The organism is Acidobacteriota bacterium, assembly GCA_016195325.1.
In the GTDB taxonomy this organism is placed as follows: domain Bacteria; phylum Acidobacteriota; class Polarisedimenticolia; order JACPZX01; family JACPZX01; genus JACPZX01.
Map to the genome: position 1 here is coordinate 1 of JACPZX010000003.1, position 94,410 is coordinate 94,410.

Here is a 94,410-nt window from a genome sequence, read left to right on the forward strand (position 1 = left end):
ATGGGGCGCAAGAAGATCAGCGCCCTCACGATGCCGTGGTGCACCTACACCGACCCCGAGATCGCGCACGTGGGCATGTACGAAGGGGACGCGCAGAAAGCGGGGATCGAGCTCGAGACCTTCACACGCCCCTTCGCGGAGGTGGATCGCGCCATCGCCGATGGAGAGGAAGAGGGGTTCGTGAAGGTCCACGTGAAGAAAGGAACCGGCCAGATCCTCGGCGCGACGATCGTCGCGCGCCACGCCGGGGAGATGATCAACGAGCTCACGCTGGCGATGGTCGGCAAGCTCGGCCTCGGCACGATCGCCGGCGTCATCCACTCGTACCCGACGCAGGCCGAGGCGATCAAACAGGTGGGCGATGCGTATAATCGGACGAGGCTGACGCCGTTCGTGAAGAAGGTTCTTTCGGGCTGGCTCTCCTGGACTCGGTGAAATCAATGGTGCTCAACTGCCGCGAGTTCGTCGAGTTCCTCGACGACTATCTCTTCGGGACGCTCGAGGAGGAGCGGCGCGCCGTCTTCGAGGCGCACCTCGCCGTCTGCCCGCCGTGCGTGAACTACATGAAGTCGTACCTCGCCACCATCCGCCTCGAGAAGGCGGTCTTCGACGACCCTTCCGCCCCGCTCCCGCGCGAGGTCCCCGAGGATCTCGTCCAGGCGATCCTGAGGGCGAAGGACGCGAAGCGGTAGACGACCACAGAGAGCGCCGGCGCAGCCGGCATCCCCTCACTTCTGTATTCCGGTGTTATCCTCTCGCTCGATGGAGATGCGGTTCGCCTGGGACACAGAGAAGGCAGAGTCGAACCGGCGCAAGCAAGGAGTGGCGTTTGAGGAAGCTCTCACGGTATTCGCCGACCCACTGGCCCGTATCCACCAGGAGCAGCACCACTCCCCGGGAGAGTCTCGGGAGATTATCGTGGGACACTCGATGCGAGGACGACTCCTGTTGGTTTGTTTCACCGAGCGACGAACGGGTGTGCGACTCATCAGCGCTCGGAGGGTGACGCGACGTGAGCGAAAAGACTTCGAAAAACACCAGAGCACGTAAGCGCGCAAGCACCCGAGTGGCCGAGTCGGTGGCGGAATACCGGTTCGACTACGCCGACTCAAGGCCAAATCGATTCGCGCGCCGCCTCCGCAAGGACGCTGTGGTCGTTGTTCTCGACTCGGACGTCGCTAAAGTCTTCCGCGATCCGCGCCGGGTCAACGCGCTCTTGCGAGCCGCCATCGCGGCGGTCGAAAAGCGCGGTTCGCGCCGCGCAGGGTAAGTTCTTCGACCGTACGACGTCTCCTACATCTCCTGCACGAACTCCACCTCGATGCCGTTCGGATCCAGGAAGTAGTGCCTGCGGTACTTCCCGTCGTCGGTGCTGTCGTCGACGGGAATCCCCTCCTCCGCGAGGCGATCCCTCAGGCCATCGACGTCCGGGTGCGAGAAGCCCACGTGCTGGATCCGGTGCGACGCGTACCCTTCGTCCGGCCGGACGGCCCCCCGGCTCTCGTGGAGCGACAGGTACCCGGGCCGGCCGTCTCCCGCGGGACCGAAGTGGATCCAGCGGCCGCCGTCGGCCGAGGGCCCCTCCCACCTCACGACCCAGTCGGGAAAGAGCTTCCGGTAGAAGTCGAGGCTCGCGCCCGCGTCGCGGACCGTGATGAAGACGTGCTCGAGGTGGATGCTTTGGTCGGCCATGGAGGTGTCTCCTTTCGGGCGGGAATCTACGCGGGGTCGGTCGGTATTCCAACGAACTTGCCGGTATACCGGCAGAAGGCTATCCTGCCGGCATGGCCCCCCCTCCCACTCCCGCCGCCGCGCTCGCCCAGAATCTGCGCTACGTCCGCCAGCGCCGCAACCTGACCCAGGCGGCCCTCGCGAAGCTGTCGGGTCTCCCCCGCTCGACCATCGCCCAGGCCGAATCAGGCTCGGGGAATCCCACCCTCGCGGTCCTCGCGCTGCTTTCGACGTCGCTCCATCTGACGATCGAGGAGCTGCTGTCGGCGCCGCACGCGCAGTGCCGCATCTTCCCGAAGGGATCGCTTCCCCTCGACGCGCGCGGGAAGGGGGGGCTCGCCCGCGTCCAGAAGATCCTCCCGGATCCGATCCCGGGGATGGAGTTCGATCGGATCGAGCTCGCCCCCGGCGCGCGGATGACCGGCATCCCGCATCGACCCGGGACGCGCGAGTACCTGGCCTGCGAGAAGGGGAAGCTCACGCTGTGGGCCGCGGCGCAGCGGTTCGACCTCTCGCCCGGCGACGTCGCCGCGTTCCAGGGGGATCAGCCGCACTCGTACCACAACGAGGGGGCGGCGCCGGCCGTCGGGTTCAGCGTGGTGACGCTGGCGCCCCTCACTACTCCCTGAGCGCCACCATCGGCTCGACGCGCGTCGCGCGCCGCGCTGGAAGGTACGCCGCCGCCACCGCCACCGCGAAGAGGATCGCCGGCACCACCGAGAAGGTGGGGGGATCGGTCGGGCTCACCTGGAAGAGGAGCGCCGCGATGAGGCGCGTGAGCATGAGCGCGACGGTCAGCCCGATCGCCACTCCCAGGATCGCCATCCCCGTCCCCTGCCCCAGCACCATCCTCAGGATCCGCCCCCGCTCGGCGCCGAGCGCCATGCGGATGCCGATCTCCTGCGTGCGCTGCGCCACGTTGTAGGAGATGACGCCGTAGATCCCGACGGCGGCGAGGAGGAGCGCGAGCCCGGCGAAGACGGTCAGGAGAAGAGCCGAGAGGCGCCTTGGCGCCCGCGAGTCGTCGATCACCGTGTCGAGCGTCCCCGTCGAGAAGATCGGCACGGCCGCGTCGACATCCTTCACCGCCTTCCGCACGGCGGCGATCGTATCGGCCTCGTCCCGATCCGACTGGAAGACGATCGTGAACGACGAGATCGGATCCTGCATGTAGGGAAGGTACGTCTCGACCCGCGACGGCTGATCGACTCCGTAGTTCTTCACGTGGCGCACGACGCCGACGATCTCGAGGAGGACCGCGTCCGGGTCGGTGGACCGCCCGTTGATCCGGACCTTCCGGCCGATCGGATCCTCGTTCGGCCAGTACGTCTTCGCGAAGGTCTCGTCGACGACGCACACCCGCGGCGCCTTCGGGCCGTCCTGATCGGTGAAGACCCTCCCCCGGATCAAATCGACCCCCATCGTCCGGAAGTACGCCGGGCTGACGCGCGAGATGTCGGTCGAGGGGGCCTGCCCCGGCGGCGCGTCCGGGCGCCCCTGGATCCCGAAGGACGTCTGCCACCCGCCGAGGAGCGGCAGGGTCGAGGCGACCGTGCGAATGCCGGGGACCGCCTCGATGTTCCTGAGGGCCGTCGTGATGAATCCGGCGATCTTCTCCGGCTCCTGGTACCCCGCGAGGGGAAGCGACACCTGCGTGAACCCGACCCCCTTCGGTCGAATCCCCACGTCCGCGTTCAGCACCTGGAAAAAGCTCCGGAGCATGAGCCCGGCCCCCACGAGAAGGACGAGCGCGAGGGAGATCTCGGCCACGACGAGCGCGCTCCTCAGGTGCTGGTGGCCGCGCCCCGTCCCCCCCTTCTGCGCCCCGGCCTTCAACACCGCGTTGGGCTCGGTCCCCGAGATCTTCCACGCCGGCGCCACGCCGAAGACGACGCCGGTCACGAGCGAGACCGCCACCGTGAAGAAGAGGACCATTCCGTCGACCCTCACCTCCTCCACGCGCGGGATGCTCGACGGGATCCACGCGCGGAGCGCCGACACTCCCCAGTACGCGAGGACGAGGCCGAGAGCGCCACCGATCGCGCCGAGAACGAGGCTCTCGGTCAGGAGCTGGCGGAAGACGCGGCCGCGGGTCGCGCCCATCGCCGCCCGGACCGCCATCTCGCGCTGGCGCGAGGCGGCGCGTCCGAGGACGAGGTTCGCGACGTTGCCGCACGCGATCAGCAGCACGAAGCCGACCGCGCCGAGGAGGACGAGGAGCGAGGGGCGCAGATCGCCCACGATCGCCTCCTGGAGCCCTTCGGCCGTCATGCTGTTCTTCGCGTTCGAGTCGGGGTACTTGTCCGCGAGCCCCTTCGCGATCGACACCACCTCGCCGCGCGCCTGCTCGAACGAGACGCCGGGCTTCAGCCGCGCGATGACATAGATGCCGGGATGGCTCCCGCGTCTCTCGGGGCCGCCGAGGCGATCTTCTTCCTGAAGGAGAGGGGTGAAGATCTCCGCCCTCCGCCACGACCCGTGGAACGATGCCGGGAGGACGCCGACGACCGTGTAGGGATTATTGTTCAGCGTGAGCTTCGCGCCGACGATGTCGGCCCGCCTTCCGAACCGCCGCTCCCAGAACCCTTCGCTCAGGAGGGCGACCTTCTCGGCGCCGACCTTGTCCTCGTCGGGAGTGAAGGCCCGTCCGGCGATCGGCTGGACCTCGAGCGTCCGGAAGAGCCCCGACGTGACCCGGCGGCCGGCGAGCCTCTCGGCGTCCCCCTGGCCGGTCATGACGAAGTCGGTGTTGTTCGAGGCGACGAGGCTCTCGAAGCTCCTGTTCTGATCCCGGAGGTCCTTGAAGTTTTCTACCGAGAAGCTCATCTCGGGGACTTGCTCGGACCACTGGGTCAGGAACATCAGGCGGTCGGGGTGCCCGTAGGGGAGCGGGTGGAGGAGGATGCCGTTGATGACGCTGAAGATCGCGGTGTTCGCCCCGATGCCGAGGGCGAGCGTCGCGACGCAGGCGAAGGTGAAGGCGCCGTCCTTGACGAGCAAACGCGCGCCGTAGCGAAGGTCCTGGAGGAATCGGGTCATGGCGGTGGGTCTCCCGGGGCGCACTTGGCCACATGCGCATCCTCTTGGATGCCTGGAGGAGGGATTTCGTTGCGTCCGGCCTCTTCAGATCCAGTCGACCACGCGCAGCCCCCTGAACCCGCGGAAGTCGGCCCTGTTTGCGGTCACAAGGGTGAGATCATTCACCCGAGCAACCGCCGCGATCTGCCCGTCGATGAAGGGGGGAGTCCTTCCCATGGCAATCAACCTTGCGCGCTCGATCGCGTGCCACTCCGCGGCGATACGGTCGTAGTCCAGGATCGGGAAGCTCGCCAGGACAACGTCCTCGAGGTAGCGCTCGATCGCCGTGCGCCTTCGTGACTTCGGAAGGCGCACGCAACCAAACTTCAGCTCATGCCACACGATGGACGGGATTGCGATCTCCCCTTCGTGCCTGCGGAGTTGACGCAGGAGGCGCGGCGCCGGTTCAGGACGCAACGGCTCGGAGACGACGTTCGTGTCGATCAGGTACTTGAGGTTCACAGCCTGATCTCGCGCCCACCCGTCTGATCCCGCGCTCCCGAGAACACTTCCTCAGGATTGATTTCGAGGGCGACGAGGTCGAAGTCTTGCACGAATGCCGCCAAGGCGTCGCTGAACCGGCGGCGCTTCGCAATCATCCGCGCGTACTGCCGCCGGCCTATGAGCACAGCCACCGGCTCGCCGCGTCTCGTCAGTTCCACTGCCTCACCCGACTCCGCTTCCCTCACCAGGCTGGGCAAGTGAGTTCGTGCTTCCGCGATGGAATGTCGCCTTCCCAGAAGCCACCTCCTCTCATGTACATTGACATGTACATGATACCGCCCGCTCCGTCTCCGCGCAACACCCGGGCGCCGATTCCCCTACCGAAAGTAGAGTGAATGATCGTATACTCCCCGCCTCGATCCCAGACGAAGCGAGGCGCCGCGCATGCCGCTGACCCCGTTCCATCCCGCCGTCCGCGAGTGGTTCCGCTCCCACCTCGGCGAGCCCAGCGCCCCGCAGCGCGAAGGCTGGCCCCTCATCCGCGAGGGGCGGCACACCCTCATCGCCGCGCCGACCGGATCCGGAAAAACGCTCGCGGCCTTTCTGTGGGCGATCGACGATCTGTTGCGCCGGGGAAGCGACCTCGCCGACGAAACGCGCGTCCTCTACATCTCGCCGCTGAAGGCGCTCGGCAACGACGTCCAGAAGAACCTCGACGCCCCGCTCGCCGAGATCCGCGCCCTCGACCTCTTCCTCCCCGAGATCCGCGTCCTGGTCCGCACCGGCGACACGGCGTCGTCGGTGCGCGCGGCGATGATGAAGCGGCCGCCTCACATCCTCGTCACCACCCCCGAGTCGCTCTACATCATGCTGACCAGCGCCGGCGGCCGGAAGATGCTCGAGCACGTGCGCACCGTCATCGTGGACGAGATCCATGCCGTCGCAGGCAGCAAGCGCGGCGCGCACCTCGCGCTCTCCCTCGAGCGCCTCGAGGCGCTCACGGGGCCGGGGCTCCAGAGGATCGGCCTCTCGGCGACGCAGAAGCCCCTCGAGCAGGTGGGTCGGCTTCTCGTCGGACGTGACCGGGAGGTCGCCCTCGTCGACACGGGGCACCGGCGGGATCTCGATCTCGCCGTCGAGATCCCCGACTCCCCTCTCGCGACGGTCTGCTCGCACGAGACGTGGGGTGAGGTCTACAGCCGGATGGCGGCTCTCATCCAGGAGCACCGGACGACGCTCGTCTTCGTGAACACCCGCAAGCTCGCGGAGCGAATCGCCGCCCGCCTCACCGATCTTCTCGGCAAGGACGCGGTCACGAGCCACCACGGAAGCCTCGCGCGCGAGCGCCGGCTCGACGCCGAGCAGCGGCTGAAATCGGGATCGCTGAGGGCCCTCGTCGCGACGGCCTCCCTCGAGCTGGGGATCGACATCGGCGACGCGGACCTCGTCATCCAGGCCGGCGTCACGCCGTCGATCGCCGTCCTCCTCCAGCGCGTCGGCCGCGCGGGCCACGCCCTCTCGCGGACGCCGAAAGGGCGCGTCTTCCCGCTCACCCAGGACGAGCTGGCGTGCGCGGCGGCGCTGATGCTCGCCGTGCGCGAGGGAGATCTCGATCGCACCCCCCAGCCCGGCGCTCCCCTCGACATCCTCGCGCAGCAGATCGTCGCCGCGTGCGTGGCCGAGAGCTGGGATGAGGACGCTCTCTTCGCGGCCTTCACGCGCGCCTGGCCATATCGCGATCTGTCGCGCGCCGACTTCGACGCGGCGGTGGCCCTCCACACCGGCGGGCGACTCTCACTTCTCCACCGCGACGGCGTGAACGGGCGCCTTCGCGCGACGAAGCGCGCGCGCCTCGTCGCGATCACGTCGGGCGGGGCGATCCCCGACACCGCCGACTACCGTGTGCTCCTCGAGCCCGAGGGGCTCCCCGTCGGATCGGTGCACGAGGACTTCGCCGTCGAGGCGAACGCCGGAGACATCTTCCAGCTCGGCAATGCCTCGTGGCAGATACTCAAGGTCGAGCCAGGAATCGTGCGCGTGGCCGACGCGAAGGGGGCGCCGCCGACCCTTCCCTTCTGGCTCGGCGAGGCGCCGGCGCGGACGCGCGAGCTGTCGGAACACCTCTCGCGCGTGCGCGAGAACGGCGCCGACGCGGCGTGGCTCGAGCGCGAGACGGGGATGTCTCCTGGCGCCTCGCGCCAGCTCGCGGAGTACCTCGGCCCGGCCGCCGTCGCGCTCGGCGGAGCGCCCACGACGCGGCGCGTCGTCGCCGAGCGCTTCTTCGACGAGGCGGGGGGGATGCAGCTCATCCTCCACGCGCCTTTCGGCGGGCGCATCAACCGCGCGTGGGGGCTCGCCCTCAGGAAGCGCATCTGCCGCGGCTTCGGCTTCGAGCTGCAGGCGGCGGCGAACGAGGAGGCGATCCTCATCTCGCTCGGGCCGCAGCACTCGTTCCCGCTCGAGGAGATCTTCGACTTCCTCCACCCTTCGACCGTGAGGGACGTCCTCGTGCAGGCCCTTCTCGCCGCGCCCCTCTTCATGACGCGGTGGCGGTGGAACGTGAGCCGCGCCCTCGTCCTCCCGCGCACGCAGGGTGGGGGGAAGCGCGTGCCGTCGCCGCTGATGCGGATGCGCGCCGACGATCTCCTGATGCAGGCCTTCCCGCAGGTCCTCGCGTGCGGCGAAACGCTTCCTCCGGGCGACATCCCGATCCCGTGGGAGCAGCCGATCGTGAGGCAGACGATCGAGGACGCGCTTCACGAGGCGATGGACATCGACGGCCTCGTCGACGTCCTCACCGGCCTCCGCGACGGAACGATCGAGCGCGCGGCGATCGACACGCCGGAGCCGTCGCCTTTCGCCCTCGGGATCCTCAACGCCATGCCCTACGCCTTCCTCGACGACGCTCCCCTCGAGGAGAGGCGCACGCAGGCGGTCCTCACGCGCCGCGGCCTCGACCCGAAGCTCGCCGACACCCTGGGGGCCCTCGACGAGGACGCCGTCGATCGCGTCCGCGAGGAGGCGTGGCCGCAGCCCGAGAGCGCCGAGGAGCTGCACGAGGCGCTCCTCTGGATGGGATACGTCACGCACCCCGAGGCGGCCGCGAGCGGCTGGACGGCGTGGATCGAGGAGCTGACCGGGGCGCGCCGCGTCGTCGCTGAGAGCGACCGCTTCTTCGCCGCCGAGACGCCGCGCGATCCGAAGTCGCTCCTTCGCGGGAGACTCGAGGCCCTCGGCCCGGTCTTCCTCGAGGCGGGCTCCGACGATTACGCGCACGCGATGGCGCTCGAGAGCGAGGGATCGGTCATGCGCTGCCGCCTCGGCGGCCGGACGCTCTGGTGCGAAAGACGCCTCCTGGCGCGCGTGCATCGGTACACCATCGACAGGCTCCGGAAGGAGATCGAGCCGGTCAGCGCGGCGGTCTTCTGGCGTTTCCTCGCCTCCTGGCAGCACGTCGACGACGAGCACAGGGTCGAGGGGCCGCGCGGCGTCGTCGAGGTGGTCCGGCAGCTCGCCGGGTTCGAGATCCCGGCGGCGGCGTGGGAGTCGGGAGTGCTGCCGGCGCGCGTGAAGGGGTTCCGCCAGGAGTGGCTCGACCAGGTCACCCTCTCGGGCGAGGTCGTCTGGGGGAGGATCTGGGGGGCGGGCAACGCCCCGGTGCGGATCGCGCCGATCTGTTTGCTGCCGCGCGACGAGATCGATCAGTGGATGGCGATGGCCGCGGCCCCCGCGGACACACCGTCGCTCCTCTCCGGGCAGGAGGTCGGCGCCCTCTCGGCGCATGCGCTCGCGCCGCTCGAGGCGCTGCGCGCGCGCGGGGCGCTCTTCACGCAGGAGTTGGAGAGGATCACCGGAGCTTTGCCGTCACACCTCGAGATGGGGCTCGCCGAGCTGATCGCCAACGGCGTCGTCACCTGCGACTCGTTCAGCGGCCTGAGGCGCCTCCTCAAGCCGCCGCACGAGCGGCACACGCCGGCGGGAGGATTGCCGCTGGTGCCGGCGGGTCGGTGGAGCCTGCTGCGGCCGGCGTCATCTCCCGTCGAGCCTCTCGCCCCCGATGGCGCGGCCGAGTTCGTGGCGCGGCGCCTTCTCGATCGCTACGGCGTCGTCTTCCGGCGCATTCTTGTCAGAGAGAAAATCCCGGTTCCGTGGCGCGACATCGTGCGCGTGTTGCGACGCCTTGAGCTGCGCGGCGACGCCCGAGGCGGTCGCTTCGTCGCGGGGTTCGCGGGGGAGCAGTACGCGTCGCCCGGCGCCGTCGAGCTGCTCCGCCGCGTCAGGACACGACCGGCCGGCGAGCCGGCGCAGGTCGCGGCGGGGGATCCGCTGAACCTCCAGGGGATCCTCACCCCCGACGAGCGGATCGCCTCGTCTGCGAGACGGCGGGTGAAGGTGGGGTGATCAGCTTCCCATCAGCACCGCCGCCACCGCGACGGGGCGATCGGCGCGGGGGAGCGCGGCGGCGAGGCGATCGATCGTCGCCGTCCAGCCGGGCTGCAAGGTCCACGTCTCGGGCTTCACGCGGCGCGTCTTCAGGGGACGCCGCGTGAGGAGCTCGGCCCACTCGGGGCGATCCTTCCCGTCGAGATCCACGACCACCGCCTCGAAGGCCGGGCCGGTCTTGTAGATCGCGAGGAGGGCGAAGCCGGTCTCCCCCGTCCCCTCCACGTGGAAGAGAGCGACGCGACCCCGCGGGCTCTCCTCGAGATCGGCGAGGATCCCCTCGACGAGCGCCTGCCCCGAGGCGAAGAAGTCGATCGACTCGTCGGCCACCGCCTCCTCGCGGTTGAAGGAGCCCAGCCAGGTCGAGCCCGCCGCGACCCCGGGGAGGCGATCGACGCGGGCGTGGTTCCCGAACTCGATGTACCAGGTGGCGCGGCCGCGCTTCTCGTCGGTGCGGAAGCCGAGGCGCTCGCACGCCGCGACGATCGTCTCGGCGGTCAGCTCCTCGAGGTGATCGGGGAGGCGCGCGAAGATCGCCTCGGCCATCTCCGGGCGGTACGGATCGCGGTGCAGCTCGTGGTACGCCGCCTCCTGCACGCGCGTCCGGGCCTCCTTCGCCTCCTGCACCACCCCGGCGAAGAGCGTTGGCGCGATCTCGCCGGCCTCCTCGAGCGCCGCGCGCTCGATGGCCGTCCCCACGTGCGAGAGCTCACGCTCGAGGCCCCCCATGGGCGCGCGGAAGAGGCCGATCTCCTCGTACAGGCGCGCGATCGCCGCGCCGAGGCCGGCCGGCGGACGGAAGTAGACGATCTCCACGGGGATCGTGCGCCCGATCCGGTCGAGGCGGCCGATGCGCTGCTCGACGAGCGAGGCGTTCCACGGAAGGTCGAAGAGGATGAGGCGGCGGCAGAACTCGAAGTTGCGCCCCTCGCCGCCGCACTCGGTCGAGATAAGGATCGAGGGCCCTCCTCTCAGGCGGAACTGCGCCACCTCGATGTCGCGCTGCACGGGGGAGAGGCTCTCGTGGAAGACGCCGACGCGCATGCCGGTGACCGTCGAGATGGCCGAGCGCAGCATCTCGAGCCCCTCGCGCTGCGCCACGAAGATGAGCGTCTTGTCACCCGCTCCCCACCACGCCGAGGCCTGGCGGGTGATCCACGCGACGCGCGGATCGGCCTGCTTCGCCTTCCGCGCGAGGGAGCGGCCTTCCGTCTCGTCGGGACCGAGGAGCCCCTCGATCGCCGCCCCCGACGAGAGGGCGCGCTCGATGCGCCCCGCCTTCTTCCGCCGCGCGACGGGATCGCCGGCCGGGATCGCGCGCATCGCACCCTCCAGGTCGGCGAGGATCCTCCACGCGCCCTTCTCGATGTCCACGGGGGCGCCCTGTCGCGGCGGGAGGCCGCCGATGTCGTCGCGCCGCGTCGACGAGGTGCACGGCGGAAGGGGGACACGGCCGCTGAGCCGCGTCTCGAACGGGCTCCCCTCGGGGAACTCCTCCGGGCGCAGGAGCTGGAGCAGCCGGAAGAATCCGTGCGCGTCATCCTCGAGCGGCGTCGCCGTCAACAGGAGCGTGTGCCTCCCGAGCGCGGCGATCGGCGCGACGGCGCGGTACGCGGGATTTCCCGGATGGCCGGGGGGGCGCTCGAGGCGGTGCGCCTCGTCCACGACCAGGAGATCGATGCCGGCGGCGACGGCGTGCTCGGCGAGCTTCGAATGCCTGACGAGCGTCTCGAGGCCGATGACGGCGTGCTCGTGCGTCTCGAAGGGGTTGAACCCGGGGCCGAAGTCGCGCGCGACGTCGCTGAGGCGCTGATCGTCGAGAAGGACGAAGACCTGGTGGTACTTCCGCCACAGCTCGCCGAGCCACTGCACGGTCAGCGTCTCCGGCGCCACCACCAGGGTGCGGCGCGCGCGCCCGGTGCGCACGAGGTGGTTGAGGATCAGGCACGCCTCGACCGTCTTGCCGAGGCCGACCTCGTCGGCGAGGAGCCAGCGGACCGGATCGCTCCGCGCCGCGCGCTCGGCGACGTAGAGCTGGTGAGGGAAGAGATGGATGCGGCCGCCGAGGAACGAGCCGAGGCCGTCGGCCTCGCGGAGCGCCGCGAGGTGCAGGGCGTCGAGACGGTTCGAGAAGTCCTCGATCGGATCGACCTCCCCCGCCGCGAGCCGATCGAAGAGGCCGCGGCTGGAGGCGACGGGCCAGAGATCCGCGGCCGGCAGGGCCCGGCCGTCGGCGAGGCGGAAGGTCCCGTCGTCGAGCGCCGCCTCGATGGTCACGAGGTCCCCGGACGGTCCCAGGCGCGCCGCGCCGCCCGGCTCGAGCCGGATCGGCGCGAGGGCGTCCGAGCTCAGCGCGAAGCGCATCGTGCTCCCCGCCGCGGGGAACTCGACCTCCATCATGCGGCCGTCCACCCGCGCGACGCGCCCGGTGCCGAGGTCGGGATTGAACCGGTGCGTGAGGCGATCCCCGGCCTTCCACTCCGTCACGGCGCGGACCGCCGCGCGCCGCTCCCCTCGGGGGCCTCCTCGACGTCGAGCCCCACGGCGCGCATCAGCGCGATGCCGTTGCTCTTCGTGACGACGCCGGCGCGCATGACGTAGTCGAAGGTGATCTTCCCTCCTTCGATGTGATCCTCGAAGTGGACGTTGCGGGCCGCGGCGGCAGGAAAGTCGGCGATGTGAGCGAGGGCGAGGTCGTGCGTCGTGATGAGGCCGATCGAGCGGCGCGCCGACAGACTCCGCACGATCGCCTCGGCGCCGATCCGCCGATCGTGCGAGTTCGTCCCGTGGAGCATCTCGTCGATCAGGAAGAGGGCCGGAAGGGGACCTGAGGTGAGATCGACGATGAGCCTCAGGCGCGTGATCTCGGCGTAGAAGCGGGACGTGCCGGCCTGGAGCGAGTCGTGGATCCGGATCGACGCGCCGATCGCGACCGGCGACACGCGCAGCGACGCCGCGCGCACCTTCCCGCCCGCCAGCGCGAGGATCGTGTTGATGCCGACGGATCTGAGCAGAGTGCTCTTCCCCGACATGTTCGAGCCGCTCACGACCAGGACGCGCGAGCTTCCGCCGAGGGTCACGTCGTTGCGCACGCACGATCCGTCGGCGAGGAGCGGGTGGCCCAGGGCCCGCGCCTCGAAGACCGCGCCGCCCTCGGCGATCTCCGGATGGACGCACTCCGGATTCTCGTACGCGTGCGCCGCCAGGGACGACAGGGCCTCGATCTCCCCCGCGGCGTCGAGCCACCGCTTCACGACGCCGCCGGATCTCTCCCGCCAGGCCTCGACGGCGAGCGCGAGGTGCGTCGTCCAGAGGATCGCCGCGGCGAAGGGGGCGAAGAGCTGGTTGCGCCGCGACTCGAGCATCTCGACGAGCCGCCCGAGGCGCGCGATGCGGCGCGACGGGGGCTCTCCGTCCACCTCGAGGGCGGCTTTCAGCGCGGCGAGGTGGGGCGCGTCGAAGCGCTCGCGCTCGAGCCGCTCGAGGACGAGGGAGAGGATCTGGAGCTCGCGCCCCGCGCGCTCCACACCCGCCACGACGTGATCGACGTCCTTCGAGATCCGCCGCACGAAGATCGCCTCGGCGATCGCGACGAGAAGGAGCGGGAGGACGCTGGTGAAGCCGAGCAGCCACCCCCCCGCCGAGAGGAATCCGAGGATGGAGAGGACGGCGGCGACGGCGCGCGTCGGCCTCGCGGGGATGCGCCGGGGCTCGGCGCTCCATGCCGCGAGCTCCTGGGGGTGCGCGTCGGCCTCCACGTCGTCGCCGAGGACGGCGAGGTCCTCGCGGAGATCGATCCGGCGCTCGAGATCCCGCACCGCCTCCTGTCGCGACCGGATGGCTCCGGGCGCCGCCGGGGCGAGAAGCCACGACGCGAGCGCCGCCCGCCCCGCCGAGGTGCGCGCGGCGCAGAGAAGCTCGAACAGCGATCCTCGCCCGAAGAGATCCAGATCGGCCGCGTAGAGATGCGCCTCGTCGAGGAAGCGCTCCCCCGTCTCGCCCGCGCCGATCCAGAGGTGATCGAGGCGCGCGATCCCCTTCTCGTAGAAGGCCGCCGCCCGCTCGACCCGCTGCTTCGCCTGGATCACGCGATCGTGGCGCGCGACGAGAAGCGCGAAGAGAGCGACGGGCGCGGCGAGCCACCAGGCGCTTAGGGTGTCTTCGTGGAACGCGAGCCACCCGACGACGACGGCGGCCACGGCGATCGCGAGGCGCCCGTTGGCGATGGCGAGCTCGACGCGCGCGAGCTTCGCCGCGGCGCCCCGCCTCTCGGCGAGCCGGCGCTCGTAGACGTCGCGGGGCGTTTCGGGTGCGGGGTTCACCCGGCGATGTTAGATCATCACCGGCTCGCACCGTCTTGCGACCGGCGGGGCGCGCGGCCTAGAATGACGTCTCGATCCAACCCGTCCAACACCCAACAGGAGGAATACCCAAGTGAGCGTTCTCGTCCAAAAGCCCGCTCCGGCCTTCACGGCCGACGCGGTCATGCCCGATGGAAGCTTCAAGTCGGTGTCGCTGTCCGACTACAAGGGGAAGTACGTCATCCTCTTCTTCTACCCGCTCGATTTCACGTTCGTCTGCCCGACGGAGATCATCGCCTTCTCCGAGAGGAACGCCGCGTTCCAGGAGCTCGGCGTGCAGATCCTCGGCTGCTCGGTGGACAGCAAGTTCAGCCACCTGGCGTGGCGCGAGAGGCCCCGGAAGGACGGCGGCATCGGCGATGTGAAGTACCCGATCCTCGCCGACCTCAACAAGAAGATCGCCTCGGACTACGACGTCCTGCTCGGCGGAGGCGTCGCGCTCCGTGGCCTCTTCCTGATCGACAAGGAGGGCGTCGTGCGGCACCAGGTGGTCAACGACCTGCCGCTCGGCCGCAGCATCGACGAGGCCCTGCGCATGGTGAAAGCGCTGCAGTTCGTGGACCAGCACGGCGGCGAGGTCTGTCCCGCCGACTGGAACGAGGGGAAGGCCGCGATGAAGGCCGACCCGAAGAAGAGCAAGGAGTTCTTCGGCAAGACCTACGCCTGAAACGAAGAAGGCCGCCTCCGCGCGTTCCTCGCGCCGAGGCGGCCTTCGTGTTTCCGGGGCTACTCGAGCACGAAGATGTTGCGCTTGCGGCACATCTCCTTCAGAACGTTCGGCCACACCGTGACGCTCACCTCCCCGAGGTGAGCCTTGCGCAGGATCAGCATCTGGGTGCGGGACTGGCCGATGCCGCCGCCGATGCTCAGCGGCAGCTCGTTCTTCGCGATCGCCCGGTGGTACGGGAGCTCGAGGAGCTTCGTCTGGCCCGTCAGCTCGAGCTGCTGCTTCAGGCTCGCCGCGTTGACGCGGATCCCCATCGACGTCAGCTCGTGCCGCCTCTTCGTGACCGGGTTCCAGACCAGGATGTCGCCGTTGAGGCCGTGCGCCGGCTTGCCGGCTGAGGTGACGGTCTCGGTGACCCAGTCGTCGTAGTCGGCGGCGCGCATCTCGTGAGGGTAGCCGTCGGCGAGGGTCCAGCCGATCCCCACGATGAAGATGGCGGGGTGCTTCCTGAGCATCTCGGTCTCCCGCTGCTTGCGCGGCAGATCGGGGAAGCGATCGAGGATCTCCTCGGCGTGGAAGAACTCGATCTCGTCGGGAAGAACCGGGTACCGCTCGTCGCGCAGATCGGGGAAGAGCCGGTGCGCGTGCTCCTCGGCCCCTTTGAGGACGCGCCAGATCTTCCGCACCGTCGACTTCAGGTAGCCGAGGTTCCGATCCTCGGACGTGATCGCCCTCTCCCAATCCCACTGATCGACGTAGGCGCTGTGGTCGTGGTCGAGGAAGTAGTCCTTGCGCACCGCCCGCATGTCGGTGCAGAGCCCCTCGCCGGGCCCGAGCTCGAGCTGCTCGAGGGCGACCCTCTTCCACTTCGTCGCCGCCTGCACCACCTGGGCGACGATCGGGTTCTTCCCCGCGTCGTTCGAGATGTGGAACTGGACCGGCGTGCGCGAGCCGTCGCGATCGAGCATGTCGTTGACGCCGCTCTCGACGTCGACGATGAGGGGGACCTTGCACCATGCTCAGGTTCAACGCCCGGCAGAGGCCTTCCTCGATGAATTCCTTGACGGCGAAGATCGCCGCCTGCGTCTCCCGCGGGGACAGGAGGGAGTGGTAGTTCGTCGGGAGGACGCGTTCGAGCTCTTCGTAGCTTCCAATTCCGGGACCGGCCAGATCGAGGGTCTTGTCGAGCATCGGCGGCTCCTACGGTCGAGGCGGGCGATTTGACTCCGGGCAGCGCGAGAGAGCGCAGCGCGCGCGCGGAAGCGCACCGGGCTTCTGGACATTGCCGGCATCCGGAAGGCGGCCTGCATGCGAGGTGCCAGCGCCGGGGCGGCGAGGGAGGCGCGCTACGGGGTCCCGGGCTCGAACTCCTGGTTGCCGAACCACGCCGCCTCTCCGGGTCGGCGCACCACGTTGAACCCGAAGTTCGTCGCCTGGTGGCAGGCGTTGCAGCCGCCCGTCAACGCATCGAAGGCGATCGTGAAGGTGCTGACGTCGTGCGCGGCGATGGCCTTTCGAAGATCGGCCATCGGCTTCGTCATGACCTTCGGCAGGACCTCGGTGAGCGGAAGGGGCGAGTCCTTGTGCGTGGGATGGAAGGCCACGACGTCGTCGAACCCTTCCTGCAGCTCGTCGAGCTCGTAGCCCGCGAGAGGCCAGTTGCCCGCCCGCCCCGCGAACCAGAGCTTGGCGTGCCGCATCTGCGTCAACGTCATCAGTTCGCCGAGTCCGGGCGGCGCCGTCCGCGCGCACCCCGCAATCCCGCACGCCACGGCGGCCCCGGCCACGATCGCGCGCGACCGCGCGGTCATCGGGGCCGCACGAGGAGCAGCTTCCCGCGCTCGTCCATTCGGCGCGTCGGGATCCTGTCGCGATCGATGTCGCCGCGGATCGTCGCGAGGAGATCCTGCGTGAAGACGGGATCGCCGATGTGCCACGAGTGCGTGAACGATCCGAAATGGACTGCCTCGCTCTCGTCGAGCGTGCGGAAGTAGTCGCCGCAGTCGACGTCGACGGCCTTGCCGGGAGCGTCGTCGGGGAGCCCGACGCGGCCGACGCGGGGCGCCGTCCCGAGCCGCTTCATGTTCGAGAGCTTGAGGACGGAGTCGTACGGGTTCCAGTAGTTGGTCAGGCGCACGCAGTGCCGGTACACCGACTCCGAGGCGGAATCGGACGGCGACATCGAGGCGCTCGAGACGTCGCCGGCGATGAAAGCGATCTGGCTCACCGTCCAGTTGACGGCGGCGATCGCCCGCCGGTCGTCCGCGTCATCGAAGGCCTCGCGGATCACGTACGCCCCCGTCGAGTGCGCGAGGAGGTGGACGTTCATCCGGCAGTCGAGATCCTGCCGCGCCGCGAGGAGGCGGATCCCCTTGTCGACCAGCTCGAGAGCCGTCGCCTTCGCGTCGCTCCGATCCTCGAGATAGTTGAGGGCGCTCGCCGCGCTCGGCCAGTCGAACGAGACAATCGCCCCGGCGAAGCCAAGCCCTTCGAGATCGGCCCGGAGCCTCCTGTGCCGCTGCATCACGATCGCCTGGTCGTTGTTGTACCCGTGGATGAAGACGAGGATGTCGCCGTTGGCCCCCGCGGCGGCGGGAGGCTTCGCCTGCCGCTGGACGCGCCCCGCCCAGTCATCCTTCCCGATCGCGTGGCGCGGGGAAGGGTTCTTACCCGGCGGCACCACGAGGAAGGTGGACGGCCCCGGCTCGGATCCGAACTTCCCTCCCTCGACGTCGCGGACGCACAGAACGAAATCGCCAGGGTTCATGAGAGCCTCCCGCGCCCGAGGGCGCCCGGCTTTCTCGACACGCGAAGGGTGACGGGCGATCGGATCTCTCGCCGCTCGGCCGCGTCGGGCCAGTGAGGGGCGAGCGCGGCCTCGAGCTCCGGCATCGGATCGTCGCCGGCCGCGCGGCAGTTCCTCACCGAGGACCAGGTCCCGATGTAGCCGAGGAGGCGCGTCCGATCGAGGCGGGACTCGATCCACCACTCCCCGCCCGGGATCTCGTCGAAAGGGAACGGCAGGTCGCGGTATCCGTTCTCGGTGTGCCTGCGCTCGGGGGGCCACCAGCGACCGACGCGCTCCGCGTAGAACCAGTCGAGGACACGGTCGACCTCCGGCGAGATCCGGAGCAACACGTAGCACCAGGCCGCGAAGACCCCCCCCGGCTCCAGGACGCGATCGACCTCGCCGTAGAGCTTCGGCCGATCGAGCCAGTGGAGCGCCTGGGCCACGGTGACGAGGCTCGCGCCCGCATCCTTCAGCCCCGAGTCGTCCTCGCGCGCGACGCGGTACTGGATCCCGGGGTGGGGCGCCGCGTTCGCGATCTGCTCCCGGCTCGCGTCGGTCGCGACCACGCGCTCGAAGTGATCGGCGAGGAGGATCGAGGCCTGCCCCGACCCGCACGCGCAATCCCACGCGACGCGGCGCCCGGGAGCCAGCCCCGCGAGGAAGGCGATCATCTCCGGCGCGTAGGTCGGGCGGAACGCGGCGTACGATCCCGCGACCGACGAGAAGTGATCCTTGAACTCGCTCACGATCTCCTCGCGCTCGGGGGTGCGGAGCCAGGCGCCGATCCTACCCGACAGGTTCGCGCGAAACCAGCTAGAATCTCAAGACCCCCGGCTTCCCTCGGCCGCGGGAGACCCGCGCCCCAACCACGGAGGCGCTTCGGCTCGACATCGGAAGCGATCTTGCGACGGAGTCTGACGGCTCTCGCCATCGTGACCGCGCTCGCCGCGGCACCACCCTCTCCCCGCCTCGGCGCCTCCTCGCCCACGCCCGGCCTCCCCGCGACGGAGCAGATCCGCGTCCTCAACGCGCCGTTCAACCGGTTCAGCCAGCTCACGATCGATCCGCGGAATCCCGCCGTCATGTACTGGGTGCTCGACAGCGTCGGCGTCCTGAAATCGATCGACGGCGGCGCCACGTGGCAGCCGAAGAACTACGGCCTGCCGAACGTCGCGGCCCGCTATCTGACGATCCAACCCGATGACCCCAACCACCTGCTGCTCGGGTTCCTCGGCCACTTCACGGCGCAGGGCGATCGCCCGTACCGCTCCCTGGACGGGGGCGAGCGCTGGGAGCCGACCGTCGTCTGCGAGCGCGAGGACGGTCTCGTCAATCTGCGCCAGCAGTGCGACACCACGAAGCTCCTCTTCGACCCGCTGGAGACGAACCGGCTCTACTACCTGGTCCTCTCGCAGTTCGAGCCGTGCGGCGCCTTCTACCGATCGTGCGACATGGGCTTCTCGTACGACCGCAATCCCCATTGCATCCCGCAGGCCGAGCCGCGGCCGATCTGCGCCGCCCAGGACCCCGAGCCCGTGAACAACTTCGAGTCGAACGACGCGTCGATCCTCGAAGTCGATCCCGTCACCGGCGCGCTCTACGGCACGACGTCGGTCCATCCCGAGGAGTCGGCGCTGATGACCTCACGGGACAAGGGAGGGCGTTGGACCTGGGAGGACGTCGTCGACACGACCGGAACTTTCGTCGCAGTCGCCGACCAGGGGCGCACGAGCCTTTTCCTCGGCGCCTTCGCCCTCGCCCCGTCGGACCCGAGCGTTCGCTACGGCGTTCTCGCGGGGCCGAGGTGCACCAACGGGAAGGCGTACCCCGTGAGCTTCGAGTGCCCGGCAGGGTTCTCGAGCGTCGAGCAGCCCGCCCTCGTGATGCGCTGGTTCGGCGATCTCTCGGGGGCGGGCGACTGCCAGGGGAGCAACGACTGCGACGGCGACGGCGCGCCCGATCGCGTGTGGCGCCCGATATTCGATCCCTGGTCGCGGCCGAGCCGCCTCAAGATCACCGCGCTTCTCGCGCACCCGTGGAATCCCGATCGCCTCTTCGCCGCGGGGGACGGCGCCACCGGCGAGCCCAACGAGCTGCTGATGCTCACCCCGGCGAACCCCGGCGATCCGCGGAGCGCCCCGTGGCAGGCGACCCTGCTCGACTCGGGGTTCCAGGGGATTGCGGGCCTCGTGCAGGACCCGACGGATCCGGATCGCATCTACCTCGTGGATCGCGCGTCAATCCGGCGCATCGCGTCGACGGACGGATGGGCGACGTGGACGGTCACCGTCGTCTCGAGCCTTCAGGATCTCTTCCACGTCTACGATCTGGTCGAGACGCGCGCGGCCACGGGGCACCAGATCGCCGCGGCGACGAGCACCGCGCTCTGGGTCACCGACGAGCTGGGCGCCGGCTGGTCCACCGGCGATCCGTTCGCGATGCACGCGGCGTCGCGGCTCGCCGTCGCCCCCGCAGACCCGAACGTCGCCTACGCGAAGCGGACCTGGGCGCTCACGGCGGGAGCGAGCGGCTTCGCCTCGATGCTCGACGTGGACGACGTCGAGTCGCGGCAGCACGTGATGTGCACGAACGTCTTCCACCAGGTCGTCGTCGATCCGGCGGACGCGTCGGTGGTCTACGCCGCGACGGGGGCGGGCATCTGGAAGCACCCGCAGGCGCGCGCGGCAACGAGCCCGTCCGACGCCAACGCCCTCAGCCTCGCGTGGACGCCCGTGGCCCGCCGGGCGAACGGCCTCGACGACGAGTACATCTGGTCGATGGCCTTCGACCCTGCGGACCCTTCCGGAGATCATCTCCTCGCGGGGAGCCGGAGCGGCGCGATCTTCGAGAGCGCCGACCGCGGCCTGTCGTGGGGCGCGGCCGCCATGACGCTTCCGCCCGGCACGGCCTCGACGCTCAAGGACGTCCGCGACATCCGGTTCGCCGGCGGGCGCGCCTACGCCGCCACGGGCGCGGGCGTCCTCGTGCGCGCGGGGACGGGGCAGAGCTTCACGCCGTCGCTCTCCGGGGACCGGGTCGCGCGCCTCGCCCCCGGCGCGACGGGGACCCGGCGCGTCTACGCGGCGGGAGAGGCGGGGCTTCACCGGAGCCGTGACGGCGGCGCCTCGTGGGAGACGCTGCCGCTGGTCCCGCGCGCGCCCTACAGCGCCGTCCTCGAGACGACGAGCCGCGACGGGCGGCACCATCTCTGGGTGCCGGACGGCGGCGCGGGGCTCTACGAGATCGCGACGACGATGACGGCCCGGGCCGGAACGGGCGCCCAGCAGATCGCGCTCGACTGGAACGAGGATCCGGCGCAGGTCCCGCTCGCGGGCTACGAGCTTCACTACGGGAGCGATCCCGACCTCCTGGGCGGGATCGGCGCCGCCGAGGGGAACTCCCCGATCCTCCTCGGCCCCGTCGCGACCGCGACGATCACGGGGATCGATCTCCAATCCGGCCCGCTCTACGTCGCGCTTCGGGCAATCGGCGCCGACGGCCAGCGGGGGCCGACGGGCCTCCCCCTCGAGATCGACGCCGGCTACGCCTCCTCGCCCCGAGCCACGATCACCGACGCGGCCACCTGCCCGACGGCGCTCCGCCTCGGCTGGAGCCCGATCGGCGGGGCCGTCGGGTACCGCGTCTACCGGGGGACGGCGGGGCCGGCCGGCGCCTTCACCCCCCTCGCCACGATCGGCCCGCAGGCGACGGCGTTCGACGACGCGACGGTGCAGAACGGGGCGTCCTATTGGTACTACGTCACGACGCTTCAGCCGGGAGGCGAGACGTCGGGCGGAAACATCGTGACCGACACCGCCGTGTCGGATTCTGACGGCGACGGCGTGGCGAACTGCGCGGACGATTGTCCGGCCGACCCGGACCCGGGCCAGATCGACACCGACGCCGACGGCGCGGGCGACGCGTGCGACGCGGACGACGACAACGACGGCGTCGACGACGGCGCCGACTGCGCGCCGCTCGATCCGTCGGCCTTCGCCGCGCCCCCCGAGATCGCGGGCCTCACGCTCGACCTCGAGGGCACGGTCGTCTCCTGGAACTCCGGCGAGCCCGCCGCGGGCCCGGGCATCCAGTACGACGTTCTCCGCGGCAACGTCGCGCAGCTGCCGCCCGGGAATGGGACACTCGAGTCCTGCCTCGCCTCCGGGACGGCCTCTCTCCAGGTATCGGACTCAGCCAGGCCCCTGCTCGGGAAGTGCCGTTACTACCTCGTCCGAAGCCGCAACGCGTGCGGCTCAGGGAGCTACGGGGCCGCCTCCTCCGGCGCCGAGCGGACGACCGCGATCTGCCCGTGACCGGCGGGCGGTGGTACTCTCCGCCCGGTGGTTTCCTCCGCTCCGGATACGAGGCAGGCGATCGATCGGGCGATCGCCTGGCACAGCACGGCGCCCATCCGGGTCGTCGACCCGCAATCCCCTTCGCGCGGCGCGTTTCGTCATGGATACGACGCGGGCCACCGGCGCCCGCTCGGCGTCTACACCGAGATCACCGGGTACGGCGTCAGCCTCTTCGTCTTCCTCAACCGGGCGCGTGAGGATCGACGCTTTCTGGACGTGGCCGAGGAGGCCGGGGACTTTCTCCTGCGCATCCAGGGAGGGGACGGCTCATTTCCCGACTCCGAGGACCCCGCGAACTTCGCCCTGCCCCGGAGGCACTTCTCCTTCGACACCGCGGCGTGCGTCGTCGGGCTGGCGCGCCTCGCGCGATCGACGGGCCACCGGCGTCACGCCGAGGCGGCCGCTCGGGCCGGCCCCTGGCTGCTGCGCATGCAGCGCCCCGACGGCTCGTTCTGCGCGATGACGGACAACGAGCGGCGGCTCGAGGACCCCGGGGGATTCTTCGGCGACGGGAGCTGCATCCACGCGAAGAACGCCATCGCGCTGCTCCAGCTCCACGCTCTGACCGGCGAGGATCGTTACCGCGAGGCGGCGTCGAGGTGCTGCGACCACACGATCTCGCTTCAGGACGGCGACGGGGCGTTCTTCTGCACGGCTCGGCGCGACGAGGTCTTCACGCACGCGCACGCCTACGCATGCGAAGGGCTCATCTACGCGGGGCGCGCGCTCGGGGAGAGCCTCTACGTCGCCGCGGCCGAGCGCGGGGCGCGGTGGCTTCAGGCCGCCCAGCGTCGAGCGGGCGGCTGGCCGGCCCAGGCGAAGCTGAAGGCCCCCTCCCGCGGACGCGTCCTCGACACGCTCGTCCGGCCGCTCCCCGCTGACGCGGCGGCGCAGGCCGTCCGCCTCTTCGCCCTGCTCGGGAGCGAGTTCGAGGAGGCGCGGCGCCGGGGGCTGCGGTTCCTGGCCGGATTCCAGGCGCGCGCCGGAGGCTTCGCTTATCGTCGCACTCGCCTTGGATATAGTTCGATGCTGTATACTTGGCCCACACAGTTTGCGATACAAGCATTCACGTGGGACGGCGTCGCGGCGACGATCAACGATCTGTTCTGAGGATCGGCGTCGGCCGGCAGGCGGCCTCGACGACGCCCCGCCGGACAACGGAGTCGTTTCTCGGCACCTGCCCTCGTCGATGAGACCAGAGTCCACGGCGATCCTCTGGATCGCGCGCATGCGCTTCTTCCCGGATCTGCGGATCCGTGAGGTCGAGCTGATGAGCCGCGTCGCGCGGCGGCGAAAGGTGTACGCGCTCGATCGCTCCGATCCCGAAGGTTGGGATCGATCGAACACTCTCTCCAAGCTCAAGCTCCGGTGGGATCTCGCGCGCCGGGGATGGAGCGTCGACCCGAACGGACCCGTGACGCGCTTCCGCATGCCGGTCTACGCCGCGACCGGCCCCATCCTCAGCCGCCTCGCCGCGCGCGCGAACGAGCGCGGCATCCTGAAGGCGCTCGATCGCTTCGGGTGCGACACCGTCTTCCACTCGCATCCGTTCTTCTTTCTCCCCCCGACGCCGGGGAGCCGCGCGTACCGGGCCCACTTCGATCTCGTCGACAACTTCATCGACGAGTTCGGCGACTCGCGGGTCGGTCGATCGCGAAGACGATTCCTTCTCGACGCGCTCCTCGCCGCCGATTCGCTCTCCGCGGTCAGCCCGCGGCTGTGCGACCGCGTCGAGGAGCTCACGGGGCGGCGCCCCGTGTACGTCCCCAACGGCGCGGAATTGGACGAGATCCGGGCGTGGCCGGCCTGGCGCGCCGGAAAAGTGCGCTAGCGGCTGGGGCTCGAGGGGAAGACCGTCATCACGTACATCGGCAACCACATGGCGTCGTGCGACGGGATGGAGATGATCTGCGACGCTTTCCGCCAGGCGAAGAAGGCGCGCCCCGATCTGGCTCTCGTGGTCGTCGGCCCGTCACCCGATCACGAGGGACCCCGCCCGACGCACGACGTCCCGGAGGGGACTCACGTCGTGGGCCCCGTGCCGACGGATGAGGTCTGGGATTACTTCCACGCGGCGGACGTCGGCATCCTCCCGTTCGTGCTCAGCCCGGGGACGCACGACTCGCTCCCGATCAAGGTGCTCGAGTTCGGCGCCGCCGGCAAGCCGATGCTCGTCACGCCCCTCGCGAACCTCCAGGCGCTCGCGCTGCCGCACTTGAAGTTCGTACCGCACGATACGGCGGCGTGGACCCGCGCGCTCCTGGACGACGCCACGTACGCGAAGCCCGACGCGGCGCGCCTCGATGACGCGCTGAAGCCCTACCGGTGGGAGAAGGCGACCGACGCGCTCATCGAGGCGATGGGGTCCTGAGGCCGGACCCTTCGATCAGCGGAACAGGTCCCCCGCGAGGTACTTCAGCCCCGAATCGACGATCACGGTGACGACGCGCCGCCCCGGCCCCAGCCTTCGCGCCACGCTGAGCGCCGCGTGCACGTTGGCGCCGCACGAGATGCCGCCGAAGATTCCCTCGACGCGGGACAGCCTCCGCGCCGTCTCGTAGGCCTCGGAGTCGGTGGCCTGCGCGATCTCGTCCGCGAGATCCATGCGGAAGATCGCCGGCGCGAAGCCCGCGCCCATCCCCTCGAGCCGGTGGCCGCCGAGCGGCCCGCGCTTCGAGAGCGCCGGGGACGCCGCCGGCTCGACGGCGACGCAGCGGATCGAGGGGCGCGCCTCCTTGAGGACCTCGGCGTTCCCCGAGAAGCTTCCGCCGGTGCCGACCCCCATCACGAAGGCGTCGAGCCGTCCGTCGAGCGCCTCGAGGATCTCCCGTCCCATCCCGTGATAGCCGGCCCGGTTGTCGGGGTTATTGAACTGGTCGGTCCAGAAGGTGTCGGGCTCTTTGGCCAGCTCGCGCGAGCGGGCGACGAGCTTCTGGATGAGAGCCGGGGTCACCTTCCCCCCCTCGCTCTCGTGCACCTCGACCTCGGCGCCGAAGGCGCGCATCGTCCGGATCTTCTCCTCGGCGAAGCAGTCCGCCGAGACGAACCGGGCGCGATACCCCCGGGCCGCGCAGACCATCGCGAGCGAGCTCCCGGTGCTCCCGCCGGTGTAGTCGACGACCCGGCCGCCGGGCCGGAGCGCGCCGCGCCGCTCGGCCCCCTCGATCATCGAGAGGGCCATCCGGTCCTTCATGCTTCCCGTGGGGTTGGCGCTCTCGAGCTTCACGAAGACGTCCGCCGCCCCCGGCTCGGCGAGGCGCTCGAGCCTGACGAGGGGGGTGCGGCCTATCGAAGCGAGGAGGCTCTTCATTTTTTCCCCTCGGGATACTGCGGAAGATCGTCGAGGATCTCGTCCCACGCCGCGCGCGAGGCGACGAACGTGTGGAACTGCGGGCGGATGCCGGGGTCGCCGTCGATCGATCCCAGGCGGATCGAGATTTCGTCGCCGTCGGGCCAGCTCCCGCCGAAGAGGCTCGACCCGCACCGCGAGCAGAAGGCCTTCGCGCTCGCGCCGGGGGAGGGGGTGAAGGCGCGGACGAGGTCGGCGCCGCGGATGAGCGTGAAGTCCTCGCGCCGCACGCGTCCCTGGGTGGAGACGGCGGCGCCCGAGTGGCGGCGGCATCGCGAGCAGTGGCAGTGGCTCGCGCGGAGGAAGGGGCCACGCACCTCGAACCGGACGCCCCCGCAGAGACACCCTCCGGGGATCACGGCACGGTCAGGAGCGGCCGTGTCTCTTCCCGCGCGCCGCGTCGCGGCGCGAGCCCGGCGTGTGGAGGGGATGGGTCGTGCCGGCCCCGTGCGGGGCGGCCGGCGTGTCGCTCGCCTTCTCGAACTCGGCGATCTTCTCGCGGAGCTCGCGGCTGTCGAGCTGGCCGCTCCTCCAGCGCTCGAAGGCGCCGGAGAGGGAGGCGAGGCCGCGCCGGAGCGTGCGCTCGCGGATGGCGGCCGCGTAGCGCCTCAGGAGGTACTTCAGCTTTCGCGTGGGCTCGGCCACAGGCGTGACCACCTTCCCGTTCGTGGTTCGATGCTGCGGGGTTCTGGTTGCCGGAGAGGCTACCACCCCCCCGCGCGGGCATCAAGACGCGGGGCGAATTCGAGCGATCAGCTCCCGAGCACGGCGTCGGTCAGGACCTTGCGACCCGCGAGCGAGACGCGGAGACCGTAGACGGCGAGGGCCGCACCGATGCCGAGCACGAGCAGCGTGCTCGAGGCGTACCACGCGCCGGAATCAGACGTCATCGGGGTCATCAGGAGCAGCCCCGCGTAGAACTCGAGCACGATCCCGGTGAGCAGCCCGAATCGGAGAAAGACCGTGAGCGCGAGGATTGCCGCCGCGAGCTGGAAGACGAACTCGTACGCCGGGGCCGGCGCCGTGAGGCTCGTGACCAGCGACATGAGAAGCACGAACGCCGCCATCGCGACCCACGGGACCCGCAGGACGAGCTGAAGGACCAGAAGCGAGACGATGAGCACCATCGGGAAGAAGAACGCCGCGGCGGAAAGCTCGGCGGCGTTGCCCGCCGCGAATCGGAAACCCGTGAGGCTGTGGAACTCGAGCCAGTACGGAGGGTTGAGGAACTCGGGGGCGGGCAGACCCGCCGCGCGCGAGAGGAGCGGCCAGGACTGCTTCAGGAGCGTGAGCGCGATCGCGGCGAGAAGCCCGACGACCACGTCGCGGCCGACGAGCGGATCGCGCCACCTCCCGTCGAGGAGCCGCATCCATGAGATGAGGACTCGCGGCCAGAGGCGTCTCAGGTACGGCTCGATCGCGACGTAGAAGATCCATGTCAGGCATGCGATGTACGCCGGATACGCGAGGTTGTTGAAGAGCAGGACGACTTCTTCGATCCCGGAGGCATGATGCAGCTTCAGTGCGATCACGAGGGTGAGCGCGGAGAAGCAGAAGATGGAAACGCGCGTCGCGCCGCGCCGGTCGCCGCGACCCAGGCGGAGATTCCGGCGGGCGAGAACAACGCTGCCTCCGATGACGCCGACGAACGTCAGGATGATGAGTCCCTCGACCACTCTCCCGCCGGGCGTCGGGGCGCTCGTCGGGGCGGCCGACTCGCCCGTCCATGGGGCGTCGATCCGGAGTCCGACCGGCCGCCCTTGATGCGCGGCCGCCTCGATTCGGATCGTCTCCTCCGGCGCGCCCGGGTAGGCTCCCTCCCACGTGGCGCGCGCCTCGCCGTACGGTGCGGGCCGATCATCCGGCTCAACCCTCCTGAGGGTGCCGATGTCGAAGCCGGCGAGCCTCAGGAACGTTGTCCAGTCCGGGTCGGCGGGGGGCCCACGATCGGCCTTCTCGTCCCCTGGGACGACGCTCAGCTCCCGAAGCCTCCCGTCGGGCTCGAGGATGACCCCGACCATCCCGGGAACGAGAGGGGGCGGATCCCGGAGGCTCACCATCTGCCCAGAGTAGGCGAACAACGGACGCGGGCTCTGCCGGTACCAGAAATAGATCGCGGAGGGAGCCGTGCGACCGAGCCGCTCCCACCGGAACGATGCGTCCGCTGTGAGGTGTTTCAGGTACGGCTCGTTCAGCGTGAAGCCGTGCGCGCTGTCCGCCGCGCTCTCCGGACCGCCGATCTGGCGGATGATCTCCTGTGCCCTCTCGACCAGGACCTCGGGAGGCTTGGGGAGGGGCACGATTCGAGTGAGCTGCGTGCGGGAGGACAGCGCGACCACCAGAGCCACACCGGCCATGAGTGCGACGCCGCACGCAACTGCGGCCGCGGGGGAAAGCCCTCCGACGTCCCCCGCTTCCGCGACGAGCCGGGGCGACGGTGTCTCGCCGGCGGCGAGCGCCGCCGCAAGGGGATCGCCGCCGGGAAGCGATGCCGCCACCGCCAACGCCGAAGCCGGACGCTCGCGAGGATCGATCGCGAGGCACCGTTGGATGACGCGCTCGACCGCCGGGTCGAGATCCCCGACGACGCTCGACGGCGTCATCGGTGTCGACTCGCGCTTGAGACGCAGGAGCTCCGGGAGCGTCGACGCCCTGAAGCCGGGCTGTCCGGTGAAGATCTCGTAGAGGACGAGGCCCAATGCGTACACGTCGCTCCGGACGGTGACGGCCGTGCCCGTCAGCTGCTCCGGCGCCATGTACGCCGGGGTGCCGGCCCCGACGTCCTTCCGCGTGACTTCATCGGCGAGGATCGCGAGGCCGAAGTCGGTGATGCGGGCCCGTCCCCGGCCGTCGATCATCACGTTCGCGGGCTTGAGATCCCGGTGGAGCACCCCCTGGTCGTGAGCGGCCGCGAGCCCGGCGCAGATCTGGCGAGCGAGCTGGACCGCCTTGTCGTGCGAGAGCCTGCCGATCCGCAGGATGAGGCTGGCGAGGTTCTCGCCGTCCACATACTCCATCGTGATGACGTGCCGCCCGTCGGCCTCCGCGGCGTCGTACACGCGGCAGACGTTGGGGTGCGAGATCTGCCGCGCGGTTCTCACCTCGTTGAGAAGGCGCGAGAGCCGCGCGGGATCCTTCTCCAGCGCTTGAGGCAGGAGTTTGAGCGCGACCTGCTGGCCGAGCTTCAGATCATCGGCCCGATAGACCTCGCCCATCCCTCCGGAGCCGAGGCGGGCGACGATCCGGAAGCGGCCGGCGAGCACGGCCCCGGGGAGGAAGCGGCCGTGGCCCAGCGAATCAGTCGACGGAGGTCGTCCGATGGACTCGGGGAAGTTTTTCGTCGGCTGAGCGGAGGTCCCGAACCCGCCGAGCGCCGCGCCGCAGGTCGGACACGCGGCGGTTTCCTCCGTCACTTCGGCCGAGCACGCCGGGCAGCGCGTCATCCGGCCAGAATGCCACAGCCCGGCGCTTACTTCTCGGTCGCCTCCTTCAGCGCCTTCTGCGCGGTGCGCGTGACCAGCGTCGTCACGACGACGGTGGCGAGGAGGCCCAGCCCCAGCACCGCGTAATAGCCGGCGCCCTTCTGGACGGCGGCCCCCGACGCGAGCGCGGCGACGTCGCCGGCGAGCTTTCCGTAGTACACGTAGAGGATCGTACCCGGAATCATCCCGACGCTGGCGGCGACGTAGTCGGTGAAGGAGACCTTCGTCAGGCCGAGGGCGTAGTTGAGGAGGTTGAAGGGGAAGATCGGCGAGAGGCGGAGGAGGAAGACGAGCTTTTTCCCCTGCGCGCCGACGGCTCGGTCGATCGAGGCGAAGCGCGCGTTTCCCGCGATCTTCTTCTCGATCGCGGCGCGGGCGAGATGTCGCGAGACGAGGAAGGCGGCCGACGATCCGATCGTGGCCGCGATGTAGACGTAGAGGGTCCCCCAGCCGAGGCCGAAGATCGCCCCGGCCGCGAGGGTGAGGATCGATCCGGGGACGAAGGCGACGGCCGCCAGCGCGTACCCCAGGATGAAGACGACCGGCCCCCACACGCCGAGGCCGTTCACCCAGGCCGCGAACTGCGGGAGGAAGGCGGCCGCGCGCCGCCCGAAGAGGACGAGCCCGGCGACGGCGACGAGCGCCAGGGCGATCTTCACGATGGGGAGCCCGGGCTTCTTCTCGGAGGCGGCGAGCACTCGGGGGTCGGCGGTGGCTTCGTTCATGGGAGGCTTCTCCTTGTCGGGCGTCACGATCTCACCCCATGGGATGCCGATCCCGCCGTCCGGGTTTCCCCGCCCCGGACCGCTATCGGAGCACCGCCATCGCCGCCGCGCCGAGGAGGGCCGCGAGAGGGAGGGTCGTCACCCACGCGAGGACCACGGCCCCCGCCATCCGCCACCGCATCTCGCCCGAGGCGGCGCCGATGCCGAAGATGCCGCCTGTCGCGACGTGGGTCGTCGACACCGGGAGACCGAGTCGCGACGCCCCGACCACCAGGATCGACGTCGAGAGATTTCCGGCGAGACCCTGACCCTCGTTCATGGGCGTGACCTTCTTCGCGAGCGTCTCGGCCACGCGGCGCGCGCCGAAAAGGCCGCCGGCCGCCATCGCCGCCGCGACAGCCACCGCGCCAGCCCCGGGGCCGAGCACCGAGGCGCCGACGACGAGCCCGAGGACCTTCGGCGTGTCGTTGAGGCCGCGCGCGAACCCCACCACCGCGGCGCTCGTGACGTGCCCCGCGGTGACCACGGACTGGGCGGAGACGCCGGCGAAGCTCCCGACGTAGCGCCTACGGCATTCCTCGGCGCTCGAATCGACGAGGACGGCCAGCCTTCCGCCGGCCGCGCGCGACATCGCGCCCGCCGTCGCCGCCACCGGCAACCACTCCTCGCCGACGCACACGCAGGTCGCCGCCTCGACGCCGAGCCGGCGGCGTGACCCGCGGCCCGCGACGTAGATCCCGGAGGCGAGCACGATGGCGAGGAGGGGGCTGGCCACCAGCGGGAGGATGAAGGTCGCCCCGAGAGCGCCGAGGTTCAGCGCGGACCCCGCAACGACGAAGCCCGCCCCCGCGAGGCCGCCGAGGAGGGCGTGCGTCGTCGAGACGGGGAACCCGAACCGCGTCGCGAGGAGGACCGTCGCCCCGGCCGCGAGACCCGCCGCCGCGAGGAAGGCCGGCGTCAGCGCGGCCTGCGGCACGAGCCCCCTCGTCGAGAAGGCGCTCACGAGCCCCGAGGCGAGGAAGATCGATGCGAGAGAACCGAGGAGTGTCGAGACCGTCGCGAGCGCGAGGGCCCTGCGGTAGCTGAGCACGCCCGCCCCGTACAGCGTCGCCACACCCTTCATGTTGTCGTTCGCGCCGTTCACGAAGGCGACGAGGACCGCCGCCGCGAGGACGAGGGCGCCCACGTCAGCAGCACTCCCCCGGGGCGCAGCACGCGGCGCCTCCCTCGGAGGTCGCGTCGTAGTCGAGCCCCTTGGTCTCCCTCGGGTCCCTCGGCGCCGTGCGCGCGCAGTCGAACCCCTTGCGCTCTCCTTCTGGAATCTCCGTGTGCGGCGGGACGGCGATGATCTCGGCGGCGTAGGGCTCGGCGGTCAGAATCCGGTATGTCTTGGCGCAGACCGCGGCGCGCTCGCCGCGGCGAAGCACGTGGTGGTCGTCGTCCTCGACCTGCTTCCACGGGCCGCGGTAGATGACCGCCTGGTTCGCGTCGAGGCAGGGGCCCTCCTTCCCCTTCCTCGCGGTGACGGTGATGGAGCGGAACTCGATCCCGCGCACGGTGCGGAAGGGAGCGCTCTCCCACCTGTCGAGGGCGACGCCGTAGAAGCCCGCCCGTTCGAGTCCGTGCAGAAGCTCCGTCTCCTGGAAGGCGCCGCTCACGCAGCCGCTCCAGAGGTCGGCGTCGGCCTTGAGGTCATCGGGAACGACCTCGTCGCTGACGATGTCCGAGATCGCGATGCGGCCGGAGGGCTTCAGCACGCGGAAGATCTCGCGGAGGAGCTTCGGCTTGTCCTCCTCGCGCACGAGGTTCAGGACGCAGTTCGAGACGACGACGTCGATCGACGCGTCGGGAATCATGGGCGATTCGCGCCTCAGCCGCTCCGCGGCCTCCTCGAGGGACGCGAGATCGTCCGCGCCCCGCACCGGGTTCTCCTTCAGCCACGCGTCCATGAGATCGAGATCGAGGGCGAGGTCCTGGATGCGCCCCCGCCGGAACGTCGTCACGTCGAACCCGATCGCCCCGGCGACGCGCGGGGCCGACCGCCGCGCGAGGGCGAGCATCTCGTCGTTCATGTCGACGCCCGTGACGCGCCCGCGCGGCCCGGCGATCTGCGCCGCGATGAAGGCGATCTTCCCTCCCCCGCTTCCCAGATCGAGGACGGCATCTCCCTCCCGGACGTACCGCGAGGGGTCTCCGCAGCCGTAGTCCCTCTCGAGGACCTCGGCCGGGATGGCCGCGAGGTACCGGGGGTCGTAGTCGATGGGGCAGCAGAGCGCCGCCTCCGCTTTCGCCGCCCCTTTCGAGTAGCGCTCGCGGACGGCGCGCTCCACGTCGAGGACGGAGTTCTCTGCGCGCGGGTTCATCGGACACTCTCCTTCGTCCCGGTCACCGGTCGGATGCCGTCCGGCCTCCCCGGGTTTCACCTTCTCCGGGCGTCGCTGTTCCTGGCGCCGAACTCGCGCCAGAGAGCGATTCCCCCTTCGATTCCGGCCTTGTTGTCGACGAGGACCACGTCGGGACCGGGCTTGAAGGAGACGTGCTTCGCGTTGCCGCCGCCGACGTACAGGCGATCGAAGTTGACGAGCCGCCTCAGCGTGTCGATCGCGATCCGCACCCGCCGGTTCCACTTCTTGTTGCCGATCTTCTCCCGCGCCGCCTCGCCGAGCTGCTGGTCGTAGTCCTCCCCCTTGCGGAAGGGGTGGTGCGCGATCTCGAGGTGCGGCGCGAGCCGGCCGTGCGAGTAGAGGCCGGTCCCGAAGCCGGTCCCGAGCGTGACGACCATCTCGATCCCCCGGCCGCGGATCACGCCGAGCCCCTGCATGTCGGCGTCGTTGATCACGCGGACCGGCTTGCCGAGGCGTCGGTGAAGCGCCCCCGCGAGATCGAAGCCACGCCAGCCGTCATTCCGGAGGTTGGGCGCGGTGAAGACCACGCCGTCGCGCACGACCCCCGGGAAGCCGACGGAGACGCGGTCGAACGCCGGAAGCGGCTTCACGAGGGCGGCGAGCGCGGCGACGATCTTCGCGGGGGGCGCGCCGACCGGCGTCTCGACGCGAACACGGTCGGTCATCATCTTCCCCTCTTCGTCGAGGACCGACGCCTTCAAGCCGGTGCCGCCGACGTCGATGGCCAGCGTGTGGCGGTGCGACGCGGCCGATCCTGCGGCGGGCTGCGCTTTCGTTCGTGGCGCCATCTCCGTCTCCTCCCTCATCGCTGGATCCGCCGGCGCGGACGCGCGGCGGGCTTCGCCGTCTTCTTCCGGAGCGCCGAGAAGTACGCGCAGCCCGGCGTGAGCGGGCACGCCTCGCAGCGCGGGCTTCTCGCCCCGCAGATCTTCCGGCCGTGCGTGATCAGGTTGACGTGGAAAGGGTACATCTCCGAGGGTGGGGTCATCTCCTGGAGCAGAGCGTGCGCCCGATCCGGGGTCGCCTTCGGCGGGAAGAGGCCGAGCCGCTTCCCCACCCGGAAGATGTGCGTGTCCACCGGGATCACCGGCTTGCCGCACGAGAAGAGGAGCACGCACCGAATCGTCTTGAGCCCGACCCCCTTGAAGCCGCGAAGGTACTCCTCCGCCTCCGCGACCGGCAGGTCTCTCAGGAAGTCGAGATCGTACGCGCCGCGCTCCGCGAAGATCTTCCGCAGCACGTCCTGGATCCGCGCCGACTTGGTCGGCGCGAGGCCACCGACGCGGATCGTCGCGGCGAGCTGGCGGCGGGGGGAGGCGGCGACGGCGCTCCAGTCGGGGAAGCGCGCGCGCATCGCCTCCCACGCGCGATCCCGGTTCCGGTCGTTGGTGTTCTGGGAGAGGATCGTGAGGATCAGCTCGTCGAGGGGCGCGAGCCGGGGGTGATCCGAGAGCGACGGGCGGCCGTACGCGGCCTCGAGGGTCCCGATCACCTCGCCGAGCCCCTTCATCCCCTGGTCGCCTTCGGCTTCCACTCGACCGAGGAGTTCGGATCGGCGGCGATCGACTCGATGAGCCATCCCGTCGGGGAGGGGACCGTCTCGGTCGCCTTGCTCAGGATCCACTCGACGTCGACCGACTGGAGCAGCCGGTGGCTCGACAGCTCGTCGAACCCCACCGAGATCATCTCGAGGCGCCCCACGGGGTACCCCATGAGGTAGATGCGCACGCCGTCCGGGATCGCGTCGAGATGGAGGGTCTCGAGGTTCGTGACGACGCGCGTCCGCACACGCGCCGTCGCGCCGTCGTCCCTGACCTGGACCTCGATGGGAAACGACGCCGCACCCTTACCGAGCCCCAGGGCGCGAAACATCGCGACGCCGAAGGGATCGGGGGCGAGCGAGCCCTCCTTCTTCGCCATGTCGAAGGCGCGCTGGCCCGCCTGGTACCTCCCCTCGAACGTGACGAGGTGGTTCCTGTATCCCTCGCTGTTCCCGTCCCCCGCGTCGCGCCGGAACGGCCCCCAGACGAGCGCCATCCCCCCGGAGTCCCGCTGGACGATGGCGGCGAGGTACCGCTCGACCGTCGCGGTGAGCCGCGAGTCGGTGCTCGTGCACGCGGAGGTCGCGGCGAGAGCGGCGACGAGGGCGAGACGCGCCGCGAGACGCGCGGGCATTCTCCCGCGAGCGCGCGCGCTCATGGAGCCGGCGGCGCGCCGCCCTCCGCGACGACGTCGTCGCCGGTGTTCAACGCGCCGTCCTGCCCCGCCGATCGGATCGAGTAGCTCGTCCGGCTCGTCCTGCAGTCGTACGGGTTTCCCCACGGGTCCTTCTCGGGGAGGCTCGGCCCGCGCGACGGGAGCTTCGAGATGAGCTCGGCGCACGAGCCGGCGTCGGGATACCCCGACTCGTCCGCCGCGTACTGCTCGAGGGCGCGGCGGGCGTTGCCGAGATCGGATTCCGCGCGGTCGCTCTTCCCACGATCGATGCCGCGCACGAGCCCCTTCGCGTAGGCGTCGGCGGCCTCGGCGGTCGCGTCCTGGGCGTCCTTCACGGGCGAGGTGGACGAGCACGAGGCGGTCACCGCGAGCGCGGCGAGGGCGAGGAGGGCTCGAGGGAATCGAATCGTCATGGTTCGATGATTCGCCACGATCTCCGGGGAGTCAAGGCGCGGCGGCCGCTTGCCCGGCCCCGAGGAGGGTGATAGCGTCCGCTTGGGGAGCTCGTCATGACGCGGCTCGACACGACCACCTCCGCCCGCTCGGAGATGGTCTCCACACAGATCGCCGGCCGCGGCATCACCTCCGGAGTCGTCCTCCGCGCGATGAGCGCGGTGCCGAGGCACCTCTTCGTCCCCGAGACCCAGCGTGCGCACGCGTACGACGACTCCCCCCTCCCGCTGGGAGGCGGCCAGACGATCTCGCAGCCGTACATCGTCGCCTTCATGACCGAGGCGGTGCTTCAGGGGCCCGGGATGAAGATTCTCGAGATCGGCACCGGCTCCGGGTACCAGTCGGCGATCCTCGCCGAGACGGGGGCGGATCTCTTCACGATCGAGATCGTCCCGGCGCTCGCCGAGGAGGCGCGCGGCCGCCTCGACGCCCTCGGGTACGGCCGCGTCCGGAGCCGCACGGGCGACGGGTACCGGGGGTGGCCCGAGGAGGCCCCCTTCGACGGGATCCTCGTGACGGCGGCTCCCGACCACGTCCCGCCGGCGCTCCTCGATCAGCTCGGCGAGGGAGGGCGCCTCGTCATCCCCCTCGGAGCGACGGACCAGAGCCTCTGGCTCTTCACGCGAAGGGGGGGGCGCCTCGTGAACGACGTCCTCCTCCCGGTGCGCTTCGTGCCGATGACGGGCGAAGCGAGGTGGTCCTGACCTCCCCATCCAGGTCGGCCCTCGCCGCCGCCCTCAGGCTCGTCCCCGGCTTCTCCGACATGGAGATGCACCTCTGGATGCTGGCGGACGACGTCCGCGCCGAGGCCTTCGAGCGCGCGATCGCGAGGACGGTGAAGCCGGGCGACGTGGTCGTGGATCTCGGCGCCGGCACCGGGCTCCTGTCGCTCATGGCGTGCCGCGCCGGCGCGGCGCGCGTGTACGCCATCGAGCGGTCGCCGATTCTCGACGTGGCCCGGTCGATCGCGAAGGCGAACGGCTTCGAGGACCGGGTCGTCTTCATGCGCGGCGACTCGACGGCGCTGTCACTTCCGGAGCGCGCCGACGTCGTCGTCTCCGAGACGATCGGCGCCTTCGTCTTCAGCGAGGAGATCCTCTGGAGCCTCGTGGACGCGCGGACACGATTGCTGAGAACCGGCGGCGGGCTGATCCCGCAGGGCGTCATGATCTTCCTCGCCCCGGTCGAATCGTTCGAGGAGGGGATCGGGCTCCTCGAGCGGCCGATCCGCGGCTTCGACTACAGGCCCGCGGTCCGTCATGTCCCGGTGGGGACGATGACCGCGGCTCGCAGGATCCGGCGCCGCGATTTCCTGGCCGCCGAGCGCGCGGTCTACGACGTGGACTTCCGGACGGCGAGCGCGGAGATGGACTTCGACCGCGCTCTCGAGTTCACGGCGGGCCGAGACGGCGTGCTGCACGGTTTCGCCGGCTTCTGGCGGGCGGCGATGTGCGAAGGGGTCGAGCTGCGATGCGATCCCGACGGCCCGCCGGTCCACTGGCCGACGCTTCTGTTCCGGCTCCCGGCGGGGCTTCCCGTCCGCGAGGGCGATCGCATCCGACTGCGCTTCGGAAAGGCGGACCGGCCGGGGTGGTCCTGGACGTGGACCGCCGGGGTGGAACCGCGTCTATAATGCGCGCTCCTGCGTGATCCCCCGTCCCACCACCCGGAGAGCCCATGGCGAACGCGATCACCCCCAGAGCCGAAGACTTCTCGCGCTGGTACACCGACGTCGTGCTCCAGGCGCCGCTGGCGGACTACTCGCCGGTGAAGGGGTGCATGGTGATCCGGCCGCTCGGGATGGCGCTGTGGGACAACATGCGCGGCGCCCTCGACGCGATGTTCAAGGCGACGGGGCACGAGAACGCCTACTTCCCGCTCTTCATCCCCGAATCGTTCATGAACAAGGAGAAAGAGCACGTCGAGGGGTTCGCCCCCGAGTGCGCCGTCGTCACGCACGGCGGGGGCAAGGAGCTCGAGGAGAGGCTCTACGTGAGGCCCACCTCCGAGACGATCATCCACCACATGTTCGGCAAGTGGATCCAGTCGTACCGCGACCTGCCGCTCCTCATCAACCAGTGGGCCAACATCGTCCGCTGGGAGATGCGCACGCGCCTCTTCCTGAGGACGACCGAGTTCCTCTGGCAGGAGGGGCACACGGCGCACGCGACCGAGGCCGAGGCGATGGAAGAGACCTTGAGGATGCTCGACGTGTACCACACGTTCGCGCAGGACTTCATGGCGCTGCCGTGCGTGAAGGGGGTGAAGTCCGACGCCGAGAAGTTCGCCGGCGCGGTCAAGACCTTCTGCATCGAGGCCCTCATGCAGGACAACAAGGCGCTCCAGGCCGGCACCTCGCACCATCTCGGGCAGAACTTCGCGAAGGCCTTCGAGGAGAAGTACCAGACGGAGTCGGGGGGATGGGAGTACGTCTGGAACACCTCGTGGGGGCTCTCGACCCGGATGATCGGCGCCCTGGTCATGGCGCACGGCGACGACAACGGCCTCGTGCTGCCGCCGAAGCTCGCGCCGACGCAGGTGATCATCGTCCCGATCTACAAGGGGGACGAGAGGGGGCGCGTGATGGAGGCGGCCGACGCCCTCCACCGCGCGCTCGCCGCCGCCGGCGCGCGCGTGAAGATCGACGCGCGCGAGGGGGTGCGCCCCGGATTCAAGTTCAACGAGTGGGAGCTGAAGGGCGTGCCGCTGCGCCTCGAGATGGGCCCGAAGGATCTCGACGCCGGCCAGGCCACCGCGGTCAAGCGCACCAACCGAGAGAAGAAGGCGATCCCGATCGGGGCGATCCCGGCGTCCGTCCCGCCGCTTCTCGACGAGATCCAGCGCGATCTCTTCGACGCCGCGCTGAAGAGGCGCGACGCGGCGACGCACGCCGTGGACGCGTACGCCGACTTCAAGACGATGATCGAATCGCCGGGAGGCTTCCTCCGCAGCCACTGGTGCGGCGACCCGAAGTGCGAGGGGCAGATCAAGGAGGAGACGAAGGCGACGATCCGCTGCCTCGCCCTCGACGCCCCGGAGGAGAAGGGGGCCTGCCTCATCTGCGGGTCGCCTTCCACACGCCGCGCCCACTTCGCCCGGGCGTACTGAGGGGGCGCACGTGACGCGCCGAGTCCTGCTCGCGATGGCCGCCGGGCTTTGCCTCTCCACACCCGCCTTCGGCGCCGCCACCGTCGCGCGGATCTCGTCGCCGAAGGTCGACTCCCCGGTCTTCGGCAAGGTGACTCTCGAGGCGACGGTCGAGCCGGCGGACGGGGTTCACCCCCTCAAGGTCGAGTTCTTCGTCGACGGCGCGCTGGTCGGCACCGCCCTCGACGCGCCGTACCGCGCGCCGTGGGACGCGGGGGACGGGGCCGAGCCGCACACGATCCGCGCGCGGGTCTACACCGACGACGGGAAGATCGCGATCGTGGAGACGAAGACCATCGCCCGCCTGGGGGTGGAGCGGGCGCGCGTGCTTCTCGTCGAGGTCTACGCCACGGTGAAGACCGAGGACGGCCGCTTTGTCAACGACCTGAAACAGGAGAGCTTCTCCATCCTGGAAGGGGGAGCGCCGCAGAAGATCTCCCTCTTCACCCAGGAGAGGAAGCCCGTGCAGATCGTCCTGCTCCTCGACGTGAGCGCGTCGATGCATCGCGACCAGAAGATCACCCGCGCGATCGACGCGGCGAGCGCGTTCGTGGAATCTCTCGAGCCCGGCGACCGCGTCGCCCTCGTGACGTTCAGCGACGAGGTGCGCGTCGTGCAGCCTTTCACCTCCGACCGGCCGGCGGTCCTCGAGGTCCTCGCGACCGTCGAGCCGCAGCGCGGGACCGCCCTGTACGACGCGATCTACGCCGGGGTCACGCTCCTCGGACACGAGGAGGGGCGGCGGGCCCTGGTCCTCCTCTCCGACGGGCAGGACCAGTCGTTCGACGGGATGGGGCCGGGAAGCAACCGGACCCTGGAGGAGGCGATCGACGAGTCGCTGAGGCAGCAGGTGACGGCGTTCACGATAGGCCTCGGCGAGCAGCTCGAGGGGGACTTCGATTTCACCCGGCGCCACTCGGCGCTCGAGGTCCTCACGAAGCTCGCCTCGGACACGGGCGGCCGGTTCCTGAAAGTCGAGCGCCCGGGCCGCCTCCGCTCCGCCTTCGAGAAGATCCTCGACGAGATGCGCTTCCAGTACACCCTGGGATACCACCCCACCAACGACCGCCGCGACGGCTCCTGGCGCGGGCTTTCCGTCGCGGTGTCGCGCCCCCGGGTCGTCGTCACCGCGCGGAAGGGGTATTTCGCCCCCGGAGATTGACGGCGTGACGGTGACAGCGCCCACCCGGTGAGGATAGAATCGCCCACCCGACATCATGCCCTCCATGAGGAGATACCCTTGAGATCGAGACGCGCGATCGCCGCTTCGTTCATTCTCCTGCTCCTGACCGTCGCCGGCACGCTGACCGTCGGCGCCTCGCGCGCGTCGGGAGCCCTCACGCCCCCCTCCCCCGCCGCCGATGGGCAGGTCCTCGTCCGGTTCCGGGAATCGGCGGGCGGGGCGGCCATCGCGGCGACGCACGCGCGGCTCGGCGCCTCGATCACGTACCGCTCCCCGCGGACGCGATGGCAGGCCGTCAGCCTCCCCGCGGGGACCGACCCGCAGGCGATCGTGAGGCGGTACAGGCTCGACCCGTCCGTCGAGGCGGCCGAGTTCGTCCGCGCGCGGCACATCGCGAAGAAGCCGAACGACCTCCGCCTCATCCAGTGGCACCTCAACAACGTGGGCCAGGCGGTCTCCGGCGTCGCCGGGACGCCCGGGGCCGACATCAACGCGCTGAAGGCCTGGGATCTCACCACCGGCAGCCTCGCCGTGACGGTCGCCGTCCTCGACACCGGAATCGATCGAACGCGCGGCGATCTGTCGTCGCGCCTCCTCCCCGGCGGCATGGACTTCATCAACAACAACATCCCCATCGACGACAACGGGCACGGCACCGGGGTCGCCAGCATCATCGGCGCGGTCGGCAACAACGGGAAGAGGTTGACCGGCGTGGCCTGGAAGGTCTCGCTCCTTCCCATCAAGGTCTGCAACTCGCTCGGCGAGTGCCCCGAGTCGGCGATTAACCAGGGGATCGACTGGGCGGTCACGCACGGCGCGCACATCATCAACATGAGCATCGCGTGCGACGAGAACCCGAACCCATCCTTGGGCTGCGTCGGCATCCAGTCCGGCGACTGCTTCTCGCAGGCCGAGCTCGACGCGGTCAAGTCCGCGCAGGACGCGGGGGTCACCGTCGTCATGGCCGCGGGAAACTGCGGCGGCAACAACGACGACGCCACGTCGTCCTATCCGTGCGCCTACGACCTCTCCGGCACCGTCTGCGCCGGCGCGACGAACAACCTCGACAACAGGCCGGGGTTCAGCGACTTCGGCCCCCAGACGGTCGACATCGGGGCGCCGGGAGCCGACGTGCCGATCTACTTCGTCTCCCCTCCGGGCGGAACGCTCATCGCCGACGGAACCTCGTTCGCGTCCCCGAACACCGCCGGCGTCGCGGCGCTGCTCCTCGCGCGCGGTCCGTTCGCCCCGGCGGCCGTGAGGGCCCGCATCGTCCTCGGCGGGAACCACACCAACAATCTCGCCACCCAGTTCGCCGGCGGGCGCCTCGACGCGTTCGAGACCGTGAAGGATCTCTTCCTGAAGGGGCTCGCCTACTCGACCGATCTCCCAGGCTCGGTCAACCTCCTCGCCGACATGAACAACGACGGCGAGGCGGACCTGATCCGCGGCGGTGGGGGCGGGTTCAGCGTCTCTCTCGCGGCCGCGAGGTCGCCGAAGTTCGACGCGGCCCAGCAGTGGACCGCCTCGCTTCCCGGCACGGCGAACCTCACGGGCGACGTCGACGGCGACGGCCGCGCCGACGTCATCCTCGGCGACGCGGCGAACGGCTTCCAGGCTCTCCGCTCGACCGGCACGACCTTCCTTCCGGTGGAGTCCTGGAGCGGCCAGGTCCCCGGCGCGCTCAGCGCCGCCGGCGATTTCGACGGCGACAACCGCGCCGACGTCGTCACCTTCACCAGCGATTTCGAGGTCCTGATCTCGGCCGGGACCGCCTTCGCGGCGCCTCAGTCGTGGAGCAGTGACACGGCGGGCTCGTTCATCGCCGCGGGGGACGTCGACGGGGACGGCAAGGACGATCTGATCAACTGGACGCCGTTCGGCACCGGCGCGCACGTGGATGTGTCGCTCTCGACCGGAACCGCCTTCGGCGCGTCGTCGCTCTTCGTGAACGCCGTGGCGCTCGATCCGAACAGCACGCTCACGCCGGTGGGGACTTCCGATTTCGACGGCGACGGGATGTCGGATCTCCTCGCGGTCGACTCCCTGACGCACTGCGTCATGGTGCTTCGGTCGACGGGGGCGGCGTTCGCGCAGGCTCGCCCCTGGGCGTGCCCGGGCGCGGCGGGGGTGGTACTCGCGGGCAGGGTCGATGCGTCGAAGGACAGCCGGGCCGACGTCCTGGTGAACGTCGGCGGGGCCTCCTGGCAGATGCTGCGTTCGGTGAAGTGAGCCCTTGAGGGGCCGGCGACCGCCGGCCTCAGACGCCTCACGTCCCTCCGAAGCCGATCGTCACCTTCCCCTTCTCGACGATCACCGGGACTTCGCGCCCTCCGCGGCTGTGCTTCAGCATCTCGGCGAGTTGAGCCGCGTCTTTCTTCACGTTGTGGTAGACGACTTCGTATCCTCGCGTGCCGTAATCCTCACGGGCGGCGTTGGTGTACGGTCACGTGTCCTTGCCGAAGATCAGCACCTGCTCGGGCATGGTGGGTCCTCCTTCGGGGGGAATGTAGTGCACGGAGATGCCGGAGGGCCACGATGCACATCGCCATCCTCACGTTCTAAGGGTTCAACGAGCGGTACTCTTCGCGCGTCATGCGGAACATCGCGCCGTATCGCCCGTAGACCTGTCGTGTGCGAACAGGTCACGCCCTGAACCCACGATCGATCTACTCCCCGGAGCCCGCGAAGGGATACCTCCCCGCGGGCGCTTTCGCTCCCATCCTGTGCATCCTGATCGTCGCCGTCCCCACGGTCGGCGCGTCGTTCCTCCTCGAGCACTATGGCCTGGTGGACGCGAACGGCGACCCGACCAGCCTGCCGGGGCTCTTCGCCTTCCTGGTCCTCGCGTTCTCGGCGCTGGGGCTCGTCGTGCTGGGGTGGGTCCGGTTCATCGAACGCCGCCCCTTCGCCACGATCGGCCTGGCGGGCGACGGGAGAGCGAAAAGCTTCCTGCGCGGCCTTGCCGTCGGCGCCGCGATGTCCTTCGCCGTCGTGGCGGCGATCTGGATGGCGGGGGGTCTCGAGGCGGGCGGCTATGCGAGAGCTTTCGGCTCGCCGATCGCCCTGATCCAGATCGGACTCCTTCTACCGTGCTTCGCCCTCCAGTCCAGCGCCGAGGAGATCGTCTTCCGCGGCTGGCTCCTCTCCGCGATCGCCCGCAAGCTCAACGTCCCCCTCGCCGTCGTGCTGACATCCGGGATCTTCACGTTCCTGCATTACAGCCCGCACCAGCACTGGCTCGTGATACTGAGCTCGTTCCTTTTCTCGGCGTTCACCTGCGCCTGGGCGCTGAAGACCGACAACATCTGGGCGGTCATGGGGTGGCACTCGGCGTGGAACTGGCTGATCGCGATCGGGTTCGAGCTGCCGCTCACCGGGATGGACGTGAAGATGCCGGCGCTTCTCGTCAAGCTGATCCCCATCGGGCCGGCGTACCTGACCGGCGGAGCCCAGGGACCCGAAGGGAGCTACCTCTGCAGCGTGATCCTCGCCGCCGGGAGCGCCTTCCTGATCTCGCGCGTCAGGATGCGCTCCCCTTCATCATCGCCGCCATCCGGCGGTGCATCTCTTCCTGCGACACCCGCTCGATGACCGCGCAGATCGTCCACTTGTTGCCTCCGACGTCCTTCACCGAGGCGGTGCGGTAGCCGTAGAACTGGTTCGCGGGCGGAGCGGACGAGGTGGCGCCGGCGGCGAGCGCGCGCTTGTACGTCGCGTCGACGGCCGCGGCGTCGGCGACGTAGTACGAAAGCGATGCCGGCATCGGATCGGCCCCCGGCATCGTCTCGCCGAGCATCACGACCGAGTCTCCCAGGAGCACCTCGCAGTGAGCCACTGTGCCGCCGGGGCCGTCGTATCGGTCAACGACCTTGCCGCCGAACGCCTTCTCCATGAACTCGACGACCTTCGCGGCATGGGGGACGCTGAATCCGGGCGTGATGGAATGGTGACCTTCAGGACGCGGCAGACTGGCCATGTTCACCTCCTGTGGACAACGTTACCGGATTTCCGGCGCGGTGGAAACCTCGATCCGCCACACTCCCCTGGCTCGGACCGCGACGACGCTCCGCCCGTTCGCCGACACCCGGAAGTCGCTGACCGGCGCCTTCATGATCTCGCGCGGCGTCGCCCCGGGTCCATCGAGTTGCATGAGGCGGTGCCGGCCGATCGGCCCATCGAGGAAGAGCACGGGGCCGTGATCGAGGGCCACGATGGCTCCCCCCTCGCCGACACCCGGCTCGCGAAGCCACTCGGTCAAAGCCCCCGGCTCCCAGACGAAGAGCATCCGCTCCGATCGATCGGCGTCGTCCCACCATCCGGCGATCGGAGGCCTCGCTCCCCCTGGCGAGCTTCCCCAGCTCACGCGCGGCGTCGGGCCCTGCGGAAAAACGAGGGCGTCGATCTCGACGCCCGCATCGTTCACGACGGCGACGCGCGGCAGGAGATTCTCGTCGAGATCGGTGAAGAGCCAGCCGCCCGGCGCACCGTGGAGCTGCGCGCGGCAGCCGTCGCGAAACGACACCGCGGAGCCGCGCCACGTCCCGGGGGCCGGGACCACCGCGCGGTAGATCGAACCGCAGTCGTCGTCCCAACCGACGAAGGCCCCCTCGGCTCCCGAGGCGTCCCAGACGAACGACGACGCCGGGAGGCTGAACTTCGCCCCGTCGATCCACGGGTCCTCGACGACCGGCGCCGGCACGAGCGTGATCGCGCCATCGCCCTCCACCACGGCGATCTGCCCCCATCCCTCGCCCGAGAGCCACGTGAAGGCGAGCCGATCGCCGGCCGGTGACCAGGCGATGTCGTCGAGCGCGTAGCTCGGCGCCGCGAGCCCCGCCCGCTTGAGGTCCTCGGCGGCGACGCGGCGATGCGGCGAGGCGCCGGCGAGATCGAGCGTCCAGATCTCCTCCCCCGTCGGAGTGCTCCGGACGTACGCGATCGACCTGCCGTCCGGGGACCAGGCGGGACGGGAGGCGTCGTGGTCGGGGGGGGTGAGGGCCCGCCCCGGCGCTATTAATAAGGTAGCGGCCAGGGCGGCCCGCAGCGTTCTCTTCGTTTTATCGCCCCGTCTCGATGGTCGGGAAGAAGTACCTCATCTCGTCCGCCGCGCTCTCGGGGGAGTCGGAGCCGTGGATGACGTTCCTCTCCACGTTCGCGGCGAACTTCTTGCGGATGGTGCCGTCGGCCGCCTTCGCCGGATCGGTGGCCCCCATCAGCTCGCGCAGGCGCGGGATCGCCTCCTCGCGCTCGAGGACCATCGGGAGGCACGGCCCCGAGGACATGAACCTCGTCAGGTCCTCGAAGAACTTCTTCCCCTTGTGGACCGCGTAGAACCCCTCGGCCTCGGCCTTCGACATGTGAAGCATCCGGGCCGCCAGGATCCGGAACCCCTCCTTCTCGAAGACGGCGATGATGGCGCCCACGGACTTCTGCTCGACGCCGTCGGGCTTGATGATGGTGAGCGTTCTCTGGACCATGGTCTCCCTTTCGTGATTCGATCGGTGCGTCTCGTCAGTGCGCGTCGCGCATCGCCCTCTCGACCGTCTCGCCGAGGGCCGCCGGGCTCTCCGCGACCGCGATGCGGGCCGCCTTGAGCGCCGCGACCTTCTCGGCCGCCGTTCCCTTGCCGCCAGCGATGATCGCCCCGGCGTGCCCCATCCTCTTTCCCGGAGGGGCCGTCTGGCCGGCGATGAAGGCGACGACGGGCTTCTTCACGTTCTTCCGGATGAACTCCGCCGCCTCTTCCTCGGCGGCGCCGCCGATCTCGCCGATCATGAGCATCGCCTTCGTCTCCGGGTCGGCCTCGAAAAGCGTGAGGGCGTCGATGAAGTTCGTGCCGATGATCGGGTCGCCGCCGATGCCGATGCAGGTGCTCTGGCCGATGCCGCGCTGCGTGAGCTGGAAGACCGCCTCGTAGGTCAGCGTTCCGCTCCGCGAGACGACGCCGACCGGCCCGCGCTTGTGGATGTAGCCGGGCATGATCCCCACCTTGCACTGCTCGGGGGAGATGACCCCGGGGCAGTTCGGGCCGATGAGGCGCGTCGCCTTCCCCTTCAGGAAGGCGTTCACGCGGATCATGTCCATCGTGGGGATCCCCTCGGTGATGCAGACGACGAGGGGCATGCCGGCGTCGGTCGCCTCGAGGACGGCGTCGGCCGCCGCCGAGGCGGGGACGAAGATCAGCGAGACGTCGGCGCCGGTCCTCTCGCGGGCCTCCGCGACCGAGTTGAAGACGGGGATCTCGTCCACCTTCTGCCCCCCCTTGCCCGGGGTCACGCCGGCGACGACTTTCGTGCCGTAAGCGACGCACTGCTTCGCGTGGAAGCCCCCCTCCTGACCCGTGAGCCCCTGGACGACGATGCGGCTTCCGCTGTGGACCAGGATGCTCATGCCGCCCTCCCCGAGGTCGCGGCGACGACCTTGGCCGCCGCGTCCTTCATCCCGTCGGCGACGGTGAAGTTGAGGCCCGACTCCCTCAGAATCTTCCCGCCTTCCTTGCTGTTCGTCCCTTCGAGGCGCACGACGATCGGCACCGCGACATGGATCTTCTTCACCGCCTCGACGACCCCTTGCGCGACCACGTCGCACCTCATGATGCCGCCGAAGATGTTGATGAGGACCGCCTTCACGTTCCTGTCGGAGAGGATGATCCGGAAGGCGTTCTCCACCTGCTGCGCCGAGGCGCCCCCGCCGACGTCGAGGAAGTTGGCGGGCGAGCCCCCGGCGAGCTTGATGATGTCCATCGTCGCCATGGCGAGGCCGGCCCCGTTCACCATGCAGCCGACCGTGCCGTCGAGCTTGATGTAGTTGATCGAGAACTTCGAGGCCTCGACCTCGAGCGGATCCTCCTCGTTGAGATCGCGCATCTCCTTGATGTCGGGATGGCGGTAGAGGGCGTTGTCGTCGAAGGTCATCTTCCCGTCGAGCGCGAGGAAGTCCCCTCCCTTCGTGAGAAGGAGCGGGTTGATCTCGGCGAGCGACGCGTCCGTCCCCTCGAAGGCCTTGTAGAGCGAGGCGAGGAGGGCGCCAAACTTCCCGACCAGCGGCCCGGTCAGACCCAGGCCGAAAGCGATCTTCCGCGCGACGAAGGGCTGGAAGCCCGCGGCGGGATCGATCCATGCCTTCAGGATCTTGTCCGGAGTCTTCGCCGCGACGTCCTCGATGTCCATCCCACCTTCGGTGGAGGCCATGATGACGTTCCTCGCCGCGGCGCGATCGACGACGAGGCTCACGTAGTACTCCTTCTGGATCTCGACCGCCTCCTCGACGAGGACGCGCTTCACGACGCGCCCCAGAGGGCCCGTCTGGTGCGTGACGAGGGTCATGCCGAGCATCGTTTTCGCGATCGACTCGGCCTCGTCGGGGCTCGCGGCGAGCTTGACCCCGCCACCCTTGCCGCGCCCCCCGGCGTGAATCTGGGCTTTCACGACGACGCGCCCGGAAAGGCGCTTCGCGATGTCGCGCGCGTCGTTCGCCGACGCCGCGACCTCGCCGTGCGGCACCGGCACGCCGAACCTGGCGAAGATCGCCTTCGCCTGAAACTCGTGGATCTTCATCGAGCGGACACCTCCAGCGCGGGCGAATCCTTGCGGGAATGGAAAGAGGCCGTAGTATAAGGAGGCGCCCCGGCGGGAGTCAAAATTATCGCCCGATCCAAACCCTGCCGCCCCCGCATGCGTCTAAATGTCGGGAGGCTCACCCATGTCCACGTTGATGCAGGATCTCCGCTACGCGCTCCGCTCGATGGTTGGAGCGCCCGGCTTCACGGCGCTGGCCGTCGTCACCCTGGCCCTCGGCATCGGCGCGAGCACCGCGATCTTCAGCGTCGCGAACGCCGTCCTCTGGAAGCCCCTTCCGTATCCCCGCGCCGACGCCGTCGTCGCGATCGGGGAAGCGTCCCCCGACGGCGAGAGCAACGTCGGATTCGCGACCTTCAAGGACCTCGAGCGCGAGAGCCGGACGCTCGCCTCCGTGACAGTCGCCTCGGAGTGGCAGCCCTCCCTGACAGGCGTGGGTGAGCCGGAGAGGCTCGAGGCGCAGCGCGTCACGTCCGGGTACTTTCGCACGCTGGGGGTGCACCCGGCGCTCGGCCGCGACTTCATGGCCGCCGACGACGTCAGGGGGAGCCACTACTCCGTCATCCTGAGCCACGGCCTGTGGAAGCGCCGGTTCGGCGGCGATGCCTCGCTCATCGGGAAGACGATCGCGCTGAACGAGCATCCCTACACTCTCGTCGGCGTGATGCCCGAGGACTTCCAGAACTTCATCAAGCCGGCGGTGGAGGCATGGGCGCCGCTCGGGTACAACGAGAGCCTCCCCTGGGCCTGCCGCACGTGCCGGCACCTTCGCGCCTTCGGGCGCCTGCGCGAGGGGGTCACACTCGCCGAGGCCGACCAGGAGCTGAACCACATCTCGGCGGACATCGTCCGGGCGCACCCTCAGGATTACGCCGCTCCCGGCGTGATCGTGACGCCGCTCGGCGAGCGCCTCACGCGCTCTATCCGCCCCGCGCTGTTCGCCCTCCTCGGCGGCGTCGGCTTCGTGGTCCTCATCGCCTGCGCGAACGTCGCGAGCCTCCTCCTCGGCCGCGCCGTCCGTCGCGAGAGCGAGTTCGCCGTGCGCGCCGCCCTCGGCGCCGGCCGATGGCGCGTCGTGCGGCAGCTCCTCACCGAGACCGCGCTTCTCTCGCTCGCGGGCGGGGGGGCGGGGATCGCCCTCGCGGCTTGGGGGATCCGGGCGCTCCGCGCCCTGAGCCCGGCGGGCCTCCTCCGCGCGGGCGACATCCGCATCGACGGGCCGGTCCTCGCCTTCGCGCTCGGGCTCTCGCTGATCACGGGCCTCCTCGCCGGCCTCGCGCCGGCGATCGTCACCGCGCGCCGCGACCTCCAGGGAGCGCTCAGGCAGGGCCCGCGTTCCTCGTCGCCGCGCTCGCACGCGCTGCGAGGAGCGCTCGTCGTGGCCGAGATCGCCCTCGCGCTGATCCTCCTCGTCGGCGCCGGCCTCCTCCTCCGGAGCGTCGACCGCCTCCTCGCCGTCGACCCGGGGTTCGACCCGAAGGGGATCCTCTCGATGGAGGTCAGCACCTCGGGCGCCCGGTACGAGAAGGACGAGCCCACGCTCGCCTTCTTCGCCCGGGCCGGAGAGGCGGTCGGGCGGCTTCCGGGGGTCGAGTCGGCCGCGTGGGTGAGCCAGCTCCCGCTCGGAGGCAACTTCGACAGGTACGGGATCCAGATCGAGGAGAAGCCCCTCGCGAACCCCGAGCTCGGTCCCTCGGCCGATCGCTACGCGGCGAGCGCCGGGTATCTCAAGACGATGGGGATCCCCGTCCTCCGCGGCCGCGGCATCACCGACGACGATCGCGCCGGCGCCCCTCCCGTCATCCTGATCAACGACACCTTCTCCCGCCGCACCTGGCCGGGAGAGGATCCGATCGGCAAGCGCGTCCGGCTCGGCGACCCGAACGGCCCGTGGCGCACCATCGTCGGGATCGTGGGGGACGTGAAGCACACCGGCCTCGACGCCGATCCGACGAATCAGATCTACCTCCCGCAGCCCCAGTGGGGGGACTCGAGCATGGTCCTCGTCGTGAGGACCCGCGCCGCCGCCGCGGATCTGACGGCGTCGGTGCGGCAGGCCGTCTGGAGCGTGGACAAGGACCAGCCCATCGCCGCGATCGCCACGATGGATCAGCTCTACGACACCGCCACGGCGCGCCGGCGCTTCGCCCTCGAGCTCTTCGAGGTCTTCGCCGCCGTCGCCCTGGCCCTCGCGGCCGCGGGGATCTATGGCGCCCTCGCCGCGAGCGTGAGCGAGAGAACGCGGGAGATCGGCATCCGCTCCGCCCTCGGCGCCACCCGTGGCCACATCCTCGCCCTGGTCATGCGGCGCGGCGCCGTCCTCACGTTCGCCGGCCTCGCCCTCGGCGCGGCGGGGGCGCTCGCCGTCGCGCGGCTCCTCGCCGGGCTTCTCTTCGCCACTTCGGTGAACGACCCTCTGACCTTCGCGACCGTCGCCGCGATCCTCGCCGCCGTCGGCCTCGCCGCCGCCTTCGTCCCCGCCTGGCGCGCCGCGCGCGTCGATCCCGTGATTGCGCTCCGATCGGAGTAGGGGTCATGATGGGGCCACTCGACGGAGGTCCCCATGATCGCCCGCACGTGGCACGGGCGCGTCCCCCGCGCGAAGGGGGGCGCGTACTCTGAGTTCTTGATGCGGCAGGCTCTCCCCGACTACTCGAAGACCCCCGGGAACCGCGGCGTTTTTTTCTTCCGGCGCGAGGAGGGGGAGGTCACGCACTTCCTTCTCCTCGAGAAAGAGCCCTTCGTGACGCACTACGAGGTCCTGCACGCCCCATGAAGCCGCGGGCGATCCTGCTCGATCTCGGGGGGACGATCCTGGACGAAGGGACCGACGACTACCGCGCGGGGGCGGAAGCCCTCGCTCAGGAGTTGAAGAACCTCGGCGGCGTGGTCCCGCGTGACCCGGAGGTCCTCTGCGAGAGCTTCGCCCGCGAGTGCGACCGGGTCCACCAGACGAACGTCCCCGACTTCACGATCGCCGACTGGATGCGCCGGCTGGCTCCGGGGGCGACGGGGAGCGAGCTGGCCGATCTCGAGCTGGCGCTCTGGCGCGCGACCACGTCGATGACGCCGATGCCCGGCGTCGCCGCGGCGCTCGATTCCATCCGCGCCCTCGGCATCCCGATGGCGGTCGTGAGCAACGCGGTCTTCTCCTCGCGCGTCCTCGAGCACGAGCTGCAGCGCCACCGCCTCGCCGCGCACTTCCGCTTCGTCCTCTCGAGCGCCGACGCCGGCGCGCGAAAGCCGGACGCGAGGATCTTCAGGAAGGCGCTCGATCGGCTGCGCGAGGCCCCCTCCGGTGTCTGGTTCGCGGGCGACTCGTGGGAGAAGGACATCGTCGGGTCCTCGGCCTGCGGGATGTCGCCGATCTGGATCTCCGCGGCGCCTCCCCCGCCGGGCGGCCGCGTCCCCCATCTGCGGATTTCGGGATGGGGGGAATTCCTCGAACACCTTTCGAGCGAGGTGAGCCCATGACGCGCGAAGGCGGCTGCTTCTGCAAGGCGATCCGTTACCGGACCGAGGGCGACCCCCTCGTCGTCACGCACTGCCACTGCATGCACTGCCGGGGGACGAGCGGGGCGGCCTTCATCACGTGGTCGGAGTTCCCGTCGGATCGATTCGAATGGACGAAGGGGAAGCCGGCGAGCTTCGAGAGCCGCCCCGGAATCACGCGGACGTTCTGCGGCGCGTGCGGCACGCCTCTCACGTACCAGAGGACCGGCGGCTGGAAGACGATCGACGTGACGACGTGCAGCTTCGACAACCCCGAGACCTTCGAGCCGCAGGATCACATCTGGTGCCGGCGCCTCCTCCCGTGGATTCACCTCGGCGACGACATCCCGCAGTACCCCGTCAAGCGCACGGACGGCTAAACTGCGCGTTCCCCGGGAGGAGACGATGACCCGACGACACGCTCTCGCCACCGCGCTCTGCCTGCTCGCCACATTCTCCACCGCGGCCGCGAAGGAGCCCGCGCACCCGACGCTGCTGGTCCTCATCTCGGTCGACCAGCTCGTCCCCGACCTCCTCGATCGGGTGGCCCCGCAGCTCGACGGCGGGATCAAGAGGATCTCCGCCGAGGGGCGCGTCTACACCCATGCCGATCTCGGCTACGCCATGAGCGCGACGGGGCCCGGGCACGCGACGCTCGGCACTGGCGCGTACCCCGCCACGAGCGGCATCATCGGGAACGAGTGGATTGATCGCGAGACGCGGAAACCCGTCTACTGCGTCGGCGACGCCGACGCGAAGCCGGTCGAAGGGGAGGGGGGCGCCGTCTCGCCGAGGAATCTTCTCGTCGACGGCCTCGGCGACTGGCTCAAGCAGGCGCGTCGGGGGACGAAGGTGATCTCGGTGGGAGGGAAGGACCGGAGCGCGATCCTCCTCGCCGGAAAGCACCCGGACGAGGTCTTCTGGTACGACGGCGCGACGGGGCACATGGTCTCCTCGACCTATTACTTCCCCACCCGGCTCCCCGCGTGGGCGAAGGAGTGGAACGCCGCCGACTTCACGGGGCATCACACCCCCGACGCGTGGACGAAGCTCCTCCCCGAGAGCGCGTACGCCGCGGACGGCCCCGACGATTTCCACGCCGAGGCGAACGGCGGGGCGGCGCGAACCTTCCCGCACGCCTTCGACCCGAAGCTCAAGGCAAAGCAGCAGATGACGAGCCCCTACTGGGATACTCTCCTCCTCGACTTCGCGAGCCGGGCGGTGCGCGAGGAGAAGCTCGGAAAGCGCGGCGGGACCGATCTCCTGACGATCGCCCTCTCGGCCACCGACTACATCGGCCACACGTACGGCCCCGACAGCCACGAGGCGCACGACAATCTCCTGCGCCTCGACCGATCCCTCGGCGAGTTCCTCGCGACGCTCGAGAAGGAGGTCGGCCGTGAGAATCTGATCGTCGCGCTGAGCGCCGATCACGCCGTGATGCCGAACCCCGAGTTCACCGCCGAGATCCGTCACGGCGCCGCGAGGCGCATCAAGTACGGCGAGGCGATCAAGCCGGGGGTCGCCGCCCTCGATCTCAAGCTGCGCGCCGACTTCAAGGCCGACGCCGCGCTCTTCTGGATGGACGACTGGGGAAGCGGCGGCTTCCTCGACGCCGCGGCGGCGGCGAAGGCTGGGGCGTCCCTTCCCGAGATCGAGCGGCGGCTGCGCGAGGGGCTCATGGCGATCGACGGCGTCGTGGACGTCTTCTTCCGCGACGAGCTCGAGAGCGCGAAGGCGCCGGACCGCCCGTACCTCGACAAGTTCCGCCGCAGCGACCAGCCGGCGCGGAGCGAGGACTTCAGCGTCCTCTACTGCGAGAGCTGCCTCGTCGCGACCAGCATGCTCACCGCCGAGCACGGATCGCCGTATGGCTACGACACGCACGTCCCCATCATCCTCTGGGGCGCGACGGTGGCGGCCGGTCGCGACGCGAGCGCCGTGCACACGGTGGACGTCGCTCCCACCCTGGCGCGGGCGGCCGGAGTGGCCCCCGGAAAAACCGCGGAGGGATCGGCGCTTCCCGGAGCGTTTTCGGCGAACTGAGCTTGCCGGAATACCCGGTGGCGCGATACGATTCCTCCATCCCCGCGCACCCGCCCCGAGAGGTGCCGCCATGACGAACCGCATGCCCGCGATCGCCGCACTGCTCTGCATCGCCGCGCTCACCCAGCCCCGGGGGGCTTCGATGGACATGTCGCAGGTCCAGTATCCCTTCGGGATCCTGACCTCCGATCTCTCCTGCCCGGCCGCGACGCATCTCCTCCGGCATCCGTGTCCCGGCTTCCCGGCGGAGGCGTACGTCGTCTTCGACAACGGGCGCGAGGTGACGCGGTACGAGAATCAGAACGTCTCGCTCCGCGGAGCGCTCGACACCACCTCGTGCTCCCTCCCGCTGCTGCACGCGACGAGGATCACGAACAGCTTCGCTTTCCCGGCGTGCCCGATCCCGTGATCGCGTGACCGCCCGGCCCCGCCCGCCCGCGCGGTGGACGACGAGGCGGCTGACGCTGCGCCCGCCGCGCCGCGCCGACGCGCGCGAGGTCTTCGCGGCGTACGCGCAGGACCCCGAGGTGACCCGCTACCTCCTCTTCCGCCCGCACCGGCACGTCAGAGAGACGATCGACTTCGTGCGCCGCTGCCGGGCAGGCTGGGAGACGGATGGCCCGTTCACGTGGGCCCTCCTCGAGAGGAGGTCGGGGCGCCTCGCCGGCATGTGCATGATTCGAGTCCAGGGACACGCCGTCGAGCTGGCGTACGCGCTCGCGCGGCCGTACTGGGGACGGCGGCTGATGGCCGAGGCGATGAAGCCGATCGTCGCGTGGGCGCTGGCCCGGCCGGAGATCCAGCGCGTCTGGGCCACCTGCCACGTGCGGAACACCGCGTCGGCCCGCGTCATGGAGCGTCTCGGCATGAAGCGCGAGGGGATCCTGAGGAAGTGGGCGGTCTACCCGAACCTCGGCGACGTGGCGCAGGACAGCTCCTGCTACTCGCGGGTGAAGGGGACGCGAGGGGCTTGATTCCCCGCGAGGGGCCGTGCACTCTACGGGCTCATCATCTGGAGCCCTCATGGACATGCGCGAGTTCCGCGACGCGGGGCACCGCGTCGTCGATCGGATGGCCGATCTCCTCCAGGAGATCGAAGGCGCCCCCCTCTTCACGAAGATCGAGCCGCGGGCGCTCCACGCCCTCTTCGACGAGCCCCTTCCCCAGGGGCCGACGCCGCTCGCCGATCTGATCGGCGAGCTGGAGTCGAAGCTCCTCCCCTACTGCGCGCACGTGAACCATCCCGGCTACTTCGGCCTGATCACGCCGACGCCGCTTCCCGCGGGGATCCTCGGCGACTTGATCGCCTCGGCGCTCAACCAGAACGTCGGCGCCTGGTCGATCGGTCCGTCGGCGACGGCGCTCGAGCGGCGGACGGTGAGGTGGCTGACCGATCTCGCCGGATACGACGGCCGGGCCGGCGGCAACCTGACGAGCGGCGGGATGACCGCCAACCTCATCGGGATGAAGCTCGGGCGCGACTGGGCGACGGGCGACGAGGCTCAGCACAAGGGGATCGCCCCGGGATGGGCGGCGTACACCTCCGAGGAGCGCCACGTGTCGGTGGACAAGGCGGCCGACGCGGTCGGGATCGGCCGCGACAACCTCCGCATCATCCCCACCGACGAGAGCTTTCGCATCCGCCTCGATCTCCTGGAGCAGGCGATCGCCGCCGATCGGAAGCGGGGGATGAGGCCGATGGTGATCGTGGCGATGGGAGGGAGCACGAACACCGGCGCGGTGGATCCCCTGCCGGCGCTGCGGGCTCTCGCCGACCGCGAGCGCGCGTGGCTGCACGTCGACGCCGCCTACGGCGGCGGGATGCTCCTCTCGTCGAGGCACGCGGGAGTCCTCGACGGCCTCCACCTCGCCGACTCGGTGACGGTGGACCCGCACAAGTGGTTCTTCGCGCCGCTCGACGCGGGGGCGATCCTCGTGAAGGACGAGTCGCGGCTCACGAAGTCGTTCGGCATGCAGCCCGCGTACCTGACCGACACGATGGACCGGACCGACGAGCGCTACAACTACTACGTGCACGGCCTCGAGCAGTCGCGGAGGTTCCGCGGCCTCAAGGTGTGGATGGGGCTCAAGCGCCACGGCGCCAGGGCGATCGGCGCGTGGGTCGACGCGAACGTCGATCACGCGCGGCGCCTCCACGATCTCGCGGCGGCGGATCCCGACTTCGAGCCCGCGACGCGGCCCGTGATGTCGGCGGTCTGCGTCCGCTATCGCCCCGAGGGGCTCGACGAGCCGGCGCTCGCGCGCGTGCACGCGACGGTCGCGCGCCGCATCGAGGAGGGAGGACGTTTCTGGATCTCGACGACGGTTCTCAAGGGGCGCACGTGGTTCCGGATCTGTCCCGTCAACTTCCGCACGCGGACGGAGCACATGGACGGGCTCTTCGAAGAGATGAAGCGCGAGTGCGCGGTCGCGGCCGGGGAGGTGAGATGATGAGACATCGCATGGCGTGGCTGGCCGCGGCCTTCGTCGTGGGCCTTGCCGTCGTCGTGGGCATGGCGGTCGCGGCCGAGTCGAACATGACGGACCCGCCCGGCGACGAGTCCCCCGCGATGCGCGGCCTCATCGACAAGGCGGCGGCGCTTCTCGGGGCGACCATGGTCCCCGAACAGTTCCTGGCCGATCCCCATTACATGCCCGCTCACGAGTACCCGCGCTTCCGGCAGGCGATCAAGGACCACGCGAAGCCCGGGAAGCTGACGATCGTCGTCCCCGACGAACCTGGTGAGACGCTCACCGTGATCGCCACGGTCGAGAGCGCGAGCGGAAGCCCGGTCAAGGACGCGCTCGTCTACGTCTACCAGACGAGCGCGAAGGGGTGGTACTCGGATCGCGCGCCGCACTACGCGGCGAACTCGGGCGACCAGAAGCACGCGCGCCTCTTCGGGTACCTGAAGACCGACGAGCGCGGCGCCTTCGAGCTGCGCACGATTCACCCCCAGGGATACCCGAAATCGGATCTGCCGGCCCACATCCACGTCGAGATCACGCCTCCCGGGGGCGGCGCGCCCACGATCACGGAGATCCGATTCGACGACGACCCGCGCATGACCGATGCGATGAAGGAGGCGTCGCGCCGGGAGGGGTTCGTCATCACGCACGTCACGAAGGACGACAAGGGAGGGCTCCATGCCGAGACCGAAATCGACCTCCGCTAGGGTGGCTCCGCGCGTCACCGGGATCGGGGGCGTCTTCTTCAAGGCGAAGGACCCCGAGCGCCTCGGCGCCTGGTACCGCGAACATCTCGGCCTCGCGATCGAGGCGTGGGGCGGGACGAGCTTCCCGTGGCGCGACGCGGCGGACCCGAAGCGGAAGGGCTCGACGGCCTGGAGCCTCTTCCCCGCCACGACGAAGTACTTCGATCCCAGCACCGCGCCGTTCATGGTCAACTACCGCGTCGCCGACCTGGATCGAGTTCTCGCCGCGCTCCGGGAGGAAGGATGCGCCGTCGATCCGCGGATCGACGAGTCCGAGTTCGGCCGTTTCGGCTGGGTGATGGATCCCGAGGGCAACCGCATCGAGCTGTGGCAGCCGCCGAAGGGAAAGTGAGAGGAGGGAGCATGCTCGACCACGTCGTGCTGAACGTGAAAGACATCGAGAAGAGCCGGTTGTTCTACGAGAAGGCGCTGGCGCCGCTCGGCTACGAGGTCGTCGCGGTCTTTCCCGGGTTCGTGGGCCTCGGCATCGGCGGAAAGCCCGATCTCTGGCTCGCGCGCCGCGAGCCGTTCCACACGAAGGTCCACGTCGCGATCTCCTGCGCGAAGCGATCTCTCGTGGACGAGTTCTACCGGGTCGCGATGACCACAGGGGGGACGGACAACGGCGCCCCCGGCGTGCGGACGATGTACCACCCGAACTACTACGGCGCCTTCGTCTTCGACCCGGACGGCAACAACATCGAGGCGGTCTGCCACCTCCCGCAGGGGAAGTGATGCGCGCGCACCTTCTCGCGGCCGTCGCGATGGGGGCGATGTCGATGGCGCCTGCGGCCGGGCCCGACTGCGGCGCCCCCATCGCGGGTACAGAGGTCCTTACTGCGCCCGTCGTCGTCCTGGGCGAGACGCACGGCACGCGCGAGATCCCAGAGACCTTCGCGCGCCTCGTCTGCGCCACGGCAGCCGCCCGCCCGGGAAAGACGATTCTGGTCGGGCTCGAGATCCCGGCGGAGGCCCAGGAGGCGGTCGACGCCTTCCTCGGGAGCGACGGCGCCGAGGCGGCGACCGGGAAGCTGCTCGAGCAGAAGTTCTGGAACCGCGAGTTCCAGGACGGGCGCAGCAGCGAGGCGATGCACCGCCTCCTCGGCGATCTCCGCCGCTTCAAGGCCGCCGGCCTCGCGATCGAGGTCCGCGCGATGGATCCGCCGGGCGACCTCGGGCAGGACGAGCGCGACCTCGAGATGTCTCAGGCGATCGACGCCGCCATCGAGTCGGTGAAGCCGGCGCAGACGCTGGTCCTCTGCGGCGACGTCCACTCGCGCGTCCAGAAGGGCTTCCCCTGGGATCACGCGGCGTCCTACATCCCCTTCGCCGCCCGACTCGCCGCGAAGCGCGAGACGATCGGGCTCAACACGTCGGTCGCCTCGGGGACGGCGTGGATCTGCATCACGGCGAAAGCAGAGGAGTGCGGCCCGAAGAAGGCCCTCGCCCGCGGCGCCACCGGGGATCTCCCGCGATTCGCCCTCGACGCCGCAGCCGCCGCGAAATCAGGGTGGAGCGGATCTCTCTTCATGAAGGAGGTCTCGGCGTCGCCTCCCGCACGGCAGGGCGTCCCCGGAACTTCACATTGACGTCGATTTTCCGGTGGAGCTCCGGCCGGGCCCCGCGTAGGATTCCGGCATGAACGAGACGACGCTCCCCACGCGAGAGCTGGAGCGCGCGCGCATCACGCGCGACCCGGCGTACAACGGCATCTTCTTCACCGCGGTGAAGACCACGGGAATCTTCTGCCGCCCGACCTGCCCGGCTCGCACTCCGCTTCCGCAGAATGTCGAGTACTTCCCGACGGCGCGCGCGGCGATGGCGGCCGGTTACCGCCCGTGCAAGCGGTGCCGGCCCCTGGCCATCGACGACCAGCCGGAGTGGGTCGCGGCCCTCATGAAGGAGATCGAGGCCGACCCGTCGGCGCGCATCACCGACCGCACTCTCCGCGCGCGGGGGATCGATCCGGCCACCGCGCGCCGGTACTTCAAGCGGCACTACGGCGTGAGCTTCCAGGGGTTCGCGAGAGCGCGGCGGCTCGCGGGGGCGCTGGCGCAGATCCGCGAGGGGAAATCGCTCGATCACGCCGTCTTCTCGAGCGGATTCGAGTCGCACAGCGGCTTCCGCGAGGCGTTCATCAGGAAGTTCGGCGCCGCCCCGGGCCGCAGCCGGAACGCGGCGTGCGTGCTCCTCTCGTGGATTCGAACGCCGCTGGGCCCGCTCGTCGCGGGGGCGACCTCGGAGGGGATCTGCCTTCTCGAGTTCAGCGATCGGCGCATGCTCGAGGCGCAGCTCAGGACGGTGGGCCGCCTCTTCGGCGGGCACGTCGCCCCGGGATCGAACCCGCACCTCGTGAAGCTGCGCGCCGAGCTGACCGACTACTTCGCGGGAACGCTGCGGCGCTTCACCGTGCCGCTCGTCTTCCCCGGAAGCGAGTTCCAGAAGCGCGTCTGGGACGAGCTTCTCCGCATTCCGTACGGCGCCACGCGGTCGTACGAGGATCTCGCCGTCGCCATCGGGCGCCCCTCGGCCGCCCGCGCCGTCGGCCACGCGAACGGGCTGAACCGCATCGGCATCGTCATCCCCTGCCACCGCGTCATCGGCAAGGACGGCAAGCTCGGCGGCTACGGCGGCGGGCTGCGGCGCAAGCAGTTCCTGCTGGACCTGGAGCGATCGGGCGCCCATCGATGAAGGATCTGACGATCGCCCTCGAGAGTCGCCCCGGCGCGCTCGAGGCGGCCGGCATCTGAAAGCGCCTCCACGCGCTGAGCCTCTTGACACCCCCGGGACTTGAGGTAATATCAAGTCGCCCTGCCACGGAGAGTCGCCCTGGCAGAGTCCGAACCGGTCGCAGGCCCCGAGGATGATCGAATCGTCATGGAACGAGCCAGAGCGCTCTGGCCGATCAATGTTCGATTCAGCGATCCGCATGCGACCGCAAGAATCGCACGACTCCGCGTTTCGCCGGACCAAATCGACGAGGTCATTCGGGGCGGATTCGTCCAGTCGCGCCGATTCGAGAACGGAGAATGGAGATACAGAATCGAGGGCCGCACGTCGGACGAGCAGCATCTCGCGTGCATCATCACGTTCGAGGAGCAGCGACGACGACTCGTGATCATCACGCTCTACAGGTGCCGGCCACGGAAGCGAGAGGTTGACGAGGGAGATCGGTCATGAAATGTGATCGGTGCGGCGGAGTGCTCATCGCTCGTCGGACGACGAGGCGGTCTCCGTATCATTACCGGATCAGCGGCCTCGACAACGTTTTCCTGGTTGGAATCACGGTCTACTCGTGCGCCAAGTGCGGCAGCCGGTCGCCCGTCATTCCGCGCATCATGGAATTGCAGGGACTCATCGCGCAGGAGCTGACCCGCAAACGATCCCGGCTCTCTGGGCGCGAGCTGCGATTCCTTCGAACGAACGCCGGATTCCCGGCCCGCCAGTTCGCCTCGCTCCTGGGCGTCAGTCCGGAACACTTGTCCCGGATCGAGAATGGCAAGATCCGTCAGCTCGGAACGACGGCTGACAAACTCGCCCGGTTCATCTCCGCGACGAAGGCCGACCGGGAGAACGTGCACCAGGAGCTGATGAAAATGGCGGATAGTCTTCGCAGCAAGAGATCCATTCCCAAGTCCAGGAATCCGACGTTTCTCATCGGCGAGGAAGGGCACTGGCGGTCGGCCGCTTGAAATCAACCGACACCACAAACCGGGCCTGGGCGATCTTTTTCGCGCGCGGCATCCTCGGCCTCATCTTCTTCATGGCCGGCCTCTGGAAGGTCTTCAACCTCGGCCCCGTGCAGCACGCGATCAAGTGGTTCGTCGGGCCGTACGCCGGGTCGATCCTCCCGATGTGGTCCCTCTGGGCCGTGGGCGTGACCATCCCCTTCGTCGAGCTCGTCGCCGGCGCCCTCGTCCTCCTCGGGTGGCGGACGCGCGACGCGCTGGTGGCCCTGGGCTTCGTCCTCGTCACCGTGACCTTCGGCCACCTTCTCGCCGAGCCCCTCTACGAGTTCCACACGCACGTCATCCCCCGCGCGGCGCTGATGCTCTTCGTCCTCGTGATGCCGCGCGCGGACGATCGATTCTCCGTCGACGGCTGGCTCGCGCGCCGGAGGGCGCCGGGAAAGGACGGACCGTGATGAGACGATGGTTCCTCGCGGTCCTGGCGGCCGCTCTCGCGATGGCGACGCCCGCGGCCGCCGCCGATCCGGATCGCCATCAGAAGGAAGGGGACTTCATCCTCCGTGACTTCCACTTCGCGTCGGGGGAGACGCTCCCGGAGCTGAAGATCCACTACCTGACGCTGGGCGAGCCCGCGCGCGACAAGGCGGGCCACGTCACGAACGCCGTGCTGATCCTCCACGGCACCGGCGGCTCCGGGAGGCAGTTCCTGCGGCCGCAGTTCGCCGACGTCCTCTTCGCGAGCGGCGGCCTCCTCGATCCGGCGACGCACTTCATCATCCTCCCCGACGGCATCGGACACGGCGGCTCGAGCAAGCCGAGCGACGGCCTGCACGCGCGCTTCCCTCACTACACGTACACCGACATGATCGAGGCGCAGCACCGTCTCGCCGTCGAGCGGTTTGGCGCGCCGCGCCTGCGCCTCGTGATGGGGACGTCGATGGGGTGCATGCACGCCTTCATGTGGGGGGAGACTTTTCCCGACGCAATGGAGGCGCTGATGCCCCTCGCGTGCCTCCCCGTCCCCATCGCCGGGAGGAACCGCCTCTGGCGGAAGATGACGATGGACGCGATCCGCGAGGACCCGGGCTACGCTGGCGGCGATTACACCGCGCAACCCGGGGCCGGCCTTCGGACGGCGGTCGATTTCCTGATCCTCGCCGGCGCCGCCCCCCTTCCGCTGCAAAAGGAGCTGCCGACGCGCGACGCGGCCGACGCGTATCTCGCGAAGACCTTCGCCGAGCGGGTAAGCACCCTCGACGCGAACGACCTTCTCTACCAGGTCGACGCCTCTCGCGAGTACGATTCGTCCCTCGCGCTGGAGCGCATCGCCGTTCCCCTGATGTGGGTGAACTCGGCCGACGACTTCATCAACCCGCCGGAGCTCGGGATCGCCGAACGTGAGGTGACACGGGTGAAGCGCGGGACGTTCGTGCTCATCCCCGCGTCCGAGGCCACGCACGGCCACGGCACGCACACGTGGGCGGCGATCTGGAAGGACCACCTCGCGGAGTTGCTGCGGGAGTCGGAGCCGCGCTGATGGCGCTCGGCGCGTCCTTCTTCAGCGCGTTCGTCGACGCCCGCGCGATGCAGATCCTGAACCGCACCTGGGGCGGTCTCATCTTCTCGCTGGGGGTGTACGCGATGTGGGGGACGCTTCGGGCGTGAGCGCGCACGGCGCGTGGTAGATTTCCGCGCTTCAGGAGGATCGACAACATGACCAGCCGATTAGACATCGTTCCCTTGATCCTCGGAGTTCTCTCCCTCGCGGCGGCGACCTCGCCATCTGCGGCCGACGAGAGCGCGGCGCGGAACGAGATCGCGAAGCTCGAGGAGGCGTGGAACCAGGCGCACCTCGCGGGGGACTACGAGACGCTGAGCCGGCTCCTCGCGGACGACATCGTCATCCTCGTGCCGGGGATGGCCCCCATCGACAAGACCGGGGCTCTCAGCGTCTTCAAGGCCGGGCACATGAAGCTCTCGCGCTACGAGACGACGGAGACGCTGACACGCGTCTACGGCGACGCCGCCGTGGTGACGGGGCGGCTGGCGCGCACCCGAACGATGGGCGACAGGACCATGAACGACGACCTGCGGTTCACCAAGGTTTGGGTCCGGCGCGCGGGGGCCTGGCAGGCCGTCTCGTTCCAGGGCACGGCGATCACCCCTTAGGCGGCCCCGCCCGCGAGGAGACATTGGAGAGAGAGACCGGCCGCGTCGAGGCGTTCAGTGACGGCGTCTTCGCCATCGCCATCACGCTCCTGATCCTCGAGATCCGCGTCCCAGAGCTGGCGGAGGGAGCGGGGAATCGAAGCCTGTGGGCGGCGCTCGCCCACCTGTGGCCGTCGTTCCTCGCCTTCGCCTTCAGCTTCTTCGTGATCCTCGTGATGTGGATCAACCACCACGAGTTCATGCGCTGGGTGCGCGCCGTCGACTACCCGTTCCTCTTCTCGAACGGGCTCGTCCTGCTCATGGTGACCTTCGTTCCTTTTCCGACCGCCGTCGTCGCGCGGCACCTCGGGACCGAGGCTGGAAACACCGCGGTCGCCTTCTACTGCGGGACATTCCTCGCCGTGAGCTTCGCCTTCCTGGCTCTTTTCCTCTCGGTGACGATCAGGCGGCGCCTCGTGCGCGAGGAAGTTGCCGACGAGGCGATCGATCGCGTCCGTAGCGCCTATCGCGCGGGCCCCGTCGTCTACGCCCTCGCGACGGTCCTCTCGCTGTGGAGCGCGACGCTCGGGCTCCTCCTCTGCGGGTCGCTCTGGATCCTCTGGACCCGGCTCTGCTATCACGCTCAGGACGGTGCTCCAACCGTGCGTGCGGCGCGCGCCGGGTGACTCGATGATCCGCGTCTGCCTCGCCGGGATCACCGGATGGATCGGGAGACCGCTCGCCGCCGCGATCGCGGAGACGGAGGACGTGCGGCTCGTCGCCGCCGTCGCCCGGCGCGCGGCCGGATCGCACGAGGGGGGCGTCGTCGTCAGCGGGACGATCGCCGAGGCGATGGCGACCCCGTTCGACGTCCTCGTCGAGTACACGGGGGCCGGCAGCGTGCGGGAGCACGCGCTCGCGGCGATCGACGCCGGGCGCCGCGTCGTCATCGGCAGCTCGGGCCTCACGACCGCAGAGCTCGCGGAGATCGACAAGCTCGCGCGCCTCCGCGGCGTCGGCGTCGTGGCCGTGGGGAATTTCGCGATTTCGGCGGCGCTCCTCCAGCGTTTCGCCGTCGAGGCGGCGAGGCACTTCGCCTCCTGGGAGATCGTCGACTCGGCCGGGGCCGGGAAGGTCGACGCGCCGAGCGGCATGGCCCGGGAGCTGGCGTGGCGCCTCTCCGAGATCCACGCGCCCGACCCCGGGGTGCCGATCGACGGAACACTTGGGGACCGGGAGGCGCGGGGCGCCTCGATCGACGGCTCGCGCGTCCACTCGCTCCGGCTGCCCGGCCACACCATCGGCCTCGAGATCCGGTTCGGGAAGCCCGACGAGCGGCTCACGATTCAGTACGATGGCGGCCCGGGCGCCGGCCCGTACATCGGCGGGACGATCCTGGCGATCCGCAAGGTCTTCGAAGTCACCGGACTGGTCCGAGGGCTGGACCGGCTCCTCTGAGAGGCATTCGATGAAGACGACGACCCTGACGACCGCGTTCCTTCTCGTCTGCTCCAACGTCTTCATGACGTTCGCCTGGTACGCGCACCTCCGGAACCTCCGGGCGAAGCCGTGGCTCATCGCGGTCGCGGCGAGCTGGGGGATCGCCTTCTTCGAGTACCTCCTCCAGGTGCCGGCGAACCGGATCGGCTACGCCGATCTCTCGCTGGCTCAGCTCAAGATCCTCCAGGAGGTGATCACGCTCGCCGTCTTCGTGCCGTTCGCGATTCTCTACATGAAGCAGCCGCTCAAGCTCGACTTCCTCTGGGCCGGGATGTGTCTGATGGGGGCCGTCTACTTCATGTTCCGTTCGTGAAGGACGAAGGGCTCCTCCGGGTCGTCGGGCCGATCGGGCTCGCGGCGGGGATCGTCAACAGCGTCATCGCAGCCGGCATCTTCACCCTTCCGTCCGCGCTCGCGCGCGACCTCGGGAGCGCGGCCCCCGTCGCGTACCTCGCCGCGGCGGGGATCATGGCGTGCGTCACGATCTCCTTCGCCCGCGCCGGGAAGCTCGTGGCGCAGAGCGGCGGCTGCTACGCGTACGCCGACGCCGCCTTCGGCCCCTTCACCGGCTACCTGACCGGCATCGTGCTGTGGCTCTCGAACATCCTGTCGAGCGCGGGGATCTCGGCCGGTCTCCTCGACATCGCGGCCCTCCCCTTCCCTGCGCTCGCTCGCCCTCTGGCGCGCGGCGCGGTCATCGTTCTGCTCTACGCCCTCTTCGCAGCCATCAACCTGAAGGGGGTTCGGGCGGGGTCGCGCGTCGCGACGGTGGCGGCGGCGCTGAAGCTCGGTGCGCTCGCGGTCTTCGTCCTCCTCGGCGCCTCGCTCGTCGACCCCGCGAACCTCGCGTGGGGCGCCGCTCCGGCGATCTCCTCCGTCGGGCGCGGCGTCATCCTCGCCATCTTCGCCCTCTCCGGGATGGAGATCGCCCTCGGCGCCAGCGGCGAGGTGCGGGATCCCGCCGTGACGATCCCCCGCGCGCTGGGAATCGCGATCCCCGCGATCGTCCTCGTCTACCTCGCGATCCAGATCGTGGCGCAGGGGATCCTCGGCCCCGACCTCGCGGCGTCCTCGGCCCCTCTCGCCGACGCCCTCGGGCGGGTCTCCGGCTCCGGCCGGAGCTTCATCGTCGGCGCGGCGATCGTCTCGATGGGGGGATGGCTCGCGAGCGACCTGCTCGGATCGTCGCGCGTCCTCTTCGCCTTCGGGCGCGCGGGGATGCTTCCGCGGGCGCTCGGCGCGGTGCACCCGGGGACGCGCGTCCCGCACGTCGCCGTCACGTCCCACGCGATCATCGCGTGCCTCCTCGCGCTCTCGGGGACCTTCGAGACGCTGATCATCCTCTCGAGCGTCGCCACGATCTTCCTGTACATTTCGTGCAGCGCCGCCTCGATCCGCCTCGACCGGCGCGCGGGGGTCGCGCGGAGCCCTCTCCGGGGGACGCTCCGCGACGCCGTCCCCGCCGCCGCCATCGCCGCGCTCGCCGGCGTCCTCTTCACGACGACGCCGGCCGAGATCCTCGCGATCTCCGCCACGCTCCTCGCGGCGGCGATCCTGTACGGCCTGGCCCCCGGCCTGCGGGCCTCCCGGGGCTGAAACCTCGTCCGGAACGCACTAAGATGCCGGCTCAACCCACTTACATCTCGGGCGGGGATTCCCGGAGGTCGTGAACGATGATCGCGCGCGTGTGGCACGGTTGGACGACGAGCGAGAACGCAGGCGCCTACGAGCAGCTTCTGCGATCCGAAGTCCTCCCGGGGATCCGCCGCGTGGACGGATACCGCGGCGCCCACCTGATGCGCCGCGACGCGGGCGACGAGGTCGAGTTCGTCACCGTGACGTTCTTTGATTCCATGGACGCGGTGCGCGACTTCGCGGGGGCCGACGTCGAGGCCGCTGTCGTTCCACCGCCCGCTCGCCGACTCCTCGCGCGCTTCGACGAGAGGTCGGCGCACTACACATCACTCGTTCACCCCGATTTTCCCGCAGCCGGATAGGGCGGCGGGTTGCGCCGGGGCGCGCCAGGAGGAGAGTCCCATGTCGAGCAAGAAGATCATCGCCGTCGTCGGAGCCACGGGCGCGCAGGGCGGCGGCCTGGTCCGCGCCATCTGCGCGGACAAGAACAGCGCGTTCACGGCGCGCGCCGTCACCCGCGACGCGACGACGGAGAAGGCGAAGGCGCTCGCGAAGCTCGGGGCCGAGGTCGTCACCGCGAGCGTCGACGACATCGAGAGCCTGAAGAAGGCGTTCGAGGGGGCGTACGGCGTCTTCTGCGTGACCTTCTTCTGGGATCACTTCTCCCCCGAGAAGGAGCTCTCCCAGGGGATCGCGATGGCGAAGGCCGCGAAGCACACCGGCGTGCAGCACGCCATCTGGTCGACGCTCGAGGACACCCGGAAGTTCATCCCGCTGAGCGACGGTCGCATGCCGACGCTCATGGGCCGCTACAAGGTGCCGCACTTCGACGCGAAGGGAGAGGTCGACTCGACCTTCGTCGAGCTGCGCGTGCCGACGACGCTGTACCGCACGTCGTTCTACTGGGACAACCTCATCCACTTCGGGATGGGGCCGAAGAAGGGGCCGGACGGCCGCCTCGCGATCACGATGCCGATGTCCGACCGGAAGCTCCCGGGGATGGCCGCCGAGGACATCGGCCGCTGCGCCTACGGGATATTCAGGAAGGGGCCGGAGCTCATCGGCAGGGCCGTCGGCGTCGCCGGCGAGCACCTCACCGGATCGCAGATGGCCACGTCGCTCACGAAGGCGCTCGGCCGCGAGGTCGGCTACAACGCCATCCCGGCGGAGGCGTTCCGCAAGTTCGGGTTCCCCGGGGCCGACGACCTCGGCAACATGTTCCAATTCAACGCCGAGTTCGAGACCGAGTTCTGCGGGGCGAGAAGCCTCGAGTTCTCCCGCTCTCTGAACCCCGCGCTCCAGACCTTCGACGCGTGGCTCGCCGCGAACGCGAAGCGGATACCGCTCGAGTAGCTGCGCGCGATGGCCCTTGCGGCGCACCGGGACTGGTACAGGAGCTTCTTCGAGGGGATCGCCCTCGACTTCTGGGCCGCGTGCGTGCCACCCGAGATCACGCGGGCCGAGGCCGGGTTCGTCGCGAGGAAGCTGAGGCTCGGGGCCCGCGCCCGGGTTCTCGACGTCCCGTGCGGACTGGGGCGCCACTCGATCGAGCTGGCGTCCCTGGGGCACGACGTGACGGGGGTCGATCTCTCCGCCGGCGCGATCGCGCGGGCGAAGCAGATCGCCGCGGCCTCCGGGTCGGCGGCCGCCTTCGTCGTCTCCGACATGCGCTTCCTCGCTTGGCGCGCCGAGTTCGACGGCGCATGCTGCCTCGGGAACAGCCTGGGGTACATCGATCCGGAGGAGACGCGCTCCTTTCTCCGGGCCGTCGCCTCGACGCTGAAGCCCGGGGCGCGCTTCGTCGCCGACACGGGGATGGCGGCGGAGTCGATCCTGCCGCGCCTCCGCCCGAACGAGTGGGCGCAGGTCGGCGACATCACCTTTCTCGAGCGGAATACCTACCACCCCGGCGATGGGTGCATCGAGACCGAGTACACCTTCATCCGGGGCGGCGAGAGGACGACCCGCACTGGCCTCCAGTGGGTCTTCACCCTCCGCGAGATCCGCGCGATGCTCGACGAGGCGGGGCTCGACGTCGAGGAGACGCTCGGCTCCGTCGCCGGCGAGCCCTTCGCCGTCGGGTCGCCCCTCCTCGTCCTCGTCGCGCGCAAGCGGTAGCGGGACGGAGCGGCATCGCATGACCGACGCGAAGGAGAGGGCCAAGGCGACGTACGACGCCGCCGCCGACACCTTCGACGACCCGGCCCTCTCCTTCTGGGATCGGTTCGGCCGCCGCACGGTCGAGCGGATCGATCTCCGCCCGGGGGAGCGCGTCCTCGACGTCTGTTGCGGCGCCGGCGCGTCGGCGCTCCCCGCGGCCGAGCGCGTCGGGGCCGGCGGCCACGTCCTCGGCGCCGACATCTCCGAGAGGCTCCTCGCCCTCGCGCGCGCCAAGGCGACGTCGCGGGGCCTTCGCTGCGCCGAGTTCCGCCTCGCCGATCTCGAGCACCTCGGCGTCCCCGACGAATCCTTCGACGCGGTGGTGTGCGTCTTCGGCATCTTCTTCCTCCCCGACATGCCCGGGGCGGTGCGCGAGCTGTGGCGGCGCGTGAGGCCCGGCGGCCGCCTCGCGCTCACGACCTGGGGCCGGGGGATCTTCGAGCCGATGAACGGCGTCTTCTGGGAGTCGGTCCGCGCCGAGCGCCCGGATCTCTTCAAGAGCTTCAACCCATGGGATCGGATCAGCGACCCCGAGGGGCTGTCGGCTCTTCTCGCGGAGGCCGGCGTCGACGCGGCCGAGTGCGTCGCCGAGGCGGCCTCTCACGCGATCGCGGCTCCCGGAGACTGGTGGCGCATCGTGATGGGATCGGGGTACCGCGGGACCGTCGATCAGCTCGACCCCGCGGCGCGCGAGCGTGTGAGGGCCGCGAATCTGCGCTACGCTGAAGCGCACGGCGTGCGCGCGATCCAGGCCGACGTCGTGTACGCCGTCGCCCGCAAGCCCGCGAACATCTGAAGGATCGTCCCATCGACTCCGACATCGCCCAGCGCCTGCGGGGGCTGACGAACCTCGTCGGCAAGACGCCCCTCCTCGCCATCGACTACACCTTTCGCGGCGCGCGCCGCACCCTCTTCGCCAAGGCCGAGACGCTCAACATGACGGGGAGCGTGAAGGACCGGATGGCGTGCTTCGTGCTGAAGTCGGCGCACGAGAAGGGGGACCTGCGCCCGGGATCGCTGATCGTGGAGGCGACCTCCGGCAACACCGGCATCTCCTTCGCCGCGATCGGCCGCGCCCTCGGCCACCCCGTCGCCATCTTCATGCCCGACTGGCTCAGCGCGGAGAGGATCGACCTCATCCATTCGTTCGGCGCCGACGTGCACCTCGTGAGCGCGGCCGAGGGGGGATTCCTCGGGAGCATCCGCCGCGCCGAGGAGCTGGCCGCGCGCACCCCCGGCGCCTACCTCCCGCGGCAGTTCCAGAACGAGGACAACAGCGAGGCTCACGCGCAGAGCACCGGCCCCGAGATCTGGTCGCAGCTCCGGATCCGCAACCTCGTCCCCGACGCCTTCGTCGCGGGGGTCGGCACCGGCGGCACGGTGATGGGCACGGGGCGCTTCCTGCGCCGCATGAACCCCGAGGTGAAGGTCCATCCTCTCGAGCCGGCCGGCTCCCCGACCCTCTCGACGGGGCACAAAGTGGGGAAGCACCGCATCCAGGGGATCTCCGACGAGTTCATCCCGCCGATCGTGGACCTCAAGGCCCTCGACGCGGTCGTCGCGGTGGACGACGGCGACGCGATCCTGATGGCGCAGAAGCTCGCGCGGCAGTGCGGCCTCGCCGTCGGCATCTCGTCGGGGGCGAACTTCCTCGGCGCCGCGCGCGTCCAGGATCGGATGGGCGGCGAGGCCCGCGTCGTCACGCTCTTCCCGGACAGCAACAAGAAGTACCTGAGCACCGACCTCATGAAGGACGAGCCGATCCGCGACGGCTACCTCACCCCCGACGTCACCCTCCTCGGCTTCCGCGCCTTCAACCGCACGTGCGAGACATGCTGGGACCCGGAGGGGTGAGAGGAGCGTGAAGGGCCGATATAATCCCGCGCATGGACTCTCCTGAGGGCTCCCCGGCCGACCTCGCGCTGGACACTTCGGCAGAAGCGGAGCGGATCCAGTTGGAGCTCTGGCGCCAGATGTCGCCGGCCGAGAAGCTCCACCTGGTGAGTGAGATCTCGCGCGCCGCCGACACGATGTGCCTCGCCGGCATCAGAATGCGCCACCCCGAAGCGTCCGATCGGGAGATCTTCCTTCGCTTCGCCATCATCCGGCTCGGCGCCGAGCTGGCCGGCCGGGCGTACCCGGAATCGCGAGGCCTGTCATCCCCGATCTCCTGACACCGGAGCCCATCCTGATCGCCCTGCGCGTCGCGGAGGCGCTCGAGGCCTGCGACGTGGTGTACTTGATTGGCGGTTCGCTCGCCAGCTCGTTGAACGGGGAACCCCGCTCCTCGGTCGACGTCGACATCGTCGCCGCACTGACCAGAACCGTCGTGGACAGATTCGTCGCCGAGCTTCGCGGCGAGTTCTACGCGGATGCCGAGGTCATCCGGCGCGCCGTCGACGATCGAGCGAGCGCGAACATCATTCACATGGCCACGACCATGAAAGTGGATCTGTTCGTCGCCGGCGGGACCCCTCTCGACGCCGAACAGCTGGCACGGCGGCGGAGGGCACTCGTCGCCGCGAACCCCGATCGCTTTCTGTACGTCTACGCGCCGGAGGACATCCTCCTCCAGAAACTGCGGTGGTTCCGGATGGGCGGCGAGACGTCCGACAAGCAGTGGCGCGACATTCTCGGCATCATCCGCGTCCAGAATCGACGGCTCGACGTCGAGCGATTGAGAAAAGACGCGGCCGTCCTCGGCGTCACCGATCTGCTGGAACGGGCCATGCGCGGAGAACCCACGTCATGAACGCTCCCGAACGCGCCTGGCGCATGACTCTGGGCTCGGCCCTCGCGATCCTTACCATCGTGTCGTCACCCCGCGCCGCGGCCCCGCCCACCGCCCCTCCGGTTCACGCCGTGAAGGTCACGATCCTCTCGACGATGCTCGCGGGAGACGCCGGCGGCGGGATCGGCGAGTGGGGCTTCTCGGCGCTTGTGGAGGCGGACGGGCACAGAATTCTCTACGACACCGGTGCGCGCCCGAACACCGTCATGACGAACGCCCGAGAGCTGGGGATCGATCTTTCGGGCATCACCGACGTCGTGCTGAGCCACTACCACGACGATCACACCGGCGGCCTCCTCGCGCTGCGGCGCGAGCTGTCGAAGGTGAACTCGGCGGCTCTCTCACGGGCGCACGTGGCGACGGGGATCTTCCTGAGCCGCCGCGATCCGGGAAGCGATCGCGAGGCCAACTCGATGATCGCCCTTCGCTCCGAATTCGAGGCGACCGGCGGGCGCTTCGAGGAGGGCGCGGGGCCCGTGGAGATCTTCCCCGGAGTCTGGCTCACCGGGCCCGTGCCGAGGACCTACCCCGAGCACAACGTCTCGGGGCACGCGCAGATCCCGACCCCCTCGGGGCCGAAGGACGACGACATCCCCGAGGATCAGGCGCTCGTCGCAGACGCCGACGGCGGGCTCGTGGTCGTGTCGGGGTGCGCCCACGCGGGGATCGTCAACACCCTCGAGTACGCGCAGCGCCGCATCCGGACTGGGCCGATCCAGGCGGCGATCGGAGGATTCCATCTCTTCCCGGCCGACGACGCGACGCTCGCCTGGACCGGGGCGAAGCTGCGTGAGCTGCACGTCCTGAGCATTCTCGGCGCGCACTGCACCGGCATCGAGGCGCTCTTCCGGCTCCGGGAGGGAGCCGGGCTCACGCGCAAGACCGCGGTCGTCGGCGCCGTTGGGGCCTCGTACACGACGGGCAAGGGGATCGACCCGCGCCTCCTCGCGAGGTAACGGCCGGACGGGCCGCCTACTCCAACACCCCGAGTTCCCTCAGCCCCTTCGCGATCGTCTCCGCCGCGAGCTGGTGCCCCAGCGGGTTCCAGTGGGCGTCGGTCTTCAAGTAGAACGTGTTCGACACGTTCCGCCGGCGGAACTCGTCGAGAAGATCGATGACCGGCGTCCCCGTGCTCTTCCCCCACTCCGCCAGCAGGCGCTGCGGCTTGCCGAGATCGAAGGTCGCGGGGTCCACGCCGATTCTCGCCGCCTGGGCCCGCCACAGCGCGTCGTCCACCTGGAAGCGGCTCGGAAAGACGACGAGGACGAAGCGCGCCCCACCCGCCTCGACGTGGTGCTTCATCGCGCTGAGGAGGGCGAGCGAGAGATCCCATCCGCCGGCCACGAGCTGAGACGGCTTGCGCTCGAAAACCTCCTCGGCCTCGAGAGGTGCGGCGGCGTTCAGCGCGGGGGCCGCCGCCTTGCCGGCGCGCCGCTCGACAGGGTCCTCCTCGGTGGCGGCATCCACCGCCTGCTTCACGAGCATGTAGAGGTGCGAGCGCGAGGCGAAGAACTTCCGGAGGTCGTAGACGAGGCGCACCTTCGGGAGGGACGGCTCGCGCGCGGCGATCGCCTGCCCATCGACGATCCGGAACAGTTTTCGGTCGGCGTTGTTGCGCACGTCGTTCGGGTACCAGCCGAGGAGGACGAGGTCGGGTTTCAACGGCGCGAGCGCGCGATCGAAGAGGATGAGCTCCTCGCTCGTCCCCGTCCCGGCGACCCCGGCGTTGATCACCTCGAGGCGAGGCGGCGAGCCGCTGAGCCTCTCGAGGCGTGTCGTCAGGATCTCGTCCTCCTCGACCTGCGCCCCCTCGACGAACGAGTCGCCGAGGACAATCGTGCGCAGCCGCGCCGGCTCTCTCCGCGCCGGGATCTCGGGGCCCCGGAGCCCCTGGGCGTTGAATCTCGCCACGCTCGCGAACTCGCCGCGGGCGTAGGTGTGCGAGAACGACGGGATGTGCCGGAGGGTGCCGTCGGGCCACATGTAGACCGCCTCGAGGGGCTGCGGCCGGAAGTACCGGAGGACGATTTCGCCGACGGCGCATGTGGCCGCGACCGAGAGGGCGAGGAGGGCGATGTTCCCGAGGCAGGATCGGTGGCGCGGCGTCATGGCGAGGCGCATTTTACCCGAAGATTCCACTCGCTCCGAAGGGGCGGGAGTTCTATGCTGAGTTTCGCCCGCGGGACGCCGCAGGCGTTCGCCCCGCGCGATCAAGGAGGCCGGCCACGCACTCGATCGTCCGAAACCCGCGCCGTCTCGCGCTCGCCCTCCTGCTCATCGCCGGCGCGCTGCCGCAGGCTGACGCAGCGCCTCGCGGCAAGCGCGCCCCGAAGCCCGCCACGCCGCCGCCTCCGAGGTCCTCGAGGTCCTCGCGCGACGCGGACCTGGCGGACGCCCTCCGGAAGATCGCCGAGAGCCGCCCCTTCTCGTCGGCGCGCACGTCAATCCAGGTCCTCGACGCCGACTCGGGGCAGAGCGTCTTCTCGCTCGAGCCCGATCTCCTCCTGAAGCCCGCCTCGAACATGAAGATCGTCACGTCGGCCACGGCCGTCGGACTCCTCGGCCCCGAGTTCCGGTTCAAGACCTCCTTCTACACGTCGAGCCCCCCGGATTCCTCGGGGATCGTGCGCGGCGATCTCTTCATCAAGGGGGGCGGAAACCCCGGACTCGTCGGCGAGGAGTGGTGGGGGATCGCGCGGCGCCTCCGGATCATGGGGATCACGCGCGTCGAGGGGAGCGTCATCGGCGACGACTCGTACTTCGACGACGTGCGGCGCGGGCCGCGATGGCCCTCCCCGGTCGTCGACAACCCGTACAACGCCCCGATCAGCGCCCTCTCGTCCTTCTACAGCTCGGTCGCGATCACCGTCACGCCGACCGCGCCGGGGCGCGCCCCCGACGTCTACCTCGAACCCTACCCGTCGTACTTCAAGGTGATGAACCGCGCCGTGACCGCCCCCGGCGCGATGGACCTGAGGGTCGGCCGCCAGTGGGACGGCCAGCAGAACATCATCCACGTCGAAGGGCGCATCCCCCCCGGCGCCCCCGTCACGACCTACAGGTGCGTCGAGGAGCCGACCCTCTACGCCGTCACCACGTTCAAGGACGCCCTCGCCGCCGAGGGGATCACCGTCACCGGCCCGCCCCGCGAAGGGCTCGTCCCGCACGGCTCCCATTTTCTGTGGGTCCACGAGTCGAAGCCGCTCGCCGACCTGATCCAGGACATGAACAAGGAGAGCAACAACTTCATGGCCGAGTCGATCCTGCGGACGATCGGCGCCGAGAGGGGGGGCGCCCCGGGGACGGCCGAGAAGGGGGCGAACGCGGTGCGCCGATACTTCGACACGCTCGGCATCGCCTCGACGGGGCTGGTGCAGGCCGACGGCTCGGGATTGAGCCCCGACAACCGCGTGTCGGCGAACATGCTGGCGCGCCTCCTCCTCGCGACCCGCAACGACTTCCACGCCGCCCCCGAGTTCATGGCCTCCCTTCCTATCGGCGGCGTCGACGGGACGCTCGATCACCGCATGACCTCGAGCTCCGCGACCCGGAAGATCCGCGCGAAGACGGGGTTCATCAATGGCGTGTCGTCGTTGTCGGGATATGCGTGGAACGATGCGGGGCGCCTCTTTGTGTTCTCCATCGTGGTGAACGCCGCGGGAGAGGGGCTCGGCGACGTCATCCACGCCGCCGATCGCTTCTGCTCGGCGCTCGTCAGCGCGCCGATCCCGCCGGATCTGCCGTCCTCCCCACCCCCCGCCGCCCAGGGGGGGTAGGGTTTGACCGTCCCCGGGGCCGGCCGTAGATTCGGCTTGCGATGAGCCCTCTCCCTGCGCCATCCCTCTCCGGGGGAAGGCAGATCAAGGTCCGCGGTTTCGAGGTGGTGGTGCACTCCGCCCGCCTCGCCGCCGATCGCCATCTGTGCTTCGTCTTCGTCTCCGACCCATTCAATCACGACGGCCAGCTCAAGATCTTCAAGGGGCACGGCGTCTCGTCCCAGGCGGCGGAGGAGTCGACGATCAAGGAGGCGCTCGATTTCCTGGATCGTCGCTCTCCAGAGGGGATCGCGTCGATCATGACGGGACGCAGCACCCTCCACATCGCGGGGCGCAAGGTGGACATCTTCTGCGACACGATCGGCGAGGGGCGGTTCCAGGCCTTCCCGTTCCTTTACCGCGCGGACGGGTCGAGGGTCCTCATCCTGCAGTTTCACCTCGACGAGTCGATCGTCGGCCCGACGCCGGCCACGGCGATCTCGGAGTGCATCCGCCGGCTGGAGGAGTTCTTCGAGCGAGGCGGGGAGTAAGGGGCCGCGTTCAGGCCGAGCTGACGTCCGCGGTATACTCGATCCGTGATTGTCACGTGGGATCCAGCCAAGGCGGCGGCCAACCTCCGAAAACACCGGGTGGACTTCTACGAAGCAGCTTCGGTCTTCCCTGATCCGCTTTCGACCACCTATCACTGACAGTGAACATTCCTACCGCGAGCGGCGGTTTCTCACGATAGGAATGTCCAGAAGACAACGGCTCCTGGTCGTCTCCCACACAGAGGAAGCAAACGCGGTCCGCATCATCAGCGCGAGAGCGGCCACTAGGCGCGAACGGAGATTCTATGAAGAGGGCGCGTAGATCATCTTCGAACGGAATGCGACCCGAGTACGACTTCGCTTCCATGAAAGGCGGGGTCCGGGGTAAGTACGCCAAGCGACTGCGGGCCGACTCGAACCTCGTCGTTCTTGAACCCGATCTGGCGACGGCCTTCCCATCCGACGACGCCGTGAATCAGATGCTGCGCGCCGCCCTCACCGCAGCGAAGCGGTTTTCGAAGCAGCCGCGCGCCAGGCGACGGGTGAACGGTGCGCGCAAGGCATCCGGCTCCCGGCGCTAGAGTCGAGCGCCTCCAGAACATCTGGACAGTTCACAGGACTGGATCCGGTATCAGTTCGCCTTCAAAGGAAACTTCGGCCTCGCACTTCGCCACACGAATCGTTGCTTGGACACGATCGCCGCATACGAGCAGATGTTTCTCCTCACGAAGGCCAATGCGCTCGCTTGCCTGGAGCGCTGGGAGGAACTCGAGCGCCTTCTCAGGTATCTCCTGACGCGGTACCCCCGTGACCCCGAGGTAGTCCGGCACGCGGTGTCGTTGTTCAAGGCTCACGGCGACTTCCGGACCGCGTGGACATTGCTCCAGCACGCCGGGCGGGCGGCACGTGCCGTCGCCGACCGGAACGAGATCGAGTTCATTTGCACCGAGCAGCTCGAATGCCTCCACGCCCTTGGACGCACGAAAGCCGCGATCGGGCTCGGCAGGCGCGTGCTGAAAGAGTATCAAAGGCTCCCTTGCGTCCGGATCACGCTTGAGCACTTGAAGAACGGGACGCTCCGGGTCGAGCCATGGGCCCCTCGATGGGCAAAATTCCTCGCCGGGTTGAGGCGGGCAGCCCTCCGGTACCGCCGCTCGTCCCGCTAAAATCCCTGCTGACACCTCCCCACCCCTCGCGCTATCCTCGGCCATGGCCCGCGCCCTGACCGTCACCGTCAGCGTCCCCGGCGGGCTCCACGTCTGCTGCGACGGCGCCGACGAGCTCGCGCTCACCGTGCCGAGCGTGAAGGCCGCCCTCGACGAGCTCGAGCGCGCCCACCCGAACCTGCACCGCAGCATCTGCGACGAGACCGGGGCCGTGCGGCGCCACATCAACCTCTTCGTCAACACCGACCACATCCGCGATCTCGAAGGACTCGAAACCGCGCTCGCGCCGGGGGACACCCTCAACGTCCTGCCGGCCGTCTCAGGAGGCTGACCCATGCCGGAGAAAGTGATCCTCACCATCGGGACCAAGAAAGGTGTGTTCGTCGCCGAGTCGTCGAAGGCCCGCGGACGCTTCGCGCTGAGAGGGCCGTTCGGGCAGGGAGTCGCCGTCTACTCGACGCTCATCGACACACGCGGCAAGCCCCGCATCTACGCCTCGAGCTGCAACCCCTTCTTCGGCATGAAGGTCCTCGTCTCGACCGACCTCGGGAAGAAGTTCAAGGAGACGAAGTCGGCCCCGGCGTTTCCGAAAGAGGACGGCCGCGCCCTCGCCAACATCTGGTCTCTCGAGCCCGGCGACGGGAAGAACGACCTGTGGTGCGGCGTCGAGCCGGCGTCTCTCTTCCGGAGCGGGGACGGCGGCGACACGTGGGAGATGGTCGAGGGGATCAGCAACCACGATCACGCCCGCAAGTGGCAGCCCGGCAACGGCGGACTGTGCCTGCACACGATCGTTCGCTCCGGGAATCGCGTGCACCTCGGCATCTCGACCGGTGGCCACTACCTGAGCGAGGACGGCGGGAAGACCTTCACCGCGTCGAACAAGGGGGTCGGCGCCGGCTTCAACCCCGACCCGTACCCCGAGTTCGGCCAGTGCGTGCACAAGATCGTCGCCCCCAAGGCGGCACCGGGGCGCATGTACATGCAGAACCACGGCGGCTGGGCCGACTGGGAGGGGCCCGGCGGGAAACGCCCCGACATCGGCGTCCTCCGGAGCGACGATTACGGGAAGTCGTGGCGCTCGATCGCGAAGGGGCTCCCGTCGGACTTCGGCTTTCCGATCGCCGTCCACCCGCACGATCCCGACACCGTCTACGTCGTGCCGCACGTGGGGGCGACCCGGACCTGCCCCGACGGCGCCCCAGCGGTCTGGCGCAGCGAGAACGGCGGCGGATCCTGGAAGAGGCTCGCGAAGGGCTTCCCGAAGAAAGAGTCCTTCTTCACGGTGCTGCGCGACGGGATGGACATCGACGAGACGAAGACTCCGGCCCTCTACTTCGGCACGACGACCGGCCAGGTCTGGATCGGCCGCGACGGCGGCGAGAAGTGGGACTGCCTCTTCGACTCGCTCCCTCCGGTCAACTGCGTGAAGGTGGCGGTGGTGTGAGTTCTGGGATGCGAACGCTGACCTACCTGGTTCGGATCAACAAGGATCCCGGAAGCGATTGGGGCGCGTCGGTTCCCGATCTGCCCGGATGCGTGGCGACGGGGAAGACGATCGACGCCGCGCTGCGACGCATTCAGGGCGCCATCGAGCTTCATCTCCGCGGCATGCGAGCGGACGGAGTTCGGCCACCCCGTCCCCGCCATCGAACCGTCGTCCCGCGGAAGACGACGCGCCAGGTGGATTTCTACGCCACTGTCCAGGTCGCGGCCTGATCGTCGAGGCGCGCGGCGACACTGAGGCACCGTGCCACAACCCACGTTCGTGCCGCTCGCCGGCTACCAGGAGTACCCGCCTGACGTCATGAAGCGGCGCGCGGAGGAGTTCTACGCGGAGGTCCGGCGGCGGCGAACGGTGCGGGATTTCTCCGACCGGCCGGTTCCGCGCGAGGTCATCGAGAGTTGCCTGCGCGCGGCGGGAACGGCCCCCAACGGCGCGAACATGCAGCCGTGGCACTTCGTCGCCGTCCACGACCCCGCGATCAAGCGGAGGATCCGCCTCGGAGCCGAGGCGGAAGAACATGCGTTCTACCACGGCACGGCGCCGCAGGAGTGGCTCGACGCCCTCGCCCCGCTCGGGACCGACGAGAACAAGCCCTTCCTCGAGATCGCACCGTACCTGATCGTGATCTTCGCCCAGGGGTTCGGGGTGCTTCCGGACGGCCGGAAGGTGAAGCACTACTACGCCCAGGAGTCGGTCGGCATCGCGACAGGAATCCTCATCACGGCCCTCCACCACGCCGGGCTCGCCTCCCTCACGCACACGCCGAGCCCGATGGGGTTCCTGAACGAGATCCTCGGGCGGCCGTCGCACGAGCGGCCGTTCCTCATTCTCGTGACGGGCTACCCGGCCGAGGGGGCCATGGTGCCGGCGATCACGAAGAAGCCGATCGAGGAGATCGCGACGTTCGTCTGAGCGGGCGTCACCGAAGATCCGATGGCCATGCGGTTCGGCAACCTCCCTTTCACGACCACCGACTGGAAGGCCGTGCCGCCGGTGACGTATCCGGGTGAAACCGGCACGGCCGTCTGGCGCACAGTCGAGGCCGGCGACGTCCGAGTGCGCATCATCGAGTACAGCGCGGGGTATCTCGCCGATCACTGGTGCCGCCGGGGGCACGTGATCCTCGTGCTCGAAGGGGAGCTGATCACTGAGCTCGAGGACGGCCGCGTGGTGACGCTCACCGAGGGGATGAGCTACCAGGTGGCCGACGATGTCGCGCCGCACCGATCACGGACCGAGACCGGAGCCCGGCTCTTCGTGGTGGACTAGGGAAACGCCTTGGCCTCCGCGCCCGACCCCTTCGCCGAGAAGCTCCGCGGCTTCGGAGCGGCGGGCGTCCTCTCGATGCTGGTCGTTCTGGCCGGCCAGATCGTCCCGCCCCTCGGAGCCCTCCTCGCGCTCGCGTGGACCCATCGGTCGCGCACGCCGTGGCGCGACGTCGGATACCTCCGGCCGAAGAGCTGGTGGCTGACGATCGCCCGCGGCGTCGCCTTCGGTGCTGCGTTGAAGATCGCGCTGAAGGCGATCGTGATGCCCCTCCTCGGCGCCCCTGCCGTCAACCCGGCGTACCATTTCCTCGAGGGGAACACCGCGGCGCTCCCGGGGATGGTCCTCACCATGATCTTCGTCGCCGGGTTCGGGGAGGAGACGCTCTTCCGGGGGTTTCTCTTCGAGCGGCTCGGGAAGCTGATGGGACGCGGCGCCGGCGCGCGGATCGCGATCGTTATCCTCACCTCGGCTTTTTTCGCAAGCCTTCACTTCAAGGAGCAGGGGATCGCCGGCGTGGAGCAGGCGATCATCACCGGTCTCGTCTTCGGCACGATGTACTCGGTGACCGGGTGCCTCTGGCCGGTCATCGTCGCGCACGCCGCCTTCGACCTGACCGCGGTCGCCGTGATCTATCTGGGCCTCGAGCCCGCCGTCGCCCACCTCGTCTTCGGCTGAGCACAATCCCTCCCTTTCCACGGACTTGCCAATGCTTCCTATTCTGCGTAGCATGGCCGGCACCACCCTTCGAAGAGGAGATTCCCGATGGCCAACATCAAGATTGCCGTCGTCAACGCCAGCACCGTCGTCACCGACGCGAAGCTCGTCCAGAAGGTCGTCGCCGCGCTTCAGACGCAGGTGACGCGCGACTTCGCCCCCGCGTGGGGGATCGACGCGGACCTGCGGTACGTCCCGAAGGGATCGAAGCCGGCCGCCGGCGAGTGGTGGCTCGTCATCCTCGACAACTCCGATCAGGCCGGCGCCCTCGGGTACCACGACGTCACGAAAGCCGGCCTCCCCCTCGGGAAGGTCTTCGCCAGGACCGACCTCGATTACGGCGAGCAGTGGAGCTGCACGGCGAGCCACGAGCTGCTCGAGATGCTCGCCGACCCGAGCATCAACCTCACGGTCTTCGACGAGACGACGGCGGGCGGGCGCCTCTACGCCTACGAGGTCTGCGACGCATGCGAGGCGGAGCCGTTCGGCTACAAGATCAACGGGGTCCTCGTCTCCGACTTCGTCTACCCTGCGTGGTTCGAATCGTTCCGGAAGACCGGGACGCAGTTCGACCACACGAAGAAGATCTCGAAGCCCTTCAAGCTCGTCAAAGGCGGGTACATCGGCGTCTACGATGTCCGATCGGGGTCGGGGTGGACCCAGGTGACGGCCGAGAAGATCAACTACCGGTCGAGGCCGCCGGTGGGAAGCCGCCGCGAGCGCCGGAACGTCCCGATGGCCCAGCGCATCGCCAGCACCGCGAGGTGATCGAGACGCGCCTCGGGTAGAATGACGGCGTGACGACAGAGCAGCCAGCCGCCGCCCCCGACTACGGCCTCGACGCCCCGGGTGTCGTGCGGAACATGGCGATCGTCGGGGCGGCGGGGCTGCTCGTCGGGACGGGCGCGCTGGTGGGCCTCCTCCCGAAGGAATGGGTTGGAAACCTGTTCGGGGTCGTCACGCTCCGCCTCCCGCTCGTGGGCTTAGGCCTCGGACCCGGCATCGGCTGCGCCGCCATGGCGGTCTGGATGCTCTGGTCGAGCAAGGTCGGGAAGGCGCGCGAGCGCGAGAGGCTGCTCGACAACGTCTCATGGCGCGGCGACGAGCGGGTGCTCGACGTCGGGTGCGGCCGCGGGGTGGTCCTCGTCGGCGCGGCGAGGAGACTGAAGAGCGGCGCGGCGTTCGGGATCGACCTCTGGCAGGCGGAGGACCTCTCCGGCAACCGACCGTCGGCGACGGTGCGGAACGCGCAGCTCGAGGGTGTGGGAGATCGCGTTTACGTCCAGACCGCCGACATGCGGTCTCTTCCCTTCCGCGATCGCTCCTTCGACGTCGTGACGTCCTGCGCGGCGATCCACAACCTCTACAAGGCCGAAGACCGCGAGAAGGCGATTCGCGAGGTCGCGCGCGTGCTGAAGCCGGGAGGGCACGCGATCATCTCGGACATCCGGCACCACGGCGAGTACGCGCGGGCGTTCGCGTCGAGCGGCTGCGGCGAGGCCCGGCTGACGGAGTCCCGGCTCGTCGGCGCGGCCCTCGGACTCATCACCTTCGGCTCGCTGCGGCCGAACACGCTGGTCGCGAGGAAATCGCACTGACCTCGTGACGCGCGCCGCCGGTCACACGTGGCCCCTTCGGGGAGTCCAAGAGGGTGGAAAGGAGAACCCTCATGAAACGCTTCGACGTGCAGGCCATCGAGCTTTCCGTCCCCCGTGCCACGGCGCTGGAGTTCATCGCCGATCCGGCGCAGTTGCCGAGGTGGACGAGCGCCTTCGCATCCGTCAGCCCCGGCCGGGCGGTCCTGCGAACGCCGGCCGGAGAGGTCGCGATCGAGTTGAAGGTGTCGGCTTCGCCCGAGCACGGGACGATCGACTGGCGCATGGTCTTCCCCGATCGGAGCGTTGCGACCGCCTTCTCGCGCCTCGTGGCGATCGACCGGGACCACTGCGTCTACTGCTTCGTCCTCACGCCGCCACCGGTCCCGCTGGAGCGCCTCGAGGGGGCGCTCGAGGCTCAGTCGCAGACGCTCGCCGAAGAGCTCCGAAGGCTCAAGGCGATCCTCGAGGACCATGGCTGAGAGTCGACCCGCGCCGAGGCATCCGGACCTGGAGGCCGACGTGGCCCGGGCCCGGGGTGGAGATCGCGACGCCCTGGAATCGGTGGTCCGCGCCGTGCAGCGCGACGTGCACGCTCTGGCGGTCCGGTTCCTCTGGCACCCGCAGGACGCCGAGGACGCGACGCAGGAGATCCTCGTGCGGGTCATCACAGGGCTTGCGGGCTTCCGCGGCGACAGCGCCTTCACGACCTGGGTCTATCGTCTTGCGTCCAACACCCTGCTGACGCTTCGAAGGCAGCGGATGGAGGAGCGTGCGACGAGCTTCGACGCCTTCGGCGAAGATCTGGGCCGGGGGCTCAGGGACGACCCGCTGCGCACCGAACCCGGCGTCGACGAGGCGCTGCTCCTGGAGGAGGTCAAGATAGGGTGCACGCTCGCGATGCTCCTCTGTCTCGATCGCGGCCATCGGATGGCGTACATCCTCGGGGAGATCGTCGAGCTGGATCACCGGGAGGCCGCGGAGGTGCTCGAGATCTCCAAGGCGGCCTTTCGCAAGCGGCTGTCCCGGGCGCGGGCGAGCATCACGTCGTTCATGACCGCGCGCTGCGGTCTGGTCAACCCGGACAGCGCGTGCCGATGTCGCCGGCGCGTCGCGACCGCGATCGATCTCGGCCGCGTCGATCCCGCGAAGCTGCTCTTCGCGTCGTCACTCGATCAGGCGAAGCGCTTCCCGCAGGTGCTGGTGAAAATCCGGGCGCTCGAGGAGACCCGGCGAGCGGCCGCGCTCTACAGATGCCACACGGAGCCGCAGCCCTCCGAGGGGTTCGTCTCCTGGTTGAGGAAGACGCTCGAGTGATGTCGCGCCGCCGGATCCGCCTTACGCCGCCGGGCCGTCGCCGATCAGCTCGTCGTGGGCCGACGCCACGATGAGGAGGAGGCACCCCTTCTCGGTCGAGACGATGCGGTGGAGACTTCCGGCGTTCGCCCGGACGTAGTCTCCCCCCTTCAGCTTCACTTCGTTCAGGGTGAGGTCCCCTTCGATGACGTAGCAGTCCTCGTCCTCGGTGTGCCGGTGGCCGGGGTAGGTCGTCCCGGCGGCCATGCGGACGAGCATGGTCATGCGATCGTCGGCCTCGTCGTGGAAGAGGCGGCGCGTCTCGATGCCGTCGATGCCTGTGGGCGTCCAGACGGCGTCGCGGGCGAGGGCGAAGACGACGTCGCTTTGCTTCGCCTGCTGAATTCTCTCCACGACCCGCGCGCGGAGCGATGCCGGCGGCGCCACCTCGGGGGCGGCGAGCGGGAGGTCCCGGAGCGCCGCCTCGACGCCGCCCACCTCGGCCCGGCAGGCGTCGCAGAGCGCGAGGTGCTCCTGAAACGATGCCTCCTCTTCGGGATCGAGCGCGCCGAGGGCGTGGAGCGCGGCGAGGTCTTTCTGGACATCGTCGAGATGGTCGAGATCGTGTCGAGACGGCGTCATGCGATTCCCCTATCCGACGCGACCAGGGCGCGGCGCAGAGTTGCGAGGGCGGCGCGGATTCTCGTCTTGACGGTCCCGAGAGGCTCCCCGAGGGCCTCGGCGACCTCCGAGTGGCTCATCCCGGAGAAGTAGGCCGCCTCGACAGCCCGCCGCTGCTCCGGCGGGAGAGAGCGCAGCGCCGCGCGCACGTTCCGGGCTCTCTCCATCTCGAGCGACGCCGACTCCGGCCCCGGGCTCGGGTCGGCGATGTGAAGGATGTCGACGAGAGGCTCTTCGGGCCCCGATTGGCGGGAGCGCGAGCGATAGATGTCGATGGCCCGCGACCGCGCCAGGTTGAGGAGCCACGCGAGCGCGCTTCCCCGGCGGAGGTCGAAGCGGGATGCCTCTCGCCACACCTGGGCGTAAACGTCGATGGTCGCCTCCTCCGCCGCCGGCCTGTCCCGCAGGATCTTCAGCGTGAGGCCGAAGACCCTCGAGCTGGTGGCATCGTACAGGGCCCCCAGGGCCTGCTCGCTTCCCGAGGCGATCCGGGAGATGAGGGGGGCGAGGGGGTCGGGGGGTGGTGCCAGGGGTCCGGCCTCGGCGGTGACCAAGCGCAGCTCCATGAAAGAGGTTACGGCGGGGGGGCAGCCCCCGGATTGATTCCTGATCGACTTTTTTCAGATCTTCATGATCCCCACCAGCTCCCTCACCGACGCCGCGGACTTCTCGAGCATCCCCCTCTCGTCGGCGTTCAGCGGCAGCTCGAGGATCTTCTCGACGCCGCCCGCCCCGAGCTTGACCGGGACGCCGCAGAAGAGGCCCTTGATCCCGTACTCCCCTTGAAGGTACGCGGCGCACGGGAGGATCTTCTTCCGGTCGGTGAGGATTGAATCCACCATCTCGACGACCGCGGCCGACGGGGCGTAGTAGGCGCTCCCCGTCTTGAGGTAGGAGACGATCTCGGCCCCCCCCTCCTGCGTCCGCTTCACGAGGCGCGCGATGACCTCCTTCGTCAGGAGCTCGGTGATCGGGACGCCGGCGACGGTCGTGAAGCGCGGGAGCGGCACCATCGTGTCGCCGTGCCCCCCGAGGACCAGCGCCTGGACGTTGTCGGACGAGATGTTCATCTCCATCGCGATGAAGGTGCGGAACCTCGCGGAGTCGAGGATGCCGGCCATGCCGACGACCCTCTCGCGCGGAAAGCCCGAGACGACCTTCGCGACCTGGGCCATCGCGTCGAGCGGGTTGCTCACGACGACGAGGATCGACTTCGGCGACCGCTTCGCGACCTCGCGCGTGACGCCCCCCACAATCTCCTGGTTCTTGAGGAGGAGATCGTCGCGGCTCATGCCGGGCTTGCGCGCGAGCCCCGCCGTGATGACGACGACGTCGGAGCCCGCCGTCTCGTCGTAGCCGTTCGAGCCTGTGATCCTGACGTCGTACCCCTCGACCGGCCCGGACTGCATGAGGTCGAGCGCCTTCCCCTGCGGGACCCCCTCGATGATGTCCACGAGCACGACGTCGGCGTAACCCTTCTGGGCGATCCTCTGGGCTGCCGTGGCGCCGACGTTGCCGGCGCCGACCACGGTGACCTTGTAGCGCATCTCCGGATTCTCCTTGTTCAGCCGATTCGCCTGATGATCTCGTCGGCGAAGCGGGAGCAGCTCACTTCCTGCGCTCCCTCCATCTGCCGGGCGAGATCGTACGTGACGGTCTTCGCGAGGATCGTCTCCTCGAGCGACCGCGTGACGAGATCGGCCGCCTCCTGCCACCCGAGGTGCTCGAGCATCATGACGCCGGAGAGGATCACCGAACCCGGGTTGATTTTGTCCTGCCCCGTGTACTTCGGCGCCGAGCCGTGCGTCGCCTCGAAGAAGGCGATCTCGTCGCTCATGTTCGCGCCGGGCGCCATCCCCAGGCCTCCGACCTGCGCGGCGCAGGCGTCGCTCAGGTAGTCGCCGTTCAGGTTCGGGGTGGCGAGGACGCTGTACTCCTTCGGGCGGAGCAGGACCTGCTGGAACATCGCGTCGGCGATCCGGTCCTTGAGGAGAATCGTCCCCTTCGGAAGCTTCCCGCCGTGCGCCGACTCGAGGTCGGATTCGGTCACGACGCGATCCTTGAACTCGGTCGCGGCGAGCTGGTACCCCCAGTCGCGGAAGGCCCCCTCCGTGAACTTCTGGATGTTCCCCTTGTGGACGAGCGTCACGCTGCTCTTCCCGCGATCGAGGGCGTACTGGAGGGCGCGCCGGATGAGGCGCTGGCTCGCCGTGCGGCTGATCGGCTTCACGCCGATTCCGGAGTCGGCCGGGATCGACTTCCCCATCTCGCGCGACAGGAAGGCGATGACCTTGCGCGCCTCGTCGGTCCCCTCCTTCCACTCGATGCCGGCGTAGACGTCCTCGGTGTTCTCGCGGAAGAGGACGACGTCGAGGTACTCGGGATGGAGCACGGGGCTCGGGACGCCGCGGAAGTACCTGACGGGGCGGATGCAGGCGTAGAGGCTCAGCTCGAGGCGCAGCGTCACGTTGAGGGAGCGGAAGCCGCCCCCCACCGGCGTCGTCAGCGGCCCCTTGATGGCGACGAGGTGCTGCCTCACCGCCTCGAAGGTGTCTTTCGGGAGGATCTCGCCGTACTTCGCCACCGCCTTCTCCCCGGCGAAGATCTCGAACCAGGCGATCGAGCGGGCCCCCGAGTAGGCGCTCTTCACGGCGGCGTCGAAGACCCTCGACGCGGCGGCCCAGATGTCGGGGCCCACACCATCCCCCTCGATGTAGGGGATGATGGGGTGGTCGGGGACGACGAGGCGGCGGTTCCGGTGCTCGATTCTTTCGCCTCCAGCGGGCGGTGATATCTTGTCGAATCTCATGGCGGCGGAGTATCTCCGTGCGAAGCGGGCTTTCCGGCGGGACGGATGTCGAACTCTACCACTCCCCGAAATCGGTATCCACGGACGCGGGACATGAAGGAGGCCACGATGGCTGAGGATCGCGACACCAGGGATGTGACACGGCGCTCGGCCCTCGGGTGGATCGCGGCGGCGGCCCCGGCGATCGTCGCCGTCTCGGGCGCCCCGCGTGCGGCCGAGGACGCCCCCGCGGCGGCCCCGCCCCCGCCGGAGCTCTCGGACGAGGCGCGCGCCCTCGCGAAACGCGAGCCCGGTCTCTCGAGGGACGAGCGCAAGCGCCTGATGAAGCAGCTCCCCGCCTTCGAGGCGGCGCTCGTCAAGCTCCGCGACTTCGAGCTCCCCGACGACGTCGAGCCCGCCTTCCGCTTCCGGGCGATCCGCTCGGATCGGCGATCCCGATGAGCCCCGTGAACGAGGCCCTCCTCGATCTCGGCGTCGTCGAGCTGGCGGTGAAGATCCGCGCGCACAAGGTGTCGCCGACGGAGCTCGCGGAGGCCAGCGTCGCGCGCATCGCCCGATTCGATCCCGAACTCCACGCCTTCGTCACGGTCACGCGCGAGCTCGCGCTGGCGCAGGCGCGGAAGGCCGAGGTCGAGCTCGCGGCCGGGCGCGACCGCGGGCCGCTCCACGGCATCCCCTTCGGCGCGAAGGATCTCGTCTCGACCGCCGGCATCCGCACGACCTGGGGGGCCACGCCGTACGCGGATCAGGTCCCGAAGCAGGACGCGACCGTCATCCGGCGCCTCCGCGACGCGGGGGCCGTCCTCGTCGGCAAGTGCGCGATGATCGAGCTGGCCGGCGGCATGGGGTACGACATCGCCGGGGCGTCGCTCACGGGGGCCGCGCGCAACCCGTGGGACACCGGGCGCTGGACGTGCGGGTCATCCTCGGGATCGGGAGCGGCGGTGTCGGGACGGCTCGTCCCCTTCGCCATCGGCTCCGAGACCTGGGGCTCCATCGTCTGCCCGTCGTCCTTCTGCGGCATCACGGGGCTGAGGCCGACCTACGGCCGCGTCTCGCGCCACGGCGCGATGGCCCTCGCGTGGACCCTCGACAAGCTCGGGCCGATGGCCCGCTCGGCCGCAGACTGCGAGGCGGTCTTCGAGGCGATCGCCGGCGTCGATCCCGAAGACCCTTCGAGCGCCGACGAGCCGCTCGGATCCCCGATGGATCTCGCCGCCGCGCGGAAGCTGAAGGTCGGCGTCCTGCGCACAGACCTGCCGAAGAACGCCGACCCGGCCGTCGCCGCGGCCTTCGAGACGGCCCTCGACGACCTGCGGCGCGCCGGCGTCTCCATCGAGGAGGTCGCCCTGCCGAAGTTCCCCTTCGAGGAGGCGGCGTGGGTTCTCGTCGTCGCCGAAGGGGCCGCGTCGTTCGAGTCGCTCTTCGACACCGGGAAGGTCCGGTCGCTCGCCGATCCGGGCGCGGGTCTGGCGCAGCCGACATCGAAGATGGTCCTCGCGACCGACTACCTGAAGGCGATGCGCATCCGCACCGTGGCGCAGCGCGCCATGGCCGACCTGTATGCCGAGTGGGACGCGATCGTCGGCCTCGCCACGCACTACACCGCGTCGCCGATCGACGCGAAGCTCTCGGAGTATTTCTCGGAGTCGGATCCCCTCGGGGGAACGGGAAACCTCTGCGGCCTCCCCGCCCTCGCCGTGCCGTGCGGCCACGGCGCCGACGGCCTTCCCGTCGCGATGGTCTTCATGACGGGGGCGTTCGAGGAGAGGAAGGCGCTCGCCCTCGGGAAACTCTACCAGTCGGCGACCGACTGGCACACGAGGAAGCCGCCGCTCCTCACGCGGGAAGGTTGATCACCCACGAGGAGGCCGAGGCCATCGCCGACCAGAACTTCCTGAGCTCCGCGAAGGCCTCGGGCTCGAAGCGCGCGCGCGACAGGACGACCTCCCACGTCGCGACGATGGCCCCGTTCTCCCGCGCGTAGCTCGTCGTCACCTTCCACCCATCACCGGACGAGGCCTGGGCGCCGGGAAGCGCCGCCGACTCCGGGACGCCGGTGAGCGTCACCTCGTAGCGGACCGTCTGCGCGAAGCCGTAGTCCACGGGGCTCTTTCGCTTCGAGAGGGGCACGCGCTCGACGTCGGCGGCGGCGCCGGGGAAGAGATCGATCTTCGCCGCCGTGCCGCTCGACGGGACGGGGCGAAGGGCGATGTCGAGCGTCTCGATGAACTCCCCGTCGGCCGTCTCGTAGTCGGTCCTGAACTCCTTCACCGTCGCGTCGGGCCAGATCTGGAGGATGCGCTGCTCGACCCCCTTCCGGCGCTCGACCGACGAGCTGCTGTAGCGCGAGCGCGCCTCCCAGGCGAAGGTCCCCCGGTAGTGCGACTCGCGGACGACGGAGAGAGAACGGTTCGGGAGCATCTCGACCTTGAGCCTGCGCACGAGGGTGTGGACGGCCGGATCGCCCGAAGGAAGCTGGATCATGCGGCTGCGATCTCCGGCGACGAGGAGCGCGCGCTTCCCGCCGAGGCTCGCCGAGAGCGACCCGATCGCCGTCCTCTCGTCGGTCGTGTCGACGATCAGCATCTTCCCCAGATCTCCGGCGTCGACGACCGAGGGGGCGAAGCTCGCGGGGATCTCCTTTCCCCCGGGAACCGGCACCGCCACGATGAAATGGTTGAACCCCCATCCGGGGACGTCGGGGGAGAGCGTGTCGCTGTGGCTCAGGTTGACGAGCACGGGGTACGACGCGATGTCGGCCGCGTGGAGAAACGACCGGAAGAGAGTCCCCTTGTCCTTGCAGTCACCGTACAGGTTCGACAGCGTCTCCGTCGCCGGGCGCGGCTGCATCCCGCCGATCCCCAGCTCGATGTCGACGTAGCGGACCTTGTCGCGAACGTACGTCGCGACCGCCTTGACCTTCGCGAAGAAGTCCGCCCCCTCCCCCATCGCCCCCTTCGCCGCCTCGGCCACCTTCGGCGTCAGCGCGTCGCGGCCGCGGAAGATCTCCTCCTGCCACCGCGCGAAGTCGGTCCAGCTCGAGACGACCGTCTGCCCCGGCTTCACGCCCGCGGGCGGAACCGGATTCACGACGAGGAGGGGAGATCGGTCCAGCGGATCGGAGCTCAGCGGCTCTTTCTCCGGCGCCGGCAGGTCCCGGATCGTCCAGGTGCTCACGTTCCCCGACACGGAGGGCTCGGGTCCCTGCAGGCGCAGCCACGCCGTGTCGAGCCTCCACCCCGGCGGCGTCTCGATCTCGAGCCGGTGCGCGGAGGCGGGCGCGTCGTCGTAGAAGTATTCCGTGATGGGAAGCAGCCTGGGATTGTCCTCCGCCTCGAACTCGTAGAAGACGAGGCTTCCCTTCTTCACGTCCTTCACCTGAACCACGCGCAGCTTCGTGTCGCTGAGGAAGTTGTCGCCGAGGGCGACCTCCGCGGCGGGCCCCCAGCTTCGTGACGCCTTCTCGCCGGGTGGAACGTGCCACGCCTTCGACGCGGTCACCTTCATGGTGTCCGTGACTCCGAAATACCCCGTGCCGACGGAATCCGAGCGGCTGCTGAGCGCCTGCGCCGCGAACCGGTGGCGGACGTCCATCGAGCCGTCGGGGTGGATCTGGTAGCGCATCTCGTCCAGGAGGACGCGCGCGGGGTACGGCGCGACCCCTTCGGGGGCCGGGGGGGCGGTGTCCGCGATCTCCTTCGCCCAGTCGGGGAGGCGCGCGGCGAAGACCTCCGGCCCCCCGGCGAGCGCGGCGAGGAAGGCGATCGACAGCGCGGCGGCGCGACGGCGGTTCGTCATGGCTTCGGGGCGCTCCGGGTGAAGTGGAGGGCTGTCTTGTCGGCCTTGCGGATCCGCTCGAAGAACTCCCGGAACGGCGCGTACTCCGATGCCGGCAGGCCGAGCGCGGTGATCGTCGACATGCGCTCGACATGGTACCCGGTCTCGGTCGCCGTCACCGAGAGAAGATATCGCCCGTACGGGCTCTCGAAGGTGACGGTCTCGGGCGGCGCGGTGGTCTCGAATCCCGGGGGCGTCGTCACGTCGAGGCTCAGGATGTCGGTCTCGGGGTAGGGAAGCACGATGGGATGCGTGCGATTCTCCTCCGGGAGGATCGGGGCGCCGACGCTCCACGGCCCCTGGATCGCGAACTCGCACGCGGCGGCGTCCGCTAACGGTCCCGGACCCTGATTTTCCCCCGCACAGACCCTCCTCGCGTCGTCGCGACGTTCGTCGAGACCCGGGTAATCGGCCTCGGCAACGTCGAGAGTGGAGTGACCCCAGCACATCTCGACCAGCCTCGCCTTCCGGGCCTCGCTCCCCAGTTGGAGGAGCTCCGTGCGCTCGACGTAGGAGGGCTGTCCTGTGCCCGCGACCGAGAAGCTCACGTGCGCCGGCCCCCCTCCGCCCGGGAAGGTCACCTCGGCCTTCGTGTCGCGCACGTTGCGCCGCGCCTGGGCCGGAGGAAGCATCAGGGTGCGGGGGCGCTCGGGGGCCGCGAGGAATCCGCGCGTCCCCGTGATCCACCACGGGAGCTCGCCGATCGGGAGGCCGGATCCGGGCGCCACGACGAGCTCGGGATCCCCGGGTATGGCCGGATCCCAGACGACGGCGACCTCGTACTCGAACTGGCTGAGCCCCATCAGCAGCTCGTTGTAATAGCGCGTGCGCCGGTCGGTCGCGAGAACGGGAAAAGCGCGATCCCCGAGGGCGCGCGCGGCGCCGATGAAGAGGAGCGCCAGCTCCGACGCGTGCCCCTCGCCGGCTCGCACGATGTCCTCGGCGGTGCTCGCGGCCGCCGGCTTCTGCCCCCGGCGGACGGCTTCGTCCAGCTCGTACTGGTCGGGGAAGTCCTCGGCATCCCCTGAGTCGACGTCACGGACGTGCGCGCGGATCCAGTCGTACACCCGGCGAAGCGATGCGGCTCGTGGCTCCCCGGTGACGACGCCGCTCGCCGAGAGCAGCGTCGAGATCGCTTTCCCGTTCCCGAGGAACTGGGCGGTGCGGCGATCGAGGTCCTGCGAGACCCTGCCCCAGAAGCCCTCGGCCGAGAGGCCGACCGTCGTCGAGGTGAACGAGATGGCCGCTCCCAGCTCTTCCCGCGGGGGCATGAAGGGCTCGTCCGGCACCGCAGGGAGATTGCGGCCGGTGACCGAGATCGCTCTCGGCTCGTTCTTGATCACGACGTCCAGCCCCTCGATCCGCTCGGTGAAGTATGAGCTGGTGAAATCCTCGGGCGGAACCCATCGGTACCGGAACTGCCGGACGGGCCACCGCCACTGGATGGGGACGCGCAGCCACGGGTTGTACCTCGGCCAGGTGTACGAGTAGCCGTAGTCGATCACGCACCCCGGCACCACGCCGGGGAGGCTCGCCTTGAGCACACGGACGACCTCCCCCCCGCGCCGGCCCTGGGTCTCCTCGACGAGATCCTTCTGCTCAACCTCGCGCACCGTGCCATCGGGGAGAATCACGCGCCCCCACCACTCGAGAAGCTTCCCCTCCTGCCGGTTGAACGGGATCTCGACGTTCGCGAGATCGCGGGCCTCGTTCGTGAAGATGCGGGCACGGAAGTGATGGGACACCTGCATGGCGTGCCCGCGCTCCGCGTCGCCGTGGCTCTCGGTCTCCGCCACGAGGATGACGCCGTGCTGCGAGCCCCCGCTCGGATCCGGCTGCATCGACTTCTCCTCGGCCGACATCGTCTTCGCGCCCGGGTGGATCCAGAGCCTGTCGAGCTCCGCCGCGCGCGCCATCGAAAGCGTCGCCGCGAGGCAAACGAGCGCAACCGGCCCCCTCGTGAATCTCATCGAGCCTCCCCCTGTCCTCGGCGAAAAACGACGGCCGTCCGGTCCGCCATCCTGACGTCCTCGAGAAACTTCCGGAGCGCCTCGTAGCTCTCCGGCTTCAGCGTGGCGCTCACCATCGCGAAGGCGCGCTGGATCTCGTACCCGCGATCCGTCGCCTTGACGGAGAGCGCGTAGCTCCCGAACGGCGCCTCGAGCTTCACCGGGGGCGGGGCCGGCGCGGGCGCGTACCCCTTCGGGGCGACGACCTCGATCGAGGCCATGTCGATCCACGGGTAATCGAAGACGATGGGAAACGCGCGCGTGGGCGAGGCGAAGAGCGGGACCTCGGGGATCCAGGCACCGTCGAAGTGCAGCGGGAGCTCCTCGCGCCCCTCGCCGGCGCCCGGGACGCTCTGCCTCCCCTCGCACTCGAGACGATAAGCCGCGTTCACGTCGTCCAGCGCCGGCGCCGCCGCCTTCGAGACCTCGAGCGAAGCCGAGGCGCCGCACAGCTCGTCGAGCGCCTTCTTCCGATTCTCGGGGGAGCTGATCCGCAGCCTGCGAATCTCGCGAAATCCGCGCTGACCCGCCCCCGTCGTCGTCCACGACGCGCGCGCCTCGCCGGGATCGTCGAGCGAGATCGACGCCTTCGTCTCGAGAACGTTCAGGCGAGGATCCGCCCCGCGAAGGACGTAGTCGCGCCCTCCCTCCTTCGTGACGAGGAGCCCTTTCGAAGGAGCCATCCAGTAGGGGAGGACGCCGAAGGGGAGCCCCCATCCGGGCGCCACCACGATCGCCCTGTCGTCCGGATCACCCGGTCCCCTCAGCTCGACGAGGTACTCGTCGAGCTGCCCCTCCGAGAGAAGACCGGGGTCCCAGTATCGATCCCGTCGATCGGGGGCGAGGATCAGGTGGGCCTCCGCCCCCAGAACTCGGGCGATTCCCACGTACTCCGCCGCGATCGCCCAGGGCCTGAGAAGGCGCTTCTCGTACGGCTCGAGCGCCTCAGATTTCTTCCGATCAGTCTCGTCGTCCTCGGCATCGGCCTCCGATTCCTCGGAGGTCCCGAGAAGGACGTTCCGCCGGTGGGCGCCGAGCCACGTGTAGGCGACGCGAAGCTTGTCGAGGAGCTTCGCGTCCCCGGTGAACTTCATCGCCGCGATCGAGTCGTCGAACGGCCCGTTCTCCTTGATGAACGCAGTGAGGCGCTCCTCCTCGTCGCGGACGACCTCCTTCCAGTATGCGTTCGGATCGGTGTTGGTCTTGCTGAGGAAAAACCCGGAGTAGTAGAGGAGCGCTTCGGCCCTCACGACGCTCGCCGGCGGCATCCAGGGCTCCTCGGGCACAGGCGGGAGGTCGTTCCCCTCGACCACGACGGCGTTCTTCTCGCGAACGACCTGCACGTCGACGCCCGGGCGCTTCTTCAGGTAGTACTGGCTCGGAGCGCCGATCGCGGGCAGCCAGCGATAGCGGAAGTGGCGAACCGCCCACGCCCTCTGGAGCGGAATCTCGCGGAAGAACTTGAAGCTCCGGTCCTGGAAGACGTAGCCGAAGTCGATGACGCACCCGGGGGCCACGCCGGGGAGCACCGCCTTGAGGACGCGGGCTTCGGCGCGATCCTCGCGCGCGATGGTCTGCTCCCGCAGCTCGTCCTTCTTCAGCTCGAGGACGGTCCCGTCCGGGAGGATCGTGCGCCCCCACCACTCGCGGAGGTAGCCGCGCTTCGCCTCGAACGGGACGACGATGTCCGCGAGGCGCCTCGCCTCGTTCGAGAAGATCTTCGCCCGGAAGTGGTACGAGGTCTTCGCGTACCCGTCGAGGGGATCGTCCCGCTCGGTCTCCTCGAGGAGAACGATCGCGTGCTGCGCTCCCGCGGCGGGGTCGGGCTTCAGCTCCTTCTCCTCGGCGGTCATCGCCTGCGGGCCGGGTGCGATCCGAAAAGAGGTTCCCTCGGCGCGCGCGCCGATCGCGGAGGCAAGCGCCACGAGAATCGCGCAGCCGGTGCGCCTCACGGTGTCCCTCCCTCCGCGCGCTGGAAGACGAGCGTCGTCCGGTCGGCGAGCCGGACCTCCTCGAGAAATCGCCGAAAGGCGTCGTACGACGCCACGGGGATGACGGTCTGATCGAGCTGAAGCGATCGCTCCACGTGATAGCCCGCCGCCGTCTTTGCGATCGACAGCGAATACGACCCCCACGCCCCCGTGACGCGGAGCGGCTCAGGGGGAGGTCCCGGCGCGAACCCCGCCGGCGAGGCGACGTCGAGGACGGTCCTGTCGATCCCCGGGAACGGGAGCACGACCGGGTACCGGCGCACGGGAGCGGAGAGCTCCGGGACCTCCTCCATCCACGCACCGGAAAGGCGCGCGCTGATCGACGCGTCCCCCGACGCCGGGCCGGCCCGGGCCGACTCCCCCTCGCACTCGAGCCGGAAGGGCGCCGCCGGATCGTCGAGCCCCGGCGAGTCGGCTCGGGAGACGTCGAAGTCGCCGGACGCGCCGCACAGATCGTCGAGCCGCTTCGATCGCTCGCCGGGGGTGAGGCGCCGCAGCGCGCGGCGATCGACGAGCCCTTTCTGCCCCGACCCCTCCCTCGACCAGCGCACCCGCGCCGATCCCGTCTCAGCGTCGATCGCGATCGTCCCCGTCGTCCGGGAGAGGTTCGTAGCCGGCGCCGACGCGGGGGCCGCGATCACGCGCCCCCCCTTCGAGCTGGTGACGAGGGCCTTCCCGCCGGAGATCCAGAAGGGGATCGATCCGTACGGCAGCCCCGAGCCCGGATCGACGAGGCTGAATTTGTCGGGAGGATCGGCGGGGGCGTGGACGGCGACGACCGCCTCGTCGAACGGGTCGAGCGCCAGGAGGCTCGGGTTCCACGTATGTTCGCGCCGATCCGAGGCGAGGACGAACGAGGCCTCCGCGCCGAGCGCCCGGGCCATCCCCATGAAGGCGAGATCGATCTGCCAGGGGGCCGCCGCGCCGCGATCGAAGACGCCGGCCACCCCTTCGAGCAGATCCCGGTCGACGCTCCGGCGCGAGAGCCCCTCCATCTCCTCGACCGAGCCGAGAGAGTCGTTCCTCACCCGCCGCGCCAGCCAGTCGTACGCCGCGCGGAGCTTCGTCTCGAGGCTCGCTCCCTCGGGGAACGGGACCCGCTCGAGGGCGGCGGCGACCGCCCGATCGGGCTTGCAGAAGAGCGTCGCGACGCGGCTCCACTCGATGGCGACGGCGTCCCAGAAGTCGACCGGATCCCGCGCGTAGAAGGTGTAGTGGAAGATGGCGGTGATCCGGAGCTCGTCGTCGCTCGGGGCGAGGGGCTCACGCTCGAAGGCCGGGAGATCGCGGGCCGTGACGACGAACCACTTCTTCTCCTGCACCGCCTTCACGTCGGCTCCCTCGGCGTGCGTGAGCGTGCACGCGGCGATCCGCGGGCGGTCGGAGACGAGCGCGTTCTGCGGGATCCAGCGGTACCGGAGGCGCCTTATCGGCCACGGCGCCTGGAGCGGGACGAGGTGCAGCCCCACGGCGTTGACGTCGCGGAGGACGTAGCCGTAATCGATGACCGCGCCGGGGACGACCCCCTTGAGCACCGCCTTCACGACGCGAGATTCCTTCCCGGCCCCCTTGCGGACCAGCGGTTCCTCGTGCAGCTCGCTGTCGGGAAGGGAGAGGACCGTTCCGTCCGGGAGGATCGTCCGTCCCCACCACGTCTTGATGGAGCCCTCCTGCGTGAGGAGGGGGATCTCGACGTTGGCGAGAGCGCGCCCGGCGGGCGAGAGGATCTTCGCCCGGAGGTGGTACGAGGTCTTCGCGAGGACGCTGATGGCGTCGTCCTGCTCGATCTCGACGGCGAGGACGACCGCGTGCTCGGCCCCCGAGCTCGGATCGGGGACGATGGCCTTCTCCTCCGCCGACATCTCCTCGGGCCCCGGCTCGATCGGGTAGTGGTTCGCCGCGCGCGCGGGGGTGGCCGCGACGCAGAGAACGAGACCGCACGCGAGAGCGAGGCCGAGGCGCTTCACGACGCCGGCGCCCCCGCCTTCATGAACCGGAGCCGCGTGCGGTCGGCGAGGCGGACGGCCTGGAGGAAGTCGCGGAAGCTCGCGTAGACCCTCGGCTCAACCCGCGCCAGCCTCAGCACCAGCTCTCGACGCACGACGATTCCCGTCGGACTCGGCGAGAACATCAGCGCGTA

General features: G+C 69.7%; 98 protein-coding genes and 2 pseudogenes. 63 read left to right on the forward strand and 37 right to left on the reverse strand.

The genetic code is table 11. The annotated features are described in order from the left end of the window. From HY049_00275 to HY049_00290, 4 genes are all read left to right on the forward strand, one after another. A partial coding sequence (locus tag HY049_00275) for an FAD-containing oxidoreductase (protein ID MBI3447344.1) occupies positions 1-435 on the forward strand: 435 nt, incomplete at its 5' end. After that, entirely contained in the window at positions 432-692 is a 261-nt protein-coding gene (locus HY049_00280; protein MBI3447345.1) for a zf-HC2 domain-containing protein, read from the forward strand. The genes HY049_00275 and HY049_00280, both read left to right, overlap by 4 nt. A 70-nt stretch (positions 693-762) precedes the next feature. Next, positions 763-1,050, forward strand: a complete 288-nt coding sequence (locus HY049_00285; GenBank protein ID MBI3447346.1) for a BrnT family toxin — start codon at positions 763-765, stop codon at positions 1,048-1,050. 16 nt (positions 1,051-1,066) lie between these two features. After that, positions 1,067-1,270, forward strand: a complete 204-nt coding sequence (locus tag HY049_00290; protein ID MBI3447347.1) for a hypothetical protein — start codon at positions 1,067-1,069, stop codon at positions 1,268-1,270. Between the two features lie 23 nt (positions 1,271-1,293). On the opposite strand, the gene HY049_00295 is transcribed toward HY049_00290, so the two are convergent. Continuing rightward, the gene (locus tag HY049_00295; GenBank protein ID MBI3447348.1) at positions 1,294-1,692 is read right to left on the reverse strand and encodes a VOC family protein; all 399 of its coding nucleotides are present in this window, start codon (positions 1,690-1,692) and stop codon (positions 1,294-1,296) included. 92 nt (positions 1,693-1,784) lie between these two features. Here HY049_00295 and HY049_00300 point away from each other — a divergent pair, with 92 nt between their 5' ends. Beyond that, positions 1,785-2,360, forward strand: a complete 576-nt coding sequence (locus HY049_00300) for a helix-turn-helix transcriptional regulator (protein MBI3447349.1) — start codon at positions 1,785-1,787, stop codon at positions 2,358-2,360. Here HY049_00300 and HY049_00305 read toward each other — a convergent pair. From HY049_00305 to HY049_00315, 3 genes are all read right to left on the reverse strand, one after another. Beyond that, positions 2,350-4,770, reverse strand: a complete 2,421-nt coding sequence (locus tag HY049_00305) for an ABC transporter permease (GenBank protein MBI3447350.1) — start codon at positions 4,768-4,770, stop codon at positions 2,350-2,352. The genes HY049_00300 and HY049_00305 overlap by 11 nt on opposite strands. Before the next feature lie 84 nt (positions 4,771-4,854). Then, on the reverse strand, positions 4,855-5,271 hold the full coding sequence (locus HY049_00310) for a type II toxin-antitoxin system VapC family toxin (GenBank protein ID MBI3447351.1): 417 nt from the start codon (positions 5,269-5,271) through the stop codon (positions 4,855-4,857). Further along, on the reverse strand, positions 5,268-5,510 hold the full coding sequence (locus tag HY049_00315) for a type II toxin-antitoxin system prevent-host-death family antitoxin (protein ID MBI3447352.1): 243 nt from the start codon (positions 5,508-5,510) through the stop codon (positions 5,268-5,270). The genes HY049_00310 and HY049_00315 overlap by 4 nt, the downstream gene beginning before the upstream one ends. Positions 5,511-5,697: 187 nt before the next feature. Here HY049_00315 and HY049_00320 point away from each other — a divergent pair, with 187 nt between their 5' ends. Continuing rightward, complete coding sequence (locus tag HY049_00320) at positions 5,698-9,654, forward strand: DEAD/DEAH box helicase (GenBank protein ID MBI3447353.1); 3,957 nt, start codon at positions 5,698-5,700, stop codon at positions 9,652-9,654. Here the strand turns inward: HY049_00320 and HY049_00325 are convergent, their stop codons facing one another. Together HY049_00325 and HY049_00330 are read right to left on the reverse strand one after the other, a co-directional pair. Next, positions 9,655-12,183, reverse strand: coding sequence for a DEAD/DEAH box helicase family protein (locus HY049_00325; protein MBI3447354.1), 2,529 nt, complete (start codon positions 12,181-12,183; stop codon positions 9,655-9,657). Further along, positions 12,180-14,018: a DNA mismatch repair protein MutS gene (locus HY049_00330; GenBank protein ID MBI3447355.1), complete on the reverse strand. Its 1,839-nt coding sequence runs from the start codon at positions 14,016-14,018 to the stop codon at positions 12,180-12,182. Before HY049_00330 ends, HY049_00325 begins: the two co-directional genes overlap by 4 nt. Before the next feature lie 112 nt (positions 14,019-14,130). Here HY049_00330 and HY049_00335 point away from each other — a divergent pair, with 112 nt between their 5' ends. After that, positions 14,131-14,724 carry a peroxiredoxin gene (locus HY049_00335; protein ID MBI3447356.1) on the forward strand — a complete coding sequence of 198 codons (594 nt, stop codon included), beginning with the start codon at positions 14,131-14,133 and terminating at the stop codon, positions 14,722-14,724. A gap of 59 nt (positions 14,725-14,783) precedes the next feature. Here HY049_00335 and asnA read toward each other — a convergent pair. The 4 genes and pseudogenes from asnA to HY049_00355 all read right to left on the reverse strand — a co-directional run bounded on the left by asnA (position 14,784) and on the right by HY049_00355 (position 18,261). Then, positions 14,784-15,915: pseudogene (gene asnA, locus HY049_00340) on the reverse strand (aspartate--ammonia ligase). A gap of 155 nt (positions 15,916-16,070) precedes the next feature. After that, positions 16,071-16,439 (reverse strand): hypothetical protein, encoded by a 369-nt coding sequence (locus tag HY049_00345; protein MBI3447357.1) that lies wholly within the window; start codon positions 16,437-16,439, stop codon positions 16,071-16,073. Between the two features lie 92 nt (positions 16,440-16,531). Next, on the reverse strand, positions 16,532-17,491 hold the full coding sequence (locus tag HY049_00350; GenBank protein MBI3447358.1) for an alpha/beta hydrolase: 960 nt from the start codon (positions 17,489-17,491) through the stop codon (positions 16,532-16,534). Then, positions 17,488-18,261 carry a class I SAM-dependent methyltransferase gene (locus tag HY049_00355; protein MBI3447359.1) on the reverse strand — a complete coding sequence of 258 codons (774 nt, stop codon included), beginning with the start codon at positions 18,259-18,261 and terminating at the stop codon, positions 17,488-17,490. The genes HY049_00350 and HY049_00355 overlap by 4 nt, the downstream gene beginning before the upstream one ends. 156 nt (positions 18,262-18,417) lie before the next feature. Here HY049_00355 and HY049_00360 point away from each other — a divergent pair, with 156 nt between their 5' ends. From HY049_00360 to HY049_00375, 4 genes are all read left to right on the forward strand, one after another. Then, positions 18,418-21,828 carry a hypothetical protein gene (locus tag HY049_00360; GenBank protein ID MBI3447360.1) on the forward strand — a complete coding sequence of 1,137 codons (3,411 nt, stop codon included), beginning with the start codon at positions 18,418-18,420 and terminating at the stop codon, positions 21,826-21,828. A gap of 27 nt (positions 21,829-21,855) precedes the next feature. Continuing rightward, on the forward strand, positions 21,856-22,980 hold the full coding sequence (locus HY049_00365; protein ID MBI3447361.1) for a terpene cyclase/mutase family protein: 1,125 nt from the start codon (positions 21,856-21,858) through the stop codon (positions 22,978-22,980). Between the two features lie 118 nt (positions 22,981-23,098). Continuing rightward, a complete protein-coding gene (locus HY049_00370) occupies positions 23,099-23,701 on the forward strand; it encodes a hypothetical protein (protein ID MBI3447362.1) in 603 nt (200 codons plus the stop codon). 48 nt (positions 23,702-23,749) lie between these two features. Then, entirely contained in the window at positions 23,750-24,241 is a 492-nt protein-coding gene (locus HY049_00375) for a glycosyltransferase (protein ID MBI3447363.1), read from the forward strand. Positions 24,242-24,256: 15 nt separating this feature from the next. Here HY049_00375 and HY049_00380 read toward each other — a convergent pair whose 3' ends face one another. The 11 genes from HY049_00380 to HY049_00430 all read right to left on the reverse strand — a co-directional run bounded on the left by HY049_00380 (position 24,257) and on the right by HY049_00430 (position 34,461). Then, the gene (locus HY049_00380; protein ID MBI3447364.1) at positions 24,257-25,180 is read right to left on the reverse strand and encodes a PLP-dependent cysteine synthase family protein; all 924 of its coding nucleotides are present in this window, start codon (positions 25,178-25,180) and stop codon (positions 24,257-24,259) included. After that, positions 25,177-25,578, reverse strand: coding sequence for a GFA family protein (locus HY049_00385; protein MBI3447365.1), 402 nt, complete (start codon positions 25,576-25,578; stop codon positions 25,177-25,179). Before HY049_00385 ends, HY049_00380 begins: the two co-directional genes overlap by 4 nt. Positions 25,579-25,585: 7 nt before the next feature. Continuing rightward, the gene (locus HY049_00390; protein MBI3447366.1) at positions 25,586-25,864 is read right to left on the reverse strand and encodes a hypothetical protein; all 279 of its coding nucleotides are present in this window, start codon (positions 25,862-25,864) and stop codon (positions 25,586-25,588) included. A 107-nt stretch (positions 25,865-25,971) separates the two neighbouring features. Continuing rightward, positions 25,972-28,632 carry a serine/threonine protein kinase gene (locus tag HY049_00395; protein ID MBI3447367.1) on the reverse strand — a complete coding sequence of 887 codons (2,661 nt, stop codon included), beginning with the start codon at positions 28,630-28,632 and terminating at the stop codon, positions 25,972-25,974. 56 nt (positions 28,633-28,688) lie between these two features. Then, entirely contained in the window at positions 28,689-29,426 is a 738-nt protein-coding gene (locus HY049_00400) for a TVP38/TMEM64 family protein (GenBank protein MBI3447368.1), read from the reverse strand. An 82-nt stretch (positions 29,427-29,508) separates the two neighbouring features. Continuing rightward, positions 29,509-30,549, reverse strand: coding sequence for an inorganic phosphate transporter (locus tag HY049_00405; GenBank protein MBI3447369.1), 1,041 nt, complete (start codon positions 30,547-30,549; stop codon positions 29,509-29,511). Between the two features lie 64 nt (positions 30,550-30,613). Beyond that, entirely contained in the window at positions 30,614-31,789 is a 1,176-nt protein-coding gene (locus HY049_00410) for a methyltransferase domain-containing protein (GenBank protein ID MBI3447370.1), read from the reverse strand. Between the two features lie 56 nt (positions 31,790-31,845). Continuing rightward, complete coding sequence (locus HY049_00415; protein ID MBI3447371.1) at positions 31,846-32,619, reverse strand: ROK family protein; 774 nt, start codon at positions 32,617-32,619, stop codon at positions 31,846-31,848. Positions 32,620-32,633: 14 nt separating this feature from the next. After that, the gene (locus tag HY049_00420; GenBank protein MBI3447372.1) at positions 32,634-33,341 is read right to left on the reverse strand and encodes an endonuclease III; all 708 of its coding nucleotides are present in this window, start codon (positions 33,339-33,341) and stop codon (positions 32,634-32,636) included. Further along, positions 33,338-34,006 carry a hypothetical protein gene (locus tag HY049_00425; GenBank protein MBI3447373.1) on the reverse strand — a complete coding sequence of 223 codons (669 nt, stop codon included), beginning with the start codon at positions 34,004-34,006 and terminating at the stop codon, positions 33,338-33,340. Before HY049_00425 ends, HY049_00420 begins: the two co-directional genes overlap by 4 nt. A gap of 20 nt (positions 34,007-34,026) precedes the next feature. Then, positions 34,027-34,461, reverse strand: coding sequence for a type II secretion system protein GspG (locus HY049_00430; protein MBI3447374.1), 435 nt, complete (start codon positions 34,459-34,461; stop codon positions 34,027-34,029). 96 nt (positions 34,462-34,557) lie between these two features. Here HY049_00430 and HY049_00435 point away from each other — a divergent pair, with 96 nt between their 5' ends. The 5 genes from HY049_00435 (at position 34,558) to HY049_00455 (ending at position 41,063) form a co-directional block, all read left to right on the forward strand. Then, positions 34,558-35,205, forward strand: a complete 648-nt coding sequence (locus HY049_00435; GenBank protein MBI3447375.1) for a protein-L-isoaspartate(D-aspartate) O-methyltransferase — start codon at positions 34,558-34,560, stop codon at positions 35,203-35,205. Beyond that, on the forward strand, positions 35,196-36,134 hold the full coding sequence (locus HY049_00440; protein MBI3447376.1) for a 50S ribosomal protein L11 methyltransferase: 939 nt from the start codon (positions 35,196-35,198) through the stop codon (positions 36,132-36,134). Before HY049_00435 ends, HY049_00440 begins: the two co-directional genes overlap by 10 nt. Before the next feature lie 44 nt (positions 36,135-36,178). After that, positions 36,179-37,609 carry a proline--tRNA ligase gene (locus HY049_00445; GenBank protein ID MBI3447377.1) on the forward strand — a complete coding sequence of 477 codons (1,431 nt, stop codon included), beginning with the start codon at positions 36,179-36,181 and terminating at the stop codon, positions 37,607-37,609. Positions 37,610-37,619: 10 nt separating this feature from the next. Continuing rightward, positions 37,620-38,810, forward strand: coding sequence for a VWA domain-containing protein (locus HY049_00450; GenBank protein MBI3447378.1), 1,191 nt, complete (start codon positions 37,620-37,622; stop codon positions 38,808-38,810). Between the two features lie 78 nt (positions 38,811-38,888). Further along, entirely contained in the window at positions 38,889-41,063 is a 2,175-nt protein-coding gene (locus HY049_00455) for a S8 family serine peptidase (GenBank protein MBI3447379.1), read from the forward strand. A 37-nt stretch (positions 41,064-41,100) separates the two neighbouring features. On the opposite strand, the gene HY049_00460 is transcribed toward HY049_00455, so the two are convergent. Further along, positions 41,101-41,316, reverse strand: a complete 216-nt coding sequence (locus HY049_00460) for a glutaredoxin family protein (GenBank protein ID MBI3447380.1) — start codon at positions 41,314-41,316, stop codon at positions 41,101-41,103. A gap of 302 nt (positions 41,317-41,618) precedes the next feature. Here HY049_00460 and HY049_00465 point away from each other — a divergent pair, with 302 nt between their 5' ends. Next, positions 41,619-42,425, forward strand: coding sequence for a CPBP family intramembrane metalloprotease (locus HY049_00465; GenBank protein MBI3447381.1), 807 nt, complete (start codon positions 41,619-41,621; stop codon positions 42,423-42,425). Here HY049_00465 and HY049_00470 read toward each other — a convergent pair. The 5 genes from HY049_00470 to sucC are packed head-to-tail and all read right to left on the reverse strand — an operon-like array spanning position 42,355 to position 46,390. Beyond that, a complete protein-coding gene (locus tag HY049_00470) occupies positions 42,355-42,810 on the reverse strand; it encodes a VOC family protein (GenBank protein ID MBI3447382.1) in 456 nt (151 codons plus the stop codon). The genes HY049_00465 and HY049_00470 overlap by 71 nt on opposite strands. A 21-nt stretch (positions 42,811-42,831) precedes the next feature. Next, positions 42,832-43,878, reverse strand: coding sequence for a PD40 domain-containing protein (locus tag HY049_00475; protein MBI3447383.1), 1,047 nt, complete (start codon positions 43,876-43,878; stop codon positions 42,832-42,834). Positions 43,879-43,891: 13 nt separating this feature from the next. Further along, entirely contained in the window at positions 43,892-44,311 is a 420-nt protein-coding gene (ndk, locus tag HY049_00480; protein MBI3447384.1) for a nucleoside-diphosphate kinase, read from the reverse strand. Between the two features lie 34 nt (positions 44,312-44,345). Then, positions 44,346-45,224, reverse strand: a complete 879-nt coding sequence (sucD, locus tag HY049_00485; GenBank protein ID MBI3447385.1) for a succinate--CoA ligase subunit alpha — start codon at positions 45,222-45,224, stop codon at positions 44,346-44,348. Then, positions 45,221-46,390 (reverse strand): ADP-forming succinate--CoA ligase subunit beta, encoded by a 1,170-nt coding sequence (gene sucC, locus HY049_00490; GenBank protein MBI3447386.1) that lies wholly within the window; start codon positions 46,388-46,390, stop codon positions 45,221-45,223. Before sucC ends, sucD begins: the two co-directional genes overlap by 4 nt. Before the next feature lie 145 nt (positions 46,391-46,535). Here sucC and HY049_00495 point away from each other — a divergent pair, with 145 nt between their 5' ends. The 30 genes from HY049_00495 to HY049_00640 all read left to right on the forward strand — a co-directional run bounded on the left by HY049_00495 (position 46,536) and on the right by HY049_00640 (position 70,043). Then, positions 46,536-48,941 carry an ABC transporter permease gene (locus tag HY049_00495; protein ID MBI3447387.1) on the forward strand — a complete coding sequence of 802 codons (2,406 nt, stop codon included), beginning with the start codon at positions 46,536-46,538 and terminating at the stop codon, positions 48,939-48,941. A 33-nt stretch (positions 48,942-48,974) separates the two neighbouring features. Then, on the forward strand, positions 48,975-49,187 hold the full coding sequence (locus HY049_00500; GenBank protein ID MBI3447388.1) for a hypothetical protein: 213 nt from the start codon (positions 48,975-48,977) through the stop codon (positions 49,185-49,187). Beyond that, entirely contained in the window at positions 49,184-49,885 is a 702-nt protein-coding gene (locus HY049_00505) for an HAD family hydrolase (protein MBI3447389.1), read from the forward strand. The genes HY049_00500 and HY049_00505 overlap by 4 nt, the downstream gene beginning before the upstream one ends. Beyond that, a complete protein-coding gene (locus tag HY049_00510) occupies positions 49,882-50,283 on the forward strand; it encodes a GFA family protein (GenBank protein ID MBI3447390.1) in 402 nt (133 codons plus the stop codon). The genes HY049_00505 and HY049_00510 overlap by 4 nt, the downstream gene beginning before the upstream one ends. Before the next feature lie 25 nt (positions 50,284-50,308). Then, a complete protein-coding gene (locus tag HY049_00515; GenBank protein ID MBI3447391.1) occupies positions 50,309-51,949 on the forward strand; it encodes an alkaline phosphatase family protein in 1,641 nt (546 codons plus the stop codon). A 70-nt stretch (positions 51,950-52,019) separates the two neighbouring features. Next, the gene (locus HY049_00520) at positions 52,020-52,358 is read left to right on the forward strand and encodes a hypothetical protein (protein ID MBI3447392.1); all 339 of its coding nucleotides are present in this window, start codon (positions 52,020-52,022) and stop codon (positions 52,356-52,358) included. Positions 52,359-52,362: 4 nt separating this feature from the next. After that, complete coding sequence (locus HY049_00525; protein ID MBI3447393.1) at positions 52,363-52,923, forward strand: GNAT family N-acetyltransferase; 561 nt, start codon at positions 52,363-52,365, stop codon at positions 52,921-52,923. A gap of 55 nt (positions 52,924-52,978) precedes the next feature. Beyond that, positions 52,979-54,400 carry an aminotransferase class I/II-fold pyridoxal phosphate-dependent enzyme gene (locus HY049_00530; GenBank protein ID MBI3447394.1) on the forward strand — a complete coding sequence of 474 codons (1,422 nt, stop codon included), beginning with the start codon at positions 52,979-52,981 and terminating at the stop codon, positions 54,398-54,400. Further along, positions 54,397-55,125: a hypothetical protein gene (locus HY049_00535; protein ID MBI3447395.1), complete on the forward strand. Its 729-nt coding sequence runs from the start codon at positions 54,397-54,399 to the stop codon at positions 55,123-55,125. The genes HY049_00530 and HY049_00535 overlap by 4 nt, the downstream gene beginning before the upstream one ends. Further along, positions 55,097-55,516, forward strand: a complete 420-nt coding sequence (locus HY049_00540) for a VOC family protein (protein MBI3447396.1) — start codon at positions 55,097-55,099, stop codon at positions 55,514-55,516. Before HY049_00535 ends, HY049_00540 begins: the two co-directional genes overlap by 29 nt. 11 nt (positions 55,517-55,527) lie before the next feature. Beyond that, a complete protein-coding gene (locus HY049_00545) occupies positions 55,528-55,899 on the forward strand; it encodes a VOC family protein (protein MBI3447397.1) in 372 nt (123 codons plus the stop codon). Continuing rightward, the gene (locus tag HY049_00550; GenBank protein ID MBI3447398.1) at positions 55,899-56,753 is read left to right on the forward strand and encodes a hypothetical protein; all 855 of its coding nucleotides are present in this window, start codon (positions 55,899-55,901) and stop codon (positions 56,751-56,753) included. The genes HY049_00545 and HY049_00550 overlap by 1 nt, the downstream gene beginning before the upstream one ends. Positions 56,754-56,802: 49 nt before the next feature. Further along, positions 56,803-57,855 (forward strand): bifunctional transcriptional activator/DNA repair protein Ada, encoded by a 1,053-nt coding sequence (locus tag HY049_00555; GenBank protein MBI3447399.1) that lies wholly within the window; start codon positions 56,803-56,805, stop codon positions 57,853-57,855. Between the two features lie 186 nt (positions 57,856-58,041). Continuing rightward, positions 58,042-58,344: a DUF4258 domain-containing protein gene (locus tag HY049_00560; protein ID MBI3447400.1), complete on the forward strand. Its 303-nt coding sequence runs from the start codon at positions 58,042-58,044 to the stop codon at positions 58,342-58,344. Next, complete coding sequence (locus HY049_00565; protein MBI3447401.1) at positions 58,341-58,856, forward strand: helix-turn-helix domain-containing protein; 516 nt, start codon at positions 58,341-58,343, stop codon at positions 58,854-58,856. The genes HY049_00560 and HY049_00565 overlap by 4 nt, the downstream gene beginning before the upstream one ends. Beyond that, on the forward strand, positions 58,853-59,308 hold the full coding sequence (locus tag HY049_00570; protein ID MBI3447402.1) for a DoxX family protein: 456 nt from the start codon (positions 58,853-58,855) through the stop codon (positions 59,306-59,308). The genes HY049_00565 and HY049_00570 overlap by 4 nt, the downstream gene beginning before the upstream one ends. Next, positions 59,308-60,390: an alpha/beta fold hydrolase gene (locus HY049_00575; GenBank protein MBI3447403.1), complete on the forward strand. Its 1,083-nt coding sequence runs from the start codon at positions 59,308-59,310 to the stop codon at positions 60,388-60,390. The genes HY049_00570 and HY049_00575 overlap by 1 nt, the downstream gene beginning before the upstream one ends. Before the next feature lie 176 nt (positions 60,391-60,566). Then, a complete protein-coding gene (locus HY049_00580; protein MBI3447404.1) occupies positions 60,567-61,022 on the forward strand; it encodes a nuclear transport factor 2 family protein in 456 nt (151 codons plus the stop codon). Between the two features lie 23 nt (positions 61,023-61,045). Next, positions 61,046-61,687: a DUF1211 domain-containing protein gene (locus tag HY049_00585; GenBank protein ID MBI3447405.1), complete on the forward strand. Its 642-nt coding sequence runs from the start codon at positions 61,046-61,048 to the stop codon at positions 61,685-61,687. A 4-nt stretch (positions 61,688-61,691) separates the two neighbouring features. Beyond that, positions 61,692-62,459 (forward strand): 4-hydroxy-tetrahydrodipicolinate reductase, encoded by a 768-nt coding sequence (locus tag HY049_00590; protein MBI3447406.1) that lies wholly within the window; start codon positions 61,692-61,694, stop codon positions 62,457-62,459. A gap of 10 nt (positions 62,460-62,469) precedes the next feature. Then, on the forward strand, positions 62,470-62,814 hold the full coding sequence (locus HY049_00595) for a DMT family protein (GenBank protein ID MBI3447407.1): 345 nt from the start codon (positions 62,470-62,472) through the stop codon (positions 62,812-62,814). Further along, positions 62,811-64,097 carry an amino acid permease gene (locus tag HY049_00600; GenBank protein ID MBI3447408.1) on the forward strand — a complete coding sequence of 429 codons (1,287 nt, stop codon included), beginning with the start codon at positions 62,811-62,813 and terminating at the stop codon, positions 64,095-64,097. Before HY049_00595 ends, HY049_00600 begins: the two co-directional genes overlap by 4 nt. Before the next feature lie 77 nt (positions 64,098-64,174). After that, positions 64,175-64,498 carry an antibiotic biosynthesis monooxygenase gene (locus HY049_00605; GenBank protein ID MBI3447409.1) on the forward strand — a complete coding sequence of 108 codons (324 nt, stop codon included), beginning with the start codon at positions 64,175-64,177 and terminating at the stop codon, positions 64,496-64,498. A 40-nt stretch (positions 64,499-64,538) separates the two neighbouring features. After that, complete coding sequence (locus HY049_00610; GenBank protein MBI3447410.1) at positions 64,539-65,489, forward strand: NmrA/HSCARG family protein; 951 nt, start codon at positions 64,539-64,541, stop codon at positions 65,487-65,489. A gap of 9 nt (positions 65,490-65,498) precedes the next feature. Continuing rightward, positions 65,499-66,254 carry a methyltransferase domain-containing protein gene (locus HY049_00615; GenBank protein ID MBI3447411.1) on the forward strand — a complete coding sequence of 252 codons (756 nt, stop codon included), beginning with the start codon at positions 65,499-65,501 and terminating at the stop codon, positions 66,252-66,254. Between the two features lie 19 nt (positions 66,255-66,273). Next, positions 66,274-67,092, forward strand: a complete 819-nt coding sequence (locus HY049_00620; GenBank protein MBI3447412.1) for a methyltransferase domain-containing protein — start codon at positions 66,274-66,276, stop codon at positions 67,090-67,092. An 11-nt stretch (positions 67,093-67,103) separates the two neighbouring features. Beyond that, entirely contained in the window at positions 67,104-68,150 is a 1,047-nt protein-coding gene (locus HY049_00625; protein MBI3447413.1) for a cysteine synthase family protein, read from the forward strand. Between the two features lie 32 nt (positions 68,151-68,182). Next, positions 68,183-68,470: a hypothetical protein gene (locus HY049_00630; protein MBI3447414.1), complete on the forward strand. Its 288-nt coding sequence runs from the start codon at positions 68,183-68,185 to the stop codon at positions 68,468-68,470. Positions 68,471-68,526: 56 nt separating this feature from the next. Beyond that, positions 68,527-69,048, forward strand: a complete 522-nt coding sequence (locus tag HY049_00635) for a hypothetical protein (GenBank protein MBI3447415.1) — start codon at positions 68,527-68,529, stop codon at positions 69,046-69,048. Between the two features lie 23 nt (positions 69,049-69,071). Then, positions 69,072-70,043 carry an MBL fold metallo-hydrolase gene (locus HY049_00640; protein ID MBI3447416.1) on the forward strand — a complete coding sequence of 324 codons (972 nt, stop codon included), beginning with the start codon at positions 69,072-69,074 and terminating at the stop codon, positions 70,041-70,043. Between the two features lie 16 nt (positions 70,044-70,059). Here the strand turns inward: HY049_00640 and HY049_00645 are convergent, their stop codons facing one another. After that, complete coding sequence (locus HY049_00645) at positions 70,060-71,196, reverse strand: SGNH/GDSL hydrolase family protein (GenBank protein MBI3447417.1); 1,137 nt, start codon at positions 71,194-71,196, stop codon at positions 70,060-70,062. Between HY049_00645 and dacB the strand changes: the two genes are divergently transcribed. The 14 genes and pseudogenes from dacB (at position 71,130) to HY049_00715 (ending at position 80,961) form a co-directional block, all read left to right on the forward strand. Further along, the gene (gene dacB / locus HY049_00650) at positions 71,130-72,863 is read left to right on the forward strand and encodes a D-alanyl-D-alanine carboxypeptidase/D-alanyl-D-alanine-endopeptidase (protein MBI3447418.1); all 1,734 of its coding nucleotides are present in this window, start codon (positions 71,130-71,132) and stop codon (positions 72,861-72,863) included. The two genes, HY049_00645 and dacB, sit on opposite strands and share 67 nt — an antisense overlap. A 41-nt stretch (positions 72,864-72,904) precedes the next feature. After that, positions 72,905-73,393 (forward strand): hypothetical protein, encoded by a 489-nt coding sequence (locus HY049_00655; protein ID MBI3447419.1) that lies wholly within the window; start codon positions 72,905-72,907, stop codon positions 73,391-73,393. 45 nt (positions 73,394-73,438) lie between these two features. Further along, positions 73,439-73,715: pseudogene (locus tag HY049_00660) on the forward strand (BrnT family toxin). Between the two features lie 364 nt (positions 73,716-74,079). Then, positions 74,080-74,559: a hypothetical protein gene (locus tag HY049_00665; protein ID MBI3447420.1), complete on the forward strand. Its 480-nt coding sequence runs from the start codon at positions 74,080-74,082 to the stop codon at positions 74,557-74,559. Positions 74,560-74,602: 43 nt separating this feature from the next. Further along, positions 74,603-74,890: a MoaD/ThiS family protein gene (locus HY049_00670; GenBank protein ID MBI3447421.1), complete on the forward strand. Its 288-nt coding sequence runs from the start codon at positions 74,603-74,605 to the stop codon at positions 74,888-74,890. A 3-nt stretch (positions 74,891-74,893) separates the two neighbouring features. Next, complete coding sequence (locus HY049_00675) at positions 74,894-76,006, forward strand: exo-alpha-sialidase (GenBank protein MBI3447422.1); 1,113 nt, start codon at positions 74,894-74,896, stop codon at positions 76,004-76,006. Between the two features lie 8 nt (positions 76,007-76,014). After that, on the forward strand, positions 76,015-76,278 hold the full coding sequence (locus HY049_00680; protein ID MBI3447423.1) for a type II toxin-antitoxin system HicB family antitoxin: 264 nt from the start codon (positions 76,015-76,017) through the stop codon (positions 76,276-76,278). Positions 76,279-76,366: 88 nt separating this feature from the next. Continuing rightward, a complete protein-coding gene (locus HY049_00685; protein ID MBI3447424.1) occupies positions 76,367-76,978 on the forward strand; it encodes a nitroreductase family protein in 612 nt (203 codons plus the stop codon). A 27-nt stretch (positions 76,979-77,005) separates the two neighbouring features. After that, complete coding sequence (locus HY049_00690) at positions 77,006-77,335, forward strand: DHCW motif cupin fold protein (GenBank protein ID MBI3447425.1); 330 nt, start codon at positions 77,006-77,008, stop codon at positions 77,333-77,335. Positions 77,336-77,344: 9 nt separating this feature from the next. Next, positions 77,345-78,010 (forward strand): CPBP family intramembrane metalloprotease, encoded by a 666-nt coding sequence (locus HY049_00695; protein ID MBI3447426.1) that lies wholly within the window; start codon positions 77,345-77,347, stop codon positions 78,008-78,010. Positions 78,011-78,097: 87 nt separating this feature from the next. Next, positions 78,098-78,817, forward strand: a complete 720-nt coding sequence (locus HY049_00700; GenBank protein ID MBI3447427.1) for a hypothetical protein — start codon at positions 78,098-78,100, stop codon at positions 78,815-78,817. Positions 78,818-78,846: 29 nt separating this feature from the next. Then, complete coding sequence (locus tag HY049_00705) at positions 78,847-79,647, forward strand: class I SAM-dependent methyltransferase (protein MBI3447428.1); 801 nt, start codon at positions 78,847-78,849, stop codon at positions 79,645-79,647. Between the two features lie 71 nt (positions 79,648-79,718). Further along, complete coding sequence (locus tag HY049_00710) at positions 79,719-80,126, forward strand: SRPBCC family protein (GenBank protein ID MBI3447429.1); 408 nt, start codon at positions 79,719-79,721, stop codon at positions 80,124-80,126. Further along, complete coding sequence (locus HY049_00715; protein ID MBI3447430.1) at positions 80,119-80,961, forward strand: RNA polymerase sigma factor; 843 nt, start codon at positions 80,119-80,121, stop codon at positions 80,959-80,961. Before HY049_00710 ends, HY049_00715 begins: the two co-directional genes overlap by 8 nt. Before the next feature lie 21 nt (positions 80,962-80,982). Here HY049_00715 and HY049_00720 read toward each other — a convergent pair whose 3' ends face one another. The 4 genes from HY049_00720 to icd all read right to left on the reverse strand — a co-directional run bounded on the left by HY049_00720 (position 80,983) and on the right by icd (position 84,430). Continuing rightward, positions 80,983-81,582 carry a cupin domain-containing protein gene (locus HY049_00720; protein ID MBI3447431.1) on the reverse strand — a complete coding sequence of 200 codons (600 nt, stop codon included), beginning with the start codon at positions 81,580-81,582 and terminating at the stop codon, positions 80,983-80,985. Then, entirely contained in the window at positions 81,579-82,175 is a 597-nt protein-coding gene (locus HY049_00725) for a sigma-70 family RNA polymerase sigma factor (GenBank protein ID MBI3447432.1), read from the reverse strand. The genes HY049_00720 and HY049_00725 overlap by 4 nt, the downstream gene beginning before the upstream one ends. Positions 82,176-82,241: 66 nt before the next feature. Next, complete coding sequence (gene mdh, locus HY049_00730) at positions 82,242-83,168, reverse strand: malate dehydrogenase (protein MBI3447433.1); 927 nt, start codon at positions 83,166-83,168, stop codon at positions 82,242-82,244. Positions 83,169-83,185: 17 nt separating this feature from the next. Continuing rightward, positions 83,186-84,430: an isocitrate dehydrogenase (NADP(+)) gene (icd, locus tag HY049_00735; protein MBI3447434.1), complete on the reverse strand. Its 1,245-nt coding sequence runs from the start codon at positions 84,428-84,430 to the stop codon at positions 83,186-83,188. A gap of 108 nt (positions 84,431-84,538) precedes the next feature. Between icd and HY049_00740 the strand changes: the two genes are divergently transcribed. Further along, positions 84,539-84,871, forward strand: a complete 333-nt coding sequence (locus HY049_00740; GenBank protein ID MBI3447435.1) for a hypothetical protein — start codon at positions 84,539-84,541, stop codon at positions 84,869-84,871. Further along, entirely contained in the window at positions 84,868-86,286 is a 1,419-nt protein-coding gene (locus HY049_00745; GenBank protein MBI3447436.1) for an amidase, read from the forward strand. Before HY049_00740 ends, HY049_00745 begins: the two co-directional genes overlap by 4 nt. On the opposite strand, the gene HY049_00750 is transcribed toward HY049_00745, so the two are convergent. From HY049_00750 to HY049_00770, 5 genes are read right to left on the reverse strand one after another with little or no spacing between them, the layout of a single operon-like run. Next, positions 86,270-88,231 (reverse strand): DUF3857 domain-containing protein, encoded by a 1,962-nt coding sequence (locus HY049_00750; GenBank protein ID MBI3447437.1) that lies wholly within the window; start codon positions 88,229-88,231, stop codon positions 86,270-86,272. The genes HY049_00745 and HY049_00750 overlap by 17 nt on opposite strands. Then, on the reverse strand, positions 88,228-90,240 hold the full coding sequence (locus tag HY049_00755) for a DUF3857 domain-containing protein (protein MBI3447438.1): 2,013 nt from the start codon (positions 90,238-90,240) through the stop codon (positions 88,228-88,230). Before HY049_00755 ends, HY049_00750 begins: the two co-directional genes overlap by 4 nt. Then, positions 90,237-92,231 (reverse strand): DUF3857 domain-containing protein, encoded by a 1,995-nt coding sequence (locus HY049_00760; GenBank protein MBI3447439.1) that lies wholly within the window; start codon positions 92,229-92,231, stop codon positions 90,237-90,239. Before HY049_00760 ends, HY049_00755 begins: the two co-directional genes overlap by 4 nt. After that, entirely contained in the window at positions 92,228-94,237 is a 2,010-nt protein-coding gene (locus HY049_00765) for a DUF3857 domain-containing protein (GenBank protein ID MBI3447440.1), read from the reverse strand. The genes HY049_00760 and HY049_00765 overlap by 4 nt, the downstream gene beginning before the upstream one ends. Further along, positions 94,234-94,401, reverse strand: a complete 168-nt coding sequence (locus tag HY049_00770) for a hypothetical protein (GenBank protein ID MBI3447441.1) — start codon at positions 94,399-94,401, stop codon at positions 94,234-94,236. The genes HY049_00765 and HY049_00770 overlap by 4 nt, the downstream gene beginning before the upstream one ends. Between the last annotated feature and the right edge of the window lie 9 nt (positions 94,402-94,410).

Coding starts and splice junctions, on each gene's coding strand:
- HY049_00690 (MBI3447425.1), top strand. CDS start 77,006: ATGCGGTTCGGCAACCTCCCTTTCACGACCACCGACTGGAAGGCCGTG.
- HY049_00770 (MBI3447441.1), bottom strand. CDS start 94,401: ATGTTCTCGCCGAGTCCGACGGGAATCGTCGTGCGTCGAGAGCTGGTG.
- HY049_00560 (MBI3447400.1), top strand. CDS start 58,042: ATGGAACGAGCCAGAGCGCTCTGGCCGATCAATGTTCGATTCAGCGAT.
- HY049_00370 (MBI3447362.1), top strand. CDS start 23,099: ATGCGCTTCTTCCCGGATCTGCGGATCCGTGAGGTCGAGCTGATGAGC.
- HY049_00515 (MBI3447391.1), top strand. CDS start 50,309: ATGACCCGACGACACGCTCTCGCCACCGCGCTCTGCCTGCTCGCCACA.
- HY049_00655 (MBI3447419.1), top strand. CDS start 72,905: ATGAGCCCTCTCCCTGCGCCATCCCTCTCCGGGGGAAGGCAGATCAAG.
- HY049_00400 (MBI3447368.1), bottom strand. CDS start 29,426: ATGAACGAAGCCACCGCCGACCCCCGAGTGCTCGCCGCCTCCGAGAAG.
- HY049_00595 (MBI3447407.1), top strand. CDS start 62,470: ATGAAGACGACGACCCTGACGACCGCGTTCCTTCTCGTCTGCTCCAAC.
- HY049_00620 (MBI3447412.1), top strand. CDS start 66,274: ATGACCGACGCGAAGGAGAGGGCCAAGGCGACGTACGACGCCGCCGCC.
- HY049_00555 (MBI3447399.1), top strand. CDS start 56,803: ATGAACGAGACGACGCTCCCCACGCGAGAGCTGGAGCGCGCGCGCATC.
- HY049_00375 (MBI3447363.1), top strand. CDS start 23,750: ATGGCGTCGTGCGACGGGATGGAGATGATCTGCGACGCTTTCCGCCAG.
- HY049_00540 (MBI3447396.1), top strand. CDS start 55,097: ATGCCGAGACCGAAATCGACCTCCGCTAGGGTGGCTCCGCGCGTCACC.
- HY049_00645 (MBI3447417.1), bottom strand. CDS start 71,196: ATGACGCCGCGCCACCGATCCTGCCTCGGGAACATCGCCCTCCTCGCC.
- HY049_00345 (MBI3447357.1), bottom strand. CDS start 16,439: ATGACGTTGACGCAGATGCGGCACGCCAAGCTCTGGTTCGCGGGGCGG.
- HY049_00530 (MBI3447394.1), top strand. CDS start 52,979: ATGCGCGAGTTCCGCGACGCGGGGCACCGCGTCGTCGATCGGATGGCC.
- HY049_00500 (MBI3447388.1), top strand. CDS start 48,975: ATGATCGCCCGCACGTGGCACGGGCGCGTCCCCCGCGCGAAGGGGGGC.
- HY049_00405 (MBI3447369.1), bottom strand. CDS start 30,549: ATGAAGGGTGTGGCGACGCTGTACGGGGCGGGCGTGCTCAGCTACCGC.
- HY049_00300 (MBI3447349.1), top strand. CDS start 1,785: ATGGCCCCCCCTCCCACTCCCGCCGCCGCGCTCGCCCAGAATCTGCGC.
- ndk (MBI3447384.1), bottom strand. CDS start 44,311: ATGGTCCAGAGAACGCTCACCATCATCAAGCCCGACGGCGTCGAGCAG.
- HY049_00415 (MBI3447371.1), bottom strand. CDS start 32,619: ATGGCGCCACGAACGAAAGCGCAGCCCGCCGCAGGATCGGCCGCGTCG.
- HY049_00700 (MBI3447427.1), top strand. CDS start 78,098: ATGGCCAACATCAAGATTGCCGTCGTCAACGCCAGCACCGTCGTCACC.
- HY049_00380 (MBI3447364.1), bottom strand. CDS start 25,180: ATGAAGAGCCTCCTCGCTTCGATAGGCCGCACCCCCCTCGTCAGGCTC.
- HY049_00640 (MBI3447416.1), top strand. CDS start 69,072: ATGACTCTGGGCTCGGCCCTCGCGATCCTTACCATCGTGTCGTCACCC.
- HY049_00545 (MBI3447397.1), top strand. CDS start 55,528: ATGCTCGACCACGTCGTGCTGAACGTGAAAGACATCGAGAAGAGCCGG.
- sucD (MBI3447385.1), bottom strand. CDS start 45,224: ATGAGCATCCTGGTCCACAGCGGAAGCCGCATCGTCGTCCAGGGGCTC.
- HY049_00320 (MBI3447353.1), top strand. CDS start 5,698: ATGCCGCTGACCCCGTTCCATCCCGCCGTCCGCGAGTGGTTCCGCTCC.
- HY049_00685 (MBI3447424.1), top strand. CDS start 76,367: ATGAAGCGGCGCGCGGAGGAGTTCTACGCGGAGGTCCGGCGGCGGCGA.
- HY049_00305 (MBI3447350.1), bottom strand. CDS start 4,770: ATGACCCGATTCCTCCAGGACCTTCGCTACGGCGCGCGTTTGCTCGTC.
- HY049_00505 (MBI3447389.1), top strand. CDS start 49,184: ATGAAGCCGCGGGCGATCCTGCTCGATCTCGGGGGGACGATCCTGGAC.
- HY049_00720 (MBI3447431.1), bottom strand. CDS start 81,582: ATGACGCCGTCTCGACACGATCTCGACCATCTCGACGATGTCCAGAAA.
- HY049_00495 (MBI3447387.1), top strand. CDS start 46,536: ATGTCCACGTTGATGCAGGATCTCCGCTACGCGCTCCGCTCGATGGTT.
- HY049_00420 (MBI3447372.1), bottom strand. CDS start 33,341: ATGAAGGGGCTCGGCGAGGTGATCGGGACCCTCGAGGCCGCGTACGGC.
- HY049_00425 (MBI3447373.1), bottom strand. CDS start 34,006: ATGCCCGCGCGTCTCGCGGCGCGTCTCGCCCTCGTCGCCGCTCTCGCC.
- HY049_00740 (MBI3447435.1), top strand. CDS start 84,539: ATGGCTGAGGATCGCGACACCAGGGATGTGACACGGCGCTCGGCCCTC.
- HY049_00410 (MBI3447370.1), bottom strand. CDS start 31,789: ATGAACCCGCGCGCAGAGAACTCCGTCCTCGACGTGGAGCGCGCCGTC.
- HY049_00520 (MBI3447392.1), top strand. CDS start 52,020: ATGACGAACCGCATGCCCGCGATCGCCGCACTGCTCTGCATCGCCGCG.
- HY049_00680 (MBI3447423.1), top strand. CDS start 76,015: ATGCGAACGCTGACCTACCTGGTTCGGATCAACAAGGATCCCGGAAGC.
- HY049_00615 (MBI3447411.1), top strand. CDS start 65,499: ATGGCCCTTGCGGCGCACCGGGACTGGTACAGGAGCTTCTTCGAGGGG.
- HY049_00430 (MBI3447374.1), bottom strand. CDS start 34,461: ATGACGATTCGATTCCCTCGAGCCCTCCTCGCCCTCGCCGCGCTCGCG.
- HY049_00575 (MBI3447403.1), top strand. CDS start 59,308: ATGAGACGATGGTTCCTCGCGGTCCTGGCGGCCGCTCTCGCGATGGCG.
- dacB (MBI3447418.1), top strand. CDS start 71,130: ATGTGGCCGCGACCGAGAGGGCGAGGAGGGCGATGTTCCCGAGGCAGG.
- HY049_00610 (MBI3447410.1), top strand. CDS start 64,539: ATGTCGAGCAAGAAGATCATCGCCGTCGTCGGAGCCACGGGCGCGCAG.
- HY049_00605 (MBI3447409.1), top strand. CDS start 64,175: ATGATCGCGCGCGTGTGGCACGGTTGGACGACGAGCGAGAACGCAGGC.
- HY049_00710 (MBI3447429.1), top strand. CDS start 79,719: ATGAAACGCTTCGACGTGCAGGCCATCGAGCTTTCCGTCCCCCGTGCC.
- HY049_00715 (MBI3447430.1), top strand. CDS start 80,119: ATGGCTGAGAGTCGACCCGCGCCGAGGCATCCGGACCTGGAGGCCGAC.
- HY049_00550 (MBI3447398.1), top strand. CDS start 55,899: ATGCGCGCGCACCTTCTCGCGGCCGTCGCGATGGGGGCGATGTCGATG.
- mdh (MBI3447433.1), bottom strand. CDS start 83,168: ATGCGCTACAAGGTCACCGTGGTCGGCGCCGGCAACGTCGGCGCCACG.
- icd (MBI3447434.1), bottom strand. CDS start 84,430: ATGAGATTCGACAAGATATCACCGCCCGCTGGAGGCGAAAGAATCGAG.
- HY049_00755 (MBI3447438.1), bottom strand. CDS start 90,240: ATGAGATTCACGAGGGGGCCGGTTGCGCTCGTTTGCCTCGCGGCGACG.
- HY049_00295 (MBI3447348.1), bottom strand. CDS start 1,692: ATGGCCGACCAAAGCATCCACCTCGAGCACGTCTTCATCACGGTCCGC.
- HY049_00750 (MBI3447437.1), bottom strand. CDS start 88,231: ATGACGAACCGCCGTCGCGCCGCCGCGCTGTCGATCGCCTTCCTCGCC.
- HY049_00350 (MBI3447358.1), bottom strand. CDS start 17,491: ATGAACCCTGGCGATTTCGTTCTGTGCGTCCGCGACGTCGAGGGAGGG.
- HY049_00435 (MBI3447375.1), top strand. CDS start 34,558: ATGACGCGGCTCGACACGACCACCTCCGCCCGCTCGGAGATGGTCTCC.
- HY049_00535 (MBI3447395.1), top strand. CDS start 54,397: ATGATGAGACATCGCATGGCGTGGCTGGCCGCGGCCTTCGTCGTGGGC.
- HY049_00285 (MBI3447346.1), top strand. CDS start 763: ATGGAGATGCGGTTCGCCTGGGACACAGAGAAGGCAGAGTCGAACCGG.
- HY049_00580 (MBI3447404.1), top strand. CDS start 60,567: ATGACCAGCCGATTAGACATCGTTCCCTTGATCCTCGGAGTTCTCTCC.
- sucC (MBI3447386.1), bottom strand. CDS start 46,390: ATGAAGATCCACGAGTTTCAGGCGAAGGCGATCTTCGCCAGGTTCGGC.
- HY049_00745 (MBI3447436.1), top strand. CDS start 84,868: ATGAGCCCCGTGAACGAGGCCCTCCTCGATCTCGGCGTCGTCGAGCTG.
- HY049_00565 (MBI3447401.1), top strand. CDS start 58,341: ATGAAATGTGATCGGTGCGGCGGAGTGCTCATCGCTCGTCGGACGACG.
- HY049_00630 (MBI3447414.1), top strand. CDS start 68,183: ATGGACTCTCCTGAGGGCTCCCCGGCCGACCTCGCGCTGGACACTTCG.
- HY049_00445 (MBI3447377.1), top strand. CDS start 36,179: ATGGCGAACGCGATCACCCCCAGAGCCGAAGACTTCTCGCGCTGGTAC.
- HY049_00590 (MBI3447406.1), top strand. CDS start 61,692: ATGATCCGCGTCTGCCTCGCCGGGATCACCGGATGGATCGGGAGACCG.
- HY049_00510 (MBI3447390.1), top strand. CDS start 49,882: ATGACGCGCGAAGGCGGCTGCTTCTGCAAGGCGATCCGTTACCGGACC.
- HY049_00670 (MBI3447421.1), top strand. CDS start 74,603: ATGGCCCGCGCCCTGACCGTCACCGTCAGCGTCCCCGGCGGGCTCCAC.
- HY049_00470 (MBI3447382.1), bottom strand. CDS start 42,810: ATGGCCAGTCTGCCGCGTCCTGAAGGTCACCATTCCATCACGCCCGGA.
- HY049_00675 (MBI3447422.1), top strand. CDS start 74,894: ATGCCGGAGAAAGTGATCCTCACCATCGGGACCAAGAAAGGTGTGTTC.